The sequence below is a fragment of the Nonomuraea sp. NPDC003201 genome, from assembly GCF_053590415.1.
On sequence record NZ_JBSFTC010000003.1, the window covers coordinates 1 to 110893 of the forward strand.

General features: G+C 69.0%; 114 protein-coding genes, 4 tRNA genes, 2 pseudogenes and 2 riboswitches (1 of these 122 cut by a window edge). Of the genes and pseudogenes, 56 read left to right on the forward strand and 64 right to left on the reverse strand.

Going from position 1 to position 110893, the window contains the following annotated elements:
• Positions 1–35: 35 nt before the first annotated feature.
• From pknB to ACWDX9_RS02500, 7 genes are all read right to left on the reverse strand, one after another.
• On the reverse strand, positions 36–1910 hold the full coding sequence (pknB, locus tag ACWDX9_RS02470) for a Stk1 family PASTA domain-containing Ser/Thr kinase (RefSeq protein WP_449948069.1): 1875 nt from the start codon (positions 1908–1910) through the stop codon (positions 36–38).
• Positions 1911–1993: 83 nt separating this feature from the next.
• Positions 1994–3346 carry a serine/threonine-protein kinase gene (locus tag ACWDX9_RS02475; RefSeq protein ID WP_449948072.1) on the reverse strand — a complete coding sequence of 451 codons (1353 nt, stop codon included), beginning with the start codon at positions 3344–3346 and terminating at the stop codon, positions 1994–1996.
• 21 nt (positions 3347–3367) lie between these two features.
• Positions 3368–4828, reverse strand: coding sequence for a peptidoglycan D,D-transpeptidase FtsI family protein (locus ACWDX9_RS02480; RefSeq protein WP_449948075.1), 1461 nt, complete (start codon positions 4826–4828; stop codon positions 3368–3370).
• Entirely contained in the window at positions 4825–6243 is a 1419-nt protein-coding gene (locus ACWDX9_RS02485) for an FtsW/RodA/SpoVE family cell cycle protein (protein ID WP_449948078.1), read from the reverse strand. Before ACWDX9_RS02485 ends, ACWDX9_RS02480 begins: the two co-directional genes overlap by 4 nt.
• Positions 6244–7542 (reverse strand): Stp1/IreP family PP2C-type Ser/Thr phosphatase, encoded by a 1299-nt coding sequence (locus ACWDX9_RS02490; RefSeq protein ID WP_449948081.1) that lies wholly within the window; start codon positions 7540–7542, stop codon positions 6244–6246.
• Positions 7539–8009, reverse strand: coding sequence for an FHA domain-containing protein FhaB/FipA (locus tag ACWDX9_RS02495; protein ID WP_364263220.1), 471 nt, complete (start codon positions 8007–8009; stop codon positions 7539–7541). The genes ACWDX9_RS02490 and ACWDX9_RS02495 overlap by 4 nt, the downstream gene beginning before the upstream one ends.
• A gap of 17 nt (positions 8010–8026) precedes the next feature.
• On the reverse strand, positions 8027–8767 hold the full coding sequence (locus tag ACWDX9_RS02500) for an FhaA domain-containing protein (RefSeq protein ID WP_091081864.1): 741 nt from the start codon (positions 8765–8767) through the stop codon (positions 8027–8029).
• 199 nt (positions 8768–8966) lie between these two features.
• Here ACWDX9_RS02500 and ACWDX9_RS02505 point away from each other — a divergent pair.
• A tRNA-Leu gene (locus ACWDX9_RS02505) sits at positions 8967–9049 on the forward strand.
• 327 nt (positions 9050–9376) lie between these two features.
• Here the strand turns inward: ACWDX9_RS02505 and ACWDX9_RS02510 are convergent.
• On the reverse strand, positions 9377–10399 hold the full coding sequence (locus ACWDX9_RS02510) for a hemolysin family protein (RefSeq protein WP_449948084.1): 1023 nt from the start codon (positions 10397–10399) through the stop codon (positions 9377–9379).
• Positions 10396–11745 carry a hemolysin family protein gene (locus tag ACWDX9_RS02515; RefSeq protein WP_449948087.1) on the reverse strand — a complete coding sequence of 450 codons (1350 nt, stop codon included), beginning with the start codon at positions 11743–11745 and terminating at the stop codon, positions 10396–10398. Before ACWDX9_RS02515 ends, ACWDX9_RS02510 begins: the two co-directional genes overlap by 4 nt.
• Before the next feature lie 241 nt (positions 11746–11986).
• On the opposite strand from ACWDX9_RS02515, the gene ACWDX9_RS02520 reads away from it, so the two are divergent.
• Entirely contained in the window at positions 11987–13279 is a 1293-nt protein-coding gene (locus tag ACWDX9_RS02520) for an LCP family glycopolymer transferase (protein WP_449948090.1), read from the forward strand.
• 6 nt (positions 13280–13285) lie between these two features.
• Here ACWDX9_RS02520 and ACWDX9_RS02525 read toward each other — a convergent pair whose 3' ends face one another.
• Positions 13286–13942, reverse strand: a complete 657-nt coding sequence (locus ACWDX9_RS02525) for a GOLPH3/VPS74 family protein (RefSeq protein ID WP_449948093.1) — start codon at positions 13940–13942, stop codon at positions 13286–13288.
• 23 nt (positions 13943–13965) lie between these two features.
• On the opposite strand from ACWDX9_RS02525, the gene ACWDX9_RS02530 reads away from it, so the two are divergent.
• The 5 genes from ACWDX9_RS02530 to ACWDX9_RS02550 all read left to right on the forward strand — a co-directional run bounded on the left by ACWDX9_RS02530 (position 13966) and on the right by ACWDX9_RS02550 (position 17725).
• Positions 13966–14571, forward strand: a complete 606-nt coding sequence (locus tag ACWDX9_RS02530) for a TenA family protein (protein ID WP_449948096.1) — start codon at positions 13966–13968, stop codon at positions 14569–14571.
• 46 nt (positions 14572–14617) lie between these two features.
• Entirely contained in the window at positions 14618–15496 is an 879-nt protein-coding gene (locus tag ACWDX9_RS02535; protein ID WP_449948100.1) for an Fpg/Nei family DNA glycosylase, read from the forward strand.
• Between the two features lie 20 nt (positions 15497–15516).
• Complete coding sequence (locus ACWDX9_RS02540) at positions 15517–15912, forward strand: winged helix-turn-helix transcriptional regulator (RefSeq protein ID WP_350732399.1); 396 nt, start codon at positions 15517–15519, stop codon at positions 15910–15912.
• Positions 15909–16232 (forward strand): rhodanese-like domain-containing protein, encoded by a 324-nt coding sequence (locus tag ACWDX9_RS02545; RefSeq protein ID WP_350732401.1) that lies wholly within the window; start codon positions 15909–15911, stop codon positions 16230–16232. Before ACWDX9_RS02540 ends, ACWDX9_RS02545 begins: the two co-directional genes overlap by 4 nt.
• A 55-nt stretch (positions 16233–16287) precedes the next feature.
• Positions 16288–16403: riboswitch (TPP riboswitch) on the forward strand.
• A complete protein-coding gene (locus ACWDX9_RS02550; protein ID WP_449948103.1) occupies positions 16394–17725 on the forward strand; it encodes a purine-cytosine permease family protein in 1332 nt (443 codons plus the stop codon). It overlaps the preceding riboswitch by 10 nt.
• Here ACWDX9_RS02550 and ACWDX9_RS02555 read toward each other — a convergent pair.
• A complete protein-coding gene (locus tag ACWDX9_RS02555) occupies positions 17694–18263 on the reverse strand; it encodes a methylated-DNA--[protein]-cysteine S-methyltransferase (RefSeq protein WP_449948106.1) in 570 nt (189 codons plus the stop codon). The two genes, ACWDX9_RS02550 and ACWDX9_RS02555, sit on opposite strands and share 32 nt — an antisense overlap.
• Positions 18264–18357: 94 nt before the next feature.
• On the opposite strand from ACWDX9_RS02555, the gene ACWDX9_RS02560 reads away from it, so the two are divergent.
• Together ACWDX9_RS02560 and ACWDX9_RS02565 are read left to right on the forward strand one after the other, a co-directional pair.
• Complete coding sequence (locus ACWDX9_RS02560; RefSeq protein WP_449948109.1) at positions 18358–20262, forward strand: ATP-binding protein; 1905 nt, start codon at positions 18358–18360, stop codon at positions 20260–20262.
• Between the two features lie 234 nt (positions 20263–20496).
• Complete coding sequence (locus ACWDX9_RS02565) at positions 20497–20928, forward strand: ATP-binding protein (RefSeq protein WP_355203142.1); 432 nt, start codon at positions 20497–20499, stop codon at positions 20926–20928.
• Here the strand turns inward: ACWDX9_RS02565 and ACWDX9_RS02570 are convergent.
• From ACWDX9_RS02570 to ACWDX9_RS02580, 3 genes are all read right to left on the reverse strand, one after another.
• Complete coding sequence (locus ACWDX9_RS02570; RefSeq protein ID WP_449948112.1) at positions 20912–21553, reverse strand: YidC/Oxa1 family membrane protein insertase; 642 nt, start codon at positions 21551–21553, stop codon at positions 20912–20914. The genes ACWDX9_RS02565 and ACWDX9_RS02570 overlap by 17 nt on opposite strands.
• A 78-nt stretch (positions 21554–21631) precedes the next feature.
• Positions 21632–21832 (reverse strand): DUF6412 domain-containing protein, encoded by a 201-nt coding sequence (locus ACWDX9_RS02575; RefSeq protein WP_350732412.1) that lies wholly within the window; start codon positions 21830–21832, stop codon positions 21632–21634.
• A complete protein-coding gene (locus ACWDX9_RS02580; RefSeq protein WP_185079462.1) occupies positions 21829–22002 on the reverse strand; it encodes a hypothetical protein in 174 nt (57 codons plus the stop codon). The genes ACWDX9_RS02575 and ACWDX9_RS02580 overlap by 4 nt, the downstream gene beginning before the upstream one ends.
• 95 nt (positions 22003–22097) lie before the next feature.
• Between ACWDX9_RS02580 and ACWDX9_RS02585 the strand changes: the two genes are divergently transcribed.
• A complete protein-coding gene (locus ACWDX9_RS02585) occupies positions 22098–22796 on the forward strand; it encodes a response regulator transcription factor (protein WP_449948114.1) in 699 nt (232 codons plus the stop codon).
• Positions 22796–23899 (forward strand): sensor histidine kinase, encoded by a 1104-nt coding sequence (locus ACWDX9_RS02590; protein ID WP_449948117.1) that lies wholly within the window; start codon positions 22796–22798, stop codon positions 23897–23899. The genes ACWDX9_RS02585 and ACWDX9_RS02590 overlap by 1 nt, the downstream gene beginning before the upstream one ends.
• Before the next feature lie 129 nt (positions 23900–24028).
• Here ACWDX9_RS02590 and ACWDX9_RS02595 read toward each other — a convergent pair whose 3' ends face one another.
• Positions 24029–24316, reverse strand: coding sequence for a hypothetical protein (locus ACWDX9_RS02595; RefSeq protein ID WP_449948120.1), 288 nt, complete (start codon positions 24314–24316; stop codon positions 24029–24031).
• Between the two features lie 310 nt (positions 24317–24626).
• Here ACWDX9_RS02595 and ACWDX9_RS02600 point away from each other — a divergent pair, with 310 nt between their 5' ends.
• From ACWDX9_RS02600 to mptB, 3 genes are all read left to right on the forward strand, one after another.
• Complete coding sequence (locus ACWDX9_RS02600) at positions 24627–24974, forward strand: STAS domain-containing protein (protein ID WP_185069723.1); 348 nt, start codon at positions 24627–24629, stop codon at positions 24972–24974.
• 739 nt (positions 24975–25713) lie between these two features.
• Positions 25714–26448, forward strand: coding sequence for a glycosyltransferase family 2 protein (locus ACWDX9_RS02605; protein WP_449948123.1), 735 nt, complete (start codon positions 25714–25716; stop codon positions 26446–26448).
• Positions 26449–27123: 675 nt separating this feature from the next.
• Complete coding sequence (mptB, locus tag ACWDX9_RS02610; protein WP_449948395.1) at positions 27124–28917, forward strand: polyprenol phosphomannose-dependent alpha 1,6 mannosyltransferase MptB; 1794 nt, start codon at positions 27124–27126, stop codon at positions 28915–28917.
• A 640-nt stretch (positions 28918–29557) separates the two neighbouring features.
• On the opposite strand, the gene ACWDX9_RS02615 is transcribed toward mptB, so the two are convergent.
• On the reverse strand, positions 29558–32338 hold the full coding sequence (locus ACWDX9_RS02615; protein ID WP_449948126.1) for a hypothetical protein: 2781 nt from the start codon (positions 32336–32338) through the stop codon (positions 29558–29560).
• 57 nt (positions 32339–32395) lie between these two features.
• Between ACWDX9_RS02615 and ACWDX9_RS02620 the strand changes: the two genes are divergently transcribed.
• The 4 genes from ACWDX9_RS02620 to serS all read left to right on the forward strand — a co-directional run bounded on the left by ACWDX9_RS02620 (position 32396) and on the right by serS (position 36545).
• Positions 32396–33586, forward strand: coding sequence for a glycosyltransferase 87 family protein (locus tag ACWDX9_RS02620; protein ID WP_449948129.1), 1191 nt, complete (start codon positions 32396–32398; stop codon positions 33584–33586).
• Positions 33587–33608: 22 nt separating this feature from the next.
• Positions 33609–34028, forward strand: coding sequence for a DUF4446 family protein (locus ACWDX9_RS02625; protein WP_364263173.1), 420 nt, complete (start codon positions 33609–33611; stop codon positions 34026–34028).
• 166 nt (positions 34029–34194) lie between these two features.
• The gene (gene pheA, locus ACWDX9_RS02630; RefSeq protein WP_449948133.1) at positions 34195–35115 is read left to right on the forward strand and encodes a prephenate dehydratase; all 921 of its coding nucleotides are present in this window, start codon (positions 34195–34197) and stop codon (positions 35113–35115) included.
• 167 nt (positions 35116–35282) lie between these two features.
• Entirely contained in the window at positions 35283–36545 is a 1263-nt protein-coding gene (serS, locus tag ACWDX9_RS02635; protein ID WP_350732431.1) for a serine--tRNA ligase, read from the forward strand.
• Here serS and ACWDX9_RS02640 read toward each other — a convergent pair.
• Both ACWDX9_RS02640 and ACWDX9_RS02645 read right to left on the reverse strand, forming a co-directional pair.
• Entirely contained in the window at positions 36509–37861 is a 1353-nt protein-coding gene (locus ACWDX9_RS02640) for a hypothetical protein (RefSeq protein WP_449948136.1), read from the reverse strand. The genes serS and ACWDX9_RS02640 overlap by 37 nt on opposite strands.
• A gap of 140 nt (positions 37862–38001) precedes the next feature.
• The gene (locus ACWDX9_RS02645; RefSeq protein ID WP_093173019.1) at positions 38002–38205 is read right to left on the reverse strand and encodes a cold-shock protein; all 204 of its coding nucleotides are present in this window, start codon (positions 38203–38205) and stop codon (positions 38002–38004) included.
• 250 nt (positions 38206–38455) lie between these two features.
• On the opposite strand from ACWDX9_RS02645, the gene ACWDX9_RS02650 reads away from it, so the two are divergent.
• The gene (locus ACWDX9_RS02650) at positions 38456–39226 is read left to right on the forward strand and encodes an HAD family hydrolase (RefSeq protein WP_449948138.1); all 771 of its coding nucleotides are present in this window, start codon (positions 38456–38458) and stop codon (positions 39224–39226) included.
• 33 nt (positions 39227–39259) lie between these two features.
• On the opposite strand, the gene ACWDX9_RS02655 is transcribed toward ACWDX9_RS02650, so the two are convergent.
• A complete protein-coding gene (locus ACWDX9_RS02655; RefSeq protein WP_192789222.1) occupies positions 39260–39775 on the reverse strand; it encodes a bacterial proteasome activator family protein in 516 nt (171 codons plus the stop codon).
• Between the two features lie 5 nt (positions 39776–39780).
• Entirely contained in the window at positions 39781–40737 is a 957-nt protein-coding gene (locus ACWDX9_RS02660) for an NAD(P)H-quinone oxidoreductase (protein WP_449948141.1), read from the reverse strand.
• 114 nt (positions 40738–40851) lie between these two features.
• Here ACWDX9_RS02660 and ACWDX9_RS02665 point away from each other — a divergent pair, with 114 nt between their 5' ends.
• Entirely contained in the window at positions 40852–42966 is a 2115-nt protein-coding gene (locus ACWDX9_RS02665) for a nucleotide-binding protein (RefSeq protein ID WP_449948144.1), read from the forward strand.
• Between the two features lies 1 nt (position 42967).
• Here the strand turns inward: ACWDX9_RS02665 and ACWDX9_RS02670 are convergent.
• Positions 42968–43054: transfer RNA gene (locus tag ACWDX9_RS02670), tRNA-Ser, on the reverse strand.
• 51 nt (positions 43055–43105) lie between these two features.
• Between ACWDX9_RS02670 and ACWDX9_RS02675 the strand changes: the two genes are divergently transcribed.
• Positions 43106–43432, forward strand: coding sequence for an STAS domain-containing protein (locus ACWDX9_RS02675; protein ID WP_449907549.1), 327 nt, complete (start codon positions 43106–43108; stop codon positions 43430–43432).
• Between the two features lie 41 nt (positions 43433–43473).
• On the opposite strand, the gene ACWDX9_RS02680 is transcribed toward ACWDX9_RS02675, so the two are convergent.
• Genes ACWDX9_RS02680 through ACWDX9_RS02705 form a run of 6 tightly spaced genes read right to left on the reverse strand, consistent with a single transcriptional unit; the run spans position 43474 to position 48099 of the window.
• Positions 43474–44319, reverse strand: a complete 846-nt coding sequence (locus tag ACWDX9_RS02680) for an NUDIX domain-containing protein (RefSeq protein ID WP_449948146.1) — start codon at positions 44317–44319, stop codon at positions 43474–43476.
• An 11-nt stretch (positions 44320–44330) separates the two neighbouring features.
• Complete coding sequence (locus ACWDX9_RS02685) at positions 44331–45047, reverse strand: M15 family metallopeptidase (RefSeq protein WP_449948150.1); 717 nt, start codon at positions 45045–45047, stop codon at positions 44331–44333.
• Between the two features lie 47 nt (positions 45048–45094).
• A complete protein-coding gene (locus ACWDX9_RS02690; protein WP_449948153.1) occupies positions 45095–45571 on the reverse strand; it encodes a universal stress protein in 477 nt (158 codons plus the stop codon).
• A gap of 13 nt (positions 45572–45584) precedes the next feature.
• Positions 45585–45887 (reverse strand): hypothetical protein, encoded by a 303-nt coding sequence (locus ACWDX9_RS02695; RefSeq protein ID WP_449948156.1) that lies wholly within the window; start codon positions 45885–45887, stop codon positions 45585–45587.
• Positions 45884–46297 (reverse strand): hypothetical protein, encoded by a 414-nt coding sequence (locus tag ACWDX9_RS02700; RefSeq protein ID WP_449948159.1) that lies wholly within the window; start codon positions 46295–46297, stop codon positions 45884–45886. Before ACWDX9_RS02700 ends, ACWDX9_RS02695 begins: the two co-directional genes overlap by 4 nt.
• A complete protein-coding gene (locus ACWDX9_RS02705) occupies positions 46294–48099 on the reverse strand; it encodes an MDR family MFS transporter (protein WP_449948162.1) in 1806 nt (601 codons plus the stop codon). Before ACWDX9_RS02705 ends, ACWDX9_RS02700 begins: the two co-directional genes overlap by 4 nt.
• A 113-nt stretch (positions 48100–48212) precedes the next feature.
• Here ACWDX9_RS02705 and ACWDX9_RS02710 point away from each other — a divergent pair, with 113 nt between their 5' ends.
• The 3 genes from ACWDX9_RS02710 (at position 48213) to ACWDX9_RS02720 (ending at position 51326) form a co-directional block, all read left to right on the forward strand.
• Positions 48213–48758 carry a TetR/AcrR family transcriptional regulator gene (locus tag ACWDX9_RS02710; RefSeq protein WP_363977382.1) on the forward strand — a complete coding sequence of 182 codons (546 nt, stop codon included), beginning with the start codon at positions 48213–48215 and terminating at the stop codon, positions 48756–48758.
• A gap of 139 nt (positions 48759–48897) precedes the next feature.
• A complete protein-coding gene (locus ACWDX9_RS02715) occupies positions 48898–50238 on the forward strand; it encodes a glycoside hydrolase family 6 protein (protein ID WP_449948165.1) in 1341 nt (446 codons plus the stop codon).
• 107 nt (positions 50239–50345) lie between these two features.
• Positions 50346–51326 (forward strand): LLM class flavin-dependent oxidoreductase, encoded by a 981-nt coding sequence (locus ACWDX9_RS02720; protein WP_449948168.1) that lies wholly within the window; start codon positions 50346–50348, stop codon positions 51324–51326.
• A gap of 100 nt (positions 51327–51426) precedes the next feature.
• Here ACWDX9_RS02720 and ACWDX9_RS02725 read toward each other — a convergent pair whose 3' ends face one another.
• Together ACWDX9_RS02725 and ACWDX9_RS02730 are read right to left on the reverse strand one after the other, a co-directional pair.
• The gene (locus tag ACWDX9_RS02725) at positions 51427–51828 is read right to left on the reverse strand and encodes a hypothetical protein (RefSeq protein ID WP_449948171.1); all 402 of its coding nucleotides are present in this window, start codon (positions 51826–51828) and stop codon (positions 51427–51429) included.
• Between the two features lie 40 nt (positions 51829–51868).
• Positions 51869–52612, reverse strand: coding sequence for a PAS domain S-box protein (locus tag ACWDX9_RS02730; protein WP_449948172.1), 744 nt, complete (start codon positions 52610–52612; stop codon positions 51869–51871).
• Between the two features lie 77 nt (positions 52613–52689).
• Here ACWDX9_RS02730 and ACWDX9_RS02735 point away from each other — a divergent pair, with 77 nt between their 5' ends.
• Together ACWDX9_RS02735 and ACWDX9_RS02740 are read left to right on the forward strand one after the other, a co-directional pair.
• Positions 52690–52971 carry a hypothetical protein gene (locus tag ACWDX9_RS02735; RefSeq protein ID WP_449948173.1) on the forward strand — a complete coding sequence of 94 codons (282 nt, stop codon included), beginning with the start codon at positions 52690–52692 and terminating at the stop codon, positions 52969–52971.
• A gap of 14 nt (positions 52972–52985) precedes the next feature.
• A complete protein-coding gene (locus ACWDX9_RS02740; RefSeq protein ID WP_449948176.1) occupies positions 52986–53771 on the forward strand; it encodes a MerR family transcriptional regulator in 786 nt (261 codons plus the stop codon).
• A 13-nt stretch (positions 53772–53784) separates the two neighbouring features.
• Here the strand turns inward: ACWDX9_RS02740 and ACWDX9_RS02745 are convergent, their stop codons facing one another.
• A complete protein-coding gene (locus ACWDX9_RS02745) occupies positions 53785–54456 on the reverse strand; it encodes a macro domain-containing protein (RefSeq protein WP_449948178.1) in 672 nt (223 codons plus the stop codon).
• Between the two features lie 204 nt (positions 54457–54660).
• On the opposite strand from ACWDX9_RS02745, the gene ACWDX9_RS02750 reads away from it, so the two are divergent.
• Positions 54661–56316, forward strand: coding sequence for an ADP-ribosyltransferase domain-containing protein (locus tag ACWDX9_RS02750; protein WP_449948181.1), 1656 nt, complete (start codon positions 54661–54663; stop codon positions 56314–56316).
• A 78-nt stretch (positions 56317–56394) separates the two neighbouring features.
• Here ACWDX9_RS02750 and ACWDX9_RS02755 read toward each other — a convergent pair whose 3' ends face one another.
• The 3 genes from ACWDX9_RS02755 to ACWDX9_RS02765 all read right to left on the reverse strand — a co-directional run bounded on the left by ACWDX9_RS02755 (position 56395) and on the right by ACWDX9_RS02765 (position 59279).
• Complete coding sequence (locus ACWDX9_RS02755; RefSeq protein ID WP_350732479.1) at positions 56395–56787, reverse strand: hypothetical protein; 393 nt, start codon at positions 56785–56787, stop codon at positions 56395–56397.
• Between the two features lie 151 nt (positions 56788–56938).
• Positions 56939–58123 (reverse strand): PucR family transcriptional regulator, encoded by a 1185-nt coding sequence (locus ACWDX9_RS02760; RefSeq protein WP_449948184.1) that lies wholly within the window; start codon positions 58121–58123, stop codon positions 56939–56941.
• A gap of 190 nt (positions 58124–58313) precedes the next feature.
• Positions 58314–59279, reverse strand: coding sequence for an aminoglycoside phosphotransferase family protein (locus tag ACWDX9_RS02765; protein ID WP_449948187.1), 966 nt, complete (start codon positions 59277–59279; stop codon positions 58314–58316).
• Positions 59280–59307: 28 nt separating this feature from the next.
• Between ACWDX9_RS02765 and ACWDX9_RS02770 the strand changes: the two are divergent.
• Positions 59308–59421: pseudogene (locus ACWDX9_RS02770) on the forward strand (ATP-binding cassette domain-containing protein); the annotation flags it as partial.
• Between the two features lie 65 nt (positions 59422–59486).
• Complete coding sequence (locus tag ACWDX9_RS02775; protein WP_449948189.1) at positions 59487–59699, forward strand: hypothetical protein; 213 nt, start codon at positions 59487–59489, stop codon at positions 59697–59699.
• On the opposite strand, the gene ACWDX9_RS02780 is transcribed toward ACWDX9_RS02775, so the two are convergent.
• A complete protein-coding gene (locus ACWDX9_RS02780) occupies positions 59683–62823 on the reverse strand; it encodes a BTAD domain-containing putative transcriptional regulator (protein ID WP_449948192.1) in 3141 nt (1046 codons plus the stop codon). The genes ACWDX9_RS02775 and ACWDX9_RS02780 overlap by 17 nt on opposite strands.
• A gap of 219 nt (positions 62824–63042) precedes the next feature.
• Positions 63043–63207 (reverse strand): hypothetical protein, encoded by a 165-nt coding sequence (locus ACWDX9_RS02785; protein WP_449948194.1) that lies wholly within the window; start codon positions 63205–63207, stop codon positions 63043–63045.
• 84 nt (positions 63208–63291) lie between these two features.
• On the opposite strand from ACWDX9_RS02785, the gene ACWDX9_RS02790 reads away from it, so the two are divergent.
• Positions 63292–64308: a LysR family transcriptional regulator gene (locus ACWDX9_RS02790; protein WP_449948196.1), complete on the forward strand. Its 1017-nt coding sequence runs from the start codon at positions 63292–63294 to the stop codon at positions 64306–64308.
• Between the two features lie 129 nt (positions 64309–64437).
• Here the strand turns inward: ACWDX9_RS02790 and ACWDX9_RS02795 are convergent, their stop codons facing one another.
• Both ACWDX9_RS02795 and ACWDX9_RS02800 read right to left on the reverse strand, forming a co-directional pair.
• A complete protein-coding gene (locus ACWDX9_RS02795) occupies positions 64438–65280 on the reverse strand; it encodes a hypothetical protein (RefSeq protein WP_449948199.1) in 843 nt (280 codons plus the stop codon).
• A gap of 186 nt (positions 65281–65466) precedes the next feature.
• Positions 65467–65539, reverse strand: a tRNA-Arg gene (locus ACWDX9_RS02800).
• 190 nt (positions 65540–65729) lie between these two features.
• Here ACWDX9_RS02800 and ACWDX9_RS02805 point away from each other — a divergent pair.
• The 5 genes from ACWDX9_RS02805 to ACWDX9_RS02825 all read left to right on the forward strand — a co-directional run bounded on the left by ACWDX9_RS02805 (position 65730) and on the right by ACWDX9_RS02825 (position 70396).
• Positions 65730–66932 (forward strand): sensor histidine kinase, encoded by a 1203-nt coding sequence (locus ACWDX9_RS02805; protein WP_449948202.1) that lies wholly within the window; start codon positions 65730–65732, stop codon positions 66930–66932.
• Positions 66929–67561, forward strand: a complete 633-nt coding sequence (locus ACWDX9_RS02810) for a response regulator (protein ID WP_449948204.1) — start codon at positions 66929–66931, stop codon at positions 67559–67561. The genes ACWDX9_RS02805 and ACWDX9_RS02810 overlap by 4 nt, the downstream gene beginning before the upstream one ends.
• A 279-nt stretch (positions 67562–67840) precedes the next feature.
• Positions 67841–68134: a hypothetical protein gene (locus ACWDX9_RS02815; protein WP_350732493.1), complete on the forward strand. Its 294-nt coding sequence runs from the start codon at positions 67841–67843 to the stop codon at positions 68132–68134.
• A gap of 1 nt (position 68135) precedes the next feature.
• On the forward strand, positions 68136–68867 hold the full coding sequence (locus tag ACWDX9_RS02820; protein WP_449948207.1) for a prolipoprotein diacylglyceryl transferase: 732 nt from the start codon (positions 68136–68138) through the stop codon (positions 68865–68867).
• Positions 68864–70396, forward strand: a complete 1533-nt coding sequence (locus ACWDX9_RS02825; protein ID WP_449948210.1) for a radical SAM protein — start codon at positions 68864–68866, stop codon at positions 70394–70396. Before ACWDX9_RS02820 ends, ACWDX9_RS02825 begins: the two co-directional genes overlap by 4 nt.
• 6 nt (positions 70397–70402) lie before the next feature.
• Here the strand turns inward: ACWDX9_RS02825 and ACWDX9_RS02830 are convergent, their stop codons facing one another.
• The 3 genes from ACWDX9_RS02830 to ACWDX9_RS02840 form a co-directional block, all read right to left on the reverse strand.
• A complete protein-coding gene (locus tag ACWDX9_RS02830; protein ID WP_449948212.1) occupies positions 70403–70627 on the reverse strand; it encodes a hypothetical protein in 225 nt (74 codons plus the stop codon).
• Positions 70617–71069 (reverse strand): hypothetical protein, encoded by a 453-nt coding sequence (locus ACWDX9_RS02835; RefSeq protein ID WP_449948214.1) that lies wholly within the window; start codon positions 71067–71069, stop codon positions 70617–70619. Before ACWDX9_RS02835 ends, ACWDX9_RS02830 begins: the two co-directional genes overlap by 11 nt.
• Positions 71070–71215: 146 nt before the next feature.
• On the reverse strand, positions 71216–71674 hold the full coding sequence (locus tag ACWDX9_RS02840; protein ID WP_350732503.1) for a MaoC family dehydratase: 459 nt from the start codon (positions 71672–71674) through the stop codon (positions 71216–71218).
• 263 nt (positions 71675–71937) lie between these two features.
• Here ACWDX9_RS02840 and ACWDX9_RS02845 point away from each other — a divergent pair, with 263 nt between their 5' ends.
• Complete coding sequence (locus ACWDX9_RS02845) at positions 71938–73119, forward strand: ATP-binding protein (protein WP_350732505.1); 1182 nt, start codon at positions 71938–71940, stop codon at positions 73117–73119.
• Between the two features lie 103 nt (positions 73120–73222).
• Here the strand turns inward: ACWDX9_RS02845 and ACWDX9_RS02850 are convergent, their stop codons facing one another.
• The gene (locus tag ACWDX9_RS02850; RefSeq protein ID WP_449948216.1) at positions 73223–74014 is read right to left on the reverse strand and encodes a MauE/DoxX family redox-associated membrane protein; all 792 of its coding nucleotides are present in this window, start codon (positions 74012–74014) and stop codon (positions 73223–73225) included.
• A gap of 6 nt (positions 74015–74020) precedes the next feature.
• Positions 74021–74965, reverse strand: coding sequence for a hypothetical protein (locus tag ACWDX9_RS02855; RefSeq protein ID WP_449948219.1), 945 nt, complete (start codon positions 74963–74965; stop codon positions 74021–74023).
• 216 nt (positions 74966–75181) lie between these two features.
• Between ACWDX9_RS02855 and ACWDX9_RS02860 the strand changes: the two genes are divergently transcribed.
• Complete coding sequence (locus ACWDX9_RS02860) at positions 75182–75691, forward strand: SigE family RNA polymerase sigma factor (protein ID WP_350732510.1); 510 nt, start codon at positions 75182–75184, stop codon at positions 75689–75691.
• A 22-nt stretch (positions 75692–75713) separates the two neighbouring features.
• Here ACWDX9_RS02860 and ACWDX9_RS02865 read toward each other — a convergent pair whose 3' ends face one another.
• On the reverse strand, positions 75714–76286 hold the full coding sequence (locus tag ACWDX9_RS02865; RefSeq protein ID WP_449948398.1) for a MarR family winged helix-turn-helix transcriptional regulator: 573 nt from the start codon (positions 76284–76286) through the stop codon (positions 75714–75716).
• A gap of 109 nt (positions 76287–76395) precedes the next feature.
• Between ACWDX9_RS02865 and ACWDX9_RS02870 the strand changes: the two genes are divergently transcribed.
• On the forward strand, positions 76396–76962 hold the full coding sequence (locus tag ACWDX9_RS02870; RefSeq protein WP_449948222.1) for a YceI family protein: 567 nt from the start codon (positions 76396–76398) through the stop codon (positions 76960–76962).
• A 162-nt stretch (positions 76963–77124) separates the two neighbouring features.
• Positions 77125–77214, forward strand: a tRNA-Ser gene (locus tag ACWDX9_RS02875).
• A gap of 87 nt (positions 77215–77301) precedes the next feature.
• Here ACWDX9_RS02875 and ACWDX9_RS02880 read toward each other — a convergent pair.
• The 6 genes and pseudogenes from ACWDX9_RS02880 to ACWDX9_RS02905 form a co-directional block, all read right to left on the reverse strand.
• Positions 77302–78153 carry a tyrosine-type recombinase/integrase gene (locus tag ACWDX9_RS02880; RefSeq protein WP_449948225.1) on the reverse strand — a complete coding sequence of 284 codons (852 nt, stop codon included), beginning with the start codon at positions 78151–78153 and terminating at the stop codon, positions 77302–77304.
• Complete coding sequence (locus ACWDX9_RS02885) at positions 78137–78571, reverse strand: hypothetical protein (RefSeq protein ID WP_449948227.1); 435 nt, start codon at positions 78569–78571, stop codon at positions 78137–78139. Before ACWDX9_RS02885 ends, ACWDX9_RS02880 begins: the two co-directional genes overlap by 17 nt.
• On the reverse strand, positions 78571–78762 hold the full coding sequence (locus ACWDX9_RS02890) for a helix-turn-helix domain-containing protein (protein WP_449948229.1): 192 nt from the start codon (positions 78760–78762) through the stop codon (positions 78571–78573). Before ACWDX9_RS02890 ends, ACWDX9_RS02885 begins: the two co-directional genes overlap by 1 nt.
• Positions 78762–79979 (reverse strand): annotated as a pseudogene (locus ACWDX9_RS02895) (replication initiator); the annotation flags it as partial. The gene ACWDX9_RS02890 and the pseudogene ACWDX9_RS02895, both read right to left, overlap by 1 nt.
• A 490-nt stretch (positions 79980–80469) precedes the next feature.
• Positions 80470–83685, reverse strand: coding sequence for an FxSxx-COOH system tetratricopeptide repeat protein (gene fxsT, locus ACWDX9_RS02900; RefSeq protein ID WP_449948232.1), 3216 nt, complete (start codon positions 83683–83685; stop codon positions 80470–80472).
• 43 nt (positions 83686–83728) lie between these two features.
• Positions 83729–84181 carry a toll/interleukin-1 receptor domain-containing protein gene (locus ACWDX9_RS02905; protein WP_449948234.1) on the reverse strand — a complete coding sequence of 151 codons (453 nt, stop codon included), beginning with the start codon at positions 84179–84181 and terminating at the stop codon, positions 83729–83731.
• An 855-nt stretch (positions 84182–85036) separates the two neighbouring features.
• Here ACWDX9_RS02905 and ACWDX9_RS02910 point away from each other — a divergent pair.
• A complete protein-coding gene (locus tag ACWDX9_RS02910; protein WP_449948238.1) occupies positions 85037–85240 on the forward strand; it encodes a hypothetical protein in 204 nt (67 codons plus the stop codon).
• 482 nt (positions 85241–85722) lie between these two features.
• Positions 85723–86127 (forward strand): hypothetical protein, encoded by a 405-nt coding sequence (locus ACWDX9_RS02915; protein WP_449948241.1) that lies wholly within the window; start codon positions 85723–85725, stop codon positions 86125–86127.
• 164 nt (positions 86128–86291) lie between these two features.
• Here the strand turns inward: ACWDX9_RS02915 and ACWDX9_RS02920 are convergent, their stop codons facing one another.
• Together ACWDX9_RS02920 and ACWDX9_RS02925 are read right to left on the reverse strand one after the other, a co-directional pair.
• Positions 86292–86921, reverse strand: coding sequence for a GNAT family N-acetyltransferase (locus ACWDX9_RS02920; RefSeq protein ID WP_449948244.1), 630 nt, complete (start codon positions 86919–86921; stop codon positions 86292–86294).
• Between the two features lie 7 nt (positions 86922–86928).
• A riboswitch (SAM riboswitch) is annotated at positions 86929–87029 on the reverse strand.
• Positions 87030–87226: 197 nt separating this feature from the next.
• Positions 87227–88408 carry a L,D-transpeptidase gene (locus ACWDX9_RS02925; protein ID WP_449948248.1) on the reverse strand — a complete coding sequence of 394 codons (1182 nt, stop codon included), beginning with the start codon at positions 88406–88408 and terminating at the stop codon, positions 87227–87229.
• A gap of 266 nt (positions 88409–88674) precedes the next feature.
• On the opposite strand from ACWDX9_RS02925, the gene pyrE reads away from it, so the two are divergent.
• The 3 genes from pyrE (at position 88675) to ACWDX9_RS02940 (ending at position 90463) form a co-directional block, all read left to right on the forward strand.
• On the forward strand, positions 88675–89199 hold the full coding sequence (gene pyrE / locus ACWDX9_RS02930) for an orotate phosphoribosyltransferase (protein ID WP_449948251.1): 525 nt from the start codon (positions 88675–88677) through the stop codon (positions 89197–89199).
• 103 nt (positions 89200–89302) lie between these two features.
• Positions 89303–89989, forward strand: coding sequence for a hypothetical protein (locus ACWDX9_RS02935; RefSeq protein ID WP_449948253.1), 687 nt, complete (start codon positions 89303–89305; stop codon positions 89987–89989).
• Positions 89990–90256: 267 nt separating this feature from the next.
• The gene (locus tag ACWDX9_RS02940; RefSeq protein ID WP_449948256.1) at positions 90257–90463 is read left to right on the forward strand and encodes a hypothetical protein; all 207 of its coding nucleotides are present in this window, start codon (positions 90257–90259) and stop codon (positions 90461–90463) included.
• A 5-nt stretch (positions 90464–90468) separates the two neighbouring features.
• Here the strand turns inward: ACWDX9_RS02940 and ACWDX9_RS02945 are convergent, their stop codons facing one another.
• From ACWDX9_RS02945 to ACWDX9_RS02965, 5 genes are all read right to left on the reverse strand, one after another.
• Positions 90469–91212, reverse strand: a complete 744-nt coding sequence (locus tag ACWDX9_RS02945) for a hypothetical protein (RefSeq protein WP_449948259.1) — start codon at positions 91210–91212, stop codon at positions 90469–90471.
• A 129-nt stretch (positions 91213–91341) separates the two neighbouring features.
• On the reverse strand, positions 91342–92745 hold the full coding sequence (xylB, locus tag ACWDX9_RS02950; protein WP_449948262.1) for a xylulokinase: 1404 nt from the start codon (positions 92743–92745) through the stop codon (positions 91342–91344).
• 10 nt (positions 92746–92755) lie between these two features.
• Positions 92756–93097, reverse strand: a complete 342-nt coding sequence (locus ACWDX9_RS02955; RefSeq protein WP_449948266.1) for a hypothetical protein — start codon at positions 93095–93097, stop codon at positions 92756–92758.
• Between the two features lie 29 nt (positions 93098–93126).
• The gene (locus tag ACWDX9_RS02960) at positions 93127–93315 is read right to left on the reverse strand and encodes a hypothetical protein (RefSeq protein WP_350732537.1); all 189 of its coding nucleotides are present in this window, start codon (positions 93313–93315) and stop codon (positions 93127–93129) included.
• Between the two features lie 60 nt (positions 93316–93375).
• On the reverse strand, positions 93376–93825 hold the full coding sequence (locus ACWDX9_RS02965) for a MarR family winged helix-turn-helix transcriptional regulator (RefSeq protein ID WP_449948269.1): 450 nt from the start codon (positions 93823–93825) through the stop codon (positions 93376–93378).
• Positions 93826–93888: 63 nt separating this feature from the next.
• Here ACWDX9_RS02965 and ACWDX9_RS02970 point away from each other — a divergent pair, with 63 nt between their 5' ends.
• Positions 93889–94398: a VOC family protein gene (locus tag ACWDX9_RS02970; protein WP_449948272.1), complete on the forward strand. Its 510-nt coding sequence runs from the start codon at positions 93889–93891 to the stop codon at positions 94396–94398.
• 44 nt (positions 94399–94442) lie between these two features.
• Positions 94443–94676, forward strand: a complete 234-nt coding sequence (locus tag ACWDX9_RS02975; protein ID WP_185069775.1) for a hypothetical protein — start codon at positions 94443–94445, stop codon at positions 94674–94676.
• On the opposite strand, the gene ACWDX9_RS02980 is transcribed toward ACWDX9_RS02975, so the two are convergent.
• Both ACWDX9_RS02980 and ACWDX9_RS02985 read right to left on the reverse strand, forming a co-directional pair.
• On the reverse strand, positions 94673–95953 hold the full coding sequence (locus ACWDX9_RS02980; RefSeq protein WP_449948275.1) for a TIGR04013 family B12-binding domain/radical SAM domain-containing protein: 1281 nt from the start codon (positions 95951–95953) through the stop codon (positions 94673–94675). The two genes, ACWDX9_RS02975 and ACWDX9_RS02980, sit on opposite strands and share 4 nt — an antisense overlap.
• A gap of 15 nt (positions 95954–95968) precedes the next feature.
• On the reverse strand, positions 95969–96541 hold the full coding sequence (locus ACWDX9_RS02985) for an NADPH-dependent FMN reductase (RefSeq protein ID WP_449948277.1): 573 nt from the start codon (positions 96539–96541) through the stop codon (positions 95969–95971).
• An 88-nt stretch (positions 96542–96629) separates the two neighbouring features.
• Between ACWDX9_RS02985 and ACWDX9_RS02990 the strand changes: the two genes are divergently transcribed.
• Complete coding sequence (locus ACWDX9_RS02990) at positions 96630–96962, forward strand: winged helix-turn-helix transcriptional regulator (RefSeq protein WP_357750773.1); 333 nt, start codon at positions 96630–96632, stop codon at positions 96960–96962.
• Positions 96963–96974: 12 nt separating this feature from the next.
• On the opposite strand, the gene ACWDX9_RS02995 is transcribed toward ACWDX9_RS02990, so the two are convergent.
• On the reverse strand, positions 96975–97469 hold the full coding sequence (locus ACWDX9_RS02995; RefSeq protein WP_449948280.1) for a hypothetical protein: 495 nt from the start codon (positions 97467–97469) through the stop codon (positions 96975–96977).
• Positions 97470–97651: 182 nt separating this feature from the next.
• Here ACWDX9_RS02995 and ACWDX9_RS03000 point away from each other — a divergent pair, with 182 nt between their 5' ends.
• The 6 genes from ACWDX9_RS03000 to ACWDX9_RS03025 all read left to right on the forward strand — a co-directional run bounded on the left by ACWDX9_RS03000 (position 97652) and on the right by ACWDX9_RS03025 (position 103254).
• A complete protein-coding gene (locus ACWDX9_RS03000) occupies positions 97652–98776 on the forward strand; it encodes a S1 family peptidase (protein ID WP_449948282.1) in 1125 nt (374 codons plus the stop codon).
• A gap of 137 nt (positions 98777–98913) precedes the next feature.
• The gene (locus ACWDX9_RS03005; RefSeq protein WP_449948284.1) at positions 98914–99291 is read left to right on the forward strand and encodes a VOC family protein; all 378 of its coding nucleotides are present in this window, start codon (positions 98914–98916) and stop codon (positions 99289–99291) included.
• Between the two features lie 17 nt (positions 99292–99308).
• Positions 99309–99677, forward strand: coding sequence for a VOC family protein (locus tag ACWDX9_RS03010; RefSeq protein WP_449948287.1), 369 nt, complete (start codon positions 99309–99311; stop codon positions 99675–99677).
• A gap of 81 nt (positions 99678–99758) precedes the next feature.
• Positions 99759–100445: a DUF998 domain-containing protein gene (locus tag ACWDX9_RS03015; RefSeq protein WP_397368992.1), complete on the forward strand. Its 687-nt coding sequence runs from the start codon at positions 99759–99761 to the stop codon at positions 100443–100445.
• Between the two features lie 56 nt (positions 100446–100501).
• On the forward strand, positions 100502–102880 hold the full coding sequence (locus ACWDX9_RS03020; protein ID WP_449948290.1) for a sensor histidine kinase: 2379 nt from the start codon (positions 100502–100504) through the stop codon (positions 102878–102880).
• Positions 102877–103254, forward strand: coding sequence for a DUF742 domain-containing protein (locus ACWDX9_RS03025; RefSeq protein WP_363977211.1), 378 nt, complete (start codon positions 102877–102879; stop codon positions 103252–103254). Before ACWDX9_RS03020 ends, ACWDX9_RS03025 begins: the two co-directional genes overlap by 4 nt.
• Here the strand turns inward: ACWDX9_RS03025 and ACWDX9_RS03030 are convergent.
• From ACWDX9_RS03030 to ACWDX9_RS03050, 5 genes are all read right to left on the reverse strand, one after another.
• Positions 103251–103823: a GTP-binding protein gene (locus ACWDX9_RS03030; protein ID WP_350732556.1), complete on the reverse strand. Its 573-nt coding sequence runs from the start codon at positions 103821–103823 to the stop codon at positions 103251–103253. The genes ACWDX9_RS03025 and ACWDX9_RS03030 overlap by 4 nt on opposite strands.
• Positions 103804–104166: a DUF742 domain-containing protein gene (locus ACWDX9_RS03035; RefSeq protein WP_449948293.1), complete on the reverse strand. Its 363-nt coding sequence runs from the start codon at positions 104164–104166 to the stop codon at positions 103804–103806. Before ACWDX9_RS03035 ends, ACWDX9_RS03030 begins: the two co-directional genes overlap by 20 nt.
• Positions 104163–104570 carry a roadblock/LC7 domain-containing protein gene (locus ACWDX9_RS03040; RefSeq protein ID WP_192789287.1) on the reverse strand — a complete coding sequence of 136 codons (408 nt, stop codon included), beginning with the start codon at positions 104568–104570 and terminating at the stop codon, positions 104163–104165. Before ACWDX9_RS03040 ends, ACWDX9_RS03035 begins: the two co-directional genes overlap by 4 nt.
• Entirely contained in the window at positions 104567–106711 is a 2145-nt protein-coding gene (locus ACWDX9_RS03045) for a sensor histidine kinase (RefSeq protein WP_449948297.1), read from the reverse strand. Before ACWDX9_RS03045 ends, ACWDX9_RS03040 begins: the two co-directional genes overlap by 4 nt.
• Before the next feature lie 167 nt (positions 106712–106878).
• Positions 106879–107736: a PrsW family intramembrane metalloprotease gene (locus ACWDX9_RS03050; RefSeq protein ID WP_449948301.1), complete on the reverse strand. Its 858-nt coding sequence runs from the start codon at positions 107734–107736 to the stop codon at positions 106879–106881.
• A 226-nt stretch (positions 107737–107962) separates the two neighbouring features.
• On the opposite strand from ACWDX9_RS03050, the gene ACWDX9_RS03055 reads away from it, so the two are divergent.
• The 3 genes from ACWDX9_RS03055 to ACWDX9_RS03065 all read left to right on the forward strand — a co-directional run.
• Positions 107963–108163 carry a hypothetical protein gene (locus ACWDX9_RS03055; RefSeq protein ID WP_350732563.1) on the forward strand — a complete coding sequence of 67 codons (201 nt, stop codon included), beginning with the start codon at positions 107963–107965 and terminating at the stop codon, positions 108161–108163.
• Positions 108164–108177: 14 nt separating this feature from the next.
• The gene (locus tag ACWDX9_RS03060; protein ID WP_449948304.1) at positions 108178–109662 is read left to right on the forward strand and encodes an SPFH domain-containing protein; all 1485 of its coding nucleotides are present in this window, start codon (positions 108178–108180) and stop codon (positions 109660–109662) included.
• 79 nt (positions 109663–109741) lie between these two features.
• A protein-coding gene (locus tag ACWDX9_RS03065) for a flotillin family protein (protein WP_449948307.1) crosses the window boundary here: on the forward strand, positions 109742–110893 show its 5' portion. It continues 180 nt past the right edge of the window; 1152 of the gene's 1332 nt are visible here — the first part of the coding sequence; the start codon lies at positions 109742–109744; the stop codon falls past the right edge of the window.

Sequence of the window (110893 nt, forward strand, 5' to 3'; positions counted from 1 at the left end):
GGGCCGCCCGGGAACGGGCGGCCCTTCTTCATGTCTCAGTTGCCGGTGCCTCCGAGGCCGTCGTCGCCGATCGGGTTGTCGTCGGTCGGCTGGTCGCCGTCGGACGGGAAGTCCGTCTGGTCGTTCGTGGGCGTGTCCGTAGGCACTTCCGTGGTGGGCTGCGGGTTGTTCGTGTCCAGGCCGGGACCGGTGGACACCACGATCGTGATGGTCGTGCCCGGTGCCTGCTTGGCGCCCTCACCCGGGTTCTGCTGGATGACCGTGCCCTCGGGCTGCTCGTTCGCCTGCGGGACGACCCTGGTCTTGAAGCCGGCGGCCTTGATCTGGGCCTTGGCGTCCGCCTCCGTGAGCCCGATCACGCTGGGCACCTCACCGAGCTCCTTGGGCACGTAGAGGGTGACCGCGCCGCCCTTCTCGATCGCCTCGCCGGCCTTGGGACTGGTGTCGATGACCGTGCCCTGCGACTTGCTGGAGATCTTGGTCTTGACCGTGCCGCGCAGGCCCGCGTCCTCCAGCGTCTTCATGGCGTCTTCCTGCGACTGGCCGATGAGGCCGTCGGGCACCTTGACCTTCTCCGGGCCCTTCGAGATCACCAGCTTGACCGTGGACTTCTTGTCGACCTTGGTGTTCTCGGCGGGTTCCGTCCTGATGACGCTGCCCTTGTCGACCTCGTCGCTGTTCTCCTGGACCACCTGGACGGTGAGATCGAGATCACTGAGCTGCTTCTCCGCGTACGCGCGCTCCTGGCTGGCCAGCGACGGGATCGTGACCTGCGTGGCGGTCGGAGTGGCCTTCGACCCGAACACCGAGTAGCCGACCCCGATGAACGCGGCGATGATCGCCAGCGGGACGATGATCCACAGCGCGGTCTTGACGGCGTTGTTCCCGCCGCCGCTCGCCCTGCGCCGCCCGCCACGGCCGCCGCCGCCACTGCCACCCTCGTCGTACTCGTAGGGTGGGACCGCGGTGGTGCGCTGCGTGGCCGGGCCCTGCCCCGCCTGGGTCGCGGTCATCATCCGCGTGCCCTGGTTGAAGTTGCCCGTCATGGCCATCGTCTGGGCGTCGGTCGGCATCCCGGACATCGCCCGCTGGATGTCGGCCCGCATCTCGCCCGCGCTCTGGTAGCGGTGGGCGGGGTCCTTGGCCATGGCCTTGAGCACGATCGCGTCGGCCCACGGGGGGATGTCGCGGTCGATCTGCGACGGCGGGATCGGCTCCTCGCGCACGTGCTGGTAGGCGATCGCGACGGGAGAGTCGCCGGTGAACGGCGGCTGCCCGGTCAGCAGCTCGTAGAGCAGGCAACCGGTGGAGTAGATGTCGCTGCGCGCGTCGACCCGCTCGCCGCGCGCCTGCTCGGGAGACAGGTACTGGGCGGTGCCGATCACCTGCGCCGTCTGCGTCATCGTGGCCGCGGAGTCGGCCATCGCGCGCGCGATGCCGAAGTCCATCACCTTGACGTCGCCGGCGCGCGTGATCATCACGTTGGCCGGCTTGATGTCGCGGTGCACGATGCCGCCGCGGTGGCTGTAGTCGAGCGCCCGCAGGATGCCGTCGACGAGCTCGACCGCGCGCTCCGGCAGCAACCGCCGGTCCTGGCGCAGCAGGTCGCGCAGCGTCCGGCCGTCGACGTACTCCATCACGATGTACGGCACGGGGGTGCCTTCGGTACCGTCTTCGCCGGTGTCGTAGACCGCGACGACGGCCGGGTGGTTCAGAGAGGCGGCCGATTGTGCCTCGCGGCGGAAGCGGGCCTGGAAGGTGTGATCGCGCGCCAGGTCGGACCGGAGGGTTTTGATCGCGACTATGCGGTCCAGCCGGATGTCTCGGGCACGATACACCTCGGCCATGCCGCCGCGCCCGACGACACCGTCGAGCTCGTAGCGACCTCCGAGTAGCCGAGGCTGAGTCATTTCCTGCACTGTCCCTTACCGTTCATCTTGGGTACCGGCCTGCTCGGGGGGCCGCCGGTGTCCATCATCGACCCCAAAGCGCATCACGTCTCCTCCTTGGGCGGGTTTGTATCACCCGGGTCCGGCGAGGCGGTGGGTGTCGGAGTTTTGGGTGTAGTGGTGGGCGTTGGGGTCGGTGTGGGCGTAGGGGTACGGGTGGTCGGGGTCGGTTTCGGTGTCGGCTTCTTGGTAGGTGTTGCCGACTTGCTTACCGTAGCTGACCGCGAGGGTATAGGCCTCGGTGACTTCACCGGAACCACGGAAGGCCGCTTGGTACGTCTCTTCGTGGGCGAGGGTGTCGCCCGGTCCGGCGGCGCCACCGCCGATTTGGTCGGCTCGGCCACGTCCGGCGTCGGCTGCGTCGGCTGCCGGTCGGCGAACGTGATGGCGCTGAGCCCCACCGCGGCCGCGCAGCCCGCGGTGGCCACCAGGGCCAGCGTCCTCCTGTGGCGCTTCCCCCCCACGGCCGGCTCCTGCGGCGTGGTGGCCGAGTGGAGGTGGTCCGTCTCCTGCTCGTCCTCCGGAGCCGGCTCGCGTACCCGGAAGCCTCCCGGGTCGGTGAGCATGCTGAGGTCGGCGCCCTGCTCGGCGCTGGCCAGCGACTCGCGCAGCAGGTAGGCCCGGTCGGCCACCTCCAGCGCCGAGGCCGGGCGTCGCGCGGGGTCCTTCGACAGCAGCGACATGACCAGCTCGCGCACCGGCGCGGGCACGTCCACCCCGAGGGGCGGCGGGTGCTCGTTGAGGTGCTGCAGCGCGATCGCCACCTGGCTGTCGCCGCGGAACGGCGTGCGCCCGGCCAGACACTCGTAGGCCACCACGCCCAGCGAGTAGAGGTCGGTCGCGGGAGTGAGCGGGAACCCCTGGGCCTGCTCGGGGCTGACGTACTGGGCCGTGCCCAGCACCGTGCCCGTCTGCGTGACCGGAGCCGCCTCCAGGGCCCGCGCGATGCCGAAGTCCGTGACCTTGATGGTCCCCTCTGAGGTGACCAGCAGGTTTCCCGGCTTGATGTCGCGGTGGATGATCCCGGAGGTGTGCGCGGCGTGCAGCGCCTTGGCCGTCTGGCCCACCACGTCGAGCGTCACCTCGGGCCCGATGGAGCGGTTGCGCGCCAGGATCGCCGACAGCGGCTCGCCGTGCACCAGCTCCATCACGAGGTAGGCCAGGTCGCTCTGCTCGCCGTAGTCGAAGATCTGCGCCACTCCCGGGTCGGCCAGGGCCGCGGTGATGCGCGCCTCGTTCCTGAACCGCTCACGGAAAGTGGGGTCGGCGTAGATGTGGCTGCGCAGGATCTTCACCGCCACCTCGCGCCCGAGCAACTCGTCACGGGCGCGCCAGACCTCCCCCATACCGCCTGTGGCGATGCGGGAGATCAGGAGATAGCGGTTACGGAGCCGCATGACCTTGCAGGTTACCGTCACTCACTTGTTCAGCACCGCCTCCAGCACGGCCTTTGCGATCGGCGCGGCGGTGTGGCCGCCGGTCGCCTCCGCACCGACGTTGGCAGCACCGGACTCGACGATGACCGCCAGGGCCACCTTCGGATCCTCGGCAGGCGCGAAGGAGATGAACCAGGCGTGCGGTGGCTGGCCATCGGCCGTCTCCGCGGTGCCCGTCTTACCCGCTACTTGGACGCCTGGGACCTGCGCCAGGTTTGCGGTGCCGTTCTGGACGACGCTGACCATCATCTCACGCAGCTTGCCCGCCGTCTCGGAGCTGACAGCTTCCGACAGCTCCTCGGGCTTGGCCTGGTCGAGCGGGTCACCCTTGGCGTCGGTGATCTTGTTGACCAGGTACGGCTTCATCACCTTGCCGTCATTGGCGATGCCCGCGGCGATCATGGCCATCTGCATCGGGGTCATGCGGTTGCTGCGCTGCCCGATCGAGGCCATGGCCAGGGCCGCCTTGTCCTCTTCCGGGCCGAAGTCGCTGGCGGTGACCGACATCGGCACGGCGAGCGGCTGGCCCATGCCGAACTTCTCGGTCTGCTCCTTCATCTTGTCGTAGCCCAGCTCCATGCCCATCTTGCCGAACGGCGTGTTGCAGGACTTCTCCAGCGCGAAGGTCAGCGTGACCGAGCCGGAGCCGCAGGCGGCGCCGCCGTAGTTGGGCAGGCTGATGTTCGTGTTGGGCAGGGGCAGCCGCTGCGGCGCGTCGACGGTGGTCTGCGGGCCGGCCGAGGAGTTGTCCTCCAGGTAGGCCGCCATGGTCACGACCTTGAACGTCGAGCCGGGCGGGTAGGTCTGCGCGATCGTACGGTTGAGCAGCGGCTGGCCCTTCTCCTTGGCCAGCTCGTCGTAACGGGGGAAGACCTTGGTCTTGTCGGTGCCGGACAGCTCGGTCGGGTCGTAGGTGGGCAGCGAGACCATCGCCAGGATCCCGCCGGTCTTGGGGTCGAGCGCCACGAGCGCGCCGCGCTTGCCGCTCTGCCGCAGCGCGTCGTAGGCCGCCTTCTGCGCCTTGGGGTTGATCGTGAGATCGACGTTGGCGCCCCTGGTCGGCTCGCCGGTGAACAGGTCGATGCTCCGCCGCAGCAGCAGGTCGGCGCTGGAGCCGTTGAGCAGCTGGTTCTCGGACCTCTCGATGGCGCTCTCGCTCTCCGGCGAGAAGAAGCCGGTGACGTGGGCGTAGAGCCTGGCGTCGGGATATTGCCTGAGGAACCTGAAGTTCGGGTCCTTGGTCTCGACGGACTTCGCGAGCACCTTGCCGCCCGCGGTGATGAGGCCACGCTCGATCGCGTAGCGATCGTAGAAGTTGCGGACGTTGCGGGCGTCGCCGCGCAGGCCCTCCGCCTTCACGGCCTGCAGGTAGTTCACGTTGATCATCAGTAGCGCGAACATGGCCAGGCAGGCCACCGCCACGCGCTTCAGAGGGCTGTTCATCGTTGGAACACCTGCGTCAGTCCTTCGTTCTGGATCGCCTGGGGCGGAGGCCGCCGCGCCGCATCTGACATGCGTACCAATAGCGCGATAAGGATCCAGTTAGCCAACAATGCCGAGCCACCCTGGGACATGAACGGGGTGACAAGGCCGGTCAGGGGGATGAGATTGGTCACACCGCCGACGATGATGAAGACCTGCCAGGCCAGGATGAACGACAGGCCGCCCGCCAGGAGCTTGGAGAACGGGTCGCGGGCCGCCAGCGAGGTCCGCAGGCCGCGCTCGACCAGCAGGGCGTACATCATGAGCAGCGCCATCAGGCCGGTCAGGCCCAGCTCCTCGCCGGTGGCGGCGAAGATGAAGTCGGAGAACGACAGCGGGATCTGCTTGGGGTTGCCCTCGCCGAGTCCCGTGCCCAGGATGCCGCCCGCGCCGAACCCGAACAGGCCCTGCATGATCTGGTAGCTCTTGCCGCACATCGGGTCGCCCGGCGGATCCTTCTCGCAGACGGGGTCGTTGCCGTAGTAGATCGGGTTGCTCGGGTCGAGCCAGGCGTCGAAGCGGGCGCCGACGTGGTCGAAGACCTGCCCGGCGAGGAAGGCGCCGCCGACGAAGAGGAGCACGCCGATCAGCACCCACGAGGTGCGCTGGGTCGCGATGTAGAGCATCGCGATGAACGTGCCGAACAGCAGCAGCGAGGTGCCCAGGTCCTTCTCGAAGACCAGGACGAGCAGGCTGAGCCCCCAGGTGATGAGGACGGGACCGAGGTCCCTGGCCCTGGGCAGGTCGATGAAGAGCAGCCGCCGCCCGGCCAGCGCCAGCACGTCGCGCTTGGCCACCAGATAGCCGGCGAAGAAGACGACCAGCGCCAGCTTGGCGAACTCGCCCGGCTGGATGGAGAAGCCGCCGATGCGGATCCAGATCTTGGCGCCCTGCACCTCGCTGAGGCTGCCCGGCAGCAGCGCGGGGATCGCGAGCAGGACCAGGCCGACGGCGCCCGCGGTGTAGGTCATGCGCTGGAGCATGCGGTGGTCACGCAGCACGATCAGGGTGATCGAGAACATGACGACGCCGAGACCCGTCCACATGATCTGGTTGGTGGTGGACGCGCCGCCCATCTTGGCGGCCTCCAACCGGTAGATCATCACCAGGCCGAGACCGTTGATCAGGGTCACCAGCGGCAGGATCAGCGGGTCGGCCCAAGGGGCGAACTTCGCCAGCACGAGGTAGGCGGCCAGCATCAGGCCGCCCAGACCCAGCCCGTACGCCAGCATGCCCGCGGGGACCTTGCCGTCCACCGCCAGGCCCACGTTGGCGTAGGCCCCCATGACGATCAGCACCGCCAGAGCGAGCATGACGAGCTGGGCCATGCGGCGCTTGGCCGGCATCGGGACGGGGGAATCTGCGACTTCGCTCATTTACCGTTGCTTCGTCTTGGTCGCGCTCACGGTCGGCGTGGGCGACGAGCTGGCGGTCGTGGCGGGGGTGTCGCTGCTGTCCTTGTCGTCCTTCTGGGCGAACTTCAAAGCGTTGATCTTCGTGATGCCTTCGTCGACATTGGTGACCGGAATGCCGCCCTTGATCAGCGCCTGGTCGGCATCGGACAGCTTGGAGAGCTGCCGGCCCGTGGCCTTGGAGACCTTGAAGAGCTGGAAGGGGCCCAGCTCTCTCTGGACCCCCTGGAACACGACCACCTCGTCGCCCCTAGCACCGACGAAGAACTGGTCCTGGGTCCACTGATATCCAAAATAACCGCCGACGCCCACGGCGACGACGCCTATGCCGAACACGGTGACCAGCACGGGCCACACACGACGACGCCTGCGCCGGGGCGCCTCGGCGACCGGCTCATCGAAGTCGTCGTCGGTGAGGACCGGCTGGGGCGCGGTCACCGCGCTGGCTCGCCCCGGATGGGTCTCCTGGGGGTTGCCATGCAGCCGGGTCATGCCGGCGGCGCCGACGATGGCGGCCTCGGTGGGCACCTGCTGCCCGTCGGTGATCTCCACCACGTCGGCCAGCACGCATGTGATGTTGTCGGGCCCGCCACCTCTGTTCGCCAGATCGATGAGCTGGCGCACGACCTCTTCAGGATCGTCGATGTTGGTGAGCGTGGCGTGCAACGTCTCCGCGCTCACCACGCCCGACAGGCCGTCGGAACACAGCAGGTAGCGGTCGCCGATCTGCGCCTCGCGGAGGGTCAGGTCGGGATCGACCTCACCACTGCCGTCGAGCGCGCGCAGCAGGATCGAGCGCTGCGGATGCGTGGCCGCCTCTTCCGGCGTGATGCGCCCGTCGTCGACGAGCTGCTGCACCAGCGTGTGGTCATGGGTGATCTGGTAGAGCTCCCCGCGCCTGAGCAGGTAGGCGCGCGAGTCGCCGACGTGCACCAGAGCGACCTGGGTGCCGTGCCAGAGCATGGCCGTCAGAGTCGTGCCCATGCCTTTGAGGCTGGGATCCCGCCCCACCATCTCGTGCAGCTTGCGATTGGCGTCGCGTACCGCTGCCTCGATGGCGTTGAGCAGGTCACCCCCCTGTTGGGCCTCTTCCAGAGAGGCCATGGCGGCGATGGCGACTGAGCTCGCCACCTCGCCGTGTGCGTGCCCGCCCATACCGTCTGCGACGGCGAGCAGGCGGCCGCTAGCGTACGCCGAGTCCTCGTTTCCTTCGCGGAGGAGGCCGACGTCCGAGCGGGCGGCGTAGCGGAGTGCGATGGTCATTTGCGCAATTCAATGACTGTCTTGCCGACGCGGATCGGAACACCGAGCGGCACCGGGGTCGGGCGGGTGACTTTCGAGCGGTCGAGATACGTGCCGTTGGTGGACCCAAGATCTTCCACGATCCATTGACCGTCCTGGGGAAAGAGCCGGGCATGCCGGCTGGAAGCGTAGTCGTCGGTGACTACCAGCGTGGCGTCATTGGCCCGGCCAATGGTGATGGGCGTCTCCGTGAGGTTAATGGTGGTGCCCTGCAAGGGGCCACCGGTAACGATGAGCTGGCGGGGCTCGCCCTTTTTGTTCTTGGGCTTGGCCGCCGGTTTGGTGGGTTTCACGCCTTTGCGTGGACCCACGGGAGCCGTGCGTGAACCGAACAAGTCAGTCCGGATCACGCCGACTGCGGCAATGACGAAGAACCACAGCACCGCCAGGAAGGCGAGCCGGATCAGCAGCAGCGTGAGCTCGGACATGGACCGCTTGTCTACCCCTAATCGCGCCGGAACACCAGAGTCGTGCGCCCCAACGTCACTCGCGTGCCGTTCTGGAGCTCGATCCTGCGTACCGGCTGGCCGTTGACGAAAGTGCCGTTGGTGGACCCGAGATCGACGAGGGCCACCGTCTGGCCCTCGACCCGCAACTCCGCATGGTGTCGCGATACTCCCGGATCGACCAGACGAAGATCGCAGTCGGTGCCCCTGCCGAGCAAGGTCACCGGAGTGGTGAGCTCGTAGGAACGGTCGCCCTGCGGGTCGTCCTGAGTGGAGACGAGCAGCCTCGGCCGCCCGTTGAAAGCGTTCGGCCTCGACGGAGGCAGGTCGCTCGCCGGCTGGCGAATCTCGTCCTGCTCGACCGTCGCGCCGCGGATGACGCCGGACCTGATGCGGAACAGCCCCACAGCCAGATCGCCGGCGGTCTCGAAGCGGACCCGGACCGGTCCCACAAAGGAGTAGCCCTGTTCCTTGGCGTACTCCCTGGCAAGGTTGGCCAGCTCGTGACTGATGCTGTCAGCGTAGACCTCAAGCCGTTCGCTGTCGGTCGTGGACAGTTCAACCACGAAGTCGTTGGGCACAAGCGTGCGACCCTGAGCGACGATCGCCGCACGCTCATCCATCTCCCGCTGAACCGCGCTGGCGACCTCGACCGGCTGAAGGTCAGATTTGAACGCCCGCGCAAAGGCCCCCTCAACCAAGCCTTCGAGCCTTCGCTCGAAGCGCTGAAGGACTCCCACCGGGTACCTCCCTTCCTCCGTGCATATGATCGCGGCCCCCAGACGCGTCCGGCGCCCGGTTCCCGCTCGTTCCACGTCACGGCATCCCTGGCGCTCGTCGGCTGTCGCGCCCAGCTCCTCCGCTCCCGTGTCTTATGCGATCGTATCCGGGTTCAGTACCAGTGGCTGTTCCGTGCTAGTGTTCTTTCCGCACCCACAAGGGCGGGTGGCGGAACGGCAGACGCGCACGGTTCAGGTCCGTGTGTCCGAAAGGACGTGAGGGTTCAAATCCCTCCTCGCCCACTCGATGACTGGGGACTCTTGGTCGCAAGCCTTTGGCTGGCTCCCGTGAGTCCCCTCGTCATTTCTCCCGGGGGGTAACCCCCGGACCCCCAGCGTTTTTCCGGGGGGAGGTCCCGCGGGCCCCCTGTCTGGAAGAGATCTCCCAGACCCTCCGTCGCCGCCGGCGCTTCTGTCTTCTGTCATGGCAGACCCACATTGGCGAAGTGTTTGCTGGATCGCAAGAGGGGCTGTCTCTCTTTTCAAGAACCTGTTGGTAACGGGCGTGCCGTGTTTTGACGGTACGCCCGTTTGGTTGCAACCTGCTTTCGGGTGACTTGTCGGTGTGTTTTACGTCACAGTGGCCAGAGTTCTGGTGTCCAGGAGTTCGCCCAGGAGATCTGTGAGGCTCACCATGCCGATGACGTCGCCAGGTTGAGCTGTCACCAGGGCCAGGTGGGCTCTTGCCTCCTGTAGGGCCGTCACCGCCTCAGGGACCTGGGTTACGCAAGGGAGCTTCGGTAGCGGGCGGCAGAGGTCTTCTGCCTTGCTTGCCGGCTGTAGGAGGGCGTCTCTTGCGTGAAGGGCGCCTCTTACGTTGCCTGGCGTGCCCACCAGGAGTCTGAGGTGGCCGCTCTTTGCCGCCGCTTCCTTGATCTCCTCTGCGTTTGCCTGGGGTGGGACCATGACCGCTCGGCCTATGGGGATCATCAGGCGTTCTATGCCCTCGTCGTCCAGGCGGAGGGCTCGGGTCAGGAGGTCGTGTTCGTCGCGGTCCAGGAGGCCCATGCGGCCTGACTCGCCCACCAGCATGGCCAGCTGGCGGGGGGTCCTGGTCGTGACCAGCTCGTTCCTGGGCTGGACGCCGAACAGGCGCAGGATGAGGTTGGTCAGGCCGTTCAGGGTCGACAGGAGCGGGCGCATCACCCAGGTGAAGGCGCGGAAGGGGACGGTCAGCAGCAGGGCCGAGCGTTCCGGGTGGGTCAGGGCCCACGACTTCGGCGCCATCTCGCCCACCACCATGTGGAGGAAGGTCACCAGGGCCAGGGCGATCGTCAGCGCGATGGGCATGCGCAGGGCCTCCGGGACGCCGAGTGCGGCGAAGACCGGCTCCAGGGTGTGCTCGATCGCGGGCTCCGTCACCTGGCCGAGGCCCAGGGTGCACAGCGTGATGCCCAGCTGGGCGCCCGCCAGCATGAGGGAGAGCTGCTTGGTGCCGCCGACCGCCGACCTGGCCGCCAGCCTGATCAGGCGGTTGTTGCGGGAGGCGATCTCCTCCAGGCGGTGGCGCCTGGCGGAGACGAAGGCGAACTCCGCGGCCACGAACAGCGCGTTGAAGGCCAGCAGCGCGAGGCTGACGACGAGCATGGTCATCGGGCCACCTCCGCGTGCTGGACGGGGGCCACGCGGACCCACTCGGGCACTCTGCGGTTGAGAGACATCACTGTCAGCTCTGCCAGGTGTTCCTGCTCGTCCTCTGCGAAGGGGTCGGTGTCGTGTTCGATCGGCACCGTCACCGTGTCGCCCTCGTCGGGCATCCTGCCGAGCCTGGCCAGGACGAGACCCGCGAGAGTGTCGTAGTCGTCGCTCTCCGGGAGCGCGACGCCCGTGGCGCGCTCGACCTCGTCGAGCCGCAGCCTGCCCGGGACCTCCCAGATGCCGCCCGGTTGCTCGACCACGCCGGCCGGCTCCGGGTCGTTCTCGTCGACCAGCTCGCCGACCAGCTCCTCGGCCAGGTCCTCGACCGTGATCACGCCGGCCAGGCCGCCGTACTCGTCGATGACGCAGGCGATGTCGTCCTTGGCCACGCGCATCCGGTCGAGCACGGCGGGGAGCGGGAGCGAGTCCGGGACCAGCAGGGCCGGGCGGACGATGCTCGCCATCTCGCCCTCCTGCAGGCCCGACGAGAGGAGCTCGCGTACGCCCGTCACGCCGATGACGTCGCCGTCCTCGTTGATGACCGGGTAGCGGGAGTGGCCGCAGCTGCGCATGATCTCGATCAGGTCCGAGATGGGCTGTTCGGAGCGCAGCACGACGACGCGCGGGCGGGGGACCATGATCTCCTCCGCCGTGCGGTCGCCGAACTCCAGAGCCCGTTCCAGCAGGTCGGAGAGTCTCGGAGGGAGTTCGCCCGCCATGGTCGACTCCTCGATGATGCGGGAGAGCTCCTCCGGCGTCGCGCCGTGCTCCACCTCCTCCACCGGCTCGATGCCCACGCGCCTGAGCAGGCCCGTCGCCGCCGAGTCGAACAGCTTGACCACCGGGCCCACCACGGACAGGTAGACCAGCGTCGAGCTCGCCAGGAACTTGGCCACCGGCTCCGGTCTGGCGATGCCCAGGTTCTTGGGCGCGAGCTCGCCCAGGACCATCTGGACCACGGTCGCCACGAAGACCCCGATGGCGACCGAGAGACCGGTGATCACGGTGTCGGACAGTCCGGTGTCCGCCAGCCATGGTCGTACGATCGTGGCGATCGCGGGCTCGGCCAGGAAGCCGACCAGCAGTGCGGTGACGGTGATGCCGAGCTGTGCGCCGGAGAGCATGAAGGAGAGGCGGGACGTGACCTGGAGCGCTTTTTCGGCGGCCTGGTCACCCGCTGCCGCCTGCTCGCGGAGCAGGGCGCGGTCGGCGGCCACGAAGGCGAACTCCTGAGCGACGAAGTAGCCGGTCGCCGCCGTGAGGAGGATGAGGGCCAGCAGGCCCAGATAGGCGCTCACCATGGTGAGCTCTCAGAGGAACCCGTGCTGGCGCACGGGCAAAGACTCCACGGGTCCGGAGCGGACACGATCTTCCCTTCGATAGAGGTCGTCCATAACCGTAACGATGCTGGTGGCATCTATGTTTCCGTGGTGACTCTTCCCTGGTTCTGCGTACTTTTCCATGGGAAAACCTTGGCCGAGTGTCTTCACTGGTAAGGGGTTCGACGTAGCGTTTATGACAAACCGAAGGGAAGAAGGCGAAGTGTCTGAGGACGACCGTACGCGGGCCATGCGCTCACCAGGCGACGGCCGCCCGCTGCCGCCGAGGCCAGGTGACGGCCTGCGCGCCGGAGGTGCGCCGGCCCACCAGGTCCCGTCCGCGCCCCCTGGCGGGCCGGGTGCGGCCACGCACAAGCTGCCTGCGGCCCCGCAGTACCCCGAGCGGGGGTCAGGCGCCGCCTCTCCCGGCTCCGCCCCGGACGAGCCGGCCCAGGGTCGTTCGCGCGTGTACGGCCGGGCCCGCTCCGGCAACAGCCCGGCCCAGCCGCTGCGGTCGAGGCGCGGCCCCTCGGACCCGTCGAAGCCCCGCAGGCGGGTGTCCGGAAAGACGATCCTGAAGATCGTCGCCGGGCTCGTGGTCGTGCTGCTGGTGGCGGGCGTGGGCATGCTCTTCTGGATCAACTCCAGGATCGCCGGCATCGACGGCGTGCTCGACAACTATCAGGGCCGGCCCGCCGACACCCCCGGCACCAACTGGCTGCTCGTCGGCTCCGACAGCCGCAAGGGCCTGTCGGCGGCCGAGCGCAAGAAGCTCGCCACGGGCCGGGCGACCGGCGGGCAGCGTACGGACTCGATGATGCTGCTGCACATCCCCGAGGGCGGCGACAAGCCGACGCTGGTCAGCCTCCCGCGCGACCTGGCCGTCGACGTCCCGGGCAAGAGGCGCGACAAGCTCAACGCCGCCTACAACGGCGGGCCGCAGCTGCTGGTCCGCACCGTGGAGTCGGTCACGGGCGTGTACATCGACCACTACATGGAGATCGGGTTCGCCGGGTTCGTCGGCATCGTGGACGCCATCGGCGGCGTCGAGATCAACGTACGGGCCGCCGTGGACGACCCGAAGGCCGGCCTCAAGCTGAAGAAGGGCACGCAGGTGCTCAACGGCGCCCAGGCCCTGGGGTACGTACGGACCCGCAAGGGCGGCGCGCTGCCCGACTTCGAGCGGACCAAGCGGCAGCGGCAGTTCCTGGGCGCGGTCGTGAAGAAGGCGGCCAGCCCCGGAGTGCTGATCAATCCGTTCACGTCGATCCCGCTGGCGATGAGCGCCACCGACGCGGTCTCGGTCGACGGCGGTACGGGCGCCTTCGACCTGCTGTCGCTGGGGCTGGCGATGGGCGACAGCCCGGTGACGACGGTGGTTCCGTTCGGCGGCACCGAGCGGCTCGCGGACGGCGGCGAGGCGATCAAGTCGGACCGGCCCAAGGCGCTGGCCCTCTTCAACGCCCTGAAGGAGGACAAGCCGGTGCCGAAGGACGTCATCGACACCGGCAACTAGAGCGGCTCACCCGGAGGTGGAGGTCGTCGCGGCGACGGTCGCCGCGGTGACCGCCGCGATCATGGCCGCGTTGATGGCGGCGATGGTCTGCGCGACCGCGTCGGCCGTCCAGGCACCCTCCGCGATCTCCTTGACGCGCTGCCTGCTCGCCTCGGGGAAGGCCTTGCGGTCGAGCTTGGCCGCGTGCGCGATGGCGATCAGGACGGCCGTGCGGGCGTCGGGGTCGGCGCCCGCCAGCGCACCGGTCACCCGGTCCCTGACCGAGGCCTCCACGTCGGGGTCGGCTTCAGGCCAGCGCGTCGTGGGGAAGACGCCCAGCACCTTGCCGCGCTGCTCGGTCAGCACGCCCGACTCCGCCAGCCTGGTGAGCAGGCGCCTGCGCAGCTTGGCCGACTGCAGCCGCTGGACCCACCAGGCGGGCTTGCGCTCCTTGCCCTCCTCGGCGATGCGGGCCAGCGTGGCGTCCAGCTCGGAGTCGCCGAGCGGGGACGGGTCCATGACCGTCACCTTCTTGTCCGACAGCTCCAGCCGGCCGTTGACGGCCAGCTCGGCGAGGAGCGCGCCGGCGAGGGCCGGGTCGAGCTGGGTCCCGGAGACGAGCGGCGTGCCCTTCTCGTCGTTGTAGGCGATCAGGAGGAGCTCTTCGGCGATCGTCACAGTCATGCTTCGACACTAACCTCCCAGCCATGACTATCTCGGAGAAGTTGCACGCCGTCGGCCGCCCGCTGCTCCGGGCTCAGCTCGAGCACCCGACCGTGGCCGGCATCGCGCGTGGCGACCTGCCCGAGGCGGTGTTCAGGTCGTGGCTGGAGCAGGACTACCTGTTCCTGCTCGACTACGTACGGGTGTTCGCGCGGCTGGCCTGGCAGGCGCCCGACGGGCATCTGGGTGATCTGGTGGACCTGGCGCACACCACGTACCACGACGAGTTGAGCCTGCACAGGTCGTTGTCGGCCGAGTTCGGCGCGGATCTGGAGGGGGCGGTGAAGGGGCCGGCGTGCGCGGCGTACACGGCGTTCCTGCTGGAGTCGGCGGCGTCGTACGGGGAGGGGCTGGCGGCGCTTTATCCGTGTATGTGGGGATATTCGAGTCTCGGGCGGATATTGGCGGAAATTTCCCCTGCTGAGTCGAAATATCGGGCGTGGGTGGACACGTACGCGGATCCAGCCTTCGCGGCGCTCACCGCGCGGATCGCGCAGATGATCGACGAGGCCGCGCCGGACCCGGCGCGGGCCGAGGAGCTGTTCGCCGAGGGGATGGCGCACGAGCTGGCCTTCTGGAGCGTGCCGTAGCCGTCCACAGGCTGTGGACGGCCGGACGCGCACGTACCCTGGGGACATGCCGGAACTTCCCGAAGTGGAGTCGCTCACCCATTTCCTGCGCGAACGGGCCGTGGGCCGTACGGTCCTGGGGATCGACGTGGTGGCCTTCCAGGCGCTCAAGACGTTCGACCCGCCGGCGACCGCGCTCGGCGGGCTGACCATCACCGGGGTGTCGAGGCACGGCAAGTTCCTCGACCTCGACTGCGACGGCCTCCACCTGGTCATCCACCTGGCCCGGGCGGGGTGGCTGCGCTGGCGCGACGACCTGTCGGGCGCGAAGCCCGTACGTCCAGGCAAGGGCCCGCTCGCGGTACGGGTCCGGCTGGCGCCCGACGAGGAGGGCCTGGCGCCCGGGTTCGAGCTGACGGAGGCCGGGACGCAGAAGCGCCTGGCCGTCTACGTCACCAAGAACCCGGACGACGTCCCCGGCATCGCCGCACTCGGCCCCGACCCCCTCGACGGGTCCTTCACCGTCGACGCGCTCAAGCGCATCGTGGGCGGCAACCGCACCCAGATCAAGGGGCTGCTGCGCGACCAGAAGATCATCGCCGGCATCGGGAACGCCTACTCGGACGAGGTGCTGCACGCGGCCAAGATGTCCCCGTTCAAGATCGCGGCCACGCTGACGGACGCGCAGATCGCCGACCTGCACGAGGCCATCATCACCACCCTGGGGGAGGCGGTGGAGCGGGCGCACGGGCTGGCGGCCAAGGACCTCAAGGCGGAGAAGAAGTCGGGACTGCGGGTCCACAACCGGACCGGGCAGCCGTGCGACGTCTGCGGCGACACGATCCGCGAGGTGTCCTTCGCGGACTCCTCGCTGCAGTACTGCCCCACCTGCCAGACCGGCGGCAAGCCCCTCGCCGACCGCCGGCTGTCCCGCCTTCTCAAGTGAGCTCGACGGAAGAAGGCACTGTGGAACCGCTCGACGACTACGACGTGCGCCAGTGGGACACGCGCGAGGACTGCGAGGTGCGCCAGATCCTCGACCGCATCGCCGACAAGTGGTCGCTGCTCGTGATCGCCCTGCTCGACTGCCAGAGCCTGCGCTTCACCCAGCTCCGCCGCGAGATCGACGGCGTCAGCCAGCGCATGCTCAGCGTGACCCTGCGCCAGCTGGAGCGGGACGGCCTGGTCAGCCGCACGGTTCATCCCGTCGTGCCGCCCAGGGTGGACTACGCGCTCACGCCGCTCGGCCGTACGCTGCACGAGACCATCAAGTCGCTGGTCACCTGGACGGAGACGCACCAGGAGGAGATCGCCGCGGCGCGTGCGGCCTACGACGCCAGGCGCGAGATGATGGAGTCATGACCGTTCCTGAGATCGAGGCCAGTGCCGTTCCGGCAGACGCTTACCTGCTCGACGTCCGTGAGCAGGACGAATGGGTCGCGGGGCACGCCCCGGAGGCCGTGCACATCCCCATGACGCAGATTCAGGGGCGGGTCGACGAGGTGCCCGGCGACCGCACGGTCTACGTCGTCTGCCGGGTGGGCGGCCGGTCCCTGCAGGTCGCGGCCTGGCTCAACCAGCTCGGGCGCGACGCCGTCAACGTCGGCGGCGGCATGCAGTCGTGGGAGTTCGCGAGCCGCCCGATGGTCAGCGAGACCGGGCAGCAGCCGTTCGTGGCGTAAAAGGGCCCCACTGTGGCGGTTTCGTCGTTGCTGAGGCATGATGAGGGCGCCAACTGCAGATTGTCGCGGGAGCTCGGGGTGCGCCGGGCTGAGAGGGCAGCCATAGATCCGCTGCCGACCGCCTGAACCTGTCCGGGTAATGCCGGCGTAGGGAGTGTGCGATGACGCATGTCGTCGACGAAGTTCCGCTGACTCTTGAAGGCAGGCCGCCGAAGACCCTGGGCGTGCTCGATCAGGGCGCGCTCTGGGCGAACCTCGGAGTCAGCCTCCTGGGCTTCTCCGGCGCGTTGCTCCTGCTCAACCCCCTGTCCGACGCTCCCCTCAGCCTGACCGCCGCGCTTTTGGCGACCGTGGTCGGCAGCCTGATCGGCACCGCCATGGTGGGCCTGTCCGCCGTCCCCGGCACCCAGACGGGGCAGCCCGCGATGGTGCTGCTGCGGGGCCTGTTCGGGGCGCGGATCTCGTACGTCCCCACGGTGCTGAACATCGTCCAGATGCTCGGCTGGGCCGCGTTCGAGCTGTGGGTGATCGCCAAGGCGGCCAGCGCGATCTTCGGCGCCGTGCCGTACCAGGTGTGGGTGATCGCGGCGGGGTTGCTGACCACCGCGCTCACGATCTGGCCGCTCGGGTCCGTCAGGCTGCTGCGGCGGTACGTCACCATCGGCGTGATCGTGTCGATGGTGTGGTTCGCCTGGTTCTTCCTGACCAGGGCGCCCGCGCACACCGGCGGGTCCTGGACGGCCTTCGCGCCCGCCGTGGACTACGTGATCGCGCTGTCGGTGTCGTGGGTGCCGATGGCGGCCGACTTCGCCCGGCACTCTAGGTCGAGCAGGGCCGCGTTCACCGGCGTCGTCGGCGGCTACACGCTGGCTCAGGTCGCCTGCCTGGGCCTGGGCGTGTTCGCGGTGGCCATGGCGGGGGCCGACAAGGTGGCGGCCGACGGGACGTCGGTGTTCGGCGCGTTCGTGGCGGTGCCGCTGGGCGCGCTGTTCTTCGCGATCCTGGTGCTGCGCGAGACCGACCAGTCGTTCGCCAACGTCTACTCCACCACGGTCTCGCTGCAGAACCTGATGCCGCGGGTCGACCGGCGCGTCTTCTCCATCGCCATCGGCGTGCTGAGCGTCGCGATCGCCCTGGTCGTGGACGTCAACTCGTACGGGGCGTTCCTCGGGGTGATCGGGGCGGTGTTCGTCCCGATGTTCGCGGTGCTGGCCGTGGACTACTTCGTGCTCGGCGGCTCGCGGAGCTGGAACACCGCGGAGAACGCGCCCTCGCGCTGGTCGAGGCTGGTGCCGTGGGCGCTCGGCTTCGTGGCGTACTGGCTGACGACCTCCGCGCCCACGCTCAAGCCATGGGACGGCTTCTGGCAGGAGGTTCGCGACGCCATCGGCTTCACCCGGCAGCCGTGGATGAACGGGGCGCTCGGCGCGGCCGTCGTCGCCGTGCTGGTCACCCTGCTGATCAGCTGGTCGACGCGCGCCTTTCGACGTTGAGCAGGTGCTGCTTGGCGGCCGCGCCGCCCGCGTAGTCGCCGAGCGCGCCGTCCTCACGCACCACCCGGTGGCACGGCACGATCACGCACACGGGGTTGGAGGCCAGCGCGTTGCCGATCGCCCGCAGCGCGCGCGGCCTGCCGATGCTCGCGCCGATCTCCTCCAGCGTGGTGGTGGTGCCGTACCGGACCGCCATCGTCTTCTGCAGCACCGTGCGGGCGAAGGACGTCGCCAGCGCCAGGTCGACGGGCGTGGTGAACGCGCGCAGGCGGCCGGAGAAGTAGGCGTCCAGCTCCCTGCGCACCGGGTCGAGCCGACGCGGATCCGGGCCGATGAACCTGCCCACGTGCCTCGTGAGCAGCTCGAACACGGCGTTTTCCGGCTCGAAGCTGCACGCCGCGACGCCCTTGCCGGTGACCGCGAGCATCAGCCTGCCGACGGCCCCGTCATAGGGGCCGAACGCGATGTCGGGAGGCGCCTCACCTCGATAGGTGCTGGAGGTCACGCGCAACAGGGCATCGAGATCGTTGCTCGACATGCCACCAGCCTCCCAGCCGCCGAGAATCACCGTGACCGCAGCGTATCGGACGGATCGCCCGACGCACTCACCACGCCACGTGCACTATGGAGGAGTGGGGGACGAATGGGCCGGTAGTGACGACGAAATAGCTCGCGCTGCCCTCGCCGGTTCGCCCAACGCCGTCGTGGTCGTCGACCGTGATCAGAGCGTACTGGTCTGGAACGAGGCGGCCGAACGGCTGTTCGGGTGGACGGCGGAGGAGATGCTCGGGCGCCGGGCGCCGATCGTGCCGGGCGAGCTGACCGCCGAGCACAACGCCGTGCTCGAACGCGTACGCACCGGCGGCCAGGTCTCGGTCCGCACCAAGCGCTTGCGCGACGACGGGACCGTGCTCGACGTGCGCGTCGACATCAGCGCGCTGCGCCTGGGCAGCTCCGTGGCCGGGTACGTCTGCGTGCACCACCTCGCGCGGGCCGACCAGGTGGCCAAGGACCGCATGGCCCGCCGGGCCAGGCTGGTGCGCCGGCTCACCGACGTGGTCGGCGACATCAACTCCGAGCTTGAGCTGTCGGCCGTGCTCGACCGGATCTCGGCCAGCCTCACGGAGCTCACCGGGGCGGACGCGGGCGGGTTCGTGCTGATCGAGGGTGAACGGTTACGGCTGGTCAGCACGTACCAGCTGCCGGAGGCCATCAGGGGCACCACTTCGGACCTGCGTACGAGCCTCGTCGACAAGCTCTTACGCACCGGCAAGACCGTCATGCTGGAGTCGAACGGGCTCGAGGACCTGGTCTGGGCCCGGCTGAAGGGGCTGCACACGATCGCACTGGGCCTTGCCGCCGTCGGAGGGCGCCCGTACGGGGCCTTGTACGCGTTGTTCGCCCAGAGCACACCCGGACACCTCGAACTGGAGCTGCTGGAGCTCCTGGCCGGTCACGCGGGCATCGCCGTCGGCAACGCGGTGGCCTACCAGGAGGCGGTGCGGCAGCGGGCGCACGAGCAGGCCGTCTTCGACGCCAGCGCCGACGGCATCGCCGTGCTCGACGGATCGGGACGGGTCGTCCGGTGGAACCCGGCCGCCGCCGAGCTCACCGCGTTCCCGGCCGAGGCCGTCATCGGCGGGCCGCCGCCGTTCCCGCTGCCCAAGCCGGGCGAGAAGGTCACGTTCCAGATGGAGACCGGGCGGTGGCTGGACGTGGTGAGCGCGCAGATCGAGGAGACCGGCGAGGTGGTCATCGACTTCCGTGACGTGACCACGGCCAAGGAGCTCGAGGAGGCCAAGGACCTGTTCCTGGCCACGACCAGCCACGAGCTGCGTACGCCGATCACGATCGTGCGCGGGTTCGCCAGCACGCTCGACCGGCGCTGGGACAAGATGAGCGACCCCGAACGCCGCTCGGCCGTGCACACGATCTCCGAGCGGGCCAGGTCGCTGGGTGAGCTCATGGACCACCTGCTGCTCGGGGCCAGGGCGGGGGCCGACGAGCTCAAGGTGCGGATCGAGGAGTTCGACCTGGCCGAGCGGATCGACGCGGCCACGCTCGGGCTGCCCGCGCTGTCGGACAGGCACCGGGTCGAGGTGGTCATCCAGGAAGGGCTGCCGAACGTGCTGGGGGACGCCCTGGCCACGGACATCGTGCTGGGGCAGCTGCTGGAGAACGCGTTCAAGTACTCGCCCAAGGGCGGGCTGATCAGCGTGGAGGCCTGGGCCGAGGCCGACAACGTGGTCGTGGTCGTGGACGATGAAGGGGTCGGTATCGCCCCTACTGACCGAGAGAGGATCTTTGAGAGGTTCGTCCAGGTGGACAGCGGCGACCGGAGACGGTTTGGTGGAGTGGGGCTCGGTCTCTACATAGTCCGCAGCCTCGCCAGGGCCCAAGGCGGAGACGTGAGCGCGCACCCGAGACCCGGAGGCGGCACACGGATGCGTCTCGAACTGCGAGCGAGCGCCGCCGCCTGGACTGAGGAGCGGCGGGAGCGCAGCGACCAGAGCGACGAGGGAAGGCGGCGGGTCTGAGCGAGCGAGCCGCCTCACGAAGTGAGGCCATGAGCACGAGGGGCTTTTCGTGCGTAGATTCCACTATCGGATCCGACACACCGAGGCGGTAACGAGGTGGTCACAGTTGAGCTGATCTATCGTCCAATGTGTACAAGCTGTGATCGAGATGCGGTTTCTGGGATCGAGTAACGGGGCATTTCGGTCGTACCGGGGAGTGTTCCCGCGGGGGGCACAGGGAACGGGGAGGTGGGTGTGTCAAGCGTGGTGCTGCTGCCGTACGCGCCGTCCAGCGTCGCCGTCGCCCGCCAGCGCCTGAGCACTGAGCTGCAGGACAGCGGGGTTTTTTCGACGGCGATCGATGACGCGGTGCTCGTGGTGAGCGAGCTGCTGAGCAACGCGCTGAGGCACGCGCATCCCCTTCCGTCGGGGATGGTGAGAGTGGCGTGGCTTCGGAGTGACGATCACATCGAAGTGGCGGTGAGCGACGGGGGTGCGGCGACCGAGCCGCGCGCGGGCCGCCCGACCCTGTCGTCGCTCGGGGGCCGGGGGCTCGGCATCGTGGAATACGTGGCGGAGAGCTGGGGGGTCCGGCACGACGGTGACACGACCACGGTGTGGGCCATCCTGCCCGCTCCTTGCGGATCGATGAACGGGCAGGTCACAGCCCTCAGAGAGGCCGGCTAGCCAGCACCGCCCGCTCGGTCGTGGCCCATGCCATGGACACGAGCAGGTAGAGCCCGGCCGCGAGCGGCAGCACCAGCGCGGCGAGCACGGAGCCGTACGGCATCCATGGCAGGAGTCGCTTCAGCCACTCCGGCTGGTCCTCGGTCACCTTGATGTTCCTGGCGGAGAACCATGCCACCACCGCGACCAGCGCGATGACCAATACAAAGACCAAAACAGGCGCACTGACCAGACCGAAATTGGCGATCGCCCCGGCGACCTGCTGACCCAGCGGAGCGCCGAAAAGGGTATGTCCGGCCAGCGCGGTCGGATGCGTGGCCACCCGGTACATCAGCCACATGAACGGAAACTGCCCCAGCATCGGCAAGAACCCGGCGAACGGCGAAGTGCCTTCCTTGGCGAACAGCGCCGAGGTCTCCTTGGCCAGCCGCTCGGGGTTGCGCGCGTGGCGCTTCTGGAGCTCGCGCAGCTTGGGGGCGAGCCGCTGGCGGAGCTTCATGGTCCGGGACTGGCGGACGTTCAGGGGGAGCAGCAGGAGCCGTACGGCCAGGGTGAACAGCACGATGCCCAGCGCGGCACTGCCCCCGGACATGCTGATGACGAACGTGACGAGAGAATCGATCATGAGCCCTACTTGGAGTGAGATGGGGGAAAAGGGCTCACTCGTACGAGGAGCCCCGCTTGACGATGAAGCGGGGCGTGCCTAAGGGGCTCGTGGACGCGAGCGACCGGCCGCGTCAGGGTCGCGCTGCCGCTGGAAGGCGGTACGGCGCGCGTAACTCAGCGGAAAGCTCGGCGGCCCTCCACTGAGGATGGGCAGGAACGTGGCTGCCCACGTGGCCAGCAGCAGGATCGCCAGCATGGTGATCCCGACCAGCCACGGGTCGAACAGGAAGAACGTCAATGCGATCGGGAGGACTTGCCCACCACGGTGACCGCGACGAAGACGAGCAGAGCGATCACCCCGATGATCAAAGCGATCTTGACCAGGCCTACCAGCATCGGCAGCAGGAAATTGAACAGCACGAAGAGACCCAGCAGGGTCCCCAGCACAAGCATCACGACTCTACCCATGACAGCAACCGTACGTCGTCCGGACATGATCCGCGAGGCTTACGAAGCAATGACGTACCTGACACTTACCTGTTCCCCGGCCGTACCGTGAAGTCGTGAACACGCGCATCCTGGTGGTCGATGATGATCCGACCGTTTCCGAGGTCGTCGCGCGCTATCTGGAGCGCGACGGTCACGAGGTCGAATGCGTCGGCGACGGGGTGGAGGCGCTGCGCAGGGCGCTGGCCCATCCGCCCGACCTCATGGTGCTGGACCTGATGCTGCCCAAGCTCGACGGGCTGCAGGTGTGCAGGAAGCTCAGGGAGCGCTGGCCCGTACCGGTGATCATGCTGACCGCGCTCGGCGAGGAGATCGACCGGGTGGTCGGGCTGGAGACGGGGGCCGACGACTACGTGACCAAGCCGTTCAGTCCTCGTGAGCTCGCGCTGCGCGTGCAGTCGGTGCTGCGGCGGGCGCGGGGGGCGTCCGTCACCGGCGGCACCGGGGTGCTGCGCGACGGGGATCTGGTGGTGGACGTGGGGGCGCACGAGGTTCGGCTGCGGGGGGACGAGGTGATGCTGACGGCGCGGGAGTTCGATCTGCTGGCGCATCTCATGCGCAATCCGCGGCAGGCCTTCAGCCGCTCCGCGCTGCTGAACCAGGTGTGGGGGTGGTCGTTCGGCGACTCCTCCACCGTGACCGTGCACGTCAGGCGGCTGCGGGAGAAGATCGAGCCGGATCCGACCGAGCCGCGGAGGATCGTTACGGTGTGGGGGGTCGGATACCGGTATGAGCCGATGGAGGGCGGTGCCTGATGCCGCAGCCCGGTGACCTGCCCATGGTCGTGGCGGTGGCGGCCGGGCTCGGGCTCGTGGCCGCCCTGCTGGGCATCGGGGTGATGTGGCGGCTGCGCACTAGGTCCATCGGGGTGATGATGGCCGTGGTCGTGGTGGTCGCCGTGGCGGCCACGCTGGCCGGGGTCGTGGCGATCATCATGAAGATGATCATCGAGGGTCCCGTCAAGGACTTCGTGCTGAGCGTGGTGGCCGTGGGCGGGCTGGTGGGGCTCGGGGTGGCGTTCGTGCTGGCCAGGCGGGTGGTCGCGGAGAGCCGGCGGCTGGTGGCCGCCGTGCGCGCCGTGCCGTTCACCGCGCCCCGGGGGCTGCCGGCCGAGCTCCAGACCATCGCGAACACCCTGGAGGAGGCGTACGCGCGGGAACGGGCCCTCGAAGGGGCGCGGCGGGAGCTCGTCGCGTGGGTGAGCCACGATCTTCGTACGCCGCTGGCCGGGATGCGGGCCATGGTCGAGGCGCTGGAGGACGGGGTGGTGTCCGATCCGCTCACGGTCGCGCGCTACCACGCCCAGATCAAGCTGGAGGTGGAACGGCTCTCGGGGATGGTGGACGACCTGTTCGAGCTGTCGCGGATCCACGCGGGGGCGCTGCGGCTGTCGCGTTCGCGCATCGGGCTGGCCGACCTCGTGGCCGACACCGTCGCCGGGGCCGAGCCGCTGGCCAGGGCCAAGGGGGTGGTCCTGACGGCCGAGGCGTCGGCGTCCCTGCCGGTGGAGGCCGACGCGGGGGCGTTGGGGCGGGCCCTGCGGAACCTCGTGATCAACGCCATCCGGCACACGCCGTCGGACCGGACCGTGGTGCTGCGGGCCGGGGTGGATGAGGAGGGGATGGCTTGTCTGTCGGTTGCGGACTGTTGCGGGGGGATTCCTGAGGAGGACCTGCCCCGGGTGTTCGAGGTCGCCTTCCGGGGGGAGGCCGCTCGTACGCCTACGGCCGACGGCGGGGCGGGGCTGGGGCTCGCCATCGCGCAAGGGATCGTGGAGGCGCACGACGGGGTGATCGGGGTGGTCAACGACGGGCCGGGGTGCCGGTTCGAGATCCGGCTCCCCCTGGTCGCCGGCTGACCGGCCCCCTCGTTCCTGACCCTGGCTCCTCGGCGGCCTCCTGCTGCACGGCGGCTCATGTACCCCTGCCACCAGCTTCCTAATGCCTGGCGCTGGGGCGCTCCTGGTGTCGGCCTCCTGACGCGGCCCTCAGGCGCTCTCCGGGAGCTCCGGCTCGGCCGGATCCCTCGAGGTGCCGAACGACTCCGACATCGCTCGAAATGTCGGGCAGGGCCAGCGCCACATGCAGCTCCGGCACCGCAGGATCGGATGGGCGGCGTCGCTGGTGATGCCTCCCGCGTCCCTCGGCTGGTGAAGCTCGAGCAACCTCAGCCCGAGCTCCAAGAACCTGAGCAGATCAGCCCGGGCACCGCCCAGGAAGTCAAGGTCCTCGATCGCGAGCCGGGTGCGGATGGGGACGTAGCCTTCGCGGTTCACCAGGCTGCGGAGGCGCTCTGCTTCGTCATGCCATGAGGTGGCCTTCTCCGTGCGGATGAGGATGTTCTCCAGGCGCTCTCGGAGCCCTTGACGCTGAGGGTCTTCAGGTTTTTCTGCTTTCATCGTCGCGGGACCCGTCTGTCGTGCCCCAGCCCCTCCTTCGCCGTGAAGTCGTGCCGTGTCCGGTGTCACGCTGTCAAGCTTCGCGTACTCTCCGTTTCCATGGAGCCCAAACGGAGGACAAAAACCTGTGGTTGCCCTATCGGCGTGACAACGTGACCGGAAGCCTCCGCGCCGCTAGCCTGCCCATGTGGAGCTCAAGGTCTCGACTCGATCACATGCCGGGTGCGCACTGGTTGCCATCACCGGAGAAATCGACCTCTATACGGCGCCTCACCTGCAGTCCGAGTTCACTCGGCTGCTGCAGGAAGGGCCCAGCCGAGTGGTCATCGACATGTCCGCCGTGGATTTCTGCGACTCCACGGGGATGAACGTCCTGCTGTCTGCGCTCAAGCGGATGAAGGAGCAGGGAGGGGCGCTCGACGTGGCCGCCCCACGTCCTGCGGTCCGCAAGATTCTGCAGGTCACCGGGCTCGACTCGGTGTTCACCGTGTACGACGAGGTGCCGCAGGAGTTCCTCATAACCGAGGGCTCATGACGGGATCCGTGCTCGGATCCGAGGACGTACAGAGCGGGGTCGCCTCGACCCTGTCCGCAGGGGCGGCGCGCTGGACAGCGGCGCCGCTGCTCGCGCATGCATCACACCGGGCACCTGCGGCGCGCTCTGAGAACGTGTCGCGCAGGGCGTCGGCAACGCGACCTGGGGACACGTCGCGCTGGACCTCGGCAGCGCGTCCTGAGGGCGCGTCGCCGTCGCGCGGGACATTAGCACCGCGACCTGCCGAGACGTCCTGCGTGACAGCACCGCCCCGGCCCGCACACGGGACATGCAGGGCGGCAGCGCCCCGTCCTGCACATGGGATGTGCAGGACAGCAGTGCCTCAGCCTGCGCATGGGACGCCAAGCGTGGCAGCACTCCCGCCTCTGCACGAGGCCCTGCCTGAGGTCGTGCACGCACTTCGGCACGAGGCCCTGCATGGGGTCGTGCACGCACTCCGGGACGCGGCCTCGCAAACAGCCGCCCTGCACGAGACGGCGACGGGGACGGTGACGGTGACTGCCGCCATGCGCGGCACGTTGCAACCGCCTCACAACGTGCCGTGCTGCCGCTGCCGTACCGACCGTGGCTGGAACGTCGGCTACGGTGGCAATAACGGCCCGAGTCGGGTCGCGAGTCACGGCCCGGGTCGCGTCGCCGGCTACGGCCCGGACGTCGTTCCCGGCCCCGGCGCTCGGCTGAGGAGAAACGGAAGCGTCGTGTGCGGAGGTGGCGCTCGGTGAGCAGCAGTGGCGACACAGCGGTCATCATCCCGGCCGCCAACGAAGCCGACCGCATCGCGGCCACCGTCACGGCTGCCGCGGCCCTGCCAGGCGTGGACCTGGTCGTGGTCGTGGACGACGGCTCGCGGGACCAGACCGGCAGGGTGGCCCGCGCGGCCGGCGCCAGGGTGGTGCGCCACAGCCGCAACAGGGGCAAGGCCGCCGCGATGGAGACCGGCGCGGAGGCCGTCCGTCTCCTCGACGAGGGTGCCACCCCCCGCCACCTGCTCTTCCTCGACGCTGACCTGGGCGAGACGGCTCACGCCGCCGCACCCCTCATCGAGCCCGTACGCGCGGGCAAGGCCGACATGACCATCGCGGTCTTCACGACCAGGGTGAAGCTGGGCGGCCACGGCCTGGTCGTACGCCTGTCGAAGGAAGGCATCCGCCGGGCCACCGGCTTCGCACCCGCCCAGCCGCTCAACGGCCAGCGCTGCCTCACCAGAGCCGCTTTCGAGGCGGCCCGTCCGCTGGCGCACGGGTTCGGGGTGGAGACGGCGCTGACGATCGACCTGCTCCACAAGGGGTACCGGATCGAGGAGGTGGAGGTCGACATGGCCCACCGTGCCACGGGGACGGACTGGCGAGCCCAGCTCCATCGAGCGATCCAACTCCGGGACGTGGCCCTTGCGCTAGCCACGCGAGAGCCGCTAATCGCCCAAAACCTCAACAAAATCCGCCCCAATCACTGACCATCCCCACACCTGGCGACGACCACAAAGCCGTTTTCCTTCCTCGGACCAGGACGGCGGCCCTCCCCTCCACAGGGACCCACAGCCTGATCCCGGTTATCCACAGGAAGGTCCCGTCCGGCCGAAGCCCCCTTGCGAGTGTGCTGGAATTTGCCGGTGACTTCGGAGAAGCGGCACGAAAAGGCACGGGGCCGGCTCGCCGGGCTGGCCACGGCGGCGATCGGCGCCTCGATCCTGCTGACGATCACCATAGGCCTCCTCGGCCCATCCCCGATGGTGCCCGCGCTGACCGGCCCCAGCTGGCAGCCGCCGTACTCTCTCGACGTCCACCCCAACCCTTACCTGGTGATCGCCTTCGCCGCCGCCGCGATCACCCTTGGCGGCCTCGGCCTCCTGACCGCCCTCACCCTGACCCACCGCCCAAAGCTCCCCCACCCACCCACACCCACCCCCGACACCCCACCCACAGCCGCCTCCCACACCTCACCCGCGGCCAGCTCCGACACCCCACCCGCAGCCGCCCCCCACACCTCACGCGCGGCCAGCTCCGACACCCCACCCGCAGCCACTCCACCGCCCACCAGCCCGGACCACACCACTTCCCCACAGCCAACTCCGACGCAACCCGATGAGCCGCAGCCGCCTGCACCGGGAGCAATCGGTCCTCAGGCCGACATGACAGGGGCCGACGTGCCGCAACCCCCTGCGCCGGGGACACCCGGGCCTGGGACCGACGCGACGGGGACAAATGCGCCGCGAGCAGCTGCGCCTGGGACCAGTGGTCCTGATAGTCCGGACGGGCCACCGCCAGGCGCGCCGAGCAAACGTTGGCCACTCTCGAGTCAACATGGGCCGCTGTCGAGCAGGCGTGGGGCACTGTCGGGCAAGCTCTGGAGGCTGCCGAACGCCCGCCTCCTCGTCCTAATCGGCTGCGCAGCCGCCGCAATCCTGGCGTTCCTACCGCCATCCGGCTCCGGCGACCACCTCAACTACGCCGCCTACGGCCGCATGGTGACACTGGGCCTCAGCCCGTACACCCATGGCGCGGTGGACCTCCCAGGCGACCCCATCGCGGACGCGGTCGAGGAGCCCTGGCGCGAAGAGCCGAGCGTGTACGGCCCGGTGGCCACGGCCGTACAAGCGGTGGCGAGCTGGATCGGCGGCGACTCCCTCCGCCTGACGATATTCGTGCTGGCCCTGGTCAACGCCGCCGCGTTCATAGCGACGGGCCTGCTCATCGACCGTTTCACCAGAGACGACCCGACCAGACGCTTGCGCGCCGCACTCCTGTGGACGGCCAACCCCCTCCTGCTCTACCAACTGGTGGCAGGAATGCACGTGGACACCCTCGCCATCGCCTGCATGGTCGCCGCCCTCCTGGCCAGAAGCCGCCCCACAGGATCCGGGGTCCTGCTCGGGCTGGGAGTGGCGATCAAGGTCAATGCCGGCCTCGTGGCCCTTGGCCCCGCCTGGGAGCTACGACGCCGCCCCGCCCGCCTGGCCCTCATGGCGGCCTGCGCACTCGTCGTGGTGGTCATCGGGTACGCGATCGTCGGCCCGGAAGCGATCGCCCCGATGACGCGCACGAGCAAGTCGATCTCCCACGCCTCGTTCTGGAAGCTCGTCCAGGGCTGGCTCCAGTCCATCGTGGGCACAGGCAGCGCCTACCGAGGAGAGATCCAGATCGGCTCACTCCTGGTGCTCGCATTCCTCGCCTGGTCCCTGCTCCGGCTGGCCTCCCGCTCCCGCCAACCCGGCCTCCCTCCAGCACCCACCCCGAGCAACGAGGCAACCCCCATCCCATCGAACGGGCCCGGCCACCCCACGACCTCCACAACGAGCTACCGGGCAGCAAGCGAGCCAAGCAGCGCCACATCGAGCACAGTGACCCACCCACCGGTAGGTGGACCAGGCAATGCCACCTCGAGCGGAGTGAGCCACCACGCTACGAGCCAGGTGAGTAACGCCCCATGGGGCGGACCGACTAACGACCCAGGAAGTGGGACAAGTAACGACGAAGGAAGTGGACCGAGTACCGACCCAGGAACTGGGACAAGTAACGACCCAGGGAGTGGGACGAGCAACGACGCAAGAAATGGGGCGAGTAACGGCGCAGGTCGCTGGTCGAATCGCTGGACAGCGCCGCACGGCAACGGCGGACTTGAAGCACCGGTCGTGGCGGCGGGGCTGATGGTCGCCTACGTATTCGCCACGCCGTATATCCTGCCCTGGTACGACGGACTGGCCCTCGGATTGCTGGCGCTGGTGGCGGCCTCCACGGTGGACAGGTTCGTGGTCGCCCACCTGCTGGTCCTGTCGTTGGCATACCTCCCGGCCAGAGTGAACGGGCAGCCAGAGGATCTCGATTGGCTCAGGGAGGTGGTCCGGCCTCAACTCGCGTGGGTGCTGCTGGCCCTGACGGTGGCATTGGTCCTATGGGCGTGGCGAACTGCCAGACGTACCCTGTGACGCGCCGCGCCCGAGCCGACGCCGATGGGAGGCGTTCGCGTGCCGATCGCCATAGCGGCTACCAGCACCAGCCTTACGATCCGCCCACCCCAACACACGCCAGCAACGAGGGTCAGCCGGTAGGCAACGGCGTCCAGCAGACGCCAACCACCAGCACCCAAGCCCCACCCGACCGACGCCAACGATCAGCGCTCGCCCAAGGGCACCGATCCGGTGACGGACGGCACCGGATCGGGTCACCGGGAGCGATGGGCGGGGCATCGGGCCGTCCAGGCCGGACCGAACGCCTGCGGGAATGAGGGACCCGACCCCGTTTCCTCGGACCCCGGACCCCGGACTCCGAATCGCGGACCCTGGACTCCGGATCGCGGATCACGGGCCTCGGACCCTGGACTCCGGACCCCGGATCACGGATCACGGATCACGGATCATGGACCCCCGGCCCCGGACCCCGGATCACGGGGCATGGACCCCGGACCTCGGATCACGGACCTCGGATCAGGGACCTCGGACCACAGGGCACGGATCATGGGCCCCGGGTCACGGACGCGATCTGGGCTGCCTGAGGGCGGCGCGTATGGGGGCGACCAGAACGCTCAGCACCGTTCGGAGCGTTCGGCTGAGCGTGTGCCACTCATGCTCACTCCATAGGAACGGTGGTGAGTTGGAGGGCGCGGACGCAGGCGGCCAGGGTCAGCGGGACGGCCACCGTCAGGGCCATGGCGGGGATGGCGATGCCGGAGTCGTTCATGAGGAAGCCGACGAAGGCGCACGTGAGGGCGCCGAACAGGCCCGCTCGGAGGGCGGGGGTCAGGCGGTAGGCCTGGCCGAGAGCGGAGGCGCCCCATCGCGAGGGGCGGTCGAGTATCAGGAACAAGAAGGCCAGCGCGACCAGCGAGAGGAGGGTCAGTGACCAGTTCCCGACGGTTACGCCGATCATGGCGCTGAACTTGCGCCCGACGACCGTCCACGCCTGGCCGTCGATGATCTGCTGGACGAAGTTGCCCAGGTGGGTGCGCTGGGAGTCGGGGCGCAGCCAGTCGAACACCGAGAGGGCGCCCACGAACGCGGCCCCCACGAGTCCGACGAGCAGGAGTCTCAACAGCGATACGCGTTTGCCGGAAAGCAGAATGAGGAAGACCGCCAAGCCGATCACGAACGCCGGTACACCGCCGAAGTCAGCTCCCCACGAAGGCCACCCGTCCGCGAAGACCGCGAGTCCCCCGTACAGGGCGCACGCCGCCACGACCACGACCCTGGACACGCCTCTGCCGAGCAACCACTGCGCCACGCCTGCGAGTCCGAGGATGGTGCCTGTGGCGTAGACGGCGAAGGCGATGTTGCTGAAGCCGTAGAAACGGCCTCCGGTCACGGGCTCGTAGCCGGTTACTGCGTTCACCTGGAGCTTGGAGCCGGTCATGACGTCGATGAGGAGCGCGAGGGAGGTGACGGCGGCGACCACGGTGAGCGGGCCCAGCACGTGCGCCCGCCACGGACCGGCGAAGGCCAGGGCGGTGATCAGTCCGGCGATGGCCACGATCGTCACGATCACCGACAGCATCGGTACGGGCAGGGTCCACCAGGGCACCAGTTGGGCCAGGAATGTGGAGACGGGGATGGCTCCGCTGATCACCGCGACGATCTGGACGGATTTGAGGAGCTTGGAGCTGCTCGCGAAATCGCCGCCTGAGGTGTCGAGGGCTGAGGTGCCTTCCTGCGGAGTGGACGAGGGCTTGATGGGCGAGGGCTCGCTGGATGGGTGTTCGGCGGACGAGGGGTCGGTGGGTGGGCGGTCGGTGGGCGGGAGGTTGGTGGCGGAGGGTGACGTGGGTGGGTGTTCGGCGGCGGACGGGGGTTTCGCGGATGGAGGTGCGGTGGCTGAGGGGTCGGTGATTGAGGAGGCGTTGGGCGAGGCTTCGGTGGGTGGAGGGGTGGTGGATGGGGTTTCGGTGGGTGGGAGGTTGGTGGAGGGGGGCTTGGTGCCGGGAGAGGTGGGGGAAGTGGTGTCTCGGCGGCGGCGGAGGGCCAGGGCGGCGAAGGCGTAGAAGAGGAGCTGGACCGTCACGAGGACGGCGAAGAACGGGCCGCGTACCTCCCGGAGCACCTGGCTCGCCAGGTCCCCGTCCGACAGTTCCGCCACCGTTTCGGCCGGTGTGGCGGCGGTCGGGCCGTTGGGTTGCCAGGGGCGGCCGACCACTTGGCGTGGGGCGGGGAGGCCCAGGAGCTGGATGGCGGTGGCGGTGAGGTCGGTGATGGTGACCAGGGCGTCCTGGCGGGTGGAGGTGGCCGTGAGGTAGCCGTGGTCGTACGGTCGGCCGTTCGGCGACGGGCCCTTGGCGATCGCCACGTGGAGGTGGGCGATCGGGGACACGTCCGAGATGCCGGCCACGAGGGTGGTGGTGTTGGGGGGCAGTTTGGCGATCAGGGCGCCGATCTGCTGGTCCGCCTTGGTCGCGGCCGCCTGGCGGGCTGCGGCCGGCAGCGGGTTGGGGACGCCGTACTCGTCCAGTGGCTGCGCGGTCCAGGCGGTTGCCAGGTCGGCGGCTTCCATGATGATCAGGTTGTACGGGGCCAGGTCGCCGGCGGCGTCGAGGGTGGGGGCGTATTTGGCGATATTTCCGGACTTGTCGGCTCCGGCTAGTGCGGCGCCTGGGCCGATGGCGGCGACCTTGCCTCCGTTGTCCGTTACCAGCTGGCCCAGCGTGCCGAGCTGCGCGTCGAACCCGGTTTCGGACTGGTACGCGCTCAGGGCGGGCCAGTCCGGGATCTTGGCCGCTTCCCCGGTGGGCTGGGGGATGGGGGGTTGGAGGCAGCCCTTGCCTGCCGTACCGGCTCGCTGGCCTGCCGAGATGGTCAGCCAGCCCGCTGCGGGACAGGTGATGCCGCGGTCCGGGGGTGGTACGGCTCGCGTGGAGAGGGAGGCGGAGGCGCCCTGGCTGAGGAGGGACCACAGGTTGGGGGTGCGGGATGAGTTGAGGTCGCTCCATTCGAGGCCGGGCACGCCGATGAGGGCTACGTGGGCTTGATCGAGCCCTTGGGTGGACTGCTGGTGTTGCCGTGCAGCGGTGGTGGATGGGTCTTTGGCTGCTGCTCTGCCGGACGTGCCGGGGGATGTCACGGCGGCGGCGGCCGGGGGTGGGGTCAGGGAGAGGCAGGTTGCGGTGGCCAGGCCGAGGGTGAGGGCGAGGGTGCCGAGAGTGCGCTTGGGTGCTCTTGCCTTGGAGGTGGGCTGGAGCATCGACCTGGCGGAGGCGTGCGCGGGCGTGAGCCTGGTGACAGCGTAGGTGGCCGGGGTGGCGGTGGGGTGTTCTGACCTGGGCCGGGGGGCGGTGGCATCGGCTGTGCGTGAGGGCGTCAGTCCGGTGGTGCTGGAGGCGGGGGTGAGATGGGCGCCGTCCCGGTTGGGCGTGGCGTGTGGCATGTACGGACCCCCATTGTTTGCCCTCGATCAACAACAGCCACGGTAACGTGCCACATCGTGACAAGTGGCGAGGTGCGAGTGGTACGGCGGCAGTGGTGGGCGTGGGCGGTCGCGGTGCTCGTGGTCGCGGCGGCCGTGGCGCCCCTGGTGGTCGTGTGGCTCACCAATCCGGATGACCAGCGGCTGGTCGACCTGGACGTTTACCGTACCGGGGGCCAGATGCTGCTCGAGGGCCGGCCGGTGTACGACTATGTCACACCCGCCCCGCAGTTGTTGCCGTTCACGTACCCGCCCGTCGCGGCGATGCTGGCGGTGGCGCTGGCCGAGATGTCGTGGGGGACGGCCCAGTGGGTCTGGACGGCCGGGATATTCGCGGCGCTGGCCGTGACCGTGTGGCTGTCGTTCAGGCAGGCGCTCACGAAGTACGTGCCCTGGGTGTTCGCGCTGCTCATGGTGGCCTGCACGTACCTGATGCCGATCAGGGACCAGGTGCGGTTCGGGCAGGTGGACATTCTGCTGGTCGCGTTGTGCCTGGCCGACTGCGTGGTCAAGCGGCCCTGGTGGCCGCGGGGGTTCCTGATCGGGCTGGCCACGGCCGTGAAGCTCACGCCGGGCGTCTTCCTGATCTACCTGCTGGTCACGCGGCAGTGGCGGACGTTCTTCATGGCGGCGTTCACGACGGCGGTGCTCACGCTGCTGCCGTTCGCGGTGATCCCGCGGGACGCGTCGCAGTTCTGGTTCTCGGCGCTGCTCGATCCCGACCGCCTCGGCTCGAACGCGGGCACCACCAACCAGTCGATCCGCGGCATGCTGATCCGGCTCTACCTGCCCGAGACGGCGACGTACGCGATCTGGCTGGTGATCGTGGCCGTGGTCGGGTGGTACGGGTTCCGCGGCGCGAGGGCGGCGTACCGGGCGAATGACCAGCTCACCGCGGTCGCCCTCGTCGGGCTCATGGCCGTGCTGCTCTCGCCCGTCGCCTGGATCCACCACCTCGCGTGGGTGGTCGTGGTGCTCGGCGCGATCGTGGGCGACGGGCGCGATCCGGTCCGGCTGCGGGTGGCGGCGGGGGTGTGGCTCTATTACGTGCTGCCGATCCCCTGGTGGGGCGTCTCGTTGAAGGCGGCCGACATCCCGGGGGTCAGCCTGGTGCTGGGGAAGATCGTCCAGAACGGGTTCGGGCTGGGCGCGCTGGTCCTCGTGTGGTTGTTGGTGTCCTGGTTGCCGAAACGGCGTCAGATCGCATGACCGAGCCATTACCCTCTGTGCCGTGCTCGTTACCACATGGGTCATCGTGGGCGTCGTCGCCGGGGTCAGCGGCGTATTCGTCGGGTATCTGTCGCTCCGGCAGGCCAGAGCGACGGTGGAGGACTGCCAGCGGATGCTCGCCCGGCAGACCAGTGAGGGCATGGGCGATCTCAGGGCCATCAGGGACGTGGCCGTCTGCCGGTACGACGCGCTCTCCGAGATGACCGGGCGGCTGTCGTTCTCGGTGGCGATGATCAACGGGCTGGGTGACGGCATCGTGCTGACCTCGATCAACGGGCGCAGCGAGACCCGTACGTACGTGCGGCCCGTGGTCGGCGGGAAAGGGCGGGAGCCGCTGTCGCCCGAAGAGGAGGAGGCGGTGCGGGCGGCCAGGCTGGGGCTCGGGCCGATGATCCTGTCCCGGGCGTCGGGCCCGCTGTAGGCGGGCAGGTCGTGGGTCGAGGACGGCATCGTGCTCGTGGGCCAGTCGGGTCCGCTGTAGGCCGAGGACGACATCGTGCTGGTGGGCCCAGTCGGGCCGCTGTAGGCGGGTAGTTCCCTGGGTGAAAGAGGCGCGCGGCGCGTCCACCTGCGGATACTCTGGATGCATGCCCAGACTCGCCTATCTCGGACCGGAAGGCACCTTCACCGAAGAGGCCCTGCGGCTCCTCGACCCCACGGCCGAGCGCCTGCCCTGCGCCAACGTGCCCGCCGCGCTCAACGCCGCCCGCAGCGGCGAGGCCGACGGCGCCGTCGTGCCGCTGGAGAACTCCATCGAGGGCGCGATCACCACGACGCTCGACGAGTTCGCGTGGGGCGAGCCGTTGCTGATCACGGCCGAGCTGCTGCTGCCGGTGCAGTTCTCGCTGCTGGCCCGGCCCGGCACCGAGATCCCCCACATCAAGCGGGTCTACACGCATCCCGCGGCCATCACCCAGTGCCGCGCCTTCATCGCGCGCGAGCTGCCCGACGCCGTCGTGGTGGCCGCGCCGTCGACCGCGGCGGCGGCCCAGGAGGTCTCGCTGCCCGGCTCGCCGTACGACGCCGCCATCGCCGCCCGCATCGCCGGCGAGCACTACGGGCTGGTCGAGCTGGCCACGGACATCGGCGACAGGTCCGACACCGTGACCAGGTTCGTGCGGGTGGCCAGGCCCGGTCAGCTGCCCGAGCCGACCGGCTCCGACCGCACCACGCTGGTCGTCTTCCTCGCCGACGACCACCCGGGCGCGCTGCTGGAGATGCTGACGGAGTTCTCCGTACGCGGGGTCAACCTGACGCGCATCGAGTCGCGGCCGACCGGTGACGGCATCGGGCGCTATTTCTTCCACTTCGACTTCGAGGGGCACGTGGCCGACGCCCGGGTCGGGGAGGCCCTCGCCGGGCTCCACCGCATCTGCGGCGAGGTGCGTTTCCTCGGCAGCTACCCGCGCGCCGACGGCATCGCGCCGCAGATCAAGCGGGGCACGTCGGAACCCGAGTTCGCCGAGGCGGGCGGCTGGCTCGCCCAGGTTCGCGCGGGTCAGGTCTGAGGTGACGGCGGGCCGAGTCGGCGTGTAAGCGCGGGTCAGGTCTGAGGTGACGGCGGGGCTGGTCCGCGTGTACGCGGGGGTCAGGTCTGAGGCGACGACCGATCGAGTCCGCGTGTACGCGGTAATACTGGGGCGGGCTGCTGCCCAGCGCCGGTAGCCTTTGGCTTGTGATTGACCTGCGTACCCTTCGTGAGGATCCCGACCGGCTACGGGCGTCGCAGCGTGCCCGCGGTGAGGACGACTCCGTCGTCGACACGCTGCTCGACCTGGACGAGCGCCGCCGATCCGCGCTGACCTCGTTCGAGTCTCTGCGCGCCGAGCAGAAGAGCATGGGCAAGTCGGTCTCCAAGGCGCAGGGCGAGGAGAAGGCCGCGCTGCTCCAGCGGGCCAAGGACCTCGCGAGCCAGGTCAAGGCCGCCGAGGCCGAGGCGGAGAAGCTGACGGGCGAGCTCGACGAGCTCGTCCAGGCGGTGCCCAACATCGTCGAGGAGGGCGCGCCCGAGGGCGGCGAGGACGACTACGTGGTCCTCGAGACCCATGGCGAGCCGCGCCAGTTCGACTTCGAGCCCAAGGACCATCTGGAGCTCGGCGAGGCGCTCGGCGCCATCGACATGGAGCGCGGCGCCAAGGTGTCCGGCTCGCGGTTCTTCTTCCTCAAGGGCGTCGGCGCCCGACTGCAGCTCGGCCTGCTCAACATGGCCATGCAGCAGGCCATCGAGGCCGGGTTCACCCCGATGATCACGCCGGTGCTCGTCAAGCCGGAGACCATGCAGGGCACCGGCTTCCACGTGGCCCACGACAAGGAGATCTACCGCCTCCCCGAGGACGACCTCTACCTGGTCGGCACCTCGGAGGTCGCGCTGGCCGGCTACCACGCCCAGGAGATCCTCGACGGCGGCGACCTGCCGCTGCGCTACGCGGGCTGGTCGTCGTGCTTCCGCCGCGAGGCCGGCTCGTACGGCAAGGACACCAGGGGCATCATCCGCGTCCACCAGTTCGACAAGGTCGAGATGTTCTCGTACGTGCGCCCTGAGGACGCCCACGAGGAGCACCTTCGCCTGCTCGCCTGGGAGAAGGAGATGATGGCCAAGATCGAGGTTCCGTACCGGATCATCGACACGGCGGCGGGGGACCTCGGCATGTCGGCGGCCCGCAAGTTCGACTGCGAGGCGTGGATCCCGACCCAGGGCCGCTACCGCGAGCTGACCTCGACCTCCAACTGCACGGAGTTCCAGGCCCGCCGGCTCGCCGTCCGCTACCGCGACAAGGACGGCAAGCCGCAGCACCTGGCCACGCTCAACGGCACGCTGGCCACGACCCGGTGGATCGTGGCCATCCTGGAGAACCACCAGCAGGCCGACGGCTCCGTGGTGGTTCCCGAGGCGCTGCGGCCCTACGTGGGCCTCGACGTGCTGGAGCCGTCCAAGTAGGCGCGACGGGCGTCGTTCCTGATGAGGACGGCGCCCCCGAGCACGACCAGGCCGGTCAGCAGCACGGCCAGGGCGACGGCGACCCAGTACGGGCCCGGGGTGCCCTCCGACCAGCCGTAGAAGGGCGTGTAGACGGTCAGGTACACGAGCGGGGCAGCCAGCACCCCCACGGCCGCGGGAGTGGGCCGGGCTCGGCCGGCCACCGCCAGCGCGAGGCACGCCACCGGGCCCACCAGGGTCGCGAGCACGCCGAACAGGGCCAGTACAGCCGTGTCCACGTCCATCCCGACGGAGAGCGGTGCGGGGCCGCTGAGCACGGTGAAGAGACCGAGGCTGGCGGCCGCAGCGGATCCGATGTACGCGCGCTGGTAGCGCTGCAACCCCGCGGCGGCGCCGCCGAACAGCATGCACACCGCCAGGAAGATCGCCACGTTGCGCTCCGGCAACAGGGCCACCGCGGTGGGTTCCGGAGAGCCGGGCAAGCCGACGTGCCGCCACTCGCCGGACACGTCGCGGACCAGGATCCCGTCCAGGCCGTTCGCGACGACCACGACGTGCCCGCCCGGACGGGCCTGCACGGCCAGCGCCATCGAGTGCCGGCCGGCCCAGGACGGGTAGCGCCGGGCGAGCCGCTCGCGGTCGTCCGCGGTGAGCGCCCATGAGGGGCCCCAGGTCTTGCCGCCGTCATCGGACTGCTCGACGGCCACCCGGTCGGGTATCACCCGATAGCACCGCGTCGGCTGCCGGGGCACGCAGGCGGCGCTCTGCAGCGGCCTGCTCTCCCGCGCACCGCTGTCCTCCTCCCAGGTGACCCCGCCGTCGTCGGAGATCTGGGTGAGGCCGTCCCGCACGTGGACGACGATCGAGTCCCCCTCCACATTGACAGAGCCGGCGCGGGGTATTGGTGCGGCCGATGTGGCCGTCACCGCCAGTACGGCCAGGGGCATCGTGACGATCACGCGCCAGCGCGCGGAGTACGACTCCAGGCTGCGGCGGCGTACCCACCAGGCCAGGGCGAGCGCGGGCAGGGCGAGGAGGTCCGTGGGATCGGCCAGGACGCGCGATGGGCCCGCCACAAGGGTCCAGGCATGGGAAGCCAGCTCAGCGCCCGTCTCCGTGGTTTTCACGAGCGTGAAGAGCACCCCGGTCAGCACGGTGGCCGCCAGATCGGCCCGCCGCCAGAAGAGCAGGGCCACCAGCGCGGGGGCGACGACCAGCCCCGCCACGTCGCTGAGCTTGCCCGTGAGCGGCCCGGGCCAGGCCTGCTTGAGCAGGTGGTCGTTGATGAAGAGCACGAACACCCCGGCAACGGTCACGGGGTGACATAACCAGGCGTACCTCATGTAGGGGTGGATGGCCGCGAAGCCCAGAAGGTTCGCGGCCGTGACCAACCCGGAACAAGCAAAAGACCGAGGCCCGCTGGAAGCGAACCCCGGCCTGTCTCGCCGCTACAAGGTCAGATGGCGCGGACTTGGGAGGCCTGCGGCCCCTTCTGTCCCTGCGTGATCTCGAACTCGACCCGCTGACCGTCTTCAAGGCTGCGGTAGCCACTGCCTTGAATCTCGGAGAAGTGAACGAACACGTCCGGCGCACCGCCGTCCGGGGCGATGAAGCCGAAGCCCTTCTCGGCGTTGAACCACTTGACGGTTCCCTGAGCCATAAAAGCTCTCCCTCAGGATGTGAATCTATGGGACCCACACCTCGTGGGTCCCGGTGTGTCGTACAGCAAGCACCCGGGGTGGCTCAGACAAAGTCATGCTGGTTTTCACTACGGGATCAGCTAATACAACGCCATCACATCTAACACCATTCTGGCGCGTTGGTGTTCCCGTACCAACGAAGATTTCTGTCAGGCGGCATCACCCGGCAAACTGGAACCTGTTATGCAGAGCCTTCCCGCGCCCCGTCTTGTGGCCACCGACCTCGATGGCACCGCGTTGCGTACTGACGGAACCGTGTCTCCCCGCACAGTGGCAGCCTTCGGCAAAGTCGAGGAATCCGGTGCTGTGCTCGTGTTCGTGACGGGGCGTCCGCCCCGGTGGATGGGCGGGGTCGCGGGTGCCGTACGTCACCGTGGGCTCGCAATCTGTGCGAACGGGGCACTGATCTACGATCTCCATACCGAACAGATAGTGGAATCTCACCTGATCACGGTCGACGTACTCGAGGAAGTCGTGGATCAGCTAAGAGCGAACGTGTCCGATCTCGTATTTTCGGTCGAGTATGAAGCGGGTTTTGCGCATGAGTCAGAATTCCTCCTGGGTGGCCTGGACAGGGGGGCCCTAACGGCACTCGTCGACTCGGTAACGGCGCGCCCGTGCGCCAAGCTGCTGGCCCTGCACCCCGGAATGGACGCGGACGAGCTGCAGTCCACCGTGGAGGGGTTGGTGGGGCATCTGGTGACCGCGACCCACTCCAGCCGCAGGGGTCTGATCGAGATGAGCGCCCAGGGTGTGACGAAGGCCACGGCGCTGGCGGCGCTCGCCGGGCAGCACGAGATCAAGCCCTCGGAGGTGATCGCGTTCGGTGACATGCCGAACGACCTGCCCATGCTGGGCTGGGCAGGCACGTCGTACGCGGTCGCGAACGCACATCCGGACGTGCTCGCGGCCGTCGACCACGTGACCGCGGCCAACGACGACGACGGCGTCGCTCAGGTGATCGAGCGGCTCTACGGATAGCCGGCGGCGGGCCGGAGCAGGCGCTCGCGCCCGTTACAGGTAGGGGCCGGAGCCGCCGGGCGGGCGGTGCTGGTCATCCCCCTGAGGCACGCCGGGCAGCGCCCTGCGCATCTGCTCCAGCTGGGCACGCGCGGCCATCTGCTGCGCGAACAGCGTGGTCTGGATGCCGTGGAACAACCCTTCGAGCCAGCCGACCAACTGGGCGTGCGCGATGCGCAGCTCCGCCTCGCTCGGCGGCGCGCCGTTCTCCTCCGTGAACGGAAGGGACAGCCGCTCCAACTCGTCGACCAGCTCAGGAGCCAGGCCGTCCTCGAGCTCCTTGATCGAGGACGCGTGGATGTCCTTCAGCCGCTTGCGGCTGGCCTCGTCGAGGGGCGCGGCCCGGACCTCGTCGAGGAGCTGCCGGATCATGCTGCCGATACGCATCACCTTGGCGGGCTGCTCGACCAGGTTGGTGACCGATCGATCCTCTTCGCCACTATCGCCCTGACCTTGGAAGTCAGGGCCCACCACCACGATGTGAGGGGTGTTGTTGTCCTCAGCATTCATAACACTCACCGTACTAGCAGGATCTTGCCGACGTGCTCCCCCGAGTCCAACAATCGGTGGGCTTCGGCGGCCTCGGAAATCGGTAGTTTCGCGTGCACCACAGGACGCACGGCCCCGGCGCTGACCAGGGGCCAGACGTTGTCCACAACACTACGGACGATTGCCCCCTTCTCGTCCACCGGACGTGAGCGGAGCGCGGTCGCGTGCACGGAGGCGCGCTTGGCGAGCAGGGCCCCCAGGTCGATCTCGCCCTTGAGGCCGCCCTGCAGCCCGATGATCACCAGCCGGCCGCCGGTGCGGAGCGCCCGGACGTTTCCGGCAAGGTATTTGGCGCCCATGATGTCGAGGATGACGTCCGCGCGTACTTTGTCGGAGAAGTCTTCCTCGCGGTAGTTGATGACCTCGTCCGCGCCCAGCTCCCTGACCCGCTCGCCCTTGGCCGCCGAGCCGACCGTCGCGACGACCTGCGAGCCGAGCGCCTTGGCGAGCTGCACGGCGAACGTGCCGATCCCGCTGGCCCCGCCGTGCACCAGCAGCGTCTCGCCCCTGCGCAGCCGCCCGACCATGAAGACGTTGGACCACACCGTGCACGCCACCTCCGGCAGCCCGGCGGCCTCCACCAGCGGCACGCCGTCCGGCACCGGCATGACCTGCTCCCACGGAACGGCTACGCGCTCAGCGTAACCGCCGCCCGCGAGCAGCGCGCACACCTGGTCACCAGGCTTGAACTGCTCGACGTCCACGCCGACCTCGGCCACCACGCCGGAGACCTCCAGCCCCGGGTACGGCGACGCGCCGGGCGGAGGCGCGTAGAACCCCTGCCGCTGCAGGACATCGGCCCGATTGACCGCCGAAGCGGTCACGTCGATGAGGACCTCTCCCCGCTCGACCCGGGGATCCGGCACCTCACGCCACTGAAGTACCTCTGGTCCGCCCGGCTCGGCGATCTCAATGGCTCGCATGCGAACTACGGTAGCCGGGCAAAGAAGTTGTGGGTTGCCGAGCTGTGTGGTTGCCCATGGCGTTAACCTGCAAGGTATTTGCTGCCCCTTTAGACCCACCCGAGGGGGAACACGGTGGCAAGACACGATCGAGAGGAATCGCTCGAGGAGCAGCTGGCGTGGCTCGACGCGATCAAGGAGACGGAGGAGGCCCCCGTCTCTGTGAGCGCCTCGACCGCGGCTGCCGACGAGTCGGTCGCCTCGCCGTACCCCCAGGACCCGTGGCGGATGGTCCCCACGCAGCCCGACACGCCGACACCGCCGCTGTTCCGCGCGGCCGTCGACTCCGTGTACGGCGCCGCGGCGGCCGAGGACCTGCCCGACGGTGAGATGGAGGCCGCGGAGTGGCTCGGCACGGCCAGCGCGGCCACGAAGGAGCCCCCGGCCGCCCCACCGAGCGCCCCGCGCGAAGAGGATCCGTTCCACGCTCCGCTGAAGCCGCTGCCGCGGCCCGACGACACCGACACGTACGCGCTGTCGTTCACCCCGCCCGAGCCGTCGGGGCCGCCGGAGCCGTCGGATCAGGAGACGCAGGACACGTCCTGGTCGTCCGTGCCCGAGTGGGCCCGCGCGCCGGAGCCGCCCCGCGAGGAGCCGGAGAAGGAGACCGCCCGAGCGGAAGCCGAGCCTGCCACGGAGAAGGACGACGAGTCCGCCTCCGAGGACACCTCTCCGAAGACCGAGCGCCCGCAGTGGTCGGAGCCGTTCGACACCCTCCCGACGATCCAGCCTCCCAAGTGGTCGGAACCGGCCGCCACGCAGGAAGCCGAGCCCCAGGAGCGGCCGGCGGACGAGCGCGCCGAGCCCGCGGAGCCGTCGTGGCCCAAGGGCGAGCACACGGAGCCGCCGTGGGTGAAGGACGCGGAGCCGTCGTGGTCGACGGACGCCGAGCTGTCATGGCCGAAGGACGCGGAGCCGTCGTGGCCGAAGGCCGAGCCCGCGGAGCCTGAGGAGCGGCGTGAGGAGCGGCCCTCGTGGTCGGAGCCGGCCCAGCAGGAACTGCCTTCGTGGTCGGAGCCGGCCCAGCAGGAGCGGTCCTCGTGGTCCGAGCCGGCCCAGCAGGAACGGTCCTCGTGGTCGGAGCCGACCTCGCCGGAACGGTCCGAGCCGGCTCAGCAGGAGGAGCCCCCGCAGTGGACCGAGCAGCACGAGTGGCGCCCCGCAGAGCGCGAGATCCCGCCGCCCGCGGAGCGGCGGCGCCGCCCTGCCCCGATCCCCGTGTTCACCGCATCGCCCAGGCCGCCGATCACCGGCCGTCCGACCGCCGACAGCCTCGACCCGGAGTCCCTGCTACGCGGACGGCGTAACGCCCCCTCCAAGGGCTGGCGCCGCCTGGTCTACAAGGCGTCGGGAGGCTGGATCAAGCCGGGCGAACCCCCGGAGGTCCGCCGCCGCCGCCAGCTGGTGAGCAGGGCCCGCACCCCGGTCACCGCCGGTCACCACCGCGTGGCCGTGCTGAGCCTGAAGGGCGGCGTGGGCAAGACCACGACCACGGTCGGTCTCGGCGCCACCCTGGCCCAGATCCGCGGCGACCGGGTCATCGCCGTGGACGCCAACCCCGACCGCGGCACCCTGTCCGACAAGCTCGTCCTGGAGACCTCGGCCACCGTGCGCGACCTGCTCAACGAGCGTGACCAGGTCAAGCGCTACGTGGACATCAGGGCGTTCACGTCGCAGGCGCCCTCGCGGCTGGAGGTGCTCGCCTCTGACCGTGACCCGTCGGTGTCCGAGGCGTTCAGCGGCGCCGACTACCAGGCCGTCTCCCAGGTGCTGGAGAACTTCTACTCGATCTGCATCACCGACTGCGGCACCGGCCTGCTCCATTCCGCGATGGGCGGCGTGCTCGGGCTGGCCGACCAGATCGTGCTGGTCAGCTCCCCGTCCGTGGACGGCGCCAGGGCGGCCTCCGCGACGCTCGACTGGCTGGAGGCCCACCACTACGGCGACCTGGTGAAGAACGCGACCGTGGTGCTGTGCAGCGTGCGGCCGCGCTCGAAGTCGGCGGTGGACATCAAGAAGCTGGAGGCCCACTTCGCCGCCAGGTGCCGCGCGGTGGTGCGGGTGCCGTACGACCCGCATCTGGAGGAGGGCGCGGAGATCGACCTCGACCGGCTGCAGGAGCCGACCAGGGACTCCTACCTGCAGCTCGCCGCCTGCGTGGGCGACGGATTCGCGGGCATCCGCGAGTGAGCGGAGGGTGTGGGATTCGAACCCACGAGGCCATCGCTGACCTGGCCGCTTTCAAGGCGGCTGCACTCGTCCACTATGCGAACCCTCCTGTGCGGAAACCACGATAGCGGCTGCGGTGACAGGGGTGTACGTTCAGGAGGTGGCGGATCTCAACGTCGAGGTGGAGCGCGGTCGATCGGCAGCGCTCGTCCGCCTCGACGGAGATCTGGACAAGCTCACCGCGCCGCAGCTCAAGGAGTGTCTGGGCAAGCTGCTCGCCGAAGGGCTCGTGCGGGTCGACATCGACGCGAAGGCGCTGGAGTTCTGCGACTCCAGCGGCCTGTGGGTGCTCGTGGAGCACCAGCGCCGGGTCACCGCCCAAGCCGGCACGTTACGCCTGGTCGGAGTGCACGGCGTGCTTCAGCGCGTGCTCGACGTGACGGGCCTGAAAGCCGCCTTCGACGCCGTGCTCGCCGTGGAACGCTGAGAGCAGGTCAGTCGCTGAGGACCTGAGGACCTGAGGACAGGTCAGTCGGCCAGCTGCGAGAGCAGCCACTTCGGGCCCACGGTCTCGGCGCCCAGCTCGTGCACGCGTTCCTTCAGCCCCCGGTCCGCGGTGACGACGAGCACCCGTTCCCACGGCTTGGCCTGGCGCACCACGTCGACGATCGCGTCGTCGCCGCTCCCGGTGGCCGCGACCACCTGAACCCCCGGCGGCTCCGGTGCGCTCCTGGCGGCGCCCTCCACGACCGCCACGACGCGCGGATACCACTGCGCCAGCACCGGATGCGTGAGCCTGAGCCGCGACACGGCCTCCAGCAGGCGGGTCGCCGCGCCGAGCCGGTCGCGCCACCAGCCGTGCTCGGCCCGCGCGCCCACGATGTTGGCCACGTCGAGCACGAGGGTCTCCGGCCTGATCTCCCCCTGGATCTCGTCCCAGGTGGCGGCGAAGCCGGGATGCAGCTTCCGGTCGGTCACCTTCTGCAGCGGGAGCCAGCGCATCTCGCTGCTCTCCGCGTTGGCGGGTGCGGCGGCCAGCAGCTCGGACGACGCGGCGATCACCGTCTCGAACGCCCATCCGCCGTGATCGTCGCGGTAGACGCCCTGCACCCGCAGCCCGTCGCCGGCGAGCGCCGCCTCCTCGCGGGCCTCCCGCAGCGCGGAGGCGACGGCGTCCTCGTGGCTGTCGCGGGCCCCGCCCGGCAGTCCCCAGGTGCCGCCGTGGTGGCTCCACCAGGAGCGTTTCTGCATGAGCACGTACGGCGTGCCGAGCTCGTCATGGTGGACGACGAGCAGCCCCGAGGCGCCGTGCAGCCCCCAGTGCCGGTGGCCTTGGGAGCATTCGATCCAGCCGTCGCCGTCCTTAGCCGCCATGGTGGATTCTCTCAGCCTCCGCCCTTGCTGAAATGCTGCAGGTCCTTGGCTCCTGACCAGTAACCGCCCCACTCCCAACCAACCTGGTCAAAGGCCTTAACTACCTTGTCACCGGGATTTATTACGCCCTTTCCCTTCATGGGGCGTTTTGTGAACTTTTTGGATGCTTGGTGCGCTGTGCTACCACTTGAGGTGACATATGGGTTCTGGATGGGATTGACGTCTATCGCTTGCCCGTAGGCGTGCTTGGACCAATGAGTGGACCCGGTCGCTTGGCGGCAATTGAAGGCCGAGGTGTTGTTGGCCTCGATCGAGTCGAAGTCGTCGCCCTTGTACGCGTCCACCAGCTTCATCCGCTCGATCGGCCAGCGCCAGCCGTACAGCTTCTTGAAGACGGTCACGATGTCGTCGGTGACCGCCTTGTTCACCACCAGCTGCCCGGTGTGCGGCTTGTCGTCGAAGCCCCAGTACGTCATCGTGACCAGCCGCAGGTCGCGGTAGTGGACCGGGCAGCCGGGCCGCCACGAGTACGGCAGCTGCTCGCGGGAGAGCCGCGAGATCTTGGCGCTGAAGGCCGGCGGGGCGGTCGAGCCGGGCGCGCCCGTGGTGGGCGACGGCGTGGGCGAGTCGAGGCTCTCGAAAGCGGGAGCGGTCTCCTGGGGGACGGAACCGGTGGCGGCAGGCTTGCTCGTCCCGCACGAAACGGACGCGAGCACCACGAACGCCATGGCGGCAGCACGTTTCATCTCGCCACCATATGCGACGTCCCACCAGCTCAGGGCACTATCAGCACAGTACGGCGAGCCCGTTTCGCCAGCCCGACCGCCACCGAGCCGTGCCAGGAGGAACGCGAGCGGCCCACCACGATGGCGTCGGCCATATATGAGCTGGCCAGCGTCTCCAGCTCGCGCGCCGCGTCACCGCGCATGCTGACGAACTGCCACGGAACGCCCGCGCCTCTCAGCTCGTCCCGCAGATCCTCGGTCAGGTCGGCCGCCGCGTCGGGAATGATCGGCGACCCGGCGAAGAACCACAGCGCGGCGCTGTTGAGGGATTCCACGAAGGCGATGAGCAGCGCCGCGTTGTCCCGCCGGGCGAGCCCGGCCGCATACGCGAGCGCGTTGCGGCTCGGGCCCGATCCGTCGAAGCCCACCACGAGCAGGCCGGCACCGTCCTTGCCGATCTCGAACTGCCCGGCCGGGAGCCTGCCGGTCAGTGGCTCCCGTGCGGGGTCTGTGTCACCGCCGAACACGGCACGTCTCGCGTTATGAGTCGGCGTGTCGTGATGGAGCCGCAGCGGAGCGAGGACGTCCATCACGGCTTCCCGAGCGGTGCTCGGCAATCAGCACGTCGCGGAGGGCCAGCTCGCGCAGGGCGTCGGCCGCGTAGATCACCAGGGCCACGAACGAGACCGCGGCGATCGACCCCCCGAGCCACAGATCGTTGACCGTCGCGTCGACGTAGGCCGCGCCCCTGCTCTGGTAGCCGACCGCGAACGGCGCGGCGACCAGCCACAGGCCACCGAGGAACAGCAGGACGAGGGCGGAGACGCCCAGCTTGGCCTTCATCGGTTGTCCTCCACTCCGACCAGGGAAGCCTTGCCGTTACGGCGGTGCTCACCCGAGTTGTTCATGTCCTCGCGCAGCGCCTCGACGAGGGGGGCCAGCAGGCTCGCCAGCTCGGCGGACGACGCCTGGGCCGCGACCGGCACGGGCTCCGGCTCCGGCTCGGGCTGCCGCTGCCGGACGGCCACGAGGCCCCGTACGACGAGCTCCTCGTGGATGGCCAGCACGAAGCAGATCGCGCCGATGAGCCCCACGACGGCCACGCCGAGGCCGGTGAAGAACTCCGACTGGGTGGTGTTCGTCCAGTCGGCGTCCTCCGGCTGGGAGCCCAGGGCGAAGGGGGCGATCATCAGCCACAGCCCGGCCAGGACGGCCAGGGCGGCCGCGACGGCGCCCGCGAACTTGCGAATCACTGTGAGATTCCTCCTGATACGAGGTCTTTCTGCGGGGGTGCGGCCTGCGCGATGAGGGCTCGCGAGGTCGGCCGCAGCACGTTCTTGGCGACGGACCGGGCCCGCTCGCGTTCCGGGCGGTCGTCCGGTGGCGCCATCTTGGCGACCGCGGTGAGCAGGGCGGACGGTTGGCCGTTGGCCCGCTCGACGCGCTGGGCGATCAGCTCGAGCAGCAGCCCGGCCAGGACCAGGTCGTCCTTGTTCAGCGGCGTTGGCGCCGGGGCAGCCGGCGTCGAGGAGCCGCGCAGCGGCAGCTCCTTGAGGAAGATCGTCGCCACGAACCCGAGCAGCGCGATGGGCACGCCCACCATGAACACCGTCTCCAGGCCCCTGGTGAACGCCTCCAGCACGATGTTCTTGATCGGCGTGGGCAGCTGCTGGATGGCGCTCGGGCTGCCGAGCTTGACGTTCGAGCCGCCGGGCAGCGCGATGTGCGCGGCCCTGAGCATGTCGGCTATCTCGTCCTTGAGGCGGTTCGTCAGGATCGCGCCGAAGGCCGCCACACCGACGGCGCCGCCCAGCGAGCGGAAGAACGACACGCCGGACGTGGTGGAGGCCATGTCACGCAGTTCGGAGCCGTTCTGGGCGGCCAGGATGAGCATCTGCATGGACAGGCCGAGCCCGGTGCCCAGCACCGCCACGTCAAAGCCGATGAGCCATTCGCTGGAGTCGACGTGCAGCCGGGACAGCAGGAACAGCCCGACCGCCACGACCAGCAGGCCCACGACCGGGAAGATCTTCCACCGGCCGGTCTGGGTGACGATCTTCCCGGAGATCACGCCGGCCAGGAACAGCGCCACCACCATGGGCAGCGTCATCAGGCCGGACGCGGTGGGGCTGAGGCCCTTGACGATCTGCAGGTACTGCGGCAGGTAGATCATCGCGCCGAACATCGCCATGCCGACGAACAGCGAGGCGAGGCCGGTGAGCACGAACGTACGGTTGCGGAACAGCCGCGGCGGCAGGATCGGGTTGCGCGCGGTCCGCTCCGACAGCACCGCCAGGGCCAGCATCAGCAGGCTGAGCGCCGCCAGCAAGTACGTCCAGACCGAGTTCCACTCGAACTCGACGCCGCCCAGCGTCAGCAGCAGCATGAGCGCGCTCGCGCTGGCCGTGATCGTCGTCGCGCCCCAGATGTCGATCGAGGTGCTCCGCTTGATCTTCGGCAGCTTCAGCACCTTCTGGATCACCAGGAAGGACACCAGGGCGAACGGCACCACGACGTAGAAGCACCAGCGCCAGCCGAGCCAGTCGGTGTCCACCAGGAACCCGCCGAGCAGCGGCCCCGCGACCGTGGAGATCCCGAAGACCGCCCCCATGTAGCCGGAGTAGCGGCCACGCTCGCGGGGGGACACGATGTCGCCCAGGATCACCTGCGCGAGTGCCGACAGACCACCCACACCAAGGCCCTGCACGGCCCGCGCCGCGATGAGCTGCCCCATGTTCTGCGACAGACCGGCCACCAGCGAGGCCGCGACGAACAGCCCGAGCGCGGTCTGGAAGAGCAGCTTCCGCCCGAACACGTCGGACAGCTTGCCCCACAACGGCGTGGACACCGTCATGGTCAGCATGGTCGCGGAGGCGACCCATGAGTACTGATCTTGACCGCCCAGCTCACCCACGATCGTCGGCAGCGCCGTACCAACCACCGAGGTCGAGATCATCGACGTGAGCATGGCGAGCATCAGCCCGGACATGACCTCGAGGATTTCGCGGTGGGTGTACTGCCGCCTCGCGGGGGCTGCGGCCTGAGCATGCGCCACCAAGGCTTCATCATCCCCTTACTACAGTTTTGCGAACTTGAGTATACGCCCGTTTACTAGCCGCGCGGCAAGTGGGGGGTGCGTTCAGTAGAGTTCGGGGTGTGGATGCTCAGGTGTCTGAGGCGAGGCCCCGCGACCGCGAGGCCACTCGCGAGCGGATCCTCCGTGCGGCCCGCACGCTCTTCGGCGAGCAGGGGTACGAACGCGTGACCGTTCGCATGATCGCCGCTGCCGCGGACGCCAACATCGCCCTGGTCGGCCGCTACTTCGGCTCCAAGGCCGGTCTCTTCGGCGCGGTCCTGGACGGGGAGCCGACCATAAGGGACCTGTTCGGCGGCGACCGCGGGAGCCTGCCGCGCCGCCTGGCGGAATATGCGGCCGAGCGCATGGAGCACCCGCCGGAGAGCCCGATCCTGCGCACCCTCGAACGCTCCGCCGGAGATCCGGATATCCAGGCCGTCGCCCGCGAGCGCCTGATCACGGCGCTGCTCGACCCGCTCGAGGAGCAACTGGGCGGCCCGGACGCCCACGCCAGGGCCCGCATGGCCACGGCGGTCTTCCTCGGCATCGGCGCCATGCGCCGCCGCCTCGGCCCCGAGGCGCCCAGCCCGGCCGACGTCGACCGCCTGACCGCGGTCTTCGAGGCCTGTCTGCGCTGAAAGTTTCACCCCCTGCCATGGGCCTGGCCTGGGAAGACGTGGATGGCAGCGATCGGATGTCTTTGAGCGGGCACTGACGGTTACCTACGATCCGAGGAGCCGGTGGGAGCGCTCCCACATGACGGACGGAGTGAATTTCATGTTTCGCAGAAGGCCCGTCCTGGCGGTGCTCCTCTCGGCGGCCGCCATGGCCGCGGCGGGGGCGATCGTCCTGTCCTCGTCCACCGCCGAGGCCGCCGACTCCGCTTTCTACGTGGATCCGCAGACGAACGCGGCGAAATGGGTCGCCGCGAACCCCAACGACAGCCGCACCCAGGTGATCAGGGACCGGATCGCCGCCGTGCCCCAGGGCCGGTGGTTCGCCACGTACAACCCTGCCACCGTGCGCAGCCAGGTCGACGCGTACGTCGGCGCCGCCGCCTCGGCGGGCAAGGTCCCGATCATGGTCGTGTACGACATGCCGAACCGCGACTGCGGTGGCGCGAGCGCGGGCGGCGCGCCGGACCACGCGTCGTACCGGGCCTGGATCGACCAGATCGCGGCCGGTCTCGGCGGCCGGCCCGCCACGATCGTGCTGGAGCCGGACGCGCTGGCGATCATGACGAACTGCATGAACGCCTCGCAGCAGGCCGAGGTCAAGGCGTCCATGGCGTACGCCGGGAAGAAGTTCAGGGGGACGTCGTCGCAGGTCAAGGTCTATTTCGACATCGGACACGACGCCTGGCTGGCCCCCTCGGAGGCCGCGTCCAGGCTGACCGGCGCGGACGTGGCCAACAGCGCCGACGGCATCGCCGTCAACACCTCCAACTACCGCGCCACCCCGGGCCTGGTGTCGTACGCGAAGAGCATCATCGCGGCGACCGGCGTGTCCAGGCTGAAGGCGGTCGTCGACACCAGCCGCAACGGCAACGGGCCGCAGGGCAGCGAGTGGTGCGACCCGGCGGGCCGCGCCACGGGCATCTGGAGCACCACGAACACGGGTGACTCGGCCGTCGCCGCCTACCTCTGGGTCAAGCCGCCCGGCGAGGCGGACGGGTGCATCGCGAGCGCGGGACAGTTCGTGCCGCAGCGGGCTTACGACCTGGCCGTCGCCGCCCCGCCGCCCACCGTCGGCCCGACCGTGACCCCGACCGTGACGCCCACGGTCACTCCCACCGTGACGCCGACCACCGGCCCCGCGGGATGCGCGGCCACGTACAAGGTGACGAGTCAGTGGCAGGGCAGCTTCCAGGGTGAGGTCACCGTGAAGAACACGGGTTCGGCCGGCATCGCCGGCTGGAAGGTCGGCTGGACGTTCCCGAACGGGCAGACGATCACGCAGCTCTGGAACGGCAACCTCTCGGGCAGCGGCACCGTCACCGTGACGAACCTCAACTGGAACGGCGCCCTCGGGGCCGGAGCGAGCACCACGTTCGGCTTCGTCGCCAACTGGAACGGCCAGAACGGCGTCCCGTCACCGGTGACCTGTACGGCGTCATGAGACTCGATGGGCCCCTGAGCCCGCCAGGGGCCCATCGGTGAAATAACGGCGCCTTCGCGGCTGTTGTCCAGAGCCAGGTCGAACCGCTCTGCGAAAGGCGCGTACTCATGACTCTGCCGCTGTCCATCCTTGATCTGGCGATCATCGGCGAGGGCGAGACGGCGGCGGACAGCTTCGCCGCCAGCGTGGCCCTGGCCCAGCGGGCCGAGGACCTGGGCTACCGGCGGATCTGGTACGCCGAGCACCACAACATGGCCAGCATCGCCTCCTCGGCGACCAGCGTGCTCATCGCCCACGTCGCCGCCCACACCCGGACGATCCGCCTCGGGGCGGGCGGCGTCATGCTCCCGAACCACGCTCCGCTGACCATCGCCGAACAGTTCGGCACCCTCGAAACCCTGCATCCGGGACGCATCGACCTGGGCCTCGGCCGGGCGCCGGGCAGCGACCAGCAGACCATGCGCGCCCTGCGCCGCACCCCGTCGGCCGCCGACACGTTCCCGCAGGACGTCCTGGAGCTGCAGGGTTACCTGTCGGGTGAGTCCCGGATCCCGGGCGTGGACGCCACGCCGGGCAAGGGCACGAACGTCCCGCTCTACCTCCTCGGCTCGTCGCTGTTCGGGGCTCAGCTCGCCGCCGCGCTGGGGCTCCCGTACGCGTTCGCCTCGCACTTCGCCCCGACCGCCCTGGAGGAGGCCGTGGCGCTCTACCGGCGTGACTTCCAGCCGTCGGCGCAGCTCGACCGGCCCTATGTCATCGCCGCGCTCAACGTGATCGCGGCGGACACGTCGGAGGAGGCACAGGAGGAGTTCCTGGCCTCGAAGCGGCTGAGGGTGAGCAGGTTCCTGGGGCGGGGGCGCACGTTCACGACCGAGGAGGCGGACATGATCCTCGGGTCGCCGGCCGGGCAGCAGATCGTGCAGATGGCCAAGTATTCGGCGGTCGGGGACGCGGCGGAGGTCAAGGAGTATGTCGACCGGTTCGCCAAGCTCGCCGACGCCGATGAGCTGATCGTCGCCTTCTCGGCCACCGACAGGAAGGTCTGGCTGCGCTCGGCGGAACTGCTGGCCGAGGCACACGGGCTCTGATCAACGGAGGAAGCGGGCGGACGTGGCGGTGGAAGCGGGCGGGGGGAGCCCGATCGTTCGGCCCTGAGATGGTCGGCGGTCAGCGCCGAGGGCCGGTCTTCTATCCTTCGCCGAGCAGGCGTCTGCGCAAGTAGGGGCCGGTGGCCTCGGACGTGGGCACGGGAGCCATCCCCGCGGCGATGAGCTGGGCGCGCAGGGCGACGACGGTGCGTTCGAGCGCGCGGATCTGGGCCTGGAGCTGGCCGATCTGGTCGCGCATCGCCGTGGTCGTGCCCTGCTCGCCGATCAGGTCGGCGCCGAGCTGGGAGGCTTGATTCTGCACCCTGCTCAGCTGTTTCTCCATCTGGCTGAGCGCGTCCTCGTAGATCGTCTTCGCTCTGAGGAAGGCCTCGGCGTCCACCTTGGAGCGTTCTAACTCGGCTTGGCGCTCGGCCTGGAGGATGGCGGTCTGCTGGGTCTTCTTGTTGGCGTCGGTGGCGGAGCGGAAGGCCAGGTATGCCACGCCGAGCGGGACGATCCCGAGGGCGACCTGGATGAGGATGTCAGTCAGCGTGGCCTCCTTCCACTGGGCGTATCACGCCGGTGTACGTGATCCCGTCGTCGCTGTGCCAGGCGTTGACGGTCAGCGCGATGGCGAACTCCGTGCCGTCGCGACGCAGGCCGACCAGCGGAATGATCCGACCGGCCAGCTCGGAGTGGCCGTGGACGCGGACCTTGGTCAGCCCCATGTCGTGCCTGTCGCGGAAACGCGCCGGCATGAGCATCGTCAACGGCCGCCCGACCGCCTCGTCGGTGCTCCAGCCGAACATGGTGGCGGCCTGCGGATTCCAGGACTGGATGATCCCGGCGGCGTTGGCGACGATCACCGCCGAGCCGGAGCCCGGGAGCCGGTCGAGCGTGACGGCCTCCGGCCAGGTCGCGATCAGCGTGATCCAGCCGCCGAACGCCAGCCACACCGCACCCCCGACCCAGCCTCGCGGATTGTCTCCCGTGAACGTCGAGGCCAGGAACACCAGCCCGTACAGGAGGACCAGCGCGGTGGCGGCGGCGAAGGCCATCCGGTCGGAGCGCAGGAACATCTGCACCAGGCACAGCATGCCGGTGGCGAGCCAGAGCACCGCCCAGACGTCAAGCGGCGCGATGGAGGCCAGCACGGCATAGGAGGGGGTGGCACGCTGGCTCGCCGGCGCGAAGGCCAGCGAGGCGGCGATGGCCAGAGATAACAGGCCGACGAACGCCAGGGACGCGCCGCGCCGCCCGATCCGCCGGAGGACTCTGTTACTCACGGTGGCAAGACTAATGCAGCCAGTTAATGTTTCGCGGGATTGTCAGCCGAGAGCCGAAGCGCAGGCACAGTGAGGCCATGCCGGGCTTCGCGAGGCTCACCGTCGAGGAAGCACGCACCCTCACCCGCGCCGAGCTCCTGCCGCGGATCGAGGAGGAGCAGAAGTACTGGTACGACCGCATTCACCGCCGCCGGATGAAGCCGGGTGACGACGAGGCGTTCAGGACCTTCAACCGGATTCTGCACGTCACCGCCGACCTCGGCCGCACCCACGCGGTTCCGGCCCGACTCGCTGGTCTCGCGCATCGCCGCCGCCCCGGCCGACCTCACCGACGGCGCATCAAGGCCCGGGCGGGGTGAGCGATACTGAGCTGATGGCCATCCTCACCGTTGGCCGGGCGGCCGCGCTCGTCGGGGTCAGCGTGAAGACGCTGCACCACTGGGACACGATCGGCCTCGTACGCCCGAGCGGGCGCACCTGGGCCGGATACCGGGTTTACTCCGACGACGACGTCGCCCGGATCCACAGAGTCCTCGTCTACCGGGAGCTGGGGTTCCCGCTCGCCGAGATCGGCCGGGTCCTCGACGACCCGGACGTCGACGCGCGCGACCACCTGCGCCGGCAGCGGTCAGAGCTCGTGGAGCGCATCTCCCGGCTGCAGAAGATGGTCAGCGCGGTCGACCGCATGCTGGAGGCGTCGAAGAAGGGGATCCGGTTGACCCCGGAGCAGCAGGTCGAGATCTTCGGCGACGACTGGCAGCCCGCCTGGGTCGAGGAGGCCGAGGACCGCTGGGGTGACACCGTGCAGTGGGCACAGTACGCCGAGCGGGCCGCCGCGATGACACCGGAGGACTGGAAGGGCATCGCGGCCACGACCGAAGCTCTGAACGCCGACCTCGCCGCCGCGATGCGCGCCGGCGTCGTGCCCGGCTCCGACGACGCCGACGCCCTGGCCGAGCGCCACCGCGCGCTGATCTCGACGTACTTCGACTGCACGCACTCGATGCAGGCGTGCATAGGGCGGATGTACGCCGCCGATCCCGGGTTCGCGGAGCACTTCGACGCGGTCGCACCGGGCCTGGCCGCCTGGCTGCGCGACGTGATCTTCGCGAACGCGAAGGCGCACGGCGTCGACCCGGAGTCCGCGGTCTGGGAGTGACCTCGCCGCGGCGTCAGCCCCGGGGGCTGTCGGTGGGCGGCTTGATCCGGACCCGCTCCTCGGGGCGGCTGTCGATGTCGTCGAGCTGCTCGCGGATCGTCCTGCGCAGGTCGTCGTAGTCCTCGAAGCGGTAGTCGTTGAACAGCGTGTAGCCGGTCCACATCAGGTTGGCGCACACCTTCGGCGGCACCTGGCCCGTCGCCGCGCCCATGCCGACCAGCGCGACCGACCTGATGCTGCCCGGCTCCTTCTCGTTCTGCATGTGGATGGCCTGGAACGCGGCGGCGCACGCCATGGCCACGTTCAGCGTCTCGCTCACGTCCTGCGCCGACTGCACCATCGTCGGCGTCGAGATCAGGAATTTCGGGTTGGTCGCCCCGGACGGCACGCACACGGCACTGCCCACCGGCAGTGACCCGTCGAACCGGTCGCGGATCGCCCGCTGGACGCGTAGCTGGATCCCGGCCCCGAGATGCCGCTTGATGACCGCGTCGACCCCGCCGTCCATCCGCCCGCGGGAGTTGGTCGGGCTGACCCAGGCGTCGGCCTGCTCGGAGAGGATCGAGCCCTTGTGGATCTCGACCTCAGGGGTGTCGGCGAACGCGGCCAGCCACTCTTGCACCACCTTCGCGTTGACGTCCACCAGGACCACCTTGAGCGGCGGCTGCACGGGATCGACGGTCATGGCTCACTCCAGGCGAGGGGAGGGACGTTTCCAGCGGACACGAACATACAGCTCCACAACGACAAAACCGGATCTTGCCTGGGATGTGTGAATGATCTCCGCGTATGCGAACGCATCACATTCGGGATCTTCACGCGGCACAATGCCTCCACCTCAGTCCCCTGTGCCGCCACCGGCACGCCTCGCCGACCCGGGAGCCCATCGATGCGCGACGCCGACACCCCCTCGTCACCTGACGCCGACCCCACGTCGCCCGGACCGGATGACGCGCACAGTCCGGGTGACCCGCTGGCCTTGGCCGACCTCTTCAAGGGCGGCGGCGAGCCGTGGCTACCGCTCCTGAAGCCGGTCATCGAGGCACAACCGGCCGCCGCCACCTTCATCGGCCCGAACCGCAGCCCTCAGGTCGTCCCCGTCCGCGAACTCACCTTCCAGGCGCTCAAGCCCAACCCGCCGCACAAGTGGAAGGTCGTCGTCTTCGGCCAGAACCCGTACCCGCGGGCCGAGAGCGCCACCGGCATCGCGATGTTCGACAACACCTTCCACGACTGGGCCGACAGCCAGTTCGGCAAGGTCATCACCATCCGCTGCATCATCAAGGCGGCGGCGATGTGGAAGCACGGGATCCCCAAGAAGACGCCGATCGCCAACATCCGCGCGCTGCTGAAGCAGCACGACACCGTGCAGCCGCCCGAGTGGTTCCAGGCGATGCTCACGCAGGGCGTGCTGCTGCTGAACGCGGCGCTCACCGCCAGCGGCGACGGGGCCATGGGGACCGACCAGCACACCGCGTTCTGGCGGCCGGTCGTCGAGAAGCTCGTCGAGGAGATCCTCAGGGCCAAGCAGAACGCCGACGAGGCGGACCGGGGCGTGGTGTTCGCGTGGTGGGGGGCGCACGCGCGCAGCCTGAAGGAGGTCGTGCTCCGGCTCCAGAAGAAGTACCCCGAGGTCGAGGTCCGGCACATCGACCACCCCAACCCCGCGGCGCAGGGCGACATCTTCTGCGACGGTAACCACTTCGCCGACGTGAACGCGGCACTCGCGGCGCTCGGCGCCGACGAGATCGACTGGCTGCCCAGCAAGGGGTGGAACAAGCTCGCGGCGCAGGGCGGCGGGGCGGACGCGGACACCGCCGACCGGATGGGGGCGTTCATCGCCTCCACGATGGAGCTGCACAAGCTCTATCTGGAACGGCTCGCCAGCGTCAAGGACGAGGGCCTGGAGCTGCCGGCGATCACCGGCGTGTTCGACACCCCGCTCATGGACTTCCGCGAGGCCGTCTCCCCGGTGGCCAAGCTGCTGTCGGGGCTCGACTGGCACACGGAGCAGTCGTACCGGTTCGGCGAGAAGCAGTCGGCCGATGCGGTGGACGGCCTGTCGGCCGACGAGATCGCGGCTCTCTACCTCTACACCTGCGAGTCGGCGTTCTACCGGCAGATCAACGCCACCCTGCGCAATCCGGACCGGACCCGCATCGTTCCGTACCTCCCTTACCTGCGACTCCTGTTCTCGGCCGTGTCGCGCCTCCCGGCCCGCAAGGAACCGCTGTGGCGCGGGGTGTCGCTGGACCTGCGGGCGCAGTACCCGCTCGGCCGGACCGTGACGTGGTGGGGCGTGTCCTCGTGCACGTCGGAACTCGGCGTGGCCCAGGCGTTCCTCGGCCGCCGCGGCAAGCGCACCCTCTTCGAGGTGCACCCCGCCCGGGCCGTCGGCATCCGCAGCTTCTCCGCGTTCACCGGCGAGGAGGAGTTCATCCTGGCCCCGGGCACCCAGCTCAAGGTGACCGACGTCAAGGCGGAGCGCGGCGGCCTGTGCACCGTGACGCTCACCGAACTGGCCGAGCAGCACCTGGTGGCCTGAGCGACTCCGATCCCCGAGCTTGGCGACGCGCCTGAGCCACCCGGTGGTTCCGGGTGGCTCGGGGGACGGATGGACCGGTCAGAACACCGTTTCGGCGTTGGCGGAGCGTACGGTCCACGGCGGTCCGCACGTGCCGCGCCCGGTGAACCGGTTCCCGGCGAAGATGATCGGGCTGGCGAACTGGTAACCGTCGGAGCAGGTCACCAGGATCCTGATCGCCCCGGTGAACACCGAGCAGTCGATGTCGATGTAGTACGCCGGGATCGGGACGCTCCGGGAGCACGAGTAGGTGGCGGTCAGCGCGGCCCCGCCGTCCTTGCCCTGGGCGTCCTTGAGCGTCGTGGTCGACTGGTCGGTGAACCCGCGTTCGGGAGCCGCGGCGGCCGAACCCGTGTGAAGCGCGACAGAGAACAGCAGCGCCGTGATCGCGGCCAGCACGCCGACGAGCATTCTTCTCGCATGTACTGCCATGTGATCGAACCTTTCGCTGGATTTCCCTTTCGGCCCGGCCGAGCCTTACCAGTGATACTTTCGCCAAGCCAGGAGCGCCGGTCATCGTCACTTCGGGAGAACCTCCGCCATGGCGCCGGGCCGGCGGTTATCACTAATGTCAAAATGGCGGTCAGATAAAGCCGTGCTCGTTCCACGCGCCGGCCAGCAGCCGGGTGACGGTGGTGCTCAGCACCCGGACGCCGTGCGTGGAGCCCGGCTCGATCCCGACCAGCTCCCGCACCCGCCGCAGCCGATAGTCGAGCGTGCGCGGATGGATGTGCAGCGACTCGGCCGTACGCAGCCGGTTCATGTCGTTGCGGTAGTAGGCGTCCAGCGTGGGCACCAGGTCGGGCCCGTCGCCGAGCCGCCGCGCCGTCTCCCGTAGCCACTGGTCCACCTGCGGCGTCTCCACCGCCCCCAGCTCCGCGAACACGTCGGCCACCCCGTACGGCCGGCGCGGCACCCGTTCGATCGGCGCCACCCGGCTGACCTTCCGCGCCAGCGCGGCCGCCGGGACCAGCGCGCGGCGGCGACCGTGGGCGGTGCCGACCGAGCACGGCCGCCCCACGACCTCGGCGACCGCCCGCGCCAGCGCCAGCCCGGATCCCTCGGCCGCCGCCCGGTGCTCCGGCCGCGTCCCGTGGTACGGCACCAGCGCCACGAACTCGTCCGGTTCCTGCCACCCGAACGGTATGCGGTGCCGCTGCAACAGGGTGCCTATGACCTCCTCCCGGCACTGCTCCGGCGGCTCCGTGGCCACCCGCACCACCGTGACCAGATAGTGCTCGGTCACCGGCACTCCGAGGCTCCCGGCCAGCTCGCCGGCCATCGGGTCGTCGTGCAGCACCATGGTGGCCAGCAGGTGGACGCGCGAGGCCGTCGGCAGGAACCGCTCGTACCCCCGGAAGTAGCCGCGGGTGTAGACCGCCTGCGCCGCCGTGCCCTGCTCGGCCAGCCAGTCGATCATGCGCATCGTGTCGGCCAGATCGCCGGGCCCGGCCGCCTCGGAGATCTCGCGCAGCGTGAAGGCGGCATGCAGCGCGAGCGCGCCGCGCTGACAACCCGGTGCCACGCCCTGTGCGCCGCGCTGCTCGCCGACCGACTCGATGAAGGCCAGGTCGCTTTCCAGCAGCGGCTCGCCGGAGGCGGCCAGCTCGGCCGTCCGACGCCGTACGACGACCGCGAACTCCATCATCGACGCCCGCGATCCGGACTCGATCGCCTGGAAACCGGCGATCTCGCCGGCGCAGGCGTCCACCACTCTCCTCGCGTTGTCGTCGGCCCTGCGTTTGAGCATGCCGAAGAGGTCCCCCATGTCGAATTCTCCCCGTGACGTCGCCGTCGTTCATGTCTCATCTGGAACGCGCAGTGCGATATTCGTCGGCGGGGTTGTTTCGTATCAGTGGGCTTTTCCGGTGTTTTCGGTCACCCAGCAGAAACGGGGGTGTGGCCAGGTATGAAAGGAGCATTCCTGGATTTCGGACCGCCGAGGTCCGGTGAAAGTTTCATGACGACGGCCAGCGGGATCCGGAGCTCAGGATGCGGTCCAGAGTGCGTCGGCCCATCCGGCTCATGGGCGGGTTGGTCTTGAGGTAGTACCAGACGACGCCCATCGCCTGCTGGAAGGCCCACGCCTTGCCGCGCTCCCATTCCAGGTCGTCGCACCCGAGGTCCAGGCGGAGCACCTGCCGCGGCCCGGCCTCGAGCAGATGCCAGGCACTCACAAGATCCAGAGCAGGGTCGGCCGGTCCGAAGCCGCCGACGTCGAGAACCCCGGCCAGCCGACCAGCCGAGACGAGCACGTTGCCCGGAATGAGATCACTGTGGGTCATCACGTCGGCGTCCTTGCGCGGCAGGCTCCGAAGGTCCTGCCACAGCCGGCGAAGCCGGGGGACGTCGAGGAGTTGTTCGCTCTGCTCGAAACAGGTCTCCATCCAGCCGTCATGGGCTTGAAGGTCGCCTCCCCGGCCCTGGCCGGCGAACGTGCGGCCACGCGTGTCGATCGCGCGCAGGTCATTGATGAGATCGGCCAGGTCGTGGGCGAACGCGACCGATTCGCCCGGGTCCTCATGGGTGGCCACGTCGCCGGGCAGCCAGGTCTGCACCGACCACGGGAGGGGGTATCCCGCGCCGGGCTCACCGAGCGCGACGGGCTCGGGCGTGGGAAACCGCGTGCGACCTGCCAGCTCGCGGGCGGCTTCCGCTTCGGACTCCAGCCAGCCTCGAATCGCGTCGACGTGCCCGTCCTGCAGAGGGAACCGAGCCGCGAAGCGGTCGCCGATGCGAAAGATGGCGTTGACCGTCCCGTGGGCCGCGATGCCGGTGATCGGCAGGCTCCGCCACTCGGGGAACTGCTCATCCACCAAGGCGCGTACTGTCTCCGGTGACACCGTCAGCTGGTTGGCGTGCATATCCACGCCGGAAGCGTTCCGCGTCGCGGCCCTCGCCCGCAACGGTTTTTCGGCCGCCACGAGTGGGCGAATGCGTCTCCCACCTCGATCGGCGTCCTACTCCGGCGGCATGCGCCGCAAGCTGGACCTCGCCATGACGCTGGTCGGCGACCCGCAGATCATCTTCCTGGACGAGCCCACGACGGGACTCGATCCGCGTGCGGTCTCGCCGCGAAGTCGCCGGAGAGCGCGGGCCTCGCCGGCGTCCCACTGATGATCCTTCCCTTCTTGAGCAGTGCATTCGTGCCGGCCGACAAGATGGGGCCGGGTGCGCGGCAGTTCGCCGAGTACCAGCCGTTCATCTCGATCATCGAAACCCTGCGCGGGCTGCTGACCGGCGCGCCGTCGACGGGCTCGGCCATCACGGCGATCGCCTGGTGCGTGGGGATCATGTTCATCGGCTACTTCTGGGCGCGCGCGTCGTTCACGAAGCGAGCGTGATCTCGGCCAGCTCGCGCCAGTCCCTCCGCGCACCGTCATGGGTCGCCTCGGTGAACAGGGTTTCGCCGAGGCGATTCAGCGTGTCCGCGGCGATCCTGGAAGCGTCCGGCAACGAACGATCCGGCGTACCGCGCACGCTGTCGCTCGCCCCGAGCAGCCGCGCGGCCTGCTCGTACTGTCCCTGGCGCAGCGCGAGATCCGCGATCCCGATCAACACCTCGGCGACCGCCGGTAGATACGCATGCTCCACAGTCTTGCGGAACGCCTCGGTCCGGTGCGCGCGGGCCGTCTCGAGATCCTCGGTGAGGTAGCCGTACAGGTCCATGGTCTTGGCAAGGATGGAGCCGACCCTGTCCGAGTCGCCCAGCACCGCCCGCACCGTGGCCAGGTGCTCGCGTGCCTGTTCCGGCTCGCCGCGCCAGCGCGCCAGCACCGCCTTCGACAGCGCCAGCTCGGCAAGCGCGTCCGGCCATGCGATCCCGCCCGCGCACCGCTGCGCTTCTGCCATGGCGGACGTGCTGGATCGCTCATCGCCGAGCAGCCAGTACAGCTGAGCCTGCCGCGCCCGCAGGCCGATCACGTCCTCGGTCGCGCCTATCTCGGTCAGCGCCACGGCCGCCTCTTCGTAGTGCTCGCACGCGCGCGTGAACTCGCCGCGCATGGCGAGCCGTTCGGCCAGGAAGGTCAGCGCCAACGAGATCCCCCACCGGTCACCCAGCGTGCGGAACTCGGCAAGGGCGATCTTGGCGTCGACGTCCACGTCGGTCTCGTCGCCGCCGAGCGTGAGCCGGAACCGGCCACGAGTGAGCCTGGCCTGCGCGCGCACCCATGGATCATCATCGGTGATGAGCGGCTCCAACGCTGGCAGGAAGTCCGTCGGACCCTCCAGGATCCGCTCCAGCAGCCCGACGAACCCGAGCAGGGGGTGGTGATACCCGCTGCGCTGGGACAACCGGTACGCCTCCTGGATCCACTCCTGCGCCTTGTACTGATCGCCGCCGACCCCGGAGCTCACGAAGATGGTCACGATCAGGCACGCCAACGCCCGCACCTCATCGGACACCTCACCGGGCAGCGAGACCGCCGCGATGCTCAACTCGGCGCCCTCGACCCTGTGCCTGCTGAAGTAGTACCAGCCCGCGGCCCCTACCAGCCGCACCGCCTCCTCGGCCCATCCCTCGGCGGTCGCCCCGCGCAGGGCCGCGCTGATGTTGTCGTGCTCGGCCTCGAGCGTGGACAGCCATTCCAGTTGCTCGGCCCGACGCAGGTGCGGATCGGCCGTCTCGGCCAGCTCGGTGAAGTACGCAAGGTGCGCCCGGCGCGCCTGCTCGGTCTCCCCGGCCTCGGCGAGCCGGTGCGCCGCGTACTCCCTGATGGTGTTGAGCATCCGGTAGCGCGGCGTGTCCTCGCCGTCGGCGAGCAGCAGCGACTTCTCCATCAACGCGGTGAGCACGTCGAACACCTGCTCCCCGGCGAGCGCCTCGCCCCCGCACACCCGTTCGGCCGCCTCCAGGCTCGCCCCGCCGGAGAACACCGACAGCCGCCGCAGCACGCCGCGTTCGGCCTCGGTCAACAGGTCCCAGCTGTAGTCCACGACCGCGCGCAGCGTCTTGTGCCGGGAGAGCGCCGTACGGCTGCCGCCGGTCAACAGACGAAAACGGTCGTCGAGCCCGCGTGCCAGCTGATCGACGGACATGGTGCGCAGCCGTGCCGCGGCCAGCTCGATCGCCAGCGGCATCCCGTCGAGCGCCCGGCAGATCCGCGCCATGGTCGCCAAGGTGTGCGCGTCGGAGCCGACGTCCTTGCGCACCAGACCCGCGCGGTCCCGCAGCAGCCGCACCGCGGACGAGGACGCGACCTCGGAGGGGTCGGCTCCCTCGGCGGGCAGCGCGAGTGGCTCGACCCCCCACAGCACTTCCCCGAAGATACCGAGCGGTTCCCTGCTCGTGGCCAGGATCCGCAGCCTGCGGCACTCTCCCAGGAGCCGATCCGCGAAGGCCGCGGCCGCCTCGATCACGTGCTCGCAGTTGTCCAGGATCAGCAGGATCGTGCGCTCCCGGACCGCGGTGATGAGTCGATCCATCGGGTCCCCGGCCCGCGCGCCGCCGAGCAGTGCCTGGTCACGCAGGCCGATCGCGGTGAGAACGGCCTGCGCCAGCTCACCGCCTGCCCCCACCGAGGCCAGTTCGACCAGCCACGCCCCGTCCGGCAGCTCGGCGAGCATCGTTCGCGCGGTCTCCGTGGCCAGCCTGGTCTTGCCCGAGCCGCCCGCCCCCGTCAAGGTGACCAGCCGGTGCTTGACGGCCAGTTCGGCGACCGCGGAGATGTCGTCATCCTTGCCGACGAAACTCGTCAGCTCGGCGCGCAGGTTCGTCCTGTGGTTCTCCGTCCGCCGGCCCAGCTCGCCACGGAGCAACGCGGTGTGCAGCGCGGAGAGCTCGGCCGACGGATCGGCGCCCAGCTCCTCGGCGAGCCGCTCGCGCGTCCGCTGGTACAGGGTCAACGCCTCGTTCTCACGTCCCGCCTCGGCGAGCGCTCGCATCAAGGCCGCCACGAACCCCTCCCGCAGCGGGTACGTGGCAACCAGGTCGGTCAGCTCGGAGACCAACTCCGAGCCGTGGCCGAGGCGGATGTCGGCATCCACCCGATCCCCGAGCGCGGCGACGTAGAGCTCGTTCAGGCGCGCGACCGCGGAGTCGAACGCGTCGCTGCCCTGCAGCGCGATGTCCGCCATGGCCGTACCACGCCACAGTGCCAAGGCCGGGCGCAGCAGATCCGCCCGCGCCGCAGGCTCGGCGGCACGGGCCTGACCGACCAGCTGCTCGAACCGGGACACGTCCACGGCATCAGCAGCCAGGGCCAGCCGGTATCCACCGGAATCCGCCTCGATCACACCGGCCGGCAACACCCTGCGCAGCCTGGACACCAGCGCCTGCAAGGCGTTCACTTCGTCCGCGGGCGGCTCTTCCCCCCAGATCCAGTCGACCAGCCTCGCCCGCGTGACGATCCGGCCGGGTTCGAGGGCGAGCGCCGCCAGCAGTGCGCGCAGCCGAATCCCCGGAACCTCTACCACGGCCCCGTCATGGTTCCGGACCTCGAACGGTCCGAGCAATCCGACTCGCATATCGGTAATTGTGCCGAACCGCGGCGACGACTACCGCCACCGCATGCAATCCGAAGGCGTTGTCGCAGGTCAGACGAACGTGTTGGGCCTTCAGCGACCCCTGCGGCAGCGGCGGGTGCTCGCGGCCTGAGCCCCGCCGGCAGCCGGGACCGGCCCGTAGCCTGCCTCCGGTCGGCCAACAGGTCAATCCAGGGCGCCGTGATCCCCGCTGCCGCGGCACTACGTCGTGCCCGTGCTGAACCTCCTGTGCTTCGGCCTCTTCGTGGGCCACCCGTTTGTGATGTTCTGAGCCGTCAGCCCCGGCGGGTGAACCAGGCTCAGGAGGACACCGATCTGGGCGGGCGACAGCGGCATGCCGCTGAGCAGCTCTTTCATGGGGATCATGGGTCCACCCTGACGGAGATCACGACGCCGGGTCCAACACCGGAAAGGCCGGGATTAACGCGGATCTGTTGTTAATGTTGCCGCGTGGACCTGCATCCCCGGCTGCTCAGGGTGTTCGTGACCGTCGCCGAGGAGCTGCACTTCGGCCGCGCCGCCGCCCGCCTGTACGTGGCCCAGCAGGCGCTCAGCCGTGACGTGCGGCGGCTGGAGGAGCAACTCGGGCAGGCGCTGTTCACCAGGACCACCCGGCGCGTGGAGCTGACCCCGGCGGGAGCGCGGCTGCTGTCCGGGGCCAGGCGGCTGCTCGCGCTGCATGACGAGCTGGTCGCGGAAGTCTCCAGCGCTCGGGGACCACTGCTCGTGGACGTCAACATGCAGGGGCACGAGCCGCCGCGGCCGCTGGTCAGGGCCAGGGAACTGGCGCCGGGAGTGGAGATCCTCGCCCGCTTCCACGGCGGGCTGGCCTCCGGGGCCGCCGCCATGCGTGAGGGGCGTCTCGACGTGTCGTTCGGCCGGTTCGCCGGATTGCCCGCTTCCGTGCGCAAGGGGCTGGCCCAGGTGCCCGTACGGCTGGACCCGCTCGCCGTGCTGGTGTCCGAGGAGCATCCCCTGGCCGCGCTGGAGGCGGTGCCGCTCGGCGTGCTGGCCGATTTCCCGCTGGACGCCATGGCGGGCAACCCCGCGACCACCGAGTGGACCGACCTGGGCGAGCGCCTGGCGGAGGAGTTCGGGCTCACCCTTGCCACGCCACACGCGCCGCCGGTCGGATCCCACGAGATGGGCCTCTACCTGCAACGGCACCGAGAGCCCGTGCTGGCCACGTCGAAGGTCGGCGGAATTCCGGGCGCCGTGGTGCGGCCGCTGGTCGATCCCGTGCCGCTCGCCCTGGAGAACCTCGTCTTCCCTGAGGGCCTGCGGCATCCGGGTCTGGACGCGCTGCTCCAGGCCGTGACGGAGATCCGAGGCATGGAACGCCGGCTGTCCCGGCCGCCGCACTCCTGGCTGCCCGAGGCCGACGAGACGCTGCTGAAGCGGTCGGGACATGGTCACGGGGATGGCGTCTGCGAGGCGGGCCCGGGTTCGGGACGGCGGTCGGCATGACCGAGGCGACCCGCAACGACGTCGGCGGGCAGCGAGCCCGTCGATCACGCTCCGTGCGGATCGTCCTGACAAGCACGAAGGCCCGCTCCAGGGTTTCCCTGGTGGCGGGCCTTCCCGGGGTGCCCATGGTCAGTCCGCAGGGGCCGGTTCGACATGATGATCGTTGTAGGGGAAGAGGTCATCACCGTGATCGACGACGGTGCTGCACCGGTACCGGACAATCTCGATCTTCGACGCCGGGTCGAGGTCCTCGTCGTCTCTCCACTGCACGTTGTGCGGATCCAGGGCCTCGTCCACGTTGTAGTGCAATCGGCCGTCGACCAGGTAGTCGCGGCGGAAGTCAGTTCTCCACTGTGAGTTGCTCCCCCAACCGTGCGAGAGGTCGCGGGTGGATCGTGATCGGCGCCAGAAGGTCCAATACAGGCTGGAGCGATCGGCAACCCCCGCAACCAGATGCCGCGCCCCGGCGGTGACAACCACCCCGGCCCGCGTCAGCAGCATCGATCCCATCATGTAACCGGGCCAGCGCTCCTCGATGATCGAGGGTGGCTCATCGGGATCGTCGACCGGCCGCACCTCGACGACCTCGTGGAAGAACGGATGGAAGCCCCGCCTGCTGATCCGGTCCGCGCGCAGCGCCTCACAGAAGGCGGGATAGACGCCGACCGGTGGGTAAACCTCGTTCGGGCTCGCTGCCGAATCGTCCGGGGGATCCTGGTAGTTCAAGATGAGCAGGTCGAGGATGCGGTTCACGGCATACAACCGCACCAGCGGGCTGTATCCCCTCCTGGGCGGCTCTCCCAGAGGGATCAGGTGACTTTCGGGCCGGCCTGCCTCCCGCACTTCCGCCACGTGCCCCGGATGCTCATCCAGCCACCGCAGCAGCATGTCGCCCAGCCCGTCGCCCTCGTGGTCAAGGACGCCCTCGTACAGGGAACGCCAGTGGTGACCCGAATAGACATCGTCGTCCATGTGCCCCAGGGTTCCGTACGACGGCGCTGCCCTTCACCAGCCACCCGATCCGGGCGCTCGACCCTGTTGAATAAGCGTCTGACTACCGAATCAGACGGTTAACCTCGGGGGCGTTGCTGTACAACGCTGCTGTATGACCACGAAAAAGGCCCTTCGGGCTAATGCCGAAGGGCCTTTGAGCTGGAGCGCGGCCGACAGGAGTCGAACCCGTAACCTTCTGATCCGTAGTCAGATGCTCTATCCATTGAGCTACGGCCGCTCGCTGCGTAAGCAAGCATAGCGGGTTCTGCGGAGTACCTCGAACCAGATATGGCAACCATGGGGCCCGCTCCCTCCATCTTGCCCGTGATCTCGCTGGTTGGCCGGGGGTGGCGGTACATCGAAGGGTGTATCCACAGGCGGGTCCCGCGCAGGAGGGAACAGGGCGTGTGGGGTGGTGAGATGGGGACATGAAACGGGTGGCGGTGGGGGCCGGGGTGGCCTTTGCGATGGGGGTGGTTCTCATCGCGGGTGGGGCCGCGCTCCAGCGGGGCGTGCCCGTCTGGCTGCTGTGCGTGCCGCTGGCCATCACCTGTGCCGGGGTGCTGGTGCGGGAGCGGGCGCCCCTCGCCTCGCTGGGGCTGGGGGTCGTCGCGGTCACGATCGACGCGTTCGTGGGGCCTTCGCTGGCGACGGTGCTGATTTTCACTGACAACCTCTATGCCGCGGCGCTCTACGGGCCGGCTCGGTTCGCTCGGTGGCTGCTCGGGATCACCGCCGTGCTGGCGGTGGCGGCCGGGGCCGTGGCCGGGTTCCTCGCCGCGGACTGGCGGATGCTCGCTGTCATGGGGGTGCAGGCGGGGCTGGTGCTGGTGACGCCCGTCACCACGGCGCTGGTGTTGCGGGAGCACCGGGATCGGGCGGCGGCGGAGCGGGAGCGGGCCGAGCAGGTGGCTCATCTGGCCGAGCTCGACCGGCAGGCGGCCGTCGCGGCGGAGCGTACGCGGATGGCGCGCGAGCTGCACGACATGATCGCGAACCATTTCAGCGCCATCGCCATCCAGTCCACCGCCGCGCTTTCGCGTAAGGATCTCGATCGGGCGACCGTGCGGAAGGTCATGGAGTCCGTACGGGAGAACAGCGTGAAGGGGCTGGCCGAGATGCGGACGATGATCGGGCTGCTGCGGCAGGAGGGTGACGACCCCGCTGAGGCCATGCGGCCTCGGCTGGCCGATGCGGAGACGTTGGTGGAGAGGGTCACTCGGGCCGGGTTGGTCGCCGAGCTGCGGGTCGAGGGGGAGCCCCGGGAGTTGCCCGCACCTGTTGATCTTGCTGGGTATCGGATTCTGCAGGAGGCGCTCACCAACGCGCTCAAGCATGGGGACTCGCCCGTCCGGGTCGTCATCGCGTACGAGGCGGGGCGGGTTCTGATGAGTGTCGAGAACGCGGTCGGCGGGCGCGGGGCGCGGCTGCCTGGGGCTGGGGCAGGGCTGATCGGGATGCGGGAGCGCGTCTTGTTGGTCGGTGGTTCTTTCGAGGCAGGGGCTTCAAGGGACGGTGATCTGTGGCGGGTGTCGGCTGAGTTGCCCACCGGTGATGAGCAGGCGGTGCCGTACGCGGCCGTCCTGGGCCTTGGTTCGCGGGAAAGGGAGTCGGGGGTCGAGGCGCGGTGACGATCAAGGTGCTGGTGGCCGACGATCACGCGGCGGTCCGGGCGGGGATCGTGCTGATTCTGGACGGGGCCGAGGACATCGAGGTCGTCGGCGAGGCAGCGGACGGGGAGCAGGCCGTGGCCATGGCCCGGGAGGTGCGCCCGGACGTGGTGCTGATGGACGTGCGGATGCCGCGGCTCGACGGCATCTCGGCCACGCGGGAGCTGGCGGGGGTCAGCGATGTGCTGATCCTGACCACGTTCGATCTCGACGAGTACGTCTTCGGGGCGCTGCGGGCCGGGGCCGCCGGGTTCCTGCTGAAGAACACCGATGCCGAATCGCTGGTCGAGGCCGTACGGCTGGTGGCGCGCGGGGATGGGCTGATCTCGCCGGGGGTCACGCGGAAGCTGATCGCGGCGTTCGCCGGGCAGGCGCCGCGGAGGGAGCCGGTGGCCGATCCGGGGAGTTTGACGCCTCGGGAGCGGGAGGTGCTGGCCTGCATCGGGCGGGGGCTGTCGAACGCTGAAATCGCCAGAGAGCTGGACATGGCGGAGGCCACGACGAAGACGCATGTCAGCCGGGTGCTGAACAAGCTGGGGCTGAAGAGCCGGGTGCAGGCGGCGATTTACTACTCGGGGGAAGGGACGTAGAGGCTTAATCTGGGCGTTGTGAGCACGCCACCGCCCCCACCCCCGGAGCAGCCCGGAGAGCCCACCCCGCCTCCGGGGGAAGGGTCATCCGAGGGGCAGGCCGGTTGGGTCCCCCCGTCTCCGGGGGGCGGATCCGGGCAACCGCCGTATGGACCGCCGCCTCCGTACCCGAGCGGCCCCGGTCAACCGCCCCACGGTCAGCCTCCGTACGGTCAGCCCTCTTATGGGCAGCCGCCCTATCCTCAGGGGGCGCCGGCGGCTGGGCGTACGTCTACGGGGGTGTTCGTCGCGTTGGCGTTCGCCGGCGTGGCCATCTACAGCGTTTTCAACATCGTCATCGGGCTGCTCGTCTTCGTCGCCGCGTTCGGCACATCCGACAGCGCCACCACCCCGTACCTGGCGGTCGGCGCGATCTTGCTCGCCCTCATCGGCCTGGGCGCCGGCGCGGGGCTGCAGTTCGTCCGCAAGCCGTGGACCAAAGGCATAGGCCTCGGCCTCATGATCGGATGGGCGCTCTGGTCCATCGTGACCGCCGGCTTCTGCACGGGCCTCAACCCCGGCCTGTACACCTGACATGCCCTACCACGAGATATTCGTCGGCCTGGGCGTGCTCGTGGCCTCCGTCGTCTTCGTACGGGAGGCGCGGCGGAGGGGCGCGCTCAACGAGCAGTCGCTGACCGCCGTCGCCGGCGCGCTGGTAGGGGGAGCCATCGGGATGCGGCTGGCGGGCTGGCTGGAGACGCTGGATCTCAAGGACCTCTGGCTGTACGGCTCCCGCAGCATCCTCGGCGGCCTGACCGGCGCGTACGTGGGCGTGCTGCTGGCAAAGAAGATCATCGGCTACAAGGAGCGGACGGGAGATCTGTTCGCCCCGGCCGTCGCGCTGGGCATGGCGGTCGGCCGGATCGGATGCCATCTGACCGAGGCGCCGGGCAGGCCGACCGAGCTGCCATGGGGAGTGCACGCGCCCCCGACCACTCCCGAGTGCCCCGGGTGTCTCACCGGGCAGGCCATGCACCCGTCGTTCATCTACGAGATCATCTTCCAGCTCGCCGCCTTCGTCGCGCTCCAGTGGGCGCGCAAGCGGCTCACCCAGCCGGGCGAGCTGTTCACGATCTACGTCGCCGCGTACGCCGTCTTCCGCTTCCTCGTCGAGTTCACCAGGGCGAACGAGACGGTCTGGCTCGACCTGACCAGGCCCCAGTGGTTCCTCGTCCCGAGCCTGCTGCTGCTCGCCCTCAGGCTCGGGTACGGCTGGCGGCGCGGCTACTACGATCCCCTGTTCGAGCGAAAGGTCATGGCATGAGTGCAGGTATGGGTTTGCGGGGCGACCGCATCCACAGGTACGTCAACGCGTTCTGCCCCCACTGCCACGGCCAGGACCTCGACGAGGTCGAGCGGCTGAGCGGCTATCTGGCTGAACGCGACGGCAGGATCTGGCTGGAGCGTGGCTGCCGCGAACACGGCCTAATCAAGACGTTGTACGACGAAGACCCAGAAATCCTGAAATATCTCGAAGAGTGGACCGCTCCGACCAAGCAGCACGTACCCGATGTTTCCGGGAACTTCCTCCCCATCCCTTCCGCCTACCTCCACGGCCTCCCCGAAATGCAGACCCAGCACACCTGCATTCTCCTTGAGGACATCGCCGAAGCCTGCAACCTCCGCTGCCCCACCTGCTTCGCCGACAGCTCCCCCGACCTGACCGGCATCGTCCCCGTCCAGGACATCCTCGCGAACGTCGACCAGCGCCTCGAAAGGGAGAACGGCAAGCTCGACGTCCTCATGCTGAGCGGCGGCGAGCCCACGCTCCACCCCGAGCTCAAGACCCTCCTCACCGAGCTCGAACAGCGTCCCGTCACCCGCATCCTGATCAACACCAACGGAGTCCTCGTCGCCAGGGACGACTCCCTCCTCGACCTGCTCACCGAGCACAAGGAGCGGGTGGAGGTCTACCTCCAGTACGACGGCCCGTCGGCGGAGTCCTCGAAGCACCACCGGGGCGGCGACCTGACGCGCATCAAGGCCCAGGCCGTGAGCAGGCTGTCCGAGCGGGAGATCTTCACGACCCTCGTCATGACCGTCGCGCTGGGCGTCAACGACGGTGAGATCGGCGACGTCGTACGCCTCGCCCTCGACACGCCGTACGTGGGAGGCGTGTCGATCCAGCCCCAGTTCGGGTCCGGCAGGTCGGGCGCCATCGACCCCATGGACCGGCTCACCCACACCGGCGTGCTCAAGCGCCTCGGCCCGCAGACCGACGGCCTCGTGACCTGGCGCGACCTGACCGCCCTGCCCTGCTCCCACCCCCATTGCTGTTCGGTCGGCTACCTCCTGCGCGACGACTCGAGAAGGTGGCGCTCGCTCACCGCGCTGATCGGCCACGACCGCCTCAAGCAGAACCTGGGCCTGGTCTCCAACCGCATCGCCGACACCGAGCTGCCGCGCGAGCTGCGCCTGGCCGTACAGGAGTCGCTGCTCGGCCTGCTGTCGGAGCAGTCGTCACTGTCGCACCCGCAGATCGGCGACCTGTGGCGGACCATCAGCGAGAACTGCGACCTGGGCATCTCCACGCTGCTCGCCCTGACCGTCAGGCGGAAGAAACTGCGCAGGATGCTGGGGGAGCGGGTGGTCCGGATCACGATCAAGCCGTTCATGGACATCTCGACCATGATCGAGGAACGGCTCGCGCAGTGCTGCGTGCACGTGGGGACGCGGGCCGAGCAGGACCAGTGCGCGCCGTTCTGCGCCGTGCAGGCCTGGCCCCAGCTCTCGCGGCAGCGCCTGTCGGCGGTGGCGGCGCGGCCGCGCGCCCCGTTCGAGGCGGCCCTGTAGGGGGAGTCACCGGGGGATGGCGGCCGTGTTCAGAACGATGTACTCCTTGGCGTCCTGCACCCTCGCCGCGGTGTACCAGAAGGGCGCGGTAGACGGCGAAGTCGAGTATCCGTACCCCACCGAGCCGTCCCCCGCGGCGAACGGCCTCTCCCCGAGCTTGGCCATCGTCCCGGTCGCGAAGTCGTACACGATGTTCAGCGGCACCCCCCGCTTCATCGGCTCATCCAGCACGCTGAAGATCGCATAACGGACGCCCAGCAGCCCAAGTCTGACGTTTCCGATCGGGCCGCAGCTGCTGAGGCAGGCCCTGCCGCTCGGACCCGTCCACGCGCTGTACGATCGCGCGCCGCCCCTGCGCTCCGACGCACCACTCCGGATGGCACTGCATCGACCGCACTCCGTCGGGCAGGGAGACCTCGGCCGACTCGCCGGTCTCCAGGTTGACGATCCGGTTCTGGCCCGCCGCCCAGGGCCAGTAGGTCAGCTGGAGCCCGTCGGTGCCGGGCAGTCGCTGAGGCGTCCCGCCGGTCACGGGCATGCGGTAGACACCGCCTCCTCCTCTGACCGACCACACGAGGGTGTCTCCCGAGATCCCGAACGACTCGACATCCTGCGCGATCTCGCCGACGCGCCTGGCCGCCCCGCCCGCTCGGGGCATGATCCAGAAATTCACCGGCCCACCGGCGAGCGGGCCGCGTCCTCGGAATTTCCGGCCAGCACGAAGCCGTACCGGAGCAGCGCGTCGCCCCGGGCTCGGACGAACTCGTCGAAATCCTCCACGAACCCAGGGATCACACGGGACGCGCTTCTGTTGCAAACCTACTCGGCGGGAACGTACAGGCTCAGCGTCTCGGCGATGCAGGCGGGCCGCTTCTCGCCCTCGATCTCGATCGTCATCTTCAGGTTGGACAGGTAGCCGGCCGGTGTGCCCTTCACGTCCGTCAGCTCGCCCACGGCCCTGATCCGCGCGCCGACCAGGATCGGCCGGGGGAAGCGGACCTTGTTGAGGCCGTAGTTGACGCCCATGGCGATGCCCTCGACCTTGACCATCGAGAACATGAACGACGGCAGCAGCGACAGGCTCAGGTAGCCGTGGGCGATCGTGGCCCCGAACGGCCCCTCCTTGGCCCGCTCCACGTCGACGTGGATCCACTGGTGGTCGTCGGTGGCGTCGGCGAAGAGGTTGACCTGGTCCTGGGTGACGGTGCGCCACTCGGTCGGGCCGAACTTCTCGCCGACGGCCGCCTTGAGCTCCTGAACATTCGCGAAGGTCCGCATGGATCCGAACGCTATTGCGCAGGCGGGACGGGTGCCAAGTTCGGCGTCGCCGCGACCTGTTGCGAAGATCTTTACTCGAAACCATCGCATAGGTGTTCGAGTCCGCGCTACAGTTCTGTGTACCGCAATCGAACAAGGGTTCGGCCTGGTGAGAGGGGGTGTGTCCGATGACGGTGCTCGCGACCGCCCCTGCTCGGACACGCCGTAGCACTTTCTTCCCAAATCTAAGACGGCCGCTATATCCGGCAATAAAGTCCGAGAGCGTGGACCCTGTGCGAAACCCCTACGCCCCCGGAGCCGGCCAGCGTCCGCCGGAGCTCGCCGGGCGCGACCGAGAGCTGCAGCAGTTCGAGGTCGTGCTGGAGCGGGTGGCCCGCGGCCGTCCCGAGCGCAGCATGGTCGTCACCGGCCTGCGCGGGGTCGGTAAGACCGTCCTGCTCAACACGTTCAAGTCCATGGCCATGCAGCGGCTGTGGGGCACGGGCAAGATCGAGGCCCGGCCCGACCAGTCGATCCGGCGCCCCGTGGCGGCCGCGCTGCACATGGCCATCCGGGAGCTGGCGCCGCGCCATCGCGCCCCCGAGCGCATCGAGGAGTTCCTCGGCGTGCTCAAGGCGTTCGCGATGCGCGATCCGGCGGCGGCCAAGGGCACCTCCCACTGGTCGCCCGGCATCGAGGTGCCTGCCAGCCGCGGGCGCGCCGACTCCGGCGACCTGGAGATCGACCTCACCGAGCTGTTCGTCGACGCCGCGAGCGTGGCCACCGACCTGGCCGTGGGCATCGCGCTCTTCATCGACGAGATGCAGGACGTCCCGGCCGCCGACGTCTCCGCGCTCTGCGCCGCCTGCCACGAGCTGTCCCAGACGGGCGGGCCACTGATCGTGGTGGGAGCCGGGCTGCCGCACCTGCCGAGCGTGCTGTCGGCAAGCAAGAGCTACTCCGAGCGGCTCTTCCGCTACGCGCGTATCGACAAGCTCGACCGCGAGGCGGCCGATATGGCGCTGATCCTGCCGGCGCGGGAGGAAGAGGTGGAGTTCACCCAGGAGGCCCTCGACGCCCTCTACGAGGCGGCCGACGGCTATCCCTACTTCGTGCAGGCGTACGGCAAGGTCGCCTGGGACCTGGCGCCGCGCAGCCCGATCACCATCGAAGACGTCAAGGTCTCCGCGCCGGAGGCCGAGGAGGAGCTCGCGGTCGGGTTCTTCGGCAGCCGCTACGAGCGGGCCACCCCGGCCGAACGCGACTACATGCACGCCATGGCGCAGATCGGCGACGAGCCGGTCGCCACCGCGGAGGTGGCCGACGCCCTCGGGCGAAAGCCGTCCAGCCTCTCACCCGCCCGTGACAGCCTCATCAAGAAAGGGCTCATCTACAGCGCCGAGCGCGGCCTGATCGCGTTCACGGTGCCGCACTTCGGGAAGTTCCTGCGCGCTCAGCCGATCTGAGCGGCGCCCCTAGACCTCTATTGGGCTGTCTAGTGGGGAAGCTAGACAGCCCAATAGAGTTATATCGCCATGCCTGTCGAGCGGAATCTAACGCTTTCTAGCGTCAGGCCGATACTGGCGTATATTCCGGCAGAGTCCCGTTGCCCGCCGCGCTGACCACGGCCATCCGCACCGCCGGGCGCCGACCGCTGAGGTAGACGGCGAAGACCACGTCGTCCGCTTCGTGGTTGCGGAAGGCGTAGAAGCGCCAGCACAGCTCGCGCCAGCTGTCGTACGGCTCGGCCGAGGTCAGCTCGCCCGCGTGGGCCCGCCAGGTGCCGCTCGACCTGAGCCTGGTCAGCGTGACCGACTCGGCAGGGCCGCGGCGCTGCTCGCAGGGGGCGCGGAACCGTACGCGGTCGATCAGCTCCTCGATCTCCGGGGAGAGGAGCGCGAGCACGGCCACGCCCGCGACCGTCAGCCACTGCGGGTGGACCACGGCCGCCCACCCCGGCGCCGGCGCCCACACCGACAACCCGGCCATCCCGGTCAGCGCGACCGTCCGGCCGACCGAACGCAGTCCGACCGGCGCCGAGCTCACCTCGCCGAAGCAGCCGCAGCCCGCGTCCGGCCGGCGTCTGCGCAGCTCCAGCAGTACGTACGTGGACAGCGCGAAGAACGCGACCGTACCCCACCGGAAGAACGGATGCGTCGTGACCAGCAGCCCCACGGCCAGGAACAGCTCACCCGCCGCGCAGACCAGCAGCGCGACGGCCTGCATCCGCCCCGGCACCAGGACCGCGGGCCCCAGCCTGGACAGCGAGCCGGGTTCGCCTCCCGTGCGCACGGTGATCAACTTGGCCACCATGCCCAAGAGGAGCAGCGCGATCAGAAGCGGCAGCTGCGATTCGAACACGTGCCGTCACCCCAATCCGATCTGAGCGTTGAAACAGCCTTTGACCAGGTCGCCGCCGAGCTCCACGTAGGAGAACGGCGACAGCTCCACCACCCGCCCGCGCGGCGACGTGTCGCACTCGACGCAGCGGTCGCAGAAGCGCCCCGCCACGCACCCGCACGCCACCACGGGAACGTTGGCGTTCCGCTGCGAGCACAGGTTCCTGACCTGGAGCAGCGACCCGACGGCGAGGTACGGCAGCCCGGTGCACGACACGCCGGCGTCGGGGCAGCCGGTGTCGGAGCGCTCCAGCATCGGGTACGCGGCGCCGCGCTCTTCCTCGTCGAACGTGTCCGACCAGGTGGCGGGGCCCGAGATGCGGGACTGCAGCCCGGCGTACGCGGGCGGCGGGGTGGGCACCGCGCGGGCCGGGTAGGGGGGCTGCGAGGTCGCGGGCAACATGGCCAGGCTCGTCCCGTTCTGCCTGATCCCGATCGCGTCGAACAGGTAACCGGGCTCGAACTTGGGATGCCGCACCTGCAGCCGCCCCGACGCCCGGTAGGGGATGACGACCGTGCGGTGGCCCCGGTGCGGGCCGCAGTCGAGCTCGACCGTCAGGTCCCTGCGCCCGCTGATCGACAGGATCGTCCCGGTGATGCGGGTGGTGTCCGCCCAGATGCGCTCCACCACGCGTCCGTCACGCGTACGCATGACGACCATGGAACCCGCGGGGAGGTCGGCGGGCGCGGCGTCCTTCCCGTGCCAGGCGGTGGCCCAGGGGGCGATCACGAGCCGCTCCTCGGCGCCGTCGGGGGTCTCGATGATGATCAGATGCGGGCTGACGTCCTTGATCTCGCCGGCGACGGCGCGTAAAGGCTCCCCATTGTCCGGGTCAGGACCGGGAACGCCGTATTCGCGACCGAGCGCGGCCGCGGCGAGCACCCGACGGCGCTCAACGCTCGGATACCCCATCGGCCCCTCCCTCGTCGGTACTAGATTCACACGACTTGGGCGTAGCTCACACCGTAGCGGCGCAGACGGGATCAAAATACGCATCCCCGGGGAAGTGAGATGACACCCGGCGTCGAACAAACCGCCACCGACCTTGACCTACCTTTATCGTCGGCGGGCCGAAACCTGAATTCTGGTTCAGGCTCAATAGAGCATCAGGCTGCGATTCTGGCCACGATGCAGACCACCGGTTGGGAAGACGAGTTCCGCGAGTACGTGAGGGCGCGCGGTCCTGCTCTGCTGCGCGCGGCCCACCAGCTCACCGGACACCCGCTGGACGCGGAGGATCTGCTGCAGAACGCGCTGACCAAGACGTACCTGGCCTGGGACCGCATCGAGGACCGGGGGGCGCTCGACGGGTACGTGCGGCGGGCCATGGTGAACATCAACATCTCGCAGTGGCGGCGGCGCAGGCTGGAGGAGTATCCCTCGGACGATCTGCCCGAGGTGTGCTGCACCTCCGAGGAGCCGCACGGGGACGTGCACGAGCAGCTGGAACAGGCCTTGGAGGAGCTGCCGGAGCGGATGCGGGCGGCGATCGTGCTGCGGTATTACGAGGACATGACCGAGCCGGAGATCGCCAGGACGCTGGGGATCAGTGTGGGGACGGTAAAGAGCACGGTGTCGCGCGCGATGGCCAAGCTCAGGAACGCGCTGGGCCTTCCATCGCACGGGCACGGCTCATGACCTTGGATCTACGACCTCGGCCTCATGGGGCTTCGGCTTGCACGCTCATGGCGGCTCGCCCCGGGGCTGCGGCTTCTTCCGGCTGGTGTGCGGCCATCTCCGCGCACGCTGCCGCGGCCTGAGCCCCAGTCGCCCCACTTGCCCCTGCGGTGGCGCAGGGCCGTACCACGTCCCTGATCTTCCGCAGCGTGGCCAGGAACGTCTCCAGCTCCTCCGCGCCCAGCAGCCCGGTGAACCAGTCGTCGATGTCCTGCACGTGCTGCGGCAGCACGGACTCCAGCCGCGCCCGCCCGGTCTCGGTGAGTACGGCGTAGGAGGCTCTGCGGTCGCTGGGACACGCCTCCCGGGTCACCAGCCCTTCCCGCTCCAGCCGGTCGACGACCCTGGTCACCCCGCTCGTCGACAGCTCGGTCTGCGCGGCCAGATCGCTCATCCGCAGCCGCTGTCCCGGGGAGCGGCCCAGCCGGAGTACGGTCTCGAAATCGATCTCCGACAACCCCGCACCGCCGAGCACAGGCTGAAGTCTGGCCAGCAGCCCCCCATGCACCTCCGTCAGAAGCCCAACGGCCGTCAGCCGGTGGTCGTCAAAGTTCATCACCCTCATAGCGTAACCGACGATAGTTGACGCGCGGAATATTCCTCGTGTAGAAATTTGTTGCCGCAGACATCCGCACAGCAACGAACCCCAACCGAGGAGAACCCCGATGACCACCACCCGCACCTGGGAGTCCCTGACCATCCCCGCCGCCGGCACCTACAACTTGGACGTGGCTCACACCCGCATCGGTTTCGTGGTCAAGCACATGATGGTCAGCAAGGTCCGTGGCCACTTCGGCTCCTTCAGCGGCTCGGTCACGATCGCCGAGAACCCGCTCGACTCGACCGCCGAGCTCACGATCCAGGCCGACAGCATCGACACCGGTGTCGCCGACCGCGACGGCCACCTGCGCAGCGACGACTTCCTGGCCACGGAGAAGTTCCCGGCGATCACCTTCAGGAGCACCCGCGTGGTCGGCCACTCGGGCGACGAGTTCACCGTCGCCGGTGACCTGACCGTCCGCGACGTCACCAAGGAGGTCGAGCTCACGGTCGAGTACGGCGGCGCCGGCACCAACCCGTGGGGCGCTCCGGTCTGGGGCTTCTCGATCACCACGGAGTTCGACCGCGAGGAGTTCGGCCTGACCTGGAACCAGGCCCTGGAGACCGGCGGCGTCCTGGTGGGCAAGAAGGTAAAGATTGAGATCGAGGGCGAGGCCAACCCGGCCGCGTAACCCGGTTATCCACAGCCCCGAAGCCCGTCCACGCTCTGGGCGGGCTTCATCCACAGGCAGTTACCCACAGGCTGTTGATAACTCTTGGCGAAGGATGGGGATCAATCACTTTGCCGCCTCGCCAGAAGGCCGGTACGCTGTCCTGAGCCGCGAAGGCTTCCAGGAGGATTCGCCTAGTCAGGTCTATGGCGCCGCACTGCTAATGCGGTTTGGGTTTACCGCCCATCCGGGGTTCAAATCCCCGATCCTCCGCAGGTGAGAGGCCCTCTTCCCGAGTACGGGGAGAGGGCCTTTTGATCTCTGTGGGCGTCAGGGTTGCAGTTTGGGTTGCAGTTGGCCTCAGGGCGATCCCCAGAGGGCGGCGCCCATGCGCTCACTGGCGTCCTTCATCTGGAGGGTTGCCACGTGGGTGTAGCGCTCTGTGGTGGTGACCCGGGTGTGGCCGAGGATCTCTTGGACGACGCGGATGTGGACGCCTTGCTCTATCAACAGGGTCGCCGCGGTGTGCCTCGCATCGTGAACCCTTGCGTCCCGGACGCCGGCCTGCTTGAGGATGGACTTCCACTGCTTCCAGTCCTCCGTACGCTCGATCGGGCCGCCGAGCTTCGTCGTGAAGACCAGATCATGATCTGTCCACCTGTCCCCAACCCTCAGCCGTTCTACGGCCTGGAGCTTCTTGTGCGCCCGTAGGAGGGCCAGGAGCGCCGGAGGGCACTGGAGAGTGAGCCTGCTCTTGCCCTTGCGTTGCCGAAAGACGAGCCCGCCGCCCGTACGCTTCGGGCACTTGTCCGCATGACTCGTACAGTCCTTCGGGCATGGTCGCTTGCAGCATCGATGGGAACGCTTCTTGCAGTCGGGCTTGCACTCAGGTTCGTGCCGGTGCTGCTTGCAGTTTTTCCTACAGGCTGTCCGGTGCCATTTCGCTCCGCAGGTGTGTGGATCGTCGCAGCCGTGCTGCCACTCCGCCCGCTGGATCTGGAACCACGCCCTGATCTCTCCGGTCTCCAAGTTGACGTACGACCAACGGAGTCCGAGGGCCTCGCCCTGGCGGATGCCGAGTGCGAGGGCGACCGACCATCGGGCGCCATTTCTCTTGTTCTTGGCTACGTCGAGGATGCGCCGTGCCTCCTCCCCGGTCAGCGGTTCGATCTCTGTCGTGGTGGCGGAGGGAGCATCAATCAATGTGGCCACGTTGCGGGTGATGCGACCCCGCCGAACGGCGATCGTCAGGGCACGGGACAGGATCCGGTGGACCTTGAGCACGCTGCTGGAGGAGAGGCACGATCCAATTCCTCGTCTTGGATCGGTAGTCCGTCAGCGTGCGCGGCGCCATTTTCTCGGAGAGGACCAGGCGCTCGCAGATCACATCGAGGAACTCCGCCATCCATTCGGCGACGGTTGGAGCACGGCCCGCCTTGCTCACGCGCCCTGACTCTCGCTGGTTCTCCAGCTCGCGGACCTTGCGCGTCACCTCCGCCTCTGTCTTGCCCTTACGGTGGCGGCGATCAGGTGACCCGTCCGGCTTGATGCCGACTGTGACCCAGCCGTGCCACAGATCGTCCTTGCCGAGGAAGATTGATGAGCGCCCGTTCGGCTTTCGATTGGTCATCACGCCACCTCCACCGCCGACTGAGCCTCAAGGGCACGGGCGTAGTCCACGAGCGCGGCTGCCGGGATCAGCCGGTATCCGTCGTGCTTGATCGATCGGAGTTCACCCGACTTGATGAGCCGGAACACGGCCGTACGGCTCATGCCGAGGACGGTTGCCGCATCCTTGGGGCGGTAGAACAGGCGCTCCATCAGGCGGCCTCCCCTCGAATTGCCGAAAGATCTTGCCCGTCTGCTTGGGCTTGGAGTTGGGCCATGTGCGTTCGCCAGCGTTGGCGTTCGGCTACGGTGCGCAGGAGGCGTACGGCGAGTGGTGGCACATTGGCGTCTCCGGCCGGGACGGGCTTCCAGATGTAGCGGTGTGGGTCGGTGGGTTCGTCGGCTTGGCCGAGGGCTTCCAGGACCCAGGTGCGGCGGTCCTGCTTGTGCTCGGCGAGTGTCTTGTTGGACCACTTGCGGGAGACCAGGACGCGGCGTCCGGCGTAGCCGAGGTGTTCGGGCTTGTGCGCCTTGGATCGGCACCGGCCGGGAGCCATTCCGGCTTTGGCGCCCTTGGGCTGGACGCCGTAGCGCAGCCAGTTCGGGCAGGTCGGCGAGCACGGCTCGTAACGCAGCGCATCGACCATGCGCGCGGCGTGCTCACGCCGGGCCTGGCCGCCGTCGAGGGTCTCGCCGATGGACTTGGTCAGGTACTTGGACAGATATCGGATGCACTGGTCAGCATCCGGAGTACCGGCGAGAACACCCTGCACGTCCACCTGATCGCCGAAGCGGATCACGTGGAGCGGCTCGGCGTCGTCATCAAGGGCGTCGAGAGCCTCGTCCCAGGTAGGCAGGACCTTACCTGTGACCGGGTCGAGATAGCCAGCCTCTTCGTTCCACACCGGCAGTTGATCGCCCTCGAAGCGCACTTCGTCGGCTTGAGGCCACCACACCTGGTGATACGTGGCCGCGGCAATCTGCTTGATCTCCGCGCGTGGCAGGGTGCCCCGAATGGCCATATGCAGATGCGGAGCGAGCCGCTTCTGAGGCTCCACCGAGGCGAAGTACTGGACGTCATAGCCCGCGACCCGGCGCAGGTTCTGCACGAAGCGATCCACGAGCTTGGAGAAGTGGAGCGCGTCCCGAGCAGCACGCCGGTAGTCGTAGGCGTCGGGATCGATCGGGACGCCGTCACGGACCTTGCCGTAGCTGGGCAGGGTGAGCGTGACGAACAACGACGGCCGGTAGGTCTTGCCGTCGGCGCTGGTGAAGGTGCGTCCAAGGGTGGTGTTGGTCATCTTGCGCTTGGGCAGGTCGGGTGCGTCCTGCCGACGCCGGGTCGAGCGGGTGCGCTTGGGCACCGCGGATCCGGTGACGCTGCCCCGCATGCCAGCGGCGTTGATCTCGTCATCGAGGCCGGACAGGACACCCCCGGCCCTCCGCCCGCCCGCCGTTCGGGCGTGCGGCCTGGGGGCCGGTCCCGGACGGCGGCGGGACACCGGGCCGGGCGGCATCACACGCGATCGCCGTACTGAGCGAACGGCTCTGCCGGGTTGCCGCGCCGTCGCACGGAGGCAGCCCCCACGATCGCCACTGCGGGGCTGACGTCGTAGATTGCTGGGGGCGATCGACGGTCCGAGGCCTCGTTCCTCAGCCCCGGCCCACCGAGTCAAGTGGTACCGCATCGCACGATGCTCAGGTTCTGGGCGCGGTGTTTACAGGGTGATCACAGCAGATTCGTCCCTGTGGCCAACCTTCACCACTCGACGCGGTTGCCCCTCAATGAGGAGCAGTGGTCGAGGCGATCCTGGTCCGCAAGCCGCGGGACGTGCCTGGGATCAACGGGCTCCCGAGCAGACGGACGCTTGTGGACGAGACGGCGTGAAGCTCAGCACAATTGGTCCCATCGCGCACAGGCTATTTCTTGCGTTTTGACGGGCGGCGATTGGCTGGTTTGCCTCCGCCAAAAAGGAACTGCTTTATGCGATCCTTGATGCTCTTCTGCTCTCCGCTCAGCCGGTTAGGCGGCTCCTTCGATAGCCAGGAGAGGTTCTCAATGACGATTGTTCTCTTCCTGCTCGCTTCATGAGGCGAGTCAAGGATAGACACCAGCTTCCAAGCAATCTGCGACGTGACCGTGTTCTTCTTGCCGTAGGCCCGTTGACTGGTAGTGAGGGCATTGAAGAGTAGGGAGTGCGCTTTCGCCGTTTCGCCTTGTGCGTTGAGGGTGGTGGCGAGGTTGGCGATCGTGTTGAGGGTGCGCGGGTGTTCGTCGCCGAGGAGCCGGCGGCGGGCGTCGAGGACCTGTTCTTGGAGGGTGCGGGCGCGGTCGTGCTCGCCTTGGGCGTTGAGGGTGGCGGCGAGGTTGGCGATCGCGTCGAGGGTTTGCGGGTGTTCGTCGCCGAGGAGCCGGCGGCGGGCGTCGAGGACCTGTTCTTGGAGGGTGCGGGCGCGGTCGTGCTCGCCTTGTGAGTTGAGGGTGGCGGCGAGGTTGGCGATCGTGTCGAGGGTGTGCGGGTGTTCGTCGCCGAGGAACTGGCGGCGGGCGTCGAGGACCTGTTCTTGGAGGGTGCGGGCGCGGTCGTGCTCGCCTTGTGAGTTGAGGGTGGTGGCGAGGTTGGCGATCGAGTTCAGGGTTTGCGGGTGTTCGTCGCCGAGGAGCCGGCGGCGGGCGTCGAGGACCTGTTCTTCGAGGGTGCGGGCGCGGTTGTACTCGCCTTGTGCGTAGAGGGTGGTGGCGAAGTTGGCGATCGCGTCGAGGGTGCGCGGGTGTTCGTCGCCGAGGAGCCGGCGGCGGGCGTCGAGTACCTGTTCTTCGAGGGTGCGGGCGCGGTCGTACTCGCCTTGCGCGTAGAGGGTGGCGGCGAGGCTAGCGATCGCGTTAAGGGTGTGCGGGTGTTCGTCGCCGAGGAGCCGGCGGCGGGCGTCGAGGACCTGTTCTTCGAGGGTGCGGGCGCGGTTGTACTCGCCTTGCGAGTGGAGAGTGGTGGCGAGGTTGGCGATCGCGTTGAGGGTGTCCGGGTGTTCGTCGCCGAGGAATCGGCGACGTGTTTTCAGTACCCGCTCCTCTAGGATGCGAGTTCGTCGGTACTGTCCGGCGCTATGGAGGAGAGTTGCCTGGTAGGCCGAAGCCGTGACCGTCTCGAGGTCCTCAGCACCAAGGACCGCGGTGAATGCCTCGACGAGCTGATTTTGCAATTGAGTGGCCTGCGTCCATTGACCTCGTATATAAAGGGCCTCAACGAAATCTCGGCCAGCGCGCAGCGTGTCTACATGGTCCTCCCCGAGCTTCCGCATTCTAACCTGGTAGACCTCCTCTTGCGCTTGCAGCGCCCCGTGATGGTCGCCTTGACTCAGCAGGATCAGCCCCTGGGTGTTGCGGCAGCGGAGATACTCGGGGGCGTCAGCGGGAAGCTGCCTGGCCGACGTCAGAGCGTCCTCGACGACCGCAGTCGCCTGGTCCGACCGTCCCCGGGCCAGGAGATATCGCGCGACCCGGTCCAGCAGGTCGATCGTTCCCGTGATGTCGACGCGGAGCCGTCGAGTATGTTGTGCGCTTGCGAGAGCGTGGGCGAGCATAGTTTCGCAGGTTGGCCAAGACGGGGGATCCTGTACCTCATGGGGAAACGCGGTGCTCATTGTCGCGAGCGCATATCCTGCCCAGCGGGGCTCTTCCGCAGCGAGTTCGGACCGGGTGACGGCTTGCACCATTCGATGGATCGACATGAGGCCGTCACCGGTCTTTGCCAGGGAGTACTCCCGGAGGGCCTGAGTGGCCCTAGTACGGAGGAACGGGTTCGCCAGCGCCTCGGTCAACTCGGCAGGCAAGCCCGATACCGGAACGATCCGGTCCAGTGGGATCGCCTCGGCCCCGAGGAACGCGGCCAGGCGGAACAGGGCCACGGCGGCCGGGGACTGGTCGGCTAGGCGGTCGAAGGATACTCGCCATGTGGAGGCGATGGTCGCCTGATGGTTTCCGGTTCGTCCCTGCACGAACAGTTCTGGCGACTGCTTGTGGAGTTGGTTGAGGTAGTCGGTGGCGGCCATTCCGTCCGCGATGACGCTCGCCGCCTGTGCAAGCGCCAGAGGCAGGCACCCCAGGGCTACCGCCAATTCCCTTGCCGTGTTAGTGCTGGCTATACCTCCCCATTGCCGCAGATATTCCACTGCGGCGGGGACGGGGAGAACATCCAGGTTCCGGGGTTCCGCATGGGGCCATTCCGACCGTCGGGAGGTGATGAGCACATGTCCTGTGTGTCTCTCTGGAAGCAGCGGCAAGACCTCATCAGGGTCCTCGGCGTTGTCGAAGATCAGCAGCCAGTTTTTCCGGCGACGTAGTGCCTGACGAAGCGCTGCTATCGCCTGGTCATCCTTTTCGAACGGCAGATCCAACTCAGTGGCGAGCTCGGCGTAGTCTCCTCGCAATGTGGTCGGATCCTCGGCCCGTACCCACCACACCAAGTCGTACGCACCGCCGTGTCGGAGAGCGTATTCGACGGCAACCTGGGTCTTGCCCAGCCCACCCAGGCCGGTGATCGCCTGGATAGCGGAGGTCGGTCGGTCCGCTCGTAGGGCGCGATACAGATCCGCCATCATGTCGTCGCGTCCAATAAAACGAGGGTCCGGGAGGTGTCCGCGAAGTTGGCAGATCTCCTGCTCGGCCCCGGGGAACCGAACTTGCTTCGCGGGCCGGTTAGGGAAGCCGGCTCGTGGGACCCGCTCCGCGCGCTCCTCCACCGCGGCCAGCAGGCGGCGCCGGGCCTCATCCTCGTCCACGCTGCGGAGGTCGATCGGTACGAGTGCCCCTATCGATGGCGGAATATCGTCTTCGGCCTCGTCCACCCGGACGGGAATCAGGGCTCGTTCTTTGCCCTGAAGTCCTTGGTACTGAGCGGCGGTGCGGGCGGCCACCTCGGCGTCATGCCTGGCGGAGATGACGTGGAGGGTGTGGTGGCAGACGGATAGTGCCTCATCGATCTTGTCGAGAAGGTTATGCCCAGGCCGGAAATCCCACGCCTTGAGGATTACTCCGTAGCCAGCGTTTTCCAGTTCGAACGCGATCCACTCCGCCCACTGCACGTCGGCGTCCGCATGACTGATGAAAAATTGTCTGGTGTATCCGGTATCAGACAAAGAATCTCCTGTGCTCCGCCGCCTGGCCTGCTTCTACGGGGGATCAACGGTTGGTAGTGCCTGGGAATCGGGGATCCCGCGGGGACCGGTTCGCTGAGTCGGCGACTCCGGTTAGCAGTCGATGGCGAGCCTCGTTCTCCTCTGCGCCTACCAGGTCGACGTAGACCAACGGACCGAGCAGCGGCGCCACGTCGCATTCGCCAACCCTGATCGGAATGAACCGGCGCGTTTCCCCGAGCAATGTCTGGCGATAGGCCGCTGTCCACTCCGCTCGGGTGAAGAGAGAGGTGAGATAGTGGGACGAGAGTACGCCAAGAGTGCGTCTGCAGGTTGCCAAGGCTTGATCCATCGCTGCCATAAAGTTGTCCCCGGGGCGGAAATCCCATACCTGAATAGTCGTTGTGTATCCGGCGGCCTCAAGCGTCGCGGCGATCCACGTCGCCCAGTCCTCATCCTTCCCGTTATATGTAATGAAGAAATCGTTCGACTGGCTCACAACTGAACCGTCCTTCGCGATGGTGCCTCCAGTGAGGCCGGTATGAACTGCTCAACTCTACGCCAGGCGAGCAGGCAGCACAGCGATGTAGTCAATTTCCGCAATACATGTCACTGAACATCCGAATTCCGGATTAAGTGACTGCCGAAAAGATCTGGCTCGCCGTGCTGCGTGTTGGTGGAGATCAGATGGAGGTGAGGGCAGGCGGGTGCTGTAATCGAGGCGGCGCCGACCGCATGTTGCCCGTTGACGGGCGCAGTTGACGTTGCTGATTGGCGCGTCCGGCGACAGCGCGGGTTCGATTCCCGACGACCGCTGCGCTCCACCAGGGATAGTGGCTGACGAGAGATCGGCGAGCAGGAGTCGGCGAAACACAGGTACTGAACGGCGACTGCCTGCTGCTCAGACAGGCTGGGGTTGCAGTTTGGGTTGCAGTTCACGGTGGTTTCAGCTCGTTCGGGGAAGACCGCGTGGTGGCATTGGTCCAGGGGGAACTGTCCTGAACGGCCACGCCCAGAGCTGCTAATGCGGTTTGGGTTTACCGCCCATCCGGGGTTCAAATCCCCGATCCTCCGCAGGTGAAAGGCCCTCTCCCGTAGTTGGGGAGAGGGCCTTTTTCGATCTTCTATGGGCAGCGGGTTGCAGACACTCGGCGAGATATGGCGCAGCTTCGTCTCGCTGCTCTCCGGCTCGGGCACGCCTCATAGGTCATCTCGGTCTGGTCGGCCCACAGCAACACCACCGTCACCGAGAGCTGCTCGCCCCGTGTTCCTGGAAGGGCGCATGCATTGGATCTTTCCTGAGCGAAGATGCATGGAACATCATCCGTAGCCTCACCCAACCGAAGGATGGTCGTTGAAGCGCAGCAGCGGAACTCGCCGTAGTGGTGCTCGTAGTCTCGTCCTTCTCGGCTGGTTGTTCCTCGTTGTGGCCGGCTGGGTCGTTCTCACCGGAACAGGGGGCGATGCGACCACAGCGGTGATCGCGCTGGTGGGCGTGGGGCTGGGGTTTCTCATCACAGCCGTCGTGCTGGCGATCGAGGACCTTGACCGCCACTGATCAGGGAGACCCCAGAGGGCGTCTTTCATCTGGAGGGTGTGGCGCGCCCGGTGGTGGTCACACGGATGTGGCCGAGGATTTCCTGAACGCCTTGCTCGATGAGGAGGGCAGTGTTGGCATGGGCGTCCCGTACGACGGCCTGCTTGAGGATGGACTTCCGCTGATTTCGGTCCTCCGTGCGCTCGATCGGGGCCGCCAAGCTTCGTGGTGAAGGCCAGATCATGATCGGTCCACCTGTTCCTAGCCTTGAGCCGTTCCGCGGTCTGGGCCTTCTTGCGCCCGTAGGAGCGCGGCAGGCAGTGTCCCGGGGGCGATCGGGTCGGATGCTGTGCCGGTGTCAGCCGCCGTGTCAGCACGCCAACCGCCCGGTATCAGAGCGGTCGGCGACAGTGAATGCACAGAGCGCGAACCGGGGCACGCCCAGCTCGCCCCCGCCTCTCGTGGAAGCCCATTTCATAACAGAGCCAAGGGAGTACGCCACCATGTCCATCACCCTTTCCGACCAGGACAAGCTCACCCTGCGGACCGCCGCGTGGGGTGCCGTCTCCCTGATGTCCGCCGCTGGTGCCGCCGGCTCGGCCCACAAGGTCGCCGCCGAAGGCTCCATCGCCCTGACCTCCGCGACCGGCCTGGTCGGGCACGTGCTCACCAAGGCGCCCAAGGGAGTGAAGTACGGCAAGTCCGTCGCCGACCTGGCCGACCTGGTGCTGCCGGCCCTGACCGCATCCATGAGCCTGCTCAAGCAGCAGGATCCGGCCGAGGCCGACAACTTCCGCAGCACCGTCAGCGTCGCCCTCGAAGCAGCCGCCCGTACCCACCAGGGCCGGCCCAGCCCCACCCTGGCCGAGATGACCCGCAAGATCACCGCAGCGCTCGACGCTGCTTGATGGGATGTCAACCTCGTGTCGCGGGGTCCACTCCGGACCCCGTGACAAGGCGGCGTGATGGGTCAGGCACGGGTCGAGCCCCGCCACCGGGTGGCCAGGCTGGTGGGGCCGAACTTACTGACAGGTCGTGTTCAGGTGCTCAGGGGCGCCTCACCGCACCCATCTCAGAGGGCCGGCGAACGGGAGCTCACGGCGGTGAGGCGGGCTTGCAGTACCTGTTTGACGGTAGGCCATTCGGTGGCGACCACTGCGAACATGGCCGAGTCGCGGACCTTGCCCTCCTCGCCGTGCGCCCATGACATGGACCAGGCGCGCAGCACGCCCTCGAAGGGGATGCCGAGTCGTTCCAAGGCCCGGCGGCAGCGATGGTTGCGGGCGTCGGTCTTCAGGTCGACGCGGGCGACGCCGAGCACGTCGAACGCGTAAGACAGCAGCAACAGCTTCGCCTCGGCATTGATCCCGGTGCCCTGTGCCGAGGCGGCCAGCCAGGTGAAGCCGATCTCGATCGCGCGCAGGTCCGGCCGGTCCGGCCACCTGCGAGGATCCCACAGGCCGGTGCATCCCACCGCCTTGCCGTCGGTGAGCCGAACCTGCGCGAATGGGGTCAGCCCGTCGCGGGCGAGCTGGGCCGCCAGGTAGTCCGGTATCTCGCGAGCGCGAGGCACCAGCGTGAAATCGTAGGACGACCGATCCTCCTCGGCCGCCTCCGCGAGATCCGCCGCGTGCCGCATCGCCAGCGGCTCCAACCGCACCAGATCGCCGGAAAGGACAGGAACATCAAGCCGCACGCTCATCAGCTCTCCCTCATCGTTCCTGGCATTGGCACCTTTCCCGCGGATTGCCCGCTGGGGAGGTTGCCGGACCGTCACAGGGCCAGGTCCCTCAGATCCTCTGGATGAACTACCGAGTCGAGATCCTGCCCGCACAGACGGACACCGTCAATTCGCCTTCCATAGACGGCGCTTGAACGGGGCAGATGAGCTCTCTGGAAGAGTCGCACCCAATGTGGGAAGTGTGAGAGGTGGACACACCTGGCACGGTCTGGCCTTAAGACTCATGGCGGCCAGGCGTCGGGAGTGCTCACCACCAGCGGCTAACTCTAGGCGTTGATCGACTTGCCGAGGGCGCTGTCCGCGAGCCAGTCATCCCATGACTTCGCCCACGGCGTCGGCCCGTTGCCGAACTCGAGCTTCCGCGACGTCCCCGTGACCTCGATGATGTCTCCCCGCTGCGTGAAGTTGTAGAACCAGCGGGCGTTGGCCATGCTGGCGTTCACGCAGCCGTGGCTGACGTTGCTGTTGCCCTGCGCGCCGGTCGACCAGGGGGCGGCATGGAAGAACATGCCGCTGTAGGTCATCCGGACATTCCACTTGGTATGGGCGTAGTACTCGCCGGGCCTGCCGATGGTGGCCGAGTCCATGAGGGTCGACGCGGCCTTCTCCTGGGCGATCATGACGCCGGACCAGCTCTCGTCGCCCTTCTTGCCCAGGCTGACCGGGATGGCCTTGACGACCTTGCCGTTCTCCCGCACGACCGCCCGGTGGGTGGCATTGCGGATCTTGGTGATGTGCTCGTCGCCGACGGTGAACGTCAGGCTGCGGTCCCTGGTGCCCCACAGGTCCCGGCCCGCCCGCAGTCCGGCCAGGTGCGCGACCACCGTGACCTTCTCGCCGACCGGCCAGTACTCGCGCGGCCTGAACTGGACCTCGCGGTCGCTCACCCAGCTCCACGCGCCCTCGACCGGCTTCGACATCCGTACCTCGAGCGACTTCTCGACCGCGGCCCGGTCGCTCCTGGCGGTCACGGGGCGCGACAGAAGGAGCTGGACGGGCATGCCGACGCCGACCTTCTCGCCGTCCAGCGGGGACATGCCGCTCTCCAGCACTCGCTTCGGCTTGAGCGTGGTGAACGTGGCCCGCGCGGTGACGGGCTTGCCGTCCGTGCCGGTCGCCTGCGCGCTCACCGTGTACGCGGTCGAGGGCTGCAGCGGCCACGTGGGGTGCCACGTCCCGTTCGCACCAAGAGTTCCGCGTACCTCATGCCCCTTGGCGTCGGCGACGGTCAGCTTGGTGACCTTGCCGTTGGTGGCCTTGACGCTGACCCCGGCGTCCGGGGGCACCTTCTTCGTGCCGTTCGCCGGGGTGATCGACAGCTTGGCTGCGAGGGCCCGCTCCTGCGGGCCGGCGGGCGGTGGTGGGTTCGAGCCACCCGAGGTGCAGCCTGCGGTCAGCAGCAGTGTAGCCGTGAACGTACTGACGAGTATGGTTCGGCCGTTCCGCATCGTCGATGCCTCCACTCCCCGACAAAATAGGCATCTTTCGGACAAGACGGCCTATTAGCGATACGGAGAGCTATATGCCCATAACTGTTGGTAACAATGCAAAAGTGCCTTGATCGATGCGGCAGGTTGCGAGGCAGGCGTATCCAGAGGGTGTCTGCGAGATCGAGGAGTGGGACTTCGGGACGTGGCACCCGCCCACCATGAGGTGAGGCTGTTCTTGCTTCTCGGCTGTGTGGGCGGTCCTGCCTCTGGGAGACTGGGTGCCTGTGACGCGCTCTGACCTGGCTCGCAGGATTCATGCCGCCGCCCACCTCACCGGCCACTTCGTGCTGCGCTCAGGACGTACCGCCACCGAGTACTTCGACAAGTACAAGTTCGAGGGTGACCCCGTTCTGCTGGATGACATCGCTCGGGCGATGGCGCCCCTGGTCCCGGGGGACGTCGAGGTGTTGGCCGGGCTTGAGATGGGCGGGATTCCGGTGGTCACCGCGCTTGGCCGGCACACCGGTCTGCCGTGCGCGTTCGTCCGTAAGCAGGCCAAGACGTACGGGACCTGCCGACTGGCCGAGGGCGCGGATGTGGTGGGGCGGCGGGTTCTGGTGGTTGAGGACGTTGTCACCAGCGGTGGCCAGATCGTCCTGTCCACTGCTGAGCTGCGGAGCCTCGGGGCCCAGGTCAGTGAGGCATTGTGCGTCATTGATCGCGAACAGGCGGGTGCGGCGGCGCTGGCCGCGGAAGGCATCAGGCTTTCGTCGTTGTTGACCGCGATCGACCTGCGCATGACGGACTGATCCGCCGGGCCCATCGACAAGGGCCTCTCTTTACGATCGTCGCCCGTCCGGGCAGGTAGAACAAGACTGTTTCTTTGGTCGGTGCCGTCGCCATGCTGTAACCGTGAACGCCACAAACAGCGAGGTCTGGGATCCGTTCGGCACCTTGCACAACGCCCTGTGGATCGGAGGGGGACAATGGGCCGGCAAATCCACCGTCGCCAGGCTGCTCGCCACCCGGTACGGGCTGACCGCCTATCACTACGACTATCACGACGCACGTGCGCACAATGACCGTCGGATCGCCCGTCGCGTGCGGCTTGGCGAGCCGATCGCGGACCCTGAGCCGGACGCCGTCTGGGTGAACAGCAGCCCTCAGAAAATGGCCGACGAGATCCTGGCCGGGTTTCCCGTGCGGTTCGAATGGGCTCTGGATGACCTGCGTGGCCTGGTTTCGGGGCGGCCGGTCGTCGCCGAAGGCTGGGGGCTGCGTCCCGAACTGGTCGCTCCCATCATCGACTCAACCTGGCGGATGATCGTCATGGTGCCGAGCGAAGAGTTCCGCCGGCGCCAGGTTCGCGAGCTGCCCCGGGCCGCCGCAGTCGATCACCAAGTCAGCGATCCTGATCGAGCACAGCGCAATCGACTCGCCCGAGACCGACTCGTCGCCGATGAGGCCGTTCGTTCCGCTCGTCGTTTGGGCATCCGGGTTCTGGAGGTGGATGGGGCCGCTGATGCGGAGGCTGTGGCGGATATCGTGGCCGACCACTTCAGTTCCTATCTGCCGCTTGCGAACGTCTACGGGTCTTGATGACGCCGCTGGGTTGCACGCGTTCCTGGAAGCAATGGCGTGACCGTGCCCGTGGTGGTCTCGGTGATGCCGATCCCGGAGATCGTGGCGGCCGTCGGCTCGTAGCCGTGTTGACGTTCATCGCTGCCGGCTCTGGGGCCGCCGCTGGCCGAACTGGCCCGTGCCGTCCGCCCCGGTGGGCATGTGGTGCTGTCGGACATCCATCCGCTGTCGCTGTATCTGGGAGGCGTGCCGAGGGTGGCGGGACAGGACGGGAGCGTACGAGCCATGCCGGCCAGCCGGTTCCTGGCCAGTGACTACATCAACGCCATCCACGAGGCAGGGCTGCAGATTGTGGCCTGTCACGAACCTCGGTGGGGCGAGTCGCCCGGCGGGCACGGTGGTCCTCTCGCCCAGCGGTGGTGTTCGGAAGCGGCGGCGGTGGCCTATCAGGACACTCCCGCCTTGATCGTCTGGCATCTCCGCAGGCCCTGACCCGCTCACCAACTCAGTGCCTTCGGCCGGCTGGTCGTGGTGGGCAGCCGGTCACGGAGCATCCGGGCGCCGAGCGGGACCAGGGCCACGCAGAGCAGGCCGGTGACCAGCACGTCGGGGATGGAGGAGCCCTTCAGCACGCCCATCCACGTACCTCCTGCCAGCAGCAACATCACGGCGCGGGCGGTGCCGAAGAGGCCCGAGCGCCAGGCGGCGATGGCCAGCAGCAGCGAGCCCGCGTACTGGCCGACCGAGGCCCAGACCGGTACCCGCCACGGTCCGTAGGAGATGTCCACATACTCCTTCATGGTCGCGCTCGTCGCCTGGTCCAGGCCGATGGCCTCGGTGAGCTGGAAGGCGGTCTGGTCGGCGCCGGCGAAGTACAGGCGGGCGAACAGGCCGATGACCAGCAGCGTGGCGCCCCACTGGGCGAGGTGGCCGCCCACCTGCTGGGCCAGGGCGACGAAGGCGGGGAAGAGCAGCAGCGCCCCCAGCGCGAACACCGCGTAGGAGAGGGTGAGCAGGGCGGGTGCCGACGTGTGGGCGAGGAGCTGGCCGAAGGCGGCGAAGGGCTGTGCCTCGGCCCAGGCCTGCTGCTGAGGGGTGAGGGCGGTGGCCGTGCTCAGGTAACGCAGCAGGTATCCGGCGCACATGATCATCGGCCCCACGATGAGCGTCACGCCGCCGATCCATCGTCCGGGGAAGGGAGTGGCCATCGGGGCGCCGGTGAGAGAGGAGGGGGTGTTCATGGGAGCGAGCCTGGCGCCGCCGAGGTGGGCCCGTCATCGGCCGATGGTCAACCGGCGCCCCTGTCGAAAGTCAGGGGCGCCGGGCAGGCGACCGGCAACAAGCCGGACAGGCGTCCGGAAACGAAGGAGTCAGTCGAGGATGTGGGTGGTGGCGCGGGTGTAGCGGTCGCGGATCGAGGGGACGGCGTCCCCTTCGTACGTCTCCGTCTCCTCCGACCGCCAGTCCGGCGTGGTGACCAGCGTGGCGGCCTGGTACGCGGCGCCGTTGGCGACGTACTCGGCCGGCGGCGGCACCGTGATCGGGACGCCGAAGATCGTCGGGGCGATGCGGCGGACCGCCTCGGAACGGGCCGCGCCGCCGATCAGCAGCACCCGCTCCGGCTTGGTGCCCAGCGCGTCGAGGGCGTCGGCGAGGCCGCACAGCATGCCTTCGATGGCCGCCCGCGCCAGGTGGGCGGGGGTTGAGGTGGCCAGGGTCAGCCCGTGGACGGAGCCCGTCGCGGTCGGGCGGTTGGGGGTGCGCTCGCCCTCCAGGTACGGCACCAGCGTCAGCCCGTCCGCCCCCGGCGGGGCCTGGAGAGCCAGATCGCTCAGCGCGTCCAGGCTCACCCCGGCGATGCGGGCGGCGGCGTCCATGACGCGGGCGGCGTTGAGCGTGCACACCAGCGGCAGGAACCGACCCGTCGCGTCGGCGAAGCCGGCCACCGCGCCCGTCGGGTCGGCGCTGGGCGACTCCGCGACCGCGAACACGGTGCCGGAGGTGCCCAGCGACACCACGACGTCGCCGGAACGGGCGCCCACGCCGAGCGCCGCCGCCATGTTGTCGCCCGTGCCGGGGGCGATCAGCGCCGCGCCCCCTTCGTACGCCGCCTCGTCCGGCCCCAGCACGTGGGGCAGCAGGGGGATCGAGCCGAACGCCAGCTTCAGCAGATCTGTCCGGTACGTGCCCGTCGACGGCGACCAGTAGCCCGTGCCCGAGGCGTCCCCCCGGTCCGTGGCGAGCCGGTCGAGCGGCGGCACCGGGGAGTCGGCCGAGAAGGTCCCCGAGGCGAACGCGCCGGCCAGGCGCCAGGAGAGCCAGTCGTGCGGCAGGCAGACGGCCGCCGTACGGGCCGCGTTGTCCGGCTCGTGCTCGGCCAGCCAGCGCAGCTTGGTCACCGTGAACGAGGCGACCGGCACCGACCCGACGGCGGTGGCCCAGGCCTCCGGCCCGCCCAGCTCTGTCACGAGGTCGGCGGCGGCCTGTGCGGAGCGGGTGTCGTTCCACAACAGGGCATCACGTACGACATTTCCGGACTCGTCCAGGCAGACCATGCCATGCTGCTGCCCGCCCACGCTGACGGCGAGCACGTCGTCCAGCCCGCCGGCGTCCTCGATGGCCCGCAACAACGCGTCCCACCAGTGCGACGGATGCACCTCCGTGCCGTCGGGATGCGGCGCGCGGCCCTGCCGGACCAGCGCGCCCGTCTCAGCGTCACGAATGACGACCTTGCAACTCTGCGTCGAGGAATCGACCCCAGCGACCAGCGTCACCCATGAACTCCTAACAAGTGCTCCAGCGCAAGCTGGTTGAGATGCGTGAAATGGTATCCAGGCGCGGCGGCGACGTTCGGATCGAAGTCGTCGGAGGCGCGATCGGCCGGCGTCCCACCGCGGTTGAGCGTGGGCAGGCCGAGCTCCTCGACACGGTAGGCCAGCCCGGTTTGGCAAGCGCTTTCCCGAAGGCCGCGATCGCCCGGTCGCGATCGGGCTGGGCGGCCGGCAGGTCGTCGTCGTGGAAGGTGACGTCATGGGCCCCGAGTTCGGCCACCACCGGATCGAGCGGCTGCCGGCCCACCGTCCACGGACCGAAGGTGAATCGGTCTTCAGGGGTTGGCTCGTCCATGTCTCGATGCTCCCCTGGCGATCAGCTGTTCACAAGCCCGAGGGATCACGTCCCACGCTGATCTCCTCGGCGATCTTGCGGATCTCCGCCACCTCGAGGCCCGGAGCCTTGGGCAGGTGGCGCAGCAACGCCTCCATCACCACGGGCACGGGCTGGCCGGCGAACCGTCCCGCGATGCCGTGGACAGCCCTGAACAGCGCCTCATCGGTGTCGTGCATCGGCCTCTCCTTGTTCGGGTACGCGGAGAAACCTACGGCCTCGGCACGACACTTCGCTCGCTACCCCTCCAGCGTGTTCCGCACTGCGCCGCAAATCTCGTCGAGCCGGCGTACCTGCTCGGGCGTCAGCACGTCGAACAGGCTCCGCCGTACCTCCTCGACGTGTCCAGGCGCGGCGGCGGCCAGCGCGGCGAACCCGGCGTCCGTGAGCACCGCGAAGCTGCCGCGCCCGTCGTCGGGGCAGCGCTCGCGGCGGACCCACCCGCGCTCCTCCAGGCGCGCCACGGCGTGCGACAGCCGGCTCTGCGAGCTCTGCGCCCTGGCGGCCAGCTCGCTCATCCGCATCGACCGCCCGGGCGCCTCGGAGAGCGCCACGAGGATCATGTAGTACGTGTGCGGCATGCTCGCGTCCCGCTGGAGCTGGCGGTCGAGCGCCTCGTTGATGAGCTGGGTCGCCGCCAGGAAGTTCCGCCAGGTGTGCTGTTCGTCCGCATCCAGCCATCTCGTCACGGTCCCAATTTAGTTGAACTCTCATATACTTGAGACGGGACTCCGCCCGGAAAGGGGCACATCATGCCTGTTCAGCGACTCAACCACGCGGTCCTTTACGTCCGCGACGTGGAACGCAGCGTCGGCTTTTACCGCGAGGCCCTCGGCTTCGACGTCGTGATGGGCATGCCGGGCGCCGCCTTCCTGCAGGCCCCCGGCTCGACGAACGACCACGACCTGGGCCTGTTCCAGATCGGCCCCAAGGCGGACCCGTCCCCGGCCGGCAGCACGTCCGTGGGCCTCTACCACCTGGCGTGGGAGGTCGACACCCTCGACGAGCTGGAGCGGGTCGCGGTCAAGCTGAGCGAGCTCGGCGCGCTGGTCGGCTCGTCCGACCACGGCACGACCAAGGCGCTGTACGCGAAGGACCCCGACGGGCTGGAGTTCGAGGTGTCGTGGCTGGTGCCGGCCGCGCAGATCACCGACGAGGTCCTCGCCGCGCGCTCCAGTATCCGCCCGCTCGACCTGGCCGCCGACAAGGAGAGGTACGGCGCCCAGACCCGAGGCGGAGTAGGCGTGTCCATCCCCGTCTGAAGTACCGTAGGTGTGATACGACCCTTCTTTCACGGGGAACGGTCATGCCAAGCGATCCTGACCACGTGCTCGACGCCATCGACGGTGTCGTCGACGAGTGGGAGACGCTGAGCGCGGACGCCATGCGCTGGTCGCCTCCCGAAACCAAGAGTCCCGACTTCCTGACCGAGGTGACGGAGATCTTCGGTCCGCTGGTCAACGCGTTCGCGCAGGCGCTGCGTCCCGTCAGTGACGCGTTCGAGCGGGTCATGCACACCTTCGACGACGACGATCACTAGCCGGTGCGCCGGCGCCGTGCCCGGCGCGGGTAGGCCTTGGCCGTCTCGGCCAGCCGTACGGCGTGTTCGGCCTGCTTGCGCCAGTGCCCGTAGGCGTCGCCGCGCTGCGCCAGCCGGTCCAGCTCGCTCATGGTCGCCAGCGGGATGAACGCGGGCTCGGCGTCCCGCCACGGCGTGCCGGGCAGCGGCATGAACGTGTGGGTGTGGATGCGGGCCCCCAGCTCGGCCAGGTCGGAGGCGAGCTTCAGCGACTGCTCCTGGTCCTCCTCGGTCTCGCCCGGCATGCCGAAGATGAAGTCGACGTTCGGCCGGAAGCCGTGCTCGACGGCGATCCTGACGGCGTCGCGCACCGGTGAGGTGTCGTGGCCGCGGCCCGAGGCGGCCAGCACCTTGTCGGAGCCGGACTGGGCGCCGATGATCAGGTTGTCGTTGGCCACGTAGCGCTTGAGCATGCGCATGGCCTCGGGGCTGACGTGCTCGGGCCGTACCTCTGAGGGGAAGCTCCCGAAGAACACCCGGCCGCGCGGCGGCAGCTCCTCCTTGACCCCGGCCAGCAGCTCCTCCACCTTGCCCAGGTCGGGATCGGGCCCGGGGGAGCCGTACGAGAGCGAGGTCGGCGTGATGAAGCGGATGTCGCGCAGGCCCCTGTCGACCATCCCGCGCACGTGCTCGCGCACGCTGGCGACCGAGCGGTGGCGGAACTGCCCGCCGAACATGAACGGCGTCTGGCAGAAGCGGCAGGTGTAGCGGCAGCCGCGGGTGATCTCGATCGGCCCGTTCCTGCCCACGAAGGAGGGGAACGCGTCGAGCGGCAGCTGCGGCGCCGGCCTCGTGCGCAGGGCGACGCCGTCGGCGTCCTTGATCGCCAGCCCCGGCACCGAGGTGAGCGGCTCGTCCTGCTGGAGCGCCCGGACGAGGGAGATGATCGTGGTCTCGCCCTCGCCGATCCCCGCCAGGTCCCAGCCCGCGTCGATGACCTGCTGCGGCTCGGCCGTGGCGTGCACGCCGCCCGCGATGTGCAGCCCCCGGCCGCCGCTCAGCGACCTGACCGTGGCCAGCTCGGCGGCCATGGCCTCGGCGTCGGGCGAGTAGAACGACCAGAGCACGAGCACGCGGTCGGCCCGGCTGGCCGTGATGTGCTCCGCGGTCTCCTCAGGGGTGGTGCCGAGCCTCAGCTCGTGCTCCACCCCGGCGCTCTCCAGCGCGGCGAGCAGCGCGTGCACGCCGTACGTCACCGCCTTGCGGTAACGGACCACCACACCTACAGCCAGTGCCACGTCCGGCAGCGTAGCTCAGGCGACGCGCATCGAACGCAACGCGCCGGTCAGCTTAACCAGCTCGGCGAGCATGGCGTCGGCGGCGGAGTCCATGACGTCGTTGGCGTGCACCTTGCCGTCCTCGCCGATGAACTGGGAGTAGAACGGGATGTTCACCGCCTCCAGCACCGGGATCATCCGCAGCGTGCTGGTGACCTGGCGCAGGCTGTTCGCGGCGCGGGTGCCGCCGGAGACGCCGCCGTAGCTGACGAACCCGGCCGCCTTGTGCTGCCACTCGTGGTGCAGGTAGTCGAGGGCGTTCTTCAGCACGGCGTTGAAGCTGTGGTTGTACTCGGGGGTCACGAACACGTACGCGTCGCCCCGTTCGACGGTGGCGCTCCACTCCTTGGTGTGCGCGTTCACATACTGCTTGAGCCGGGGGTGGTTGGGCTCGTCCAGGAACGGCAGCGCGACCTCCGCCAGGTCGATCAGCTCGACCTCGAACAGTCCCGACTCCACGGCCTTGCCGTGGAACCACTCGGCGATGGGACGTCCGGCACGGCCGGGACGGGTGCTGGCGACGACGATCTGCAGGACCGGCTTGCCCATGGCATGCTCCTTCACTCAGGCGGTGTAGCTACTCAACATTATTGAGCTGCTACATATTTCTGAGCAAGCGGGGGGTAGGATTTGTGGCATGAGTCTCGATTCGGTCTGCGCGCGCTTCCACATCGCCTTAGAGCTGATCGGCGCCCGGTGGTCGGGCGCGGTGATCCACATGATCTTCAAGGGCGCCCACCGGTACGCCGACCTCAAGGCGGCCATCCCCGGCATCAACGACACGATGCTGGCCCGGCGGCTGCGCGAGCTGGAGAGCGCCGGGCTCATCGAGCGCCGCGTGCTGCCCACGTCGCCGGTGCGCGTCGAATACCACCTGACCGAGATGGGGCAGGAGCTGCGGCCGGTGCTGGACGAGCTGGTGACCTGGGCGCACAAGTGGATCCCGCTGCCGGAGGCCAAGTCCGCCTGACGATCCCGGTCCTCAGCGGTGGGAGGACGGGATCCGCTTGGGCAGCGGCGGCGGCCCCGGGGCCTCCTGCGGGGGCTGAGGCGGCGGGGGCGGGTCGGTCCTGGCCGCCCGCCAGCGCGAGGGGAAGAGCGAGGCGGTCAGCAGGATGCACCCCGTGGGGAGCGACCAGGTGTAGAGCAGGGCCATGTAGCCCTCGAGAAACCGGCTCGGCACGTCGTCGAACCCCATCCGGTGGTCACCGCCCAGAGCCATGCGCACCAGCGCCGCTCCGATGAGACCCAGGAAGGCCAGGCCGGGCAGCAGCGAGGCGAGCGGCGAGATCCTCGACCCGGCCAGTACTCCGATGAGGACCACCGTCCCGACGAACACGGCCGGCACGACCCAGTCGACGGTCATGGCCGCCGTCTGGCGATAACGCGCGACCCCGATGATGAAACCGGTTGCAATGAGCGGGGTGGCCAGCAGTCCCGCGCCGGCGCCGAGCAGATGGCGAACACCGTTTCGCAAAGAGAACACCTCCAGCCACGGGACCATAGCGACCTGCTACGCCGCCCACCTTTAAGGCGATAAATCGGGCTATGGCACCGGTGTCCGAAACCCCCCATAACACCGAAATAGAGGCTCTTTGGCATGCTGGCAGGCGCCTTAGCAACCGTTAGCTTGACAGCACCCCCACCCGAGGAGTGCACATGTCGAGTAAACGCTGTGCGTTGGTTGGTGGCGTCATCCTCGCCGCCTGCCTGGCCACCCCCCTCAGCCCCGCAGCAGCCGACCCGGCGCCTCAATCCGCCTCCCCATCCCTTCCCCCGTCCGTCGTGGACGCGCTCGAACGGGACCTCGGACTCTCCGAGCAGCAGGTCAACGCCCGCCTGGCCAACGAGGAACGCGCCGCGTCCACGCAGGCCACGCTCACCTCCCAGCTCGGCGCGTCGTACGGCGGGGCCTGGCTGAACGACGACGCCTCCAAGTTCCTGGTCGCCACCACCGACCCCAACGCCACCGGCACCATCAAGGCGCAGGGCGCCGAGCCGGTCGTGGTCGCGCGCTCGCTCGCCCAGCTCGACGCGGTCGTGCAGCAGCTCGACCAGGCGCCGAAGAAGGCCCAGGCCGGGGCGGCGCTCTGGTTCGTGGACGTGAAGACCAACAGCGTCGCCATCCAGGCGCCCACGGTGGAGGCCGCCGAGGCCCTGGCCAAGGCCGCGGGCGTGGACAGGAGCGCGGTCAGCGTGGCGGCGACCGCCGAGCGGCCCGTGCCGCTCATCAACATCATCGGCGGCGCCCCGTTCTACATCGGCTCCAGCCGCTGCAGCGTCGGCTTCTCGGTCACCAGGGGCAGCACCCCCGGCTTCGTCACCGCCGGGCACTGCCGCGTGGCCACCAACACCACCAACCCGACGGGCACCTTCCAGGGCGCGTCCTTCCCGGGTAACGACTACGCGTGGGTCGCCGCTCCCGGCAACACCGCGCAGCCGTGGGTACGCGGCTCCGGCGGCGCGAACGTGATCGTCCGCGGCTCCACCCAGGCCGCGGTGGGCTCGTCCATCTGCCGCTCCGGTTCGACCACCGGCTGGCGCTGCGGCACCATCCAGCAGCACAACGCCACGGTCACGTACCCGCAGGGCACCGTCACCGGCCTGACCCGCACCAGCGCCTGCGCCGAGCCCGGCGACTCCGGCGGCTCGTTCATCTCGGGCAGCCAGGCCCAGGGCGTCACCTCGGGCGGCTCCGGCAACTGCTCCGTCGGCGGGACCACGTACCACCAGCCCGTCAACGAGATCCTGAGCGTCTACGGGCTCACCCTCCGCACAGGCTGACCTACGGCGCCGAACTCCGCGCGGCACGCCAGGCTGGGCGCGCCGCGCGGAGGTTTTTTTGCGTTCAGCGATGAGTTCTCCCGCCCTGTCCGGTCTGTCTGATGGAAAGCACGTCAACACCATCGGAGGAACTCGCGATGAGGCGACCCGTTCTCGGCAGTCTGCTGCTCGCCAGCACGAACCCCGAGCGTCTGCGCACCTGGTACGTCAACGCCCTCGACCCGGAGGACAACTCCGACGTCGGCGGGTACGGGGTGCTCAAGTTCGGCGAGTTCTACCTGTTCATCGACACGCGGACGGATGTGTCGGACAAGAACCCCGAGCCCGGCAGGGTGATCCTGAACTTCGACGTGGCCGACGCCCGCGCGGTCGCCGCGCGCATGGACAGCGCGGGCGTGACGTGGCTGGCGGAGGTCGAGGACCGCGACGGCAGCCTGTTCGCCACCGCGATCGACCCGGACGGCAACTACGTCCAGATCATCCAGCTCAGCGAGGCCCATCGGGCAGGCATGTGAAGTAGGGGGAGGCGATCATGTTCGGGACCACGAAGGCGTTCAGCGGTTTCTCGGTGAACGACACAGCGGCGGCCAGGCGGTTCTACGGGGAGACCCTGGGGCTGCGCGTGTCGGAGGAGCACGGGCTGCTGACGCTCCACATCGCCGGGGGCGCCGACATCCTGATCTACCCGAAGGAGAACCACACCCCGGCCACGTTCACGATCCTCAACTTCCCGGTCGAGGACATCGACAAGGCGGTGGACGAGCTGGCGGGGCGGGGGGTGCGCTTCGAGCGCTACGAGGGCTTCCCGCAGGACGCGAAGGGCGTTATGCGCGGTGAGGGCGGTCCCATCGCCTGGTTCACGGACCCGGCGGGGAACGTGCTGTCGGTCATACAGCCGTAACCAGCCCTCAGGGTCGGGTCAGGGTCGGCTCGGGGGCGGAGCCCGATGTGAGAGGGCCGCCCCCGGCGGGAGAGTTGCTCCATGACCGCAGTGAAGAGGCTCTCCCCCCTGATCGCCTGTGCCGCGATCCTGTTCTCGGTGGTCGCCGTGCTGGTCGGGCAGTTCGGGCCCGATCCCCAGCTCGACCCCATGAACGTGACCGTCAGCGAATACGCCGTGTCCGACCGCGGGGGCGTCACGGAGGTCGCCATGGCGGTGCTCGGGTTGGGGTCCCTGGCGCTGCTCGTGGGGTTGCGGGCGGCCGGTGCGCCGGTGCGGGGGATGCCTCAGTGGTTGCTGGGGGTGTGGTCAGGGGCTCTGGTCGTTGCGGCCCTGGTCCCGACCACACCCCTCGGGGCGGATCTCGACCTCGCGGCCCAGATCCACCGGTACGTGTCCGTCGCGGCGTTCGTGAGCCTGCCCGCCGCCGGTTTGTTGATGGTGCCCAGACTGGGCTCAGACGCCCGCTGGAAGCCTGTGGCGCGGGTGGTGGAGTGGGTGACCCTGGCCGGGGGGTTCGGGCTGCTGGCGATCACGTACGTGGCCCTGCCCGGCGAGCGGGTGATGATCGGCCTCGTCGAGCGGTTGCTGCTGGGCGCCGAGGTGACGTTGCTGGGTGTGCTGGCCGCGTGGCTGGCGTGGCTGACCTGGCGTCCGGTCAGTCGGCGGGCTGCTGCGCAACATGCAGATTTCCTGACATATCACAGATTTATCGCAAGTCGATCTTAAAACCACCTGTTTCGATGCTATTCTCTCCCGCGATCTTCTATCCGGGAGCGGGTGTCATGGCATCGGGCAGATCCATCAGATTCAAGATCTCGACGCTGCTCGTCATCCCCTTGGTCTCCCTGGTCGCACTCTGGGGCTTCGCCGCGAGCACCACGTCGGGGGACGCGCTCAACCTGCTCAAGGTCGAGACGATCTGGACGGGCGTCATCAACAACGCCGACGGCCTGATCTCCAACCTCCAGACCGAGCGCCTGGCCTCCGCCGAGCGGATCGCGGGCACGGTCACGGACCCCGACGCGCTGAACAAGGCGCGCGCCAAGGTCGACAACAACCGCAAGACGCTGCGCGAGCGCGCCACGTCCGAGGACGTGCAGTCGGCACTCACGCAGGACATGAAGACCCAGCTCCAGAACGTCTTCGAGGCGATCAACCGGATCCCGGACATCCGCCGCAAGGTGGACGACCGCAAGCTCACCCCCGGCACCCTCGTCACCGAGTACGCGAAGGTCTCCGACGAGATCCACCTGCTGTACTCCAGGATGATGGTCAGCACCGACCTCCAGATGGCGCTCCAGGCGCAGGGCCTGATCGCCGCCGACGAGGTACGCGAGCTGCTGAGCCGGGAGCACGCGCTGATCGTCGCCAGTAACGGCCGGATGACCATGCACGCCGACCTCCACCTGCTGGCCGGCCTGGACAACACCCGGACGTACCTGTTCCCCAAGGCCCTGGCCAACCTCGACACCGAGCTGCGGGCCCCGTTCGAGAAGCTGTACTACTCCCCGCGCTACGGCACCATGGAGAACCTGCTGGAGAGCTACATCTCCGGCCAGCCGGTGGACGTCGAGCTGTGGCGGGGCGTGTCCGAGCAGGTCCAGAAGGAATACCGCGAGGCCGTCTGGCGCACCGGCGACAAGCTGCTGGCCAGGATGGAGCCCGCGGGCATCGGCATCGTGGTGCGGGCCGCCATCGCGGGCGCGCTCGGCCTTATCGCCGTCATCTTCTCCATCGTCATCTCGATCAAGGTCGGCCGCAGGCTCACCCGCGAGATGAGGACGCTGCGCCGTACCGCGCTGGACCTGGCCGAGATCCGGCTGCCGGACGTCGTGACGAAGCTGCGCAAGGGCGAGAGCGTGGACATCGCCACCGAGGCGCCGCCCATCACGGTGGGCCGAGGGTCGACCAGCGAGGTCACCGACCTGGCCGCGGCGTTCGACAGCGTGCAGAGCACGGCCGTGGACGCGGCCGTCGAGCAGGCCAGGCTGCGCGAGGGCGTGTCGCAGGCGCTGCGCAACCTCGCCAGGCGCAGCCAGTCGCTGCTGCAGCGCCAGCTCAAGATGCTCGACGAGATGCAGCGCCAGACGGAGGAGCCGGAGGCGCTGGAGCGCCTGTTCAGGCTCGACCACCTGACCACCCGCATGCGCCGCCACGCCGAGGGCCTGGTGCTGCTCTCGGGCGGCGCGGCGGGCCGCAGGTGGCGCGGCGTCATCCCGATCGAGGACGTGCTGAGCGGCGCGGCGGCCCAGGTCGAGGAGTACACCCGGGTCCGCGTCTACCCGATGAACGAGTGCGGCGTCTCGGGCGCGGCGGTGGCCGACCTCATGCACCTGTTCGCCGAGCTGATCGAGAACGCCGCCTCCTTCTCCTCGCCCAGCAACGAGGTCTCCGTACGCGGCGAGATGGTCGGCCGGGGCTTCGCCGTCGAGATCGAGGACCGCGGCCTGGGCATGGACGATGCCGTCCGCAGGGGCATCAACGCGCGCCTGGCCAGCCCGCAGGAGTTCGACCCCTCCCAGACCGAACGGCTGGGCTTCGCGGTGGTCGGCATGCTCGCGGCCAGGCACGGCGTCAAGGTGACGCTCAAGCCCTCGCCGTACGGCGGCACCACCGCCATCGTGCTCGTGCCCGGCTCCCTGGTGGAGCCCATGGCGACCCCGGTGCAGCCGCTGGAGTTCGAGTCCGTCTCGGTCTCGGTGCTCGGCCGCGGTGAGGTCCGGCAGGAGCCCACAGGGCCCGGTGAGCTGCCGCGCCGGGTCCGTACCAGCAAGCGGGGCCAGCAGGCGGGCGGGACCGGCCCCGTGGCCGTGCCCCAGCAGGCGTCACAGCAGCAGACAGGCAGCGGCCCGGTGGCCCTGCCGCAGCAGCAGGAGCCCGACCTGCCGCGCCGCCAGCGGCAGCGGGAGACCGGGTTGCCACAGCGTGACCGCCAGAGGGAGACGGGGCTCCCGCAGCGCGAGCGGCAGAGGGAGACCGGCTTGCCGCAGCCCGAGCGGCAGGCGGGCCTGCCGCAGCGGCTCAAGCAGACACCGCCACCGGCGCCGCCGGCCGAGGAGCGCTCACCAGAGGAGACCAGGGCGCTGCTCTCCTCGCTCCAGTCGGGCTGGCAACGCGGGCGGCAGGACGCCAGTGACCAGGATGGGGGATCTCAATCGTGAGCGGCGAGCACGAGTGGGTCGATGAGGAGGCGGGGCCCGTCGTGCGGCCGTACGCGGTCGCGCGTGGGCGCACCAGGCCCACTTCCTCCAACGCGCTCGACCTGCTGGCGACCGTCGCCGGGACGGGGCTGCCCGTCCCGGCCAAGGCGGAGCTCAGCGCTCAGCACCGGCGGTTGCTGGGCGTCGTGGCAGGCCAGACCAGGCCCGTCGCCGAGGTCGCCTCGGATCTGGGCCTGCCCGTCGGCGTCGTGAGAGTCCTGCTGGGCGACCTGCTCGACCACGGACTGGTCACGGTCCGCCCGCCGCGCGACAAGGCCGCGACGCCCACGGAGAGCCTGCTCCGAGAGGTGATCAACGGCCTCAGGGCGCTCTAGTTCGCCGAGGTCAGCGTCCGCAGGGAGTGCTCCACGAGGGCGATCATGACTTCCTTGGCGGAGGTGCGCCGCCGCACGTCGCACAGCATGACCGGCACGTCGTCGTCCAGGTCGAGCGCGATGCGCACGTCCTCGACGCTGTGCCGCGCCGCCCCCTCGAAGCAGTTGACGGCCACCACGAACGGCGTGCCGCGCTGCTCGAAGTAGTCGACGGACGGGAAGCAGTCGGTCAGCCGGCGCGTGTCCGCGATGACGACGGCCCCCAGCGCGCCGTAGGACAGCTCGTCCCACATGAACCAGAACCGCTCCTGCCCGGGCGTCCCGAACAGGTACACGACCAGCCCGTCGCGGATCGTGATGCGGCCGAAGTCCATCGCCACGGTCGTGGTGTTCTTGGCCTCCACGCCGTCGAGGTCGTCGATCCCGATCCCACGGTCGGAGAGCACCTCTTCCGTGCGCAGCGGCTTGATCTCGCTGACCGCCCCGACCAGTGTGGTCTTGCCGACGCCGAACCCCCCTGCGATGAGAATCTTCAGCGCGACGGGGTCCTCAGAGAGCACGGAGTCCATTGATCACTTCCTTGAGAATGCGCTCATTCGACCGCGACCCTCCGGATGAGGGCGACGACACCGAGATGAGCCCGTGGTCACGCATGTCGCCCAGCAGGACCCGGACGACGCCGACGGGCAGGTCGAGCTCGACGGCCAGGTCGGCCACCGAGATCGGATTACGTGCTGCCCGCAGGATGAGCTGCTGTTCGGGACCGAGCTCGCCAGACGGGTCGCCGACGGCGCGCACGGTTGCCACGAGGTCGAACATGTCCCCTGAGGAACGCGTACGGCCGCGGATGAGAGCATAGGGCCGAACGACGGGCCCCGCGTCCTCATCGAACCACTGCGGGCTATCGCTCATGACGCTCCAGCGCGCGGATTGGTGGTGATGTGCTGGCCAACCCGCTTGACCAGCATCGCCATCTCGTAGGCGATGTGGCCGACGTCCACGTTCGCATCGGCGATCACGGCCAGGCAGGTGCCCTGTCCCGCCGCTGTCACGAACAGGAAGGCCGACTCCATCTCCACAATGGTCTGACGCACGTCGCCGCCGCCGAAATGGCGTCCGGTGCCACGGGCCAGGCTCTGGAACCCGGCCGCAACCGCCGACAGATGCTCGGCGTCCTCCCGGACCAAGCCCTTCGAGTACCCAATCGCGAGGCCGTCGGTCGACAAGATGACGGCCTGGCGCACCGCGGCGACCCTGGTGGCAAGATCGTCCAGCAGCCAGTTGAGCTCACCGGTGTTGGTGGTCGGCAAAGTCATGCATCCCCCTTACTCATGGGCCCCTCCTCAGAGGCTTCTTCTCGGGCGCGTTGGGTCCCCCGCTGGAACGCGGAGAACAAGTCCCTTACCTCGTCAGGAGAGCGTTCGGGCGGCGGCTCCTGGCCACGCGGCTCCTGCTCGGGAGCCCGCTCCTGCCCGAGCGGCGGGCTCTCCTTGAGCTGCTGCGCCAGGTTGGTCTGGCGCACCCGTCTGGGCAGTCCCGCGTGCGTGCCGGAGGTCACCACGGCGAGCGCCTTCTTCCGCGTACGGCTCGGCAGATCGGCCTTGCCGTCGATGTCGCCCGCCTCCAGCGCCGCCTGCTCGGTCACCATCGAACGCGGCACGAGCACGATGGCCGTCGTCCCGCCGAAGGGCGACCGCCGCAGCAGCACCTTGATCCCGTACTGTTGCGCCAGCTTGGCCACCACGAACAGGCCCAGCCTGTCGCTGTCGGCCAGGTCGAACTCCGGAGGCGCGGCCATCCGCGTGTTGAACGCCGAGTACTCGGCGACCGACAGCCCGAGCCCGCGGTCCTCCACCTCGATGACGTATCCGTTGCTCACCAGGTCGCCGCGCACCTGGACCGTGGTGTCCGGCGGCGAGTAGATGGTGGCGTTCTCGACCAGCTCGGCCACCAGGTGGGTGAGGTCGGCGGCAGCGGTGCCGTCGACCGCGGCGACCGGCATGCCCTCGACGGTGACCCTGGTGTAGTCCTCGATCTCGGCGATGGCCGCGCGGACGATGTCGATCACGGGCACCGGCTTGCGCCAGGCCCGTCCCGGCGCCGACCCGGAGAGGATCATCAGGCTCTCCGCGTGCCGGCGCATGCGGGTGGTCAGGTGGTCGAGGCGGAAGAGCTCCTCGAGCCGGTCGGGGTCGTGCGTACGGCGCTGCATGGCGTCCAGCAGCGACAGCTGCCGGTGCAGCAGGCCCTGCTTGCGCCGGGCGAGGTTGAGGAAGACCTGGCCGACCCCGCGCCGCATCGCGGCCTGGCCGACCGCCGCCGTCACGGCGGTGCGCTGCACGGAGCCGAAGGCCCTGGCGACGTCGCTGATCTCGGCGGAACCGTGCACCTTGATCGCCTTGGCCTCCTTCCGCACGTCGACGTCCTCGCCCCTGCGCAGCCGCTCGACGATGTCGGGCAGCCGGCTCTGCGACAGCTCGATCGCGGCGGTGCGCAGCCCGGCCAGCTCGCCGGCCAGGCGGCGACCGAAGCGTACAGAGATGATGATCGACGCGAGCACGGCGATCAAGCCCACGCCGCCGGCGACGGAGATCTTGACGATGGTGGAGGTCGCGGCCTCGGACGTGCGCGTGGCCAGCACGCCGGCGGAGGAGGAGCCGAGCTGGTCGAGCCGCGAGGTGAGCTGGTCGACGGCCTCGGTCCACGCCTCGGCGGTGGGGGGCGGGCTGCCCGTCTTGATGATCCGCGCCTCCGTGGTGGCGAAGGTCTGGAACGTCTCGGTGGCGAAGACCTGCTCGTACGGCCGGCGCAGCGCCACGTCGAGCCCGGCCAGGCCGCGCGCGTGCAGGAACTTCCTGGAGGCCGCGTACTCGGTGAAGGCGGAGACCTCGGGCGCGGTGAGCCGGCGGTCGGCCAGCGCCCCGATGATGAGCGCGTGCTCCCTGGCGATGTACTCCCTGGCCATGCCCATGGCCTGCAGCGAGGACGCCTGCTGGAAGATCGTCAGGTCGGAGACGGAGACCAGGTGGTCGTAGAGGGTGAAGATCCCGTCAAGGATGCGGTTGTACTCGTTCAGCCCGGCCAGCCGGGAGCCGAGGCCGCCGTCGATGTCGGCCCTGATCGCCGCGAGGCGGCCGAGGGCGGATTCGAGGGTGTCGAGCGGCAGTCGCAGGTCGTCGCCGACCGAGTCGCCGGCCTCCATGACGGCCAGCTTGAAGTTGGTGACCGACCGGTCGGTGCGGGCGCGCTGGGCGCTGAGCACCGAGGTGAGCTTACGCGTAGTGAGCGTCTCGGCAGAGCGCACCCGCTCGGCCTGCAGCTGTAGTCCCAGGTCCGTGGAGGTGACGCCGATAGTCCGATAGAGCGTGTTCGCGCGGAGCAGTGACTGGGCGTCGCCCATGGTGAGGTTGAGGACGAAACCCCAGAGCGCGCTCAGAGACAGAAGGGGTAGCAGCAACAATAAGAAGATCTTGAACCGAATTGACCGGTTTCGCGAGCCCATGTCCCAACCTCGAGTCGGGGGCATTTCCACACCTTGTGTAAATACACCTCCGGAAGATCGCATAGGAGACTAGCACCGTTTATGGTTCCGGCGCAGTGGGAGGAACACGTTCATTACCGTGATTATTGGGACAAGATCTCGCGATCGCGACGCGCCCTGGCGGCGATCGTCCGCAGCCACAGCAGCGCTACCAGGGAGATCGCGATGAGCCCGGCCCAGTTGAGCACGGTGTACACGTGCACCTGCCACGCGGTCACGTTCGGGACCCGACCGATGCGTAGGAGCTCCCACTGCCACGGCTGGCCGGTCAGCACGAGCATGATCGCGATCGCGATGGCGGTCATGGAGTCCCAGAGGGCGTGCAGCAGCGAGACACCGAGGTAGGCCAGGACGACGGAGCCGGTGATCCGGCCGCGCGCCGCGAACAGCACGCCGCCCGCGATGGCCGTCCACAGGCCGTGCCCGACGGGCGACAGGATGCCGCGCAGCACCTCGGTCTCGACGAGCTGGGACAGCGACAGGCCGTCGGCGGTGAAGAGGGCGTTGAAGGCGTACCCGGCGCTCTCGAACGCGGCGAAGCCGAAGCCGACGGTGGCGCCGAGCACGATGCCGTCCCGGGCGGAACGCCGGGCCATCCTCCTGGTGACGAACATCAGCGCGCCGAGCTTCGCGCCCTCCTCGATGAGGCCGACGAGGACGTACATGACGATCGACGGGCGGATCAGCAGGCTCTCGAGGAGGGAGGCGCCGAGCACGCCCAGCACGCCGCCCACCACGAACGCCACGAACAGCAGCTCGACCGTCACCTGCGGCGAGCGGTCGCGCCCGTACGCCCACACCACGAACGTCACGGGCACCAGGAAGCTGCCGAACAGCACCACGGTCGGCACGAGGTTGGAGTTGGCCGTCCAGGCGGTGACCCCGACGCTGGCCAGCCACAAGACGAACCCGATCAGGAAGACCCGCAGCCACAGTTTCACAGCGCCTTCACCTCCACAGGGCGGAGGGCTCCCGTGACGGCGCCGCCAGGCCGAGCCCAAACCGTCGAACCGCGAATACCCCGTTCCTCAGACGTCAATCGTCGTCTCAAGGGCCGATCGTCCCGAATGTCCGAGTAGCCGGGCCCGCCGGAATCTTTCATGCGGCCTATTACCGCGAATGCTCGTTTGGAGTAGCGTCCGGAATATCGCGAGCGGGGGGAGTCAGGTGGTCGGCAAGCAGGGCAGGGTCACGGGAAAGATCGGCCCAGGGCTCGTCGGCGAGGTCATGATCCCGGTCAGGGGCGGCGTGGAGGCGTTCTACGCACATCCCAGCGTGCCCGACGAGGAGTTCCTGACCGGATCCATCGTGGTCGTGGTCGAGTACTTCCCCCCGCGGACCGTCTACGTGGTCAGGGCGCTCGTCTAAGGGAGGCCGCTCCGATGTCCCCCGAGTTCTACATCGCCGCCGGCGGCATCGTCGCCGCCGCAGTCATCATCATCCTGCTGTTCAAGGCCGTGTGGCGGGTCGCGGAACCCAACGAGGCCCTGATCATCTCCGGGCTGGGCGCCCGCCGTCGCGGCGAGGGCGTCGACAGCCTGGGCTTCAAGATCATCACAGGCAAGGGCGCGGCGGTGCTGCCCGGGTTCCAGGCGGCCAGGCGGCTGCGGCTGGACACCAGGGCCGCCAACCTCCAGGTCTCCTGCGTCACCCAGCAGGGCATCCCCGTGCACATCCGCGGCGTGGTCATCTACAAGGTCGGCGACGACCTGTCCTCCATCGCCAACGCCGCCCGCCGCTTCCTCGACCAGCAGGACTTCATGACGAGCGCCATCCACGAGCTGTTCACCGGCCACCTGCGCTCGATCATCGGCAACCTCACCATCGAGGACCTCATACTCAACCGCGAGCGCCTGACCAGCGAGACCAGGGCCTCGGCCGCCGACGAGATGAGCAAGCTGGGCCTGATCGTCGACTCCCTGCAGATCCAGGAGATCGACGACGAGACCGGCTACATCGTCAACCTCGGCAAGCCGCACGCCGCCAAGGTCGCCTCCACCGCCCGCATCGCCCAGGCCCAGCGCGACCAGGAGGCCACCGAGGCCGAGCAGATCGCCGCCGCCAACATGGCCGCGGCCCGCCGCGACTCCCGCATCAAGGAGGCCTCCTACCAGGCCGAGATCGACCAGGCCCAGGCCACGGCCCGCCAGGCGGGCCCGCTGTCGGAGGCGACCGCCCGCCAGGAGGTGGTGGTCCAGGAGACGAGGGCCGCCGAGCTGGAGGCCAAGCTCGCCGAGCAGCGGCTGCAGTCGCAGGTGCGCAAGCCCGCCGACGCCAAGGCGTACGAGACCGTCACGCTCTCCCAGGCCGAGCGCGACGCCCGCATCGCGCAGGCGGAGGCGGAGGCCAGGGAGACCGAGCTGCGCGCCGCCGCGCAGGCCTCCCAGGTCAAGCTGGCGGCCGCGGCGGACGCCGAGTCCGTACGGCTGCGCGGCGAGGCCTCCGGCGCCGCCACGAAGATCGCCGGTGAGGCCGAGGCCCAGGCCGCCCGGGCCCGCGGTCTGGCCCAGGCCGAGGCCGCCAAGGCGCTGGGCCTGGCCGAGGCCGAGGCGTCGGAGGCCAAGGGCCTGGCGGAGGCGCAGGCGATCAGGGCCCGTGCCGAGGCGCTGAAGGAGAACCAGGAGGCGGTCATCGCCCAGCAGCTCGCCGAGCGCTGGCCGGAGGTCGTGGAGGCGGGCGCGAAGGCGTTCGGGAACGTGGACCACATGGTGGTGCTGAACGGCGCCCAGGGTGTCGAGGAACTGCTGGCCAAGGCCCTCACGCTCGGCGGCGCCGGGATCGGCCTGGCCAGGGCCCTGCTCAACGGCGCCACTCCCAGTGGGACCCCCAATGGGACGGAGCCGGAGATATCTAGTAAAGCGCCTTGAGCGGGCGTACCTTCTAATTGGGGCGAGCCGGGAAGTCTGGTCGGCAACTTATACGACGACGTCCTCCCGGGAGCAGGTCATGGACTTAATGCTCGCAGGCATCATCGCCCTCATCGCGTTCATCTGCGTCGTGGCCTTCAAGCTGGTCTGGCGGGTCGCGGAGCCGAACGAGGCGATCCTCATCTCGGGCCTGGGCGCCCGCGGCCGGGAGACGCTCGGCTTCAAGATCGTCACGGGCAAGGGCGCGCTGGTCGTCCCGGGGTTCCAGACCGCACGCCGCATGTCGCTCGACAGCCGCGTCTCCCAGCTCGAGGTCAAGTGCGTCACCAAGCAGGGCATCCCGGTGCACGTGCGCGGCGTGGTGATCTACAAGGTGGGCGACGACTTCGTCTCCATCGCCAACGCCGCCCGCCGCTTCCTCGACCAGCAGAAGACCGTGGACGAGAAGACGCACCAGCTCTTCTCGGGCCACCTGCGCTCGATCATCGGCAACCTCACGGTCGAGGACCTGATCGTCAACCGGGACGCGCTCACCAACGAGATCCGCACGTCGTCGGCCGACGAGATGAGCAAGCTCGGCCTGAACGTGGACTCCCTGCAGATCCAGGAGATCGACGACGCCACCGGCTACATCTCCAACCTCGGCCGCCCGCACGCGGCCGCCGTGGCCTCGCTGGCCAGGATCGCCGAGGCCCACCGCGACCAGGAGGCCAACGCCGCCGAGCAGGAGGCCGCCATCAAGAAGGCCGCCGCGGTCCGCGAGGCCCGCATCCAGCAGGCCGGGTACCAGGCCGAGATCGACCGGGCGTCGGCCGCGGCCAAGCAGGCGGGCCCGCTGGCCGAGGCCACCGCCCGCCAGGAGGTCGTGGTCCAGCAGACGACCGCCGCCGAACGCGAGGCCCTGCTCGCCGAGAAGCGGCTGGAGGGCGACGTGCGCAGGCCCGCGGACGCCAGGGCGTACGAGCAGGTCACGCTCGCGGAGGCGGCGCGGCGCGCGGCGGTCGCCGAGGCGCAGGCCGAGGCCGAGGGCATCAGGCTGCGCGGCGAGGCGGAGTCGGAGGCGACCAGGCTGCGCGGCATCGCGGAGGCCGAGGCCGCGCGGGCCAAGGGCCTGGCGCAGGCGGAGGCCATCAAGGCCCGCGCGGAGGCGCTGGCGAGCAACCAGGAGGCGGTCGTCGCGCAGCAACTCGCCGAACGCTGGCCGGAAATCGTCGAGGCCGGTTCGAAGGCG

Coding starts and splice junctions, on each gene's coding strand:
- pknB (WP_449948069.1), bottom strand. CDS start 1,910: ATGACTCAGCCTCGGCTACTCGGAGGTCGCTACGAGCTCGACGGTGTC.
- ACWDX9_RS02475 (WP_449948072.1), bottom strand. CDS start 3,346: ATGCGGCTCCGTAACCGCTATCTCCTGATCTCCCGCATCGCCACAGGC.
- ACWDX9_RS02480 (WP_449948075.1), bottom strand. CDS start 4,828: ATGAACAGCCCTCTGAAGCGCGTGGCGGTGGCCTGCCTGGCCATGTTC.
- ACWDX9_RS02485 (WP_449948078.1), bottom strand. CDS start 6,243: ATGAGCGAAGTCGCAGATTCCCCCGTCCCGATGCCGGCCAAGCGCCGC.
- ACWDX9_RS02490 (WP_449948081.1), bottom strand. CDS start 7,542: ATGACCATCGCACTCCGCTACGCCGCCCGCTCGGACGTCGGCCTCCTC.
- ACWDX9_RS02495 (WP_364263220.1), bottom strand. CDS start 8,009: ATGTCCGAGCTCACGCTGCTGCTGATCCGGCTCGCCTTCCTGGCGGTG.
- ACWDX9_RS02510 (WP_449948084.1), bottom strand. CDS start 10,399: ATGACCATGCTCGTCGTCAGCCTCGCGCTGCTGGCCTTCAACGCGCTG.
- ACWDX9_RS02515 (WP_449948087.1), bottom strand. CDS start 11,745: ATGGTGAGCGCCTATCTGGGCCTGCTGGCCCTCATCCTCCTCACGGCG.
- ACWDX9_RS02525 (WP_449948093.1), bottom strand. CDS start 13,942: ATGACTGTGACGATCGCCGAAGAGCTCCTCCTGATCGCCTACAACGAC.
- ACWDX9_RS02530 (WP_449948096.1), top strand. CDS start 13,966: ATGACTATCTCGGAGAAGTTGCACGCCGTCGGCCGCCCGCTGCTCCGG.
- ACWDX9_RS02535 (WP_449948100.1), top strand. CDS start 14,618: ATGCCGGAACTTCCCGAAGTGGAGTCGCTCACCCATTTCCTGCGCGAA.
- ACWDX9_RS02545 (WP_350732401.1), top strand. CDS start 15,909: ATGACCGTTCCTGAGATCGAGGCCAGTGCCGTTCCGGCAGACGCTTAC.
- ACWDX9_RS02550 (WP_449948103.1), top strand. CDS start 16,394: ATGACGCATGTCGTCGACGAAGTTCCGCTGACTCTTGAAGGCAGGCCG.
- ACWDX9_RS02555 (WP_449948106.1), bottom strand. CDS start 18,263: ATGTCGAGCAACGATCTCGATGCCCTGTTGCGCGTGACCTCCAGCACC.
- ACWDX9_RS02570 (WP_449948112.1), bottom strand. CDS start 21,553: ATGATCGATTCTCTCGTCACGTTCGTCATCAGCATGTCCGGGGGCAGT.
- ACWDX9_RS02580 (WP_185079462.1), bottom strand. CDS start 22,002: ATGGGTAGAGTCGTGATGCTTGTGCTGGGGACCCTGCTGGGTCTCTTC.
- ACWDX9_RS02590 (WP_449948117.1), top strand. CDS start 22,796: ATGCCGCAGCCCGGTGACCTGCCCATGGTCGTGGCGGTGGCGGCCGGG.
- mptB (WP_449948395.1), top strand. CDS start 27,124: ATGACAGGGGCCGACGTGCCGCAACCCCCTGCGCCGGGGACACCCGGG.
- ACWDX9_RS02615 (WP_449948126.1), bottom strand. CDS start 32,338: ATGCCACACGCCACGCCCAACCGGGACGGCGCCCATCTCACCCCCGCC.
- pheA (WP_449948133.1), top strand. CDS start 34,195: ATGCCCAGACTCGCCTATCTCGGACCGGAAGGCACCTTCACCGAAGAG.
- ACWDX9_RS02645 (WP_093173019.1), bottom strand. CDS start 38,205: ATGGCTCAGGGAACCGTCAAGTGGTTCAACGCCGAGAAGGGCTTCGGC.
- ACWDX9_RS02655 (WP_192789222.1), bottom strand. CDS start 39,775: ATGAATGCTGAGGACAACAACACCCCTCACATCGTGGTGGTGGGCCCT.
- ACWDX9_RS02660 (WP_449948141.1), bottom strand. CDS start 40,737: ATGCGAGCCATTGAGATCGCCGAGCCGGGCGGACCAGAGGTACTTCAG.
- ACWDX9_RS02680 (WP_449948146.1), bottom strand. CDS start 44,319: ATGGCGGCTAAGGACGGCGACGGCTGGATCGAATGCTCCCAAGGCCAC.
- ACWDX9_RS02685 (WP_449948150.1), bottom strand. CDS start 45,047: ATGGCGTTCGTGGTGCTCGCGTCCGTTTCGTGCGGGACGAGCAAGCCT.
- ACWDX9_RS02695 (WP_449948156.1), bottom strand. CDS start 45,887: ATGAAGGCCAAGCTGGGCGTCTCCGCCCTCGTCCTGCTGTTCCTCGGT.
- ACWDX9_RS02715 (WP_449948165.1), top strand. CDS start 48,898: ATGTTTCGCAGAAGGCCCGTCCTGGCGGTGCTCCTCTCGGCGGCCGCC.
- ACWDX9_RS02720 (WP_449948168.1), top strand. CDS start 50,346: ATGACTCTGCCGCTGTCCATCCTTGATCTGGCGATCATCGGCGAGGGC.
- ACWDX9_RS02735 (WP_449948173.1), top strand. CDS start 52,690: ATGCCGGGCTTCGCGAGGCTCACCGTCGAGGAAGCACGCACCCTCACC.
- ACWDX9_RS02740 (WP_449948176.1), top strand. CDS start 52,986: ATGGCCATCCTCACCGTTGGCCGGGCGGCCGCGCTCGTCGGGGTCAGC.
- ACWDX9_RS02745 (WP_449948178.1), bottom strand. CDS start 54,456: ATGACCGTCGATCCCGTGCAGCCGCCGCTCAAGGTGGTCCTGGTGGAC.
- ACWDX9_RS02750 (WP_449948181.1), top strand. CDS start 54,661: ATGCGCGACGCCGACACCCCCTCGTCACCTGACGCCGACCCCACGTCG.
- ACWDX9_RS02755 (WP_350732479.1), bottom strand. CDS start 56,787: ATGGCAGTACATGCGAGAAGAATGCTCGTCGGCGTGCTGGCCGCGATC.
- ACWDX9_RS02760 (WP_449948184.1), bottom strand. CDS start 58,123: ATGGGGGACCTCTTCGGCATGCTCAAACGCAGGGCCGACGACAACGCG.
- ACWDX9_RS02780 (WP_449948192.1), bottom strand. CDS start 62,823: ATGCGAGTCGGATTGCTCGGACCGTTCGAGGTCCGGAACCATGACGGG.
- ACWDX9_RS02785 (WP_449948194.1), bottom strand. CDS start 63,207: ATGATCCCCATGAAAGAGCTGCTCAGCGGCATGCCGCTGTCGCCCGCC.
- ACWDX9_RS02795 (WP_449948199.1), bottom strand. CDS start 65,280: ATGGACGACGATGTCTATTCGGGTCACCACTGGCGTTCCCTGTACGAG.
- ACWDX9_RS02805 (WP_449948202.1), top strand. CDS start 65,730: ATGAAACGGGTGGCGGTGGGGGCCGGGGTGGCCTTTGCGATGGGGGTG.
- ACWDX9_RS02820 (WP_449948207.1), top strand. CDS start 68,136: ATGCCCTACCACGAGATATTCGTCGGCCTGGGCGTGCTCGTGGCCTCC.
- ACWDX9_RS02825 (WP_449948210.1), top strand. CDS start 68,864: ATGAGTGCAGGTATGGGTTTGCGGGGCGACCGCATCCACAGGTACGTC.
- ACWDX9_RS02840 (WP_350732503.1), bottom strand. CDS start 71,674: ATGCGGACCTTCGCGAATGTTCAGGAGCTCAAGGCGGCCGTCGGCGAG.
- ACWDX9_RS02855 (WP_449948219.1), bottom strand. CDS start 74,965: ATGGGGTATCCGAGCGTTGAGCGCCGTCGGGTGCTCGCCGCGGCCGCG.
- ACWDX9_RS02860 (WP_350732510.1), top strand. CDS start 75,182: ATGCAGACCACCGGTTGGGAAGACGAGTTCCGCGAGTACGTGAGGGCG.
- ACWDX9_RS02865 (WP_449948398.1), bottom strand. CDS start 76,286: ATGAACTTTGACGACCACCGGCTGACGGCCGTTGGGCTTCTGACGGAG.
- ACWDX9_RS02870 (WP_449948222.1), top strand. CDS start 76,396: ATGACCACCACCCGCACCTGGGAGTCCCTGACCATCCCCGCCGCCGGC.
- ACWDX9_RS02885 (WP_449948227.1), bottom strand. CDS start 78,571: ATGACCAATCGAAAGCCGAACGGGCGCTCATCAATCTTCCTCGGCAAG.
- ACWDX9_RS02890 (WP_449948229.1), bottom strand. CDS start 78,762: ATGGAGCGCCTGTTCTACCGCCCCAAGGATGCGGCAACCGTCCTCGGC.
- ACWDX9_RS02915 (WP_449948241.1), top strand. CDS start 85,723: ATGTCCATCACCCTTTCCGACCAGGACAAGCTCACCCTGCGGACCGCC.
- ACWDX9_RS02920 (WP_449948244.1), bottom strand. CDS start 86,921: ATGAGCGTGCGGCTTGATGTTCCTGTCCTTTCCGGCGATCTGGTGCGG.
- ACWDX9_RS02925 (WP_449948248.1), bottom strand. CDS start 88,408: ATGCGGAACGGCCGAACCATACTCGTCAGTACGTTCACGGCTACACTG.
- ACWDX9_RS02940 (WP_449948256.1), top strand. CDS start 90,257: ATGCCGGCCAGCCGGTTCCTGGCCAGTGACTACATCAACGCCATCCAC.
- ACWDX9_RS02945 (WP_449948259.1), bottom strand. CDS start 91,212: ATGAACACCCCCTCCTCTCTCACCGGCGCCCCGATGGCCACTCCCTTC.
- ACWDX9_RS02955 (WP_449948266.1), bottom strand. CDS start 93,097: ATGGACGAGCCAACCCCTGAAGACCGATTCACCTTCGGTCCGTGGACG.
- ACWDX9_RS02960 (WP_350732537.1), bottom strand. CDS start 93,315: ATGCACGACACCGATGAGGCGCTGTTCAGGGCTGTCCACGGCATCGCG.
- ACWDX9_RS02970 (WP_449948272.1), top strand. CDS start 93,889: ATGCCTGTTCAGCGACTCAACCACGCGGTCCTTTACGTCCGCGACGTG.
- ACWDX9_RS02975 (WP_185069775.1), top strand. CDS start 94,443: ATGCCAAGCGATCCTGACCACGTGCTCGACGCCATCGACGGTGTCGTC.
- ACWDX9_RS02985 (WP_449948277.1), bottom strand. CDS start 96,541: ATGGGCAAGCCGGTCCTGCAGATCGTCGTCGCCAGCACCCGTCCCGGC.
- ACWDX9_RS02990 (WP_357750773.1), top strand. CDS start 96,630: ATGAGTCTCGATTCGGTCTGCGCGCGCTTCCACATCGCCTTAGAGCTG.
- ACWDX9_RS03000 (WP_449948282.1), top strand. CDS start 97,652: ATGTCGAGTAAACGCTGTGCGTTGGTTGGTGGCGTCATCCTCGCCGCC.
- ACWDX9_RS03005 (WP_449948284.1), top strand. CDS start 98,914: ATGAGGCGACCCGTTCTCGGCAGTCTGCTGCTCGCCAGCACGAACCCC.
- ACWDX9_RS03010 (WP_449948287.1), top strand. CDS start 99,309: ATGTTCGGGACCACGAAGGCGTTCAGCGGTTTCTCGGTGAACGACACA.
- ACWDX9_RS03015 (WP_397368992.1), top strand. CDS start 99,759: ATGACCGCAGTGAAGAGGCTCTCCCCCCTGATCGCCTGTGCCGCGATC.
- ACWDX9_RS03020 (WP_449948290.1), top strand. CDS start 100,502: ATGGCATCGGGCAGATCCATCAGATTCAAGATCTCGACGCTGCTCGTC.
- ACWDX9_RS03030 (WP_350732556.1), bottom strand. CDS start 103,823: ATGGACTCCGTGCTCTCTGAGGACCCCGTCGCGCTGAAGATTCTCATC.
- ACWDX9_RS03035 (WP_449948293.1), bottom strand. CDS start 104,166: ATGAGCGATAGCCCGCAGTGGTTCGATGAGGACGCGGGGCCCGTCGTT.
- ACWDX9_RS03040 (WP_192789287.1), bottom strand. CDS start 104,570: ATGACTTTGCCGACCACCAACACCGGTGAGCTCAACTGGCTGCTGGAC.
- ACWDX9_RS03060 (WP_449948304.1), top strand. CDS start 108,178: ATGTCCCCCGAGTTCTACATCGCCGCCGGCGGCATCGTCGCCGCCGCA.